Genomic DNA, 115,343 nt, shown 5'->3' with positions numbered 1-115,343 from the left:
AGCAAGCTGCATTCCTTGTCCCAATAACTGTGGCGCCATATATGCCCCCCCAACAAAATGACAGCAATCAACAGATTTTTGTTTTTTGAACCATAACGATAAAGCAAATCCATCATCAAAAATAAGGTCAATTTTACGCTCCTGTAATGCTTTATAGAGCTCTTCTCTCTTTTTAAATTCTTGCCATTTTGCTTTAGGAAAATAATGATGAAAGAGCTTTTCGTGAATACTTTTAGACAAAACACCACTGGTTAAATGCACCAATTGATCGCTTATTGGCTCATCGAGATCTAAAAGTCGAGAAGCAACAAATCGCGCTGGAAAGCGCAAATATGACTTTGTAAAAACAAGATCTTGCTGGGTTTTACTTGTTTCTTTTAAACCCGCAATAATGACTTCTGCACCACCATTTTTAACATATTCTACAAGCTCTTTCCAAGGAATTACTTCTACTTCACAAAGCTTCTCTAATTTTAATTTTGAGCAAATAGCGCGCAATAAATCGATATTATAACCTGCAAGATGCCCCGTTTGATCAAGGAAATTAAAAGGAGGAAAATCAAAAGTTGTTACAAAACGCAAACGAAGAATATCCGTCGTATCAGGTTGTACCAAATGTTCATGCGAATCAAAAAAAGAAGGCAACCTTTCAGCTTCTCCGTAAGAGGAAAATAGAACCCCCCCTGCTACAAATAAAATACGAATAAAAACATTGTATGGATTATTGAATAAAAAGTACCATAAACGCAATTGAAGATGTTTTATATATATAGATTTTTTTATTTTCAAAATCTCTCCCCCATTTTTAAAGCTAAGATGCAACCCTTCTCAATTATTATCTAACGCACTTCACCAAAATATCTGGCGTTTAATAAATAAAATTCTTGCTATTTATAAAAAGTAATTTGAGAGAAAGGCGATTTGATTTTTTAAATATAAGAAATAAGCTGTACATACTTTAGTGGCACACTCCATTTTATCAAAACCATTTTCTTGCGTATCACAACCAGAGGGAGTATATAGACACTATTAAAGAAAAGAGTAAAAATACCCTTCAAATGCCGAGGGTTTTCTCAACATTAAGGTTGCATCAACATTTAAGAACCGGAAAATAAAATGATGATGCTGGTTTGTGCCTTATTGTCAATATGGGCAAAATGAGGGACATGAATCTTGTAGTATTCACAGGGTATTTTGCGTTATACTATTCAAACATCGTTGTAAAATGAGTTTAGGAACATTGAGAGATGTTTCTTAAAAAAGCGCGTGAATAACAGTGCAATGGGCTTTGTTTTAAATAAGGGACGTAACCTCCATTACAGAAATGAGAAAAACAAAAGCGTAAGACAATGCGTCATCACCCCCATTCTTTAAAAACATCGCCGTAAACGTTTTTAAAAGTTGTAAAACTGAATAAAAGAACGATAGTGGAAACGTGCTTTTACATTTACGCCTTTATATTTTCCACATTTTAAAGATAACACAAACTAATATACCCAATATTTTCGCCTCAATCTAATATACAAAAATTTGAGCTGCTTAGAGAGCTCGTAACCTTTGTTTTAAATATACGGCAGCATTAGAATTGAAAATTGATTTATGGATAAAACAAGTAAGACCTTTGTTAGTTTAACACAAAAATGTATAACTAATTTTGAAACATCACGCATATGCAAAAATAAACAAAATAAATAGCATCATTATTGTAAAGCTTAATTGACCTCATCCCCACTCTCAAAGGAAAAGGATTCCTATTAGCGTTGACGTCTAGACAATCCTGCTTCTCTCGACTAATTCCTCGGGGCTATCCACTCATGCGCTTCATTTAACTAAAGATTATACAAATAAACCCTGCTCCGAATATTCACCACGCACTTTAAAAATACTTAATGTATCAAGGTAGTGCTTACTTTCCTTATATCACCTCCCTAAATGACGGAGTTTTACGACATAACAGTACAATCTCATTTCATCATTCTCTTCATTATATATCGACAGATATTGAATCTAGTTCTGATATACGGTAAATGTTTAATGTGGTTATTCCATAAATAACTGATCAGAACATTAAGCTTTAAAAAAGCAGATAGAATATTGTAAATTGAACACAGGAATGGACTAACTTATGAGTGATGAAATAACCTCAGCGGCACAAAGTGATGATTATGGCGCTTCTTCTATCAAAGTCCTCAAAGGTCTTGATGCTGTACGCAAACGTCCTGGTATGTATATTGGTGATACTGATGATGGATCAGGTTTACACCATATGGTCTATGAAGTTGTAGACAATGCTATCGATGAAGCTTTAGCTGGTCATGCTACTCTTGTAAACGTCACACTCCATGCTGATGGTTCTTGTTCTGTTCGTGATAATGGACGTGGGATTCCAACAGATATCCACCCAACAGAGGGTGTTTCTGCAGCTGAAGTTATTATGACACAGCTTCATGCCGGCGGAAAGTTTGATCAAAATTCTTATAAAGTTTCAGGTGGATTACACGGTGTTGGCGTCTCAGTTGTGAATGCATTATCCGTTTGGCTTAAATTGCAAATCAGACGGAATGGTAAAATTCATGAAATATCATTTACCCACGGAGTGGCTGATGCTCCATTAAAAATTATTGGCGATTGCGATAAAGAAAGTGGAACAGAAATCAGATTTTTACCAAGTTCTGAAACTTTTACTATGGTTGAGTTTGATTTTGAAACTTTGGAGCGCCGTTTACGGGAATTAGCCTTTCTAAATTCTGGGGTTTATATTCTCCTTGTTGACGAGCGTCATGCTGATACTAAATCAGTTGAATTACATTATGAAGGTGGATTAACGGAGTTTGTCAAATATATTGATCAATCAAAAAAAGCCCTGCTTGATAATCCTATTTACATTGCAAGTGAAAAGGATGGTATGAGCGTTGATGTTGCCCTATGGTGGAATGATTCTTATCATGAGAAAGTCTTGTGTTTTACCAATAATATTCCTCAGCGTGACGGTGGAACTCATTTGATAGGTTTTAGAAGTGCCCTTACGCGTCAAATTAATGGCTATGCTGAATCTTCAGGTATTGCTAAAAAAGAAAAAGTGAACTTAACCGGTGATGACTGCCGTGAAGGATTAACAGCTATTCTTTCTGTCAAAGTTCCTGATCCAAAATTTTCTTCACAAACAAAGGATAAGTTAGTCTCTTCTGAAGTGCGCCCTATTGTTGAAAGTTTGGTCAATGAAGGTCTTTCAGTGTGGCTGGAAGAACATCCTCATGAAGCAAAACTTCTTATTAGTAAAGTGGTAGAAGCTGCAACAGCACGTGAAGCAGCACGTAAAGCACGTGAGCTCACAAGACGAAAAGGGGCGCTTGATATCACTTCTCTGCCAGGAAAGCTTGCCGATTGCCAAGAACGTGATCCTGCAAAATCAGAAATCTTTATTGTCGAGGGGGATTCGGCTGGCGGTTCAGCAAAAAGTGGGCGCTCACGTCAAAATCAAGCAATTTTACCCCTTCGTGGTAAAATTCTCAATGTTGAACGAGCGCGTTTCGACCGCATGCTTTCATCTGATATGATTGGAACACTTATTACAGCTCTTGGAACGTCTATCGGTAAAGATGAATTTTCACCGGATAAGTTACGTTATCATAAGATTATTATCATGACAGATGCGGACGTTGATGGAGCCCATATTCGAACTTTGCTGCTCACTTTCTTTTTTAGACAAATGCCCGAGTTGATTGAACGTGGACATCTTTATATTGCTCAGCCTCCTCTTTATAAAGTATCGCGTGGAAAATCTTCCCAATATATTAAAAATGAAGCAGCATTTGAAGAATTCTTGATCGATACTGGATTAGAAGAAACAACGCTTGAGCTTTCAACGGGAGAAGTTCGTGCAGGGGTTGATTTGTATCAACTCGCTAAAGATGCTCGTATATTACGTCAACTTTTAGATGGTCTTCATACCCGTTATGATCGTAATATTGTTGAACAAGCAGCAATTGTTGGCGCTTTTAATCTTGAAGTCTTTGCAACACAAGAAAAAGCGCAAAAAATAGCAGATACTATAGCACACCGCCTTAATCTGATTGCTGATGATATGGAACAAGGTTGGAGTGGACAATATACAGCAGATGGAAACTTATGTTTTGAGCGTATTTTGCGTGGTGTTAAAGATGTTGTTACGCTTGATGTGGGACTTATAAATTCAACTGACGCACGCCAAATTGATCGCATTTCCCAAAATTTTATCGACATATATCATCTTCCTGTTCTTTTACGTCGCAAAGATAAAACAGAGCATATTTTTGGTCCCATGAGCCTCTTAGAGAGCATTTTTACAAATGGTAAAAAAGGTATTACTCTTCAACGTTATAAAGGTCTTGGGGAAATGAATGCTGAACAGCTTTGGGAAACAACGCTTGATCCTAATGCACGTTCTCTTTTGCAAGTAAAAATTAATGATGCAACCGATGCAGATTCACTCTTTTCTCGTCTCATGGGTGATGAAGTTGAACCTAGACGTATTTTTATTCAAGACAATGCCTTAAGCGTTGCCAATCTTGATATCTAAAGGTACTCTTCTGTTTTTAGCTGTGTAAATGTCGCAGTTTTATACGTTGTTTTTTCGTATTTGAACATTCCCTCTTTATTTCATTTACGATAAAAGAAAAATAAGGAAGGTCATACACATGGCAGTTGAAACAGAACGTGTAGGAGCCAAGGGTGGCATGGAGCACTCTTTTGGTTTTACAAGAGTAGATGAAACACAAAAACAATCCATGGTGGATGGTGTGTTTCATTCTGTTGCTGAAAATTATGACAAGATGAATGATATCTTATCCTTAGGGCTACACCGTGTGTGGAAAAATTCCATGATTTCTTGGCTTTCCCCACCAGCACTTTCTCATTGGAAAGTTCTTGATGTCGCTGGCGGTACAGGTGATATTGCTTTTCGTATTCTTAATGCTTCACGCCAAAAAGCCCATGCTACAGTGCTTGATATTAATGGCTCAATGCTCAACGTTGGCAAAAAACGCGCACAAAAAAATGGTCTTGCTCCTCTGATTGATTTTGTTGAAGCCAATGCAGAAAATCTACCTTTTGAAGATCAAAGCTTTGACGCTTACACTATTGCTTTTGGAATTCGCAATGTTCCTCATATTGATCAAGCTCTTAGAGAAGCTTTTCGTGTTTTAAAGCCCGGTGGACGTTTTTTATGTTTAGAATTTTCAAATGTCGAGATGCCTTGGCTCGATAAAATTTATGATCTTTGGTCTTTCCATGCTATCCCTAAGCTGGGTCAATTTATTGCAAATGATGGTGATGCTTATCGTTATTTGGTTGAATCTATCCGCAAATTTCCTAAGCAAGATGATTTTGCCCATATGATCAAGCATGCGGGATTTTCGCGGGTATCGTACCGTAATCTCACCGGTGCGATTGCAGCACTGCATTCAGGTTGGAAAATTTAAAAATGGTGCAAATTTCCCCTTACTTTCAATTGATGCGTGCAGGATGGGTTTTAACACGTGAAGGTGTTTTAAGTGCTCTTCCTCATGATGACCTTCAAGGATTTCCAGCGCTATGTCATCGTATAGCGAGTGCATTAGCACGACGCAAAACAAAAAAAAAACAGCGTTCTGAAAATATTTCGTATGCCATTAATAAGCTTGGACCCTCTTACATAAAACTTGGTCAATTTCTTGCCACAAGACCTGATATTGTTGGGCGTGATATTGCGGAAGATTTGTCACAACTACAAGATCGTGTCCAAACATTTTCTTGCACTGCCGCTGTCGCTCAAATTGAAAGTTCTCTTGGTCGCTCTATCGATGATTTATTCATAAATTTTTATCCCCCCATTGCTGCCGCTTCTATTGCTCAAGTTCACCCAGCTGAATACAGTGATGAAACTGGTCATAAGAAAAAATGTGCTGTAAAAGTTATTCGTCCTAATATCAGAGCGCGTTTTTCTAAAGATCTTAGAGGATTCTATCTCATTGCTCACTTACAAGAGCGCTATATCCCTGCCTCTCGAAGGCTTCGTCCTGTTCGTGTGGTGGATACTTTAGCACAAACAACACGCCTTGAAATGGATTTACGGTTAGAAGCAGCAGCTATATCTGAAATGGCTGAAAATATTCAACATGATACAGGCTTTCGGGTTCCGCGTATTGACTGGGAACGGACAGGACGTAATGTTCTCACAATGGAATGGATTGATGGTATCAGAATATCCGAAATTTCCAAACTCAAAGAAGCAGGATTTGATTTGCAGGCGCTTGCCATTACGCTTATTCAATCTTTTCTTCGTCATACATTGCGTGATGGTTTTTTTCACGCCGATATGCATCCTGGTAATTTATTTGTAGATGCAAAAGGATGTATTGTTGCTGTTGATCTAGGCATTACAGGAAGACTTGGCAAAAAAGAAAAGCATTTCCTTGCTGAAATTCTTTACGGCTTTATTACCCGCGATTACCATCGGGTTGCACGCGCCCATTTTGAAGCAGGTTATGTTCCTTCATACCATAATATTGAAAGCTTTGCGCAAGCCAACCGCGCTATTGGTGAACCAATACACGGACAATCAGCACAAAGCATTTCCATGGCTAAATTGCTCACTTTATTGTTTGAAGTCACTGAATTATTTGACATGCAAACGCGACCTGAACTTTTATTGCTGCAAAAAACGATGGTTGTCGTGGAAGGTGTTGCCCGCACATTAGACCCCACTTTTAATATGTGGAAAGCTTCTGAACCTGTTGTCAAAGAATGGATTAGTAAAAATTTAGGGCCCGTAGGCGTTGCAAAAGACTTTAGTGAAGGAGCGCAAGCTCTCCTTTCGCTGGCACGCAAAACACCACAATTGGTTCAAAATTTCCAACGGATAGAAGAAGATTTAGATCAAATGAGAAAAACAGGTTTTAATCTTTCTCCTGCCACCCTCAAACAACTTGCTGTCGAACAAAGTCGCAGAAACCGTTATGGTCGTTATAGCCTTTTCATCATTGCGCTTTGTTGCGTTTGTCTCACTTTTTACTTTTTTCATCTTTTCTAATTTCCTTAATATGCTAAAAATATCAATAATGAAATCATTGCAATCATTTTATTTCTTGGAGGTATTTTATGGCCAGTATTACTATTCGTAACCTGTCTCCTGAAACCAAAGAAGCTTTGCGCATACGCGCCGCGAAAAATGGTATTTCTATGGAAGAAGAAGTCCGACGCCTTTTAAGCAATCCCACTCCTTACACCACACAACTCTCTCATACTAGTGCTGTTGAAGTGCAATCATTGAAATCAAAATCTCTCCTTCTTATCATTGGAGGAAGTATTGCATCCTATAAAGCACTTGATTTGATGCGCCGTTTACAAGAACGCGGAGCACACTTAAAAGTTGTGATGACAAAAGCAGCACAAAAATTTATTACGCCTTTAGCCGCTGAAGCTTTAAGCGGTAGTACTGTATATACTGATTTATTTTCACGCGAAGAAGAACACGATATTGGACATATCCGATTAGCACGTAATGCTGACCTTATTATTTTAGCCCCTGCTACAGCCAATCGCATTGCAAAAATAGCCAATGGCATAGGAGATGATCTGGCTGATTGCATCCTTTTAGCGGCACGCTGTCCACTCTTAATTGCACCTGCTATGAATCCGTCCATGTGGGCGCATCCGGCCACTATTCGCAATGTTGCACAACTGCGCGCAGATGGCGTTCATATCATTGGACCAGAAATCGGAAATATGGCTGAACGTGACGAGATAGGATATGGGCGCATGAGTGAACCTTTAACGATTGTCGCTACCATAGAGGCTCTTTTGAATGTGCATGAAAAACCTCTCTCTGACCGCCATTTCATCGTTACCTCTGGCCCTACCCATGAACCAATTGATCCGGTGCGTTATCTTGCTAATCGATCTTCAGGAAAACAAGGTCATGCCATCGCAACCGCTCTTGCGCATTTGGGTGCAAAAATAACACTTATTTGTGGACCTGTTAATCTTGCAGACCCACAAGAAGTAAAAACCATTCATGTTGAAACAGCACAACAGATGTTACAAGCCGTTCAAACCGCATTGCCTGCTGATGGTGCCATCTTCGTTGCCGCTGTTTGTGATTGGCGCAGTCAAACGCAGTCTTTACACAAAATTAAAAAGAATGCTCATAAAATACCACCATCCCTTCATATGGTCGAAAATCCTGACATTTTAGCAACGATTGGACACGCTCCAAATCGCCCCTCATTGGTCATTGGTTTTGCTGCTGAAACATGTGATATCATTGCCAATGCGCAAAAAAAATGTGTTGAAAAAGGAGCTGATTTCATTCTTGCTAATGATATTTCTCTTCAACTAGATGGCACAAGTGTCATGGGTGCTGATACAAATCAAGTTTATCTCGTGAGTAAGGAAAAAGTTGAACAATGGCCCCATATGAGTAAACAACACGTAGCGCAAAAATTAGCAAACATGATTGTATCATTTTTTGCCCCCCAAACACCTACTCCTCATGAGGAAAATATACCCCATTTCAAATAATAACCCTTCAAATGCATTCATATTAAAACACCTTATAAAATAGAACTAACAATAGGTGTCTATCTATCTCGATTAGTATACAATATTTTGATTTATAGTGATAATCTAGCGTTGTTCATATTAAATTAGAATCCCGAATATCGTAAGATTCTCTCATTTCAAATCTCTCTCATGTTGAATCAATAAAAACCATTTTCTTGCACGTTGCAAAGAAGGATAGCCGTATGAATACAAAACGTTTAAGAAAGAACTAAAAACGCTTATAATGGACCGTCTCAAGAACAGAGCTGTCGAGCAATACTGAGAGAATGATGGTGCCCGCCGTGCTCTTTTATTAAGTGTAAAGATAGTGGTGCCCTATAAGTTTTATATTATTCACGAGAGCTTTACCCTTATACCATTCACAGGCACTGTTGGGAAATGTTTCTTTAAAAAATTGCCATAGTCTTCATACAAAAGTAGGATCTATTGCACCACTGTCTCCCCAGCTTATAAAAAAACAAGCTATCATTCACTTTGCCTATTATCAATTTTGAGAAAGCTCTTGCACTGAATAAAATTTATAAAAGCATTTTCTTTCTTCAATGTTTTTATCCCGATATTGCTCCTATTTATGATGTGCAAGTAAATGATTTTGATTATTTCATGATGAGAGCAGCTAATGAGAAAATATGACAACTTTATTTGAAGCTCTTATTCACTATGAAAAATAATGTAATAAATCAATGTATTTTAACATCTCAATACAATTTGAAGCATATCTTACACTGATGCTCATAAAGAGTGTAGATAAAATTCATTGCACCACTGTCTATAAGTTTATGAAACTGACGCCTTTATTATTTTCCTCAGTGATCGGTCTTTAAAATTAAATGTGTGTGTCCTCTCTCCAGCATACCAAGACCACAAAGACTAGAATTTGATCCATGATATCCTCACATTGTGATGTTTCATGAGAAGCATTTTTAGTCCTTTATCGAAAGCTTTGTATCCATACATTGGTCTCGCCTATAATGTGCAAGTAAATAATTTTTTGATGTTGAATAAAGGCTTTGAAATTAAAGAATATTTCTATATTTTGGATTCTTATTCAAGTTGAAAATGATCAATTCTCTTCATAAATTAATGGTGTTATTATCTAAAAATTATTTGATACAGTGTACCACTTGTATGAAAAGTGCTTCAATGAATTCTACTTCATTGCACTTATAGCTTTTAAAATTCAAAATCTCATCATTTTTAATCATCAGTGGTGTCTCCCACTCTTTGCTTCTTCTCAAGAAATTACCCTTCCATGGGATATGGACGATCAATCGCCTAAGCTTATTTTCCACTTCTATCATATTAATCATTCTGTTGCCCAAATCAGAATATCTACAAGCTACTACGTTACTCCGATTCCATTGAACTCAATATGTTTTGAATAAAAGCGAGAGGCAAAAGCATGCCGCCAAATAGTATAAAAGTACAGAGCATTAGGAATTGTACAAAACAATTAAGCACGTAGATAAACGAAGTTAGACAACACTACTGAATAAATAGAAGTCAACAACTTTCCTCCCAAATAGTTCTTATTCCTTAATTTTTCACATATATCATATAAACGCAATAACCTGCACTCTGTAGAAAAATATTAAAAATTTCTTCTACAACAGCTGCTTTTTAAATTCTTCTTGATTTTTAAAAATCAAAATTTCTATTTATTCAAATTTTATTTTAAACAAAGAAGCCTTAGCCGTTTTTTATAATGTTCTTGAAAAGAAATCTTGTAATTCAAAAAATAAAAAATTACACTGTGCATTCTTTAAATATATTTCTTGTTTTTTTGCTTCTTTCCTTAGTTTATTAATCTATGATTTTTACTGCTGCCTATCGTGCTTTACAACGTCTTCTGACCTCGCAATATAGTATTATGATACTGAAAGCATTGGGGATTACTTTTTTCATTCTCGCCATTTTATGGTTATGTGTGCACCAACTTTTTGTGTCTTACTTTTGGCCCTGGATTGCTCAGTTTCTTCCTGGACTCCCTAGTTGGGCGGGATGGATTGGTTTTAGCGTGCTTATCATTTTTAATCTTGGTTTGGCTCTTTTGTTGGCTTTTTTGATTGCACCAATCGCAGCTATGATTGGTGGTTTTTTCATTGACTCTGTTGCTGAAATCATTGAAAAAGAGGATTACCCAAACGAGCCTATTGGACAAGCTTTGCCGTTTCAGCGTTCTCTTATCATTTCCTTTAAATTTGTTATTTTAAGCCTTCTTGGTAATGGAATTGCTTTTATTTTATTCTTCATACCAGGTATTAATTTAATCGCTTTTTATGTTATTAATGGTTATTTGCTTGGTCATGAATATTTCTTGTTTGCTGCTTATCGTTTTCGAACAGAGCAAGATGCACGTGCTTTTTTACATACTCATTATACAACGGTTTTTGGTGCAGGATTATTGATAGCGCTTTTTGTTTCGATTCCAATTCTTAATTTATCAACACCGCTTTTTGCAGCCGCCTTTATGACATATTTACACAAAATGCTTTCCCAAAAGACCATGGCACGCATTACACAAAAATAATGTTACTTGACTTTAAGGCTAATAAAACTTGCCAGCCAAAGAAAGCATAATATTAAAATCTTATGCTTTATCTTTTATTAAAGCAATATATTGATTTATAAAGATAATTTATCGTTTCATAACATGAGTGAAAAACCTAAATATCATGAGGCTTTCTCATTTTAATCCTATCCATATTGGATCAATTGAAATCGTTTGTTAATATGTCATAAACGAAGGTGGTGTGTGGATAAAAGTACTTTCAAAAAGGCGTAAAATATCTGTGTAAAACAAGCACATGAATGAGTAATATGATAGCATTTTTGAGGGTATTCTATTTTAATTGTGAAAAGCGCGCGCTTTAAAAAAACCTTTTGAAAAAAATCTTGCTCTGATGTTAGCGTTTCGCTAATATGGTGTTATCATATACATTATCTTAAATGGATTATTTTAGCCTTGTTAACGCCTTATATTATAAGGTTTCTTTTCTTCAAAACTGTTGATACGAATGATTAATTGGATATTCATTTTTATTGAAAAATAAGGGGGTTGTTAACCATCGCAAGGAGTGAATTTTAATACCAAAGTAAAAAAATAAAAACATGTAAGTTCTTAAACTTATGAGAAATTTGTTATAGGGAATACTCTTCATAGATATGATTGTTATGATATTGGAAAATTAAAAAATTAAAAAACAAGCTATACGTACACTGATAAAAGTATTAAATAGGCTTCTTTGTTACACCGGTAAAGCAAATGTGACTGCTTAGGTTCATATTCTTTCAAATTATGCGAAAGATGTGTAATATTTAAAGGAAGGTTATAAAGATGAACTGGATTACAAATTATGTTCGTCCTAAAATTAATTCTATATTGGGGCGCCGTGAAATTCCAGAAAATCTATGGATTAAAGATCCTACCAGTGGTGAAATGATCTTCCATAAAGATCTGGAAGCTAATCAATTTGTCGCTCCCAATTCTGGCCATCATATGCGTATCAGCGCTAAAAATCGTCTCATGCATTTTTTTGATGATGGTGTTTATACAGCTCTTGAAAATCCAAAGGTTGTAACAGATCCCTTAAAATTTCGTGACGAAAAACGCTATATTGACCGGTTAAAAGATTATCGTTCTAAACTTGGTGTTGATGATAATATTTTAAGTGCACGTGGTACGATTGAAGGCTTACCAATTATTGCAACTGTTCAAGATTTCGCCTTTATGGGTGGATCACTCGGTATGGCTTCAGGAGAAGCTATTATTAAAGCTTTTGATACTGCCATTGCCGAAAGGCGCCCGTTAGTTCTTTTTTCTGCTTCTGGTGGCGCACGCATGCAAGAAGGAACGCTCTCGTTGATGCAAATGCCTCGTACAACTGTAGCGATTGAAATGTTGAAAGAAGCAAAACTTCCCTATATTGTTGTGCTGACTAATCCAACCACCGGTGGTGTTACTGCTTCTTACGCCATGCTTGGTGATATTCACATTGCCGAACCTGGCGCTATGATTGGTTTTGCTGGTCCACGTGTGATTCAACAAACTATACGTGAAACCCTACCAGAAGGCTTTCAAAGTAGTGAATATCTGCTCGAACATGGTATGATTGATATGGTTGTATCGCGTTTAGAAATGAAAACAACAATTGCGCGTCTTTTACGCTTGATGATGAAACGCCCTGCTGTTTTTAACCCTTCCGATCCATCCCCAACAGACTTTCAAACATCGCTTTCTAGGACAAAAGCAGCTTAAGTTTATGCAACAAAGCCAAATACAAAGGGTGGTGGATGATTTACTAAAAAATTATCCGAAAAAATTTGATCTTTCTTTAGAGCGTATTATTCACCTTTTAGAGCGTCTTGGTAATCCGCATTTAAAACTTGCCCCTATTATTCACATCGCTGGAACAAATGGCAAAGGATCTGCCTCAGCAATTTGCCGTGCTCTTTTAGAAAGTGCAGGATACTGCGTTCATGTCTATAGCTCACCTCATCTCGTCAACTGGAATGAACGCTGCCGGTTAGCTCAAAAAGGAGGTGGTCAACTTGTTACAGAAAACCAATTAGCTGAGACAATCCATGAAATTATAAAAGTAAATCGTCAAGAGCCGATTACTATTTTTGAAATTTTTACAGCCGCTGCCTTTATGCTGTTTAGTATACATCCAGCTGATGTTGTCATTTTAGAAGTTGGTTTGGGAGGACGTTTTGATGCTACCAATGTCATTAACAAACCAGCTGTATCGCTTATTATGCCCATTGATTATGATCATGAAACCTTTCTTGGAAATACAATTGCTCAAATCGCTTTTCAAAAAGGAGGGATTATCAAACCAAATGTTCCAGTAGTCATCGGGAAGCAAAATTATGAAGAAACTCTTGCTACTTTAATACCCCTTGCCGATAAAAATAAAGCACCTTATTCTCTATTTGATCAAGATTATCAAAGTTATAAAGAACATGGACGTATGGTTTTTCAAAACAATCAAGGTCTCATGGATCTTTCACTTCCTAACCTTATTGGAGACCACCAAGTTGCCAATGCTGGCGCATCTCTTGAAGCAGTTTGTCAAGCGGGTTTTCAACTTTCAGAACAAACCATAAATGACGCTTTGAAAAATATCTATTGGCCCGCACGGATGCAACATCTTATCCAAGGACATTTGGTTGATCAACTGTCTCCTAATATTGATTTATGGTTAGACGGTGGTCACAATCCTGCTGCTGGAAAAGTTATTGCGGCAGAACTTACACAATGGAGAAAAAAAACAGATCGTCCCATTATTATGATTGCTGGTATGCTCAATACCAAAGATGCTGTTGGTTATTTTCGTTCCTTAGCGAACCTTGTCGATAAAATATATACGATACCGCTGATTAACAATAATGCCGGTATCTCTCCAATAAAATTAGCTGAATCAGCGCAAAAAGCAGGAATCTTTGCTACTCCACAAGCGCATCTACAAGATGCTTTGCATAAGATTAGAGCCGAATATAAAGAGGCAATTGTCCTTATTAGTGGTTCCCTTTATCTTGCGGGCGATATTTTGCGTGACAATAAAACACCTCCGTGCTAAAAATCGATTATTTTAAAAGCGTTGAAAGATAGACTTTTTAATCATGCAACTTGATTGTGCACTTTATCAACATCCTAAACTTGTTACTGTTTTTGGCGGATCTGGTTTTGTAGGACGACATGTCGTTGAAACTTTGACTAAGCGGGGATATCGCGTTCGTATCGCTGTTCGTTGTCCACAAAAAGCTTATTACATGCTCCAAATAGGAGAAGTAGGACAAACCCAAATGCTTAAAACGGATATCAAGCATCGTGCTTCTGTTGCACGCGCGTTGCTTGGAGCTGATGCGGCAGTGTTTTTACCTGGTAGCTTAAAACAAGCAAATCAATCGAATTTTAAAAACACACAAATTGATGGTGCTTACAATGTTGCTGAATTAACAGCACAAGCTGCTATTCCACTCATCTATATGTCAGCACTTGTGGCTAACGAGAATGCTTCATGTCTTTATGCACGTGTTAAGTTTATGGGTGAACAAATCGTTCATAACAAGCATCCTCAAGCAATTATTATCCGTCCATCCGTTATCTTTGGACCAGAGGATTGTTTCTTTAACACCTTAGCAGATTTGTCACGTTTTTTACCAATTATGCCTCTTTTTGGGGGTGGGCAAAGCAAATTGCAACCCGTGTATGTTGGTGACGTTGCTGAGTTTATCGCGCGCACTTTAGATGGACAGGTTTCTTGGGGAAAAAATTATGATCTTGGTGGTCCCCAGATTATCACCTTTCAAAATACTCTTGAAAATATACTCAAAATTATTCACCGTAAAAAAACAATCCTATCCATGCCCCTTTCTGCTGGTCTATTGATTGGAGGAATTTTGGGAACTATCGGTAAATTGCCTTTTGTACCAACACTCGTAACAGCCAATCAGATACGTTTTTTGCAAATGGATAACATTGTTTCTAAAGAGGCTATAGAGAATGGATATACTCTAGAAGGTGTGGGAATTACTCCCAGAGCAATGGCTGCATTCTTGCCAAGTTATCTTTGGCGATTTCGTCCACATGGTCAATTTTCGCAAAACTTATTCGTCTAGAATAAATTTTTTCAAAACTGAGTTAATTATTTGATTTATAATTTATAGCTCGTTGTTAGCGATTCTGAAATCAGAATGCTCAATAGAGTAATGTTTTTGCGTTTTAAATGCTCTATTCAGTATCACAAAAAATGTTTAATCGTATACCTATAGTATTTTGATAAAAATCGTTGAAAACAAGAGAAAAGCACTTCTTATAAACTGTCTTTATCCAAGAGCAGATGCAACATTGGAATCCTAAAGAACCGATTCTGAATTGCCTATTCATAAATATGATAACCTATGACTTTGCATTATATTATTTTGGTAGAAAGCTTAATAATGAGATTAAAGTAGGGTAATACTTCCTTTTTCAACAACCGCATAAGCGCGTAGAATATAAGTATTCTACTTTCGATATTATCCCATAAAAAATCGATATAAAAACTGTGAAGCAATGCACAATTTTTATTATTTAAAAGGTATTCTCTCTGGAGATTTTTAAAAGCTTTAAAGTTACGTGAAAAGGATAGAGTTTTGTTTATATAATAAGACTTATCATGAAGATCTCTTATTCTTTCAGTAACATCATTACTCAGATTCATAAATGCATATTTGTTGCACAAATTTATGGAGATTTTAAAAGAGCTTTTTCACATAAAGAAGTCCTCTTCTTGTCTTGCATTTTTTTTTAATTTCTCCTACCGTCTTGGAAAAACTTATTTTAAAGGAATAAAGAATGGCAGCTCAAGATTTTGTTGTCAAAGATATTGCACTTGCCGCTTATGGTCGTAAAGAACTTGATATTGCTGAAACTGAAATGCCTGGTTTGATGGCTTGTCGCAAGGAGTTTTCCTCTAATCAACCTTTGCGTGGAGCGCGTATTTCTGGCTCATTGCACATGACAATTCAAACAGCTGTTTTAATTGAAACATTAAAAGCAATTGGCGCCGATATACGGTGGAGCTCTAGCAATATTTTTTCTACGCAAGACCATGCAGCAGCAGCTATCGCCGCAACTGGTATTCCTGTATTCGCCGTTAAGGGTGAAACATTGGAAGAATATTGGACTTATATAGATGCAATTTTCCAATGGCCAGATGGTAATCCTTCCAATCTTATTTTAGATGATGGCGCTGATGCCACAAACTATATTTTAATGGGAAGTCGTGCAGAACAAAATAAAGATATCCTATCGCATCCCAAAACAGAAGAAGAAGAAATTTTTTTCAAACAAATACAAAAGCGTATGGATGCAACGCCAGGATTTTTTACACGACAGCGCGCAGCAATTAAAGGTGTAAGCGAAGAAACCACAACAGGTGTAAACCGTCTTTATCAGTTACAAAAAGAAGGGCTTTTGCCTTTTCCTGCTATTAATGTCAATGATAGCGTCACTAAATCAAAGTTTGATAATAAATATGGATGTAAAGAATCATTGGTCGATGGTATTCGACGTGGAACAGACGTGATGATCGCTGGTAAAACTGCCATTGTCTGTGGTTATGGTGACGTAGGAAAAGGTTCAGCAGCATCTCTTTCTGGTGCTGGGGCTCGTGTTAAAGTAACAGAAATTGATCCTATTTGCGCTCTTCAAGCAGCTATGGATGGCTATGAAGTTGTTAATTTGGATGATGCTGCTTCCAGTGCTGATATTATCATCACGACAACAGGCAATAAAGATGTTGTTCGTTTAGACCATATGCGACAAGTAAAGGATATGTGTATTCTTGGCAATATTGGTCATTTTGATAACGAAATCCAAGTCGCAGCCCTTAGAAATTTGCCATGGACAAATATTAAACCACAAGTTGATATGATCACCTTTCCCGATGGAAAACGCATCATTTTGCTCTCTGAAGGGCGTTTGTTAAACCTCGGGAATGCGACTGGGCATCCCTCTTTTGTCATGTCAGCCTCGTTTACTAATCAAGTTTTAGCGCAAATTGAACTTTTTACCCGTGCAGAACACTATACAAATGAAGTCACTGTTTTGCCTAAACATCTTGATGAAAAAGTTGCACGTCTACATCTTGATCGGTTAGGAATAAAATTAAGTGTTTTATCAGAAGAACAAGCCGCTTATATTGGAGTCACACCACAAGGACCTTATAAACCAAACCATTACCGTTACTAAACATTTCCTTGGGTTAAAAAAGGGTAAGATGTCGTGCGCAGCTTTGGTGACTATAACCCCAAAGAAAAAGCTCAAAAAATGATTCGAATCTATGCGTATATATTTTGCCTTTTTTTCTTTTTTTCTCCAACATGCGCTGTTGCTCAGTCATTGGAAGGTTATTTACCATTTTTCTTCACTTTACTAGATGGTCCATGGCTGCTTTTAGCGCTGTGTGGAGGAATTTCTTGTGCTTCACTTCTCACGTGTCTAGCTGTTATTATGTGTGCAAAAAAAACTGCACAGAAGCCATTGAAGATAATTCAGGCAAATTTTTCTGAAAAACTTAAATATTATGAATGGCTTCTGGAAGAAACCGAGCAATTCCTTCTTATTTGGGAAAATCCAACAACCTTACCCCGTGTCGTTGGTGCCCTTTCTGCATTGCAAAAAATAGGAATCGATCAGAAAGATTTTCAGCGTTTTGAGCTCTGGGTTGAAGAAAATTCTCTGCGAGAACTTGATTATGCATTGACTCAACTACGTTGTAAATGTCACCCTTTTGATCTTTCTATCACCACCACAAACAATGTACTGCTACAAGTTACAGGCGTCATCGCAGGAACAGTCGCTATTGCTCGTTTTCAAGATATCTCAAAACAACAGAGTGAAAATGCTCGTTTACAGAAAGATATCGCCCGCCTTCTTACTGAACTGAGAATGCAGCGTAATCTTCTTGATCTTATTCAAGAGCCCGTATGGATAAAAGATTGTGAAGGAAAAGTTTGTTTTATCAATCGCGCCTTTAGAGAAATGACAGACTTTCGTGAAGGCAGTGATGAAGTGGGGGATCTTTTCAATGAGAATACACAACGCAAAACAGATGAAACAGAAACAATTTTTCAAGAACATGTTCACACAGTTATTGATGGAGAACGACATCGTTTTCATCTCACACGTATTACAACAGCCGAAGGGATGGCAGCTTTTGCGCGTGATGACAGCGCATATGAAAATCTTGCTCATGAATTACGTTATGTTCTTCAAAGCCATTGTGAAACACTTGACCAAATTTCAACAGCTGTAGCTATTTTTGATACAAACCAAAAATTAAAATTCTGTAATCATGCTTTTAAAGTTTTATGGCCGTTGGAGACTTCCTTTTTAGAAAGTGAACCAAGCCATACATTATTTCTTGAACGTCTACGTGAAAAAGGGCTCATTGCTGAACACCCCGATTGGCGCGCATGGAAAGAAGAACTTTTTAAAGCCTATCGACAAACAGAATCGAACCAACAAATTTGGAATCTTCCAGATGGGCGTACGGTGCGTGTTATCTCGAACCCTCATCCACAAGGAGGTGTCACTTGGCTTTACGAAAACCTTACAGAAAAAATTGATCTTGAACGCCGTTATAATACACTTATTAAAATACAAGGTGAAACACTTGATAAACTTTCCGAAGGCGTGGTTGTTTTTGGTACCGATGGACGCCTTCGTTTATCGAATCCTGCCTTGTCGAAATTGTGGTCGCTTCCTTATAATTTACTGGTAGAAGGGACCCATATTACACAGTTACAAAGCCATTGTTCAGCCTTAACCTTAGGACAAGAATGGGATCAATTTACCAAATTCATTACCGGTTTTGCTGAAAAACGTGAAACATATTCAGGTCGTATAGATCTTAAAAATGATATGATTATTGACTATACTCTGGTTCCTCTTCCCGATGGACAAACAATGCTTACTTTTGTGAATGTTACAGACACTGTCCATGTTGCGCGTGCTCTTCAAGAAAGAAATGAAGCATTAGAAAGTGCTGATCGTTTGCGTAATGAATTTGTCCAACATGTTTCCTATGAATTGCGTACACCTCTCACCAATATTATTGGATTTTCGGATATTTTACGTGATCAAATTTTCGGCTCTATCAATAAACGTCAACAAGAATATCTTGGGCATATTCATTCAGAATCAGGAACTCTTTTAAATATTGTTAACGATATTCTTGATCTTGCTACCCTTGATGCAGGCATTATGGAGTTGGACATAAAATCGGTTAATATTGCAGATGCTATGATACAAGCAGTAGCACGTATAGAAGATCGCCTTAATGGACGCCATATTACGCTTTTACAACAAATTTCTCCTTCCTTAAATTCCATTTCTGCTGACGAAAAACGCTTGCATCAAATTTTTGTGAATGTGCTGAGTAATGCTATTAATTTTGCAACGGAGGCGAGCACTATTGAATTTTGCGTTGATGAACAAGATGATAATATTGTCTTTAGCGTTCACAATGAAGGCTCTGATATTCCAAAAGACGTCCTTGATCGTATTTTTAAACGTTTTTCTTCTCATTCACACCATGGCGGGCGTGCAGGAGCGGGTCTTGGCCTTTCCCTTGTGAAGAGTTTCGTTGAACTACACGGTGGACATGTTGAGATTCTTACCGGTTCTGGAAAAGGAACAACAGTTAAATGTTTTTTCCCACTTCCCAAAGGAGATAAGATTTTTTAATTTCAATCTTTATTATAACAAAAATTTTTCATCCATTTCATGGAACCCTTAATGAACTTTAGTTTTTTTCTTGAAAATGAAGAGGCAACAAAGCTTTTTGCACAACATTTAACCCTTTCTTTAAAGCCGGGGGATCTTGTAACGCTGCAAGGAGATCTTGGGACTGGAAAATCAACTATTGCACGTACAATCATCCAAACACTTGCGAACGATAATACTATGGATGTTCCAAGCCCTACTTTTACTCTTGTGCAAAGCTATCAACTTCCACAGTTTGAAATTATTCATGCTGATCTTTACCGCCTTTCTATGGCAGAAGAAATTGATGAATTAGGGCTTCATGAAGCTCGTGAGAAAAATATTTTACTTGTTGAATGGCCAGAAAGAAATACAGCTCTTTTAGAACTCGCCACTTTTGCACTCACCTTACACTATAAAGAACATGGGCGTCATGTAACACTCAGATCAGCACAACATTCCATTGAACGTTTGCAACAGTCTTTTGCAATTCGTACATTTTAAAAAAACATCGACATGAGCGTGAACATCATCATTTTTTAATTGATAATACCTCAATACGTACCGAAATTTGAGATGATGAACAACATAAAGAAGTCCCTCATGGATGTAATCAACTATGAAGATGAGATGAAATACTGGCTCTTTTATATAACAATGACATAAATTGCAAAGGACATCCGTTAATTTATAGCAATTTATCAATTTATTTTAGAGAATGTTTTTTGCCTTTCATACTTTTAGTAAAGGCTTCAAAAAAAGTCTTTTGATTCTAGAGAATAGTGTAAGAGAATTTTAAATTGAAGTGGTAACCCTTTAGAAGAGCATTATATAACCTATAGTGAATTGCTTGCTTCTTTCTGCTTAAAAATTGTGAACTTCAGAAAAGTAATTTGCAAAGTTTTTTCTTAAAATCTCCTTTCATGATTGCAAAGGACTCCAAACAAAAATCTCCTTATTTCTAGATTGATATTGCCTTTTTATGTGTTGAAATCACTATCTATCTCTATAGTCTTATTCAAGAAGAAAATACCTTTATGAAATTATCATTCACCCAATATTTTTGACGCGCATATAAGGAAAGAATTGCCTATATTCTTCATACAGGGCAATTTTTTATAAAAAATAGTCAATTGAATCATGCATAAAAGTACGAATTCTTAAATTCATTTAACATTTTGATTTTATTATCTTTTTATTATAATATAATGCAAAAAAGAATGTTTAAAAAATCAAAAGGAGAGACAAAGCTTCTCTCCTTTATAGTGATTATATGTGGAATTAACTAAGCCCATCTTTTATCCATTCAGAAAGACGTCCTTTAGAGGTAGCACCAACCATATTCGATGAAATATTTCCATTTTTAAACATTAATAATGTAGGGATAGAACGTACTCCGTATTGGGTAGCCAGTTCCGGATTTTCATCAATATTTACCTTAGCAATTTTAACTTGATTTTGCATTTCCATTGAAATTTCATCCAAAATTGGAGCAATCATTTTGCAAGGGCCACACCATTCTGCCCAAAAATCAACTACAACAGGGGTGGAAGAGGTTAGAACTTCACTTTCGAAATTGTCCTTATCAACTTTTATACACGTCATTGATTTATCCTTTATATTCACTCTTTATAGATTGGTATGATAACAATTCATATCAAGTTATTGCAAAGATAAATTATTAAAGGACTTTTTTACACCAGAGATTGTGCATTGTGTTTGTTTGGGCGATTTTATAAAAGTAAAAAAGCGTAAGGATACTTTGAAGGAAAGGAATAACTTATAAGGCAACTTCACCAAGAAATGCCTCGAGTTTTTCTGGAGAAAGCTTAAAAATTTTGGCTTCTTTACTGTAGATAAGCAGAGCTTGGATATCTTTATCAGGATGAATAGCTTGTAATAATTTTCGGTAAAGAGCCATTTGCAACCAGTGATGGGAAGCAATAGCAGCTTCATTTTCTGGCGGGGTTCCTGTTTTAAAATCGGCAAAGATGATGCTGTTTTGCGTGATGTAGAGACGGTCAATTTGACCAGAAATTGCGTGTTCTTTTCCACGAATTTTTACAATACCCATTAAGGAAACCTCAGCACGTGAATGCTCAGAAAAAAGGGGCTTGAGGTAAACATGATCTAATATTTTCCAAACATGGCGAAGAGCATCTTCTCTTTGGCTCTTATACCAATGAGAGGCTTTGATATTGAGATAGTTTCGAGCATAGTCTCGACGTTTTTGGGGGGGGTAATCGGGTAAATATTGTAATAATCGGTGAACGATATTACCATATTCAATGAAAAAAGCTCTGTTTGTGTTTGTTTCTCCTAAAACAGGGGAGATGGTAAGCTGTTTTGGACTTGAGGACAGCTCTGTATCAGCTTCAATGGCAAGGCTCGCGACTGAGGGTTTTAACGGTTTTGGTAGCACTGGCTCTTCTGGTACTTTATGGGAGAAAAAAGCAGGCAAAGGTGGTAAGGTTTGGCATTCAGCGCAAGGGACTTTTGGGTTTATAGAAGCAGAAGAAGGAGGTGTAATACAATAACGCCAAGCTGCAATATCTTCCGCAGAATCTTTTATAGCAAGAGCATGCGGTTCAAGGGCTTTTTTTACCAGTTGTAACCATGTATGAGATGGCGTTTTCTGTCCTTTATATCCACAAATAAACAAGCGATCCTCAGCGCGGGTCATTCCTACATAAAGAAGGCGCCTATATTCTTCTTCTGCACGCTCTTTTAAGTGTGAAATTGCTTGTTTAGAGAGTTTTGTATCAAACTTTTCATTGGGACGCCAAATAAAGGTTTGTTTTCCGTTCCATTGTGCATTGTTTAAAGGAACTTTAAGCAAGTGAGGCGCATGCTGAGGATGCCAAATCGCACTACCAGGATCAACTAAAAACACAATAGCAGCCTCTAGTCCTTTTGCAGCATGAACAGTCATAATGCGGATTTCTTCATTATTTTGTTCAAATTCACGTTTAATTTCTGGTTCACTTGCACTTAATGTTTCTAAAAAAGCTTGTAATCCTGGTAATCCTGTTTTTTGAATAGTGAGCGTATAATCCATAAAAGCATCGAGCACATCATTTGCTTCAGATCCTAAACGAGACAGAATTTTTTGTCTTCCCTTATCATTATTCAAAATATGGCTATAAAACTCGAAAACCGGTATTTTATCCACTAAAGCGCGATAATGGTTTAGCTTTTCAAAAGCATCTTTAAAAGATATCTGCGATGATGCGTGCGTACATAAGCTTTGCCAAAGAGAGCCGGTGCGGTGTGCAGCAAGCTGATAGAGTTCCTCTTCACTAAGAGCAAAAAGGGGGCTTTTTAAAACACAAGCAAGAGAAAGATCATCTTGTGGCTGCAAAACAAAACGTGCAAGCGCCATTAAATCACGGATACTAATATGTTTGGTAAGCTGTAAACGATCAGCCCCTGCTACGGGAATATTGCGGTGTTTAAAAGCACGGGTAAGAGCTGAGACAAATTGATCACGTTTACGAACCAATATCATAATATCACTTGCCCGTATTAAGCGTCCTTTTGCTGGAAGCATTTCACCTTTTTGTAACCAGTTGGCAATAGTTTCAGCAATTTTTTCTGCTAAACGAACTTCAGGGGTATCTAAATGATCAACGCTTAAATGCCAATCATGAGGAAATTCACTCGTCTCTTGGGAAATTGCATCCCATATAACAACTTCACCGGGACTATGAACACGAATAGCTTCATGCACCGTTTTTGTATTTTCTGCCGAAAGTCCTTTGTAGTTTTCTGGTGTTTCAAAAACAATATCAACGCTTTTAAGAACATCCGCTGTAGAGCGAAAAGAGTAATGCAGTTGTATTTTTTCAAATTGTTGATTGGTTTGCTGCACTTTTTTTTGAATGATTCGTCCATTTTCATCAAAATTTTCTGGAGCTGCGCCTTGAAAAGAATAAATAGATTGCTTTTCATCTCCAACAGCAAAAAGAGTCCGTATATTTGTTCGTTGGCTATAACCTGAGAAAAACTCTTGTGCCAAGAGTTGAATAATTTGCCATTGCTCAGGATTAGTGTCTTGTGCTTCATCAAGTAGAATGTGATCAAGCCCACGATCAAGTTTATAATGAACCCATTGGCTTGCACCTTTACGCTGTAACAAATGAAGTGTACGCTCAATAAGGTCGTCAAAGTCTAAGAAGCCATTGGCCTTTTTTAGATTCGTATAGATTTTGAGATAAACAGCACATAACTGAAAAGCAGCCATATTGAGAGTAGCAACTTTTGCGCATTGATATTTCTCTAAAAGAAGAGAAAGCTTTTTTTGTTTATCTTCAAGCATTTGTTGAATAAAAGGCCAAATTTCATCTGATTTTTTACGAGATAAATGTGAAAACTTACGTGGCTCACCTTTTATTGTAAAATAAATATCAGAAATAATATTGAGAATATTTGTCTCATCATGCACCTTTTCTAATTGGGAAAGTTTTTCCACCATATCCTTAAAGCTTTGACTACCATTGATTTCACAATGCTTAAGAGCATAAAGAGGAAGGCGCGCTGTTTGTTTAATTTGTTCCAGCAGATATTGATTTGTTTCATTGGGCGCTAAGTTAAAAAGCGCGCGCAATTTTTCTTCTCCATTTTCAGATAAAAGAGAAGATAAAAAATCAGACAATTTATGTTGCTTTTCAACTGCCTCATAAAGCAATTGGTTAAAAGTATGTTCGCTAATAACTTGAAGTAACTGTTGCAAAGCAGGTTGTACATCACGACGGGCTAAAAGTTGACGACGAGATTCTTGTCGTAATTTTTTTCGACTGATATCATCGGGAAGTTCAAAATGCCCTGCAATATTGGCTTCTAACATAAATTGATGCAAGAGAGATTCACAAAAAGCATGAATCGTTTGGATTTTTAAGCCACCAGGCGTTTCGAGAGCACGCGCGAAGAGTTGTCGTGCATAAGTTAGTTTTTGCGCATTAACAGGTTTTTTTTCAAACCGTGTTAAGGTTTCTTGCAGCTGTGCATCATCGAGTTCATTCCAACTGGAAAGCGTGCGAAAAATTCGTGATTGCATAACAGCAGCAGCAGCTCTTGTATAAGTAAGGCATAAAATACGTGCTGGAGGCGTACCGTTTAAAAGCAAACGGATAACACGTTCACTTAAAACGTGGGTTTTTCCAGATCCAGCATTTGCAGAAACCCACACGTTTTTTTGGGGATGTGTTGCTGTTGCTTGTGCATCAAGAGCGGCTTCAGGAATAGAAAAAAACGTCATGATTACTCTTCTTTATGAAAACCACTTGACCATTCCCACAACCGAGCCAAATGGTCGTAGTCACCTTCATATCGTTTTGACATGGGGACAGCATGTGAAAGATAACCTTGTTGTGGATTTTTATAATAAGTTATGAGTGCGATAAGATTTTCCCATGCATTGTCAGCAAGATCAACAGCACTTAGATGAGTTTTTCCGTCTTTTTTCTTTAAAAGAATTGATTGGGATTTAATTTCACCTTTTTTGTTAAGAGAAATGTAAAATAAATTTGAGGGGGTAAAATCTTGAAAATCTGGGAAGCCCCCTTGTATGAGTAAAGCTGTTTCTAAAGCCAATTGCGGAAATAATAATTCACGAACTTGTTTTGATGAAGGAGGGGTTCCGGTTTTGAAATCTAGAATTTCAACCGTTTTATCTGGCAAAACATCAAGACGATCAGCACGTCCTGAAAGGGTTACTCCTGTTGTTCCTATAGGAATTTTTTGTGATACCACTTCCGAATATCGCTCTCGCAGTCCTAAACTTTGTTCCCATTGAATAAAGCGTGGAGCAAGATTTTCAAAACTATTCCACCAAATTACTTCAATATCGGGTGGAAAATTGAATTTATCAAACTCTTTACGTCCAATAGAAAGCAGTACATTGAGTGCATTTGCATCATTTGGATTTTTTATTTGTGTGCAAAAGGCTGCAAGAATAGCGTGATAAAGTGTTCCACGTTCTGAAGCGCTAGGATCATGAATAAGTTCTTTAAGTGGTTTGAGCCGTAAGATTTTTTTAGCATAAATAGCATAGGGATCATATCGTAATGTTTCTATTTCAGTAACTGAAAAATGACGCGGGCGTATATCAAGAGGCGGAGCAGGGCAAGGACGTTCCACCTCAGAAGTTATGCTTGTATGATCAAGCATCTTTGCCCAATAGCGTAGTATTTCACCTCGTTCACGGATTTGTTCCCAAACCTGTTTTCCTACAACTGTTTCCATGCGTTGTAGCCAGCGTGAAGGAATGGAAGGCGTATGATTAACGCGCAATGCGCGACTCATCACCACTTTATCCATTCCCATCGCCCATTGAAAATCATGCGCGGAAAGACCAATACGCTGCTCTGGTGGTTCCAGAGTTAACATCATTTTCATCGGTCGCGATAAAAAAGCATCATTTCGGGTTGATATCGGCCATGACCCTTCATTAAGACCGCCGATGACCACTGTATCAACTGTTTGCAAACGTGATTCCAACGTACCCCAGATGAATAAACGTGGATGTCCTCCAGGCGAAGGTGTGACAGAACGGGTTGCTATTATGGCAGAAAACATAGCGGGCCATTCGCAAAGATGAAATGTTAATCCGGATTGATCACTGACCAATTCACGTAAAAATTTTGATAGGGTTTGTCCTGCTTCGTGTTGATAAAGATGTGCAAGAGAATTATTCTCATTGCGCCCAAAATTTTCAAAAACCTCAACAGTTGCTATCGCAGCTTCGTTGATGGTACATTCTTTCTCTTTTTTCATAAGAGATGTTAAAGGTTCAACAGCTTTCCTCAAAAGATGACAAAGGAAACGTGCTTCTTCACATTTCTGCTGATCAAGAGCGTTGATTTCAGAACTATTATGAAAGTGCGTTTCAATCCATTTTTCAAGAAATTGATCACATTCGCAAAGATTGATGCGTCCTGTATTCCCTCGAAGAACAAAAAGTTCAAAATTTTCTGCCATTTCCCGTAAACGATGACGGTTTTGTTGGAGTGTTGTCAGTGGATGTTTAAGAAGAGAAAGAAAAGCAATGGGATCATCGGGTTGCAACACATTTTCTAAGATAAGTCGTAAGAGAGTTACAGGCAATGTTTGTGCAAGTGGTATTCCGCCTGAATCATTTGCTTCAATTCCAAATCGCTGTAATTCCACAACAACACGGCGTGCTAAATTACGGTCGTTTGTAATAAGGGCTGCAGTTTTTTGAGGTTCTTCAATAGCTTTGCGTAAGGTAACAGCAATCGCGAGAGCTTCTTCACGTTCATTTATAGCTTCAATAAATGACCAATCTGCACAAAGATTTTCATAATCGTTACGGACAATTTGTACCCATTTATCTGTTGTAGAAGCTGGTCGGAGTGCTTCTGATAAAAGAGCCATTCGTTTTTTCTTTGTTATACTTTGTTGGCCAATTTCGCAAACATAATGACGTTGACACTCCATGAGAGTTAGAAGTTTTTTTAAATGATATTGAGGATGGCTAAAAACATTTTCTGCAAGATCAAAAAAATCACAAGCTGTTTTTTCTTCATTGCTTGTGCTTAGTGCATTCCATTGTTCTTCATCCATATGAAGATCAAGGCCAGGAAGAACAACAGCCCCCTTTGGTAGAGAAGCTATAACCTTTAAAAGATGAGAAACTGCGGGCATAGAACCTGATACACCAGCTGCAATGATCGGTTTATCAGGCGGCATACGTCGTAAAGTCTCTGCATGCATTGTGAGTGCTTGATTACGCCATTCCGCGGGATTACTTCGTTGTCTTTCTGTCAAGATTTTTGGCCAATTTTGCGTAACAATAGTCAAGAAATCGAGCGTTATTTGCCACCATTCAGCGACCATATCAGATGCAATATTTTTAAGTTTTGACCAGTCTGCTCCTTCTGTTTCAATTTCGTCCATCAAATGTGCTAAATCTTGCGCGAGCCAAATAGCATCAGCACTATGAGCCGGAATAAGCACATCTTCTGTACCAAACATGGCACGCAGATGCGCAGGCAAATTTTCACGCCATGGACGGATAAGGCGCGCTAAAAGTAAAAGACGTTCGCTTTCTCCAATAGGCGGATCGAGAGCGCTGGTATGATTTTCAACAAAAAGGAAACTGTCTTCATCTACATCTCCTAGAGCACGAATGGTTGGCAAAAATGTTGATTGTGTATCACTTCTTTCAACAAAAGCTAAACGCAAAGCGCGAGCAGCACGACGTGTTGGAACATAAATAAGGCTATCAGCAAGGGCAGTTTGAATATCTCCACTGGAAGCGAAATTATCAATAAGGCTACCAGAAAGTAGTGCATCAACAAAGTGAGGCAAAAAAGCAGTTCCCGGAGAAATAGAAAAGACACGCGGTTTATAGGTCATATGATCTCATATTTGGGATAACAAATTTCAGCTTATTGATTATTTGTATTATTTTGACTGTATACAATATTTATACAAGGAAAAACTGAAAAGCTATATTTATACAGCAGATTTTTTAGTTTAAATTTAAAAAAATATTGAAGTAAATTATATGTCTTAAATCATCGCGAAAAAATATATAAAATTTTTCTGATATTTTTCAACGTAGAATTGGCTACAGTTTATTCTCTAACTCAAATAGGTAATATAAAAATAAATATTAAAGTTTTAAAAGGTGCTAGGGGTACCAATGCATTGCAGCTCTTTGAATATAATAAATTTACCGTATTCTTTATACAGTGCAATCTGAAAATATCCTTTACATACCCCACCATTTTCAGAAAAAAATAATATGTCTACCTTTAACAGCGAAAATAGATTACTTTTATGGAGAGAGTTTTACAAAAGTTTATCGTGCAAGCCTCTATCTTGCTAGGATCACATCCCTTATGCAAAATAGAATGCCCAAAAATATCATTATGTTGCAATTTTATATGTTTGTTTTTAAATAGACATCTTTCATTGTACTTGAGCTTACCTCGTAATGTCGTCCTGTAAATAATATAAATGAATAGTATAATGTAAACTTCCGTGAATAGGATAAGATACATCACACACCGCCATCGTTACATCATAACGCTACAAACCACCATAATCACTTTTTTACCCTCGCCCAATATTTTGAAAGCTCTTGGCTATAGAGAAAATTTATAAGAGGCTTTGTATTTCTTGCTTCAAGTGTTTTTACGCACACACCAATCCTACTTATGACGTGAAAACAAATGATTTTGATTGTTTCAATATGAAAAACGATAAATTATCATTATAAATCAAATTATTGTAGAAAATATTTTTCTTTATTTTAAGAGCGTACTTGATAATCCTTAAAAGCTGCAAATTTTATTTTCGGTGCCCGCTCTGCTTCATAATTCAATGAAAAATGATTTTCTGCTAAAAAAACTGGATCACCTTCTAAATCATACGCAATAGCAGAGCGGTGATTGCTGAGAAACTTTTGCAACTCATCTTTGCTCTGCGCTGAAATCCAACGGCATAAATTAAAGCGCGCTGATTCAAAACTTACCGGCAGAGAATATTCCACCTTAAGTCGTTCCGTTAAAACATCAATTTGCAAGGCACCAATAACACCAATGAGAGAAGGCGACCCATCATCAGGAATAAACAATTGTACAACCCCTTCTTCAGCCATTTGTTGCAAAGCTTCTTTGAGCTTTTTTGCTTTCATTGGATCGCCCAAACAAACACGACGCAAAATCTCTGGTGCAAAATTTGGTACTCCCTTAAAGAGGATATCTTCTCCTTCAGTCAAAGTATCGCCAATACGCAATGTTCCATGATTAGGAATCCCTACGATATCACCGGCATAGGCTTGGTCAGCAATTTGGCGTGAACGCGCAAAGAAAAATTGTGGAGCCGAAAGTGTCATCGGTTTTCCTGTTCGAACCAACTTTGTTTTCATACCACGTTCAAGTGTTCCCGAACATACCCGAAAAAATGCAATACGATCACGATGATTAGGGTCCATATTCGCTTGAATTTTAAAAACAAATCCCGTCATTTTAGGTTCCATGGCTATGACATTGCGCTGATCTGCACTTTGATCACGAGGACTTTGACCAAAATCAATAAGCGCATTGATCAAATCACGAACACCAAAATTTCGCAAAGCTGAACCAAAATAAACCGGAGTCATATGACCTTCACGGAAAGCTTGCAGATCAAAATTCTTGCAAACACTTTGAGCGAGTTCTACCCCTTCAATAAAAGTGGAACGTTGATATTCAGGGAGTAAATGGACAACCTCTCTGGGATTTGAAACTATCCGCTGTGTTATCTCATCATCTTTTTGACGAAAACGATTATGATGAAGGTCATAGGTACCAACAAAATCTTTACCCGTACCAATTGGCCATGTTATAGGCGCAGTATCAAGAGCAAGCTTTTCTTCAATTTCATCTAAAAGCTCTATAGGATCACGTGCCTCACGATCCATTTTATTGATAAACGTAACAATAGGAATATCCCGCATCCGACATACTTCAAACAATTTCAGTGTTCTTGGCTCAATTCCGCGTGCCCCATCCAATACCATGATAGCACTATCAACAGCTGTGAGAGTGCGATAGGTATCGTCCGCAAAGTCCTCATGTCCTGGGGTATCTAGGAGATTAAAAATATGATTTTCATATTCAAACGTCATCACCGAAGTCACAACGGAAATACCACGATCACGCTCAATATTCATCCAATCAGAACGGGTTTGAATACGATCTTTTTTGGCTTTTACTTCTCCTGCAAGTTGAATAGCACCACCAAACAATAAAAGCTTTTCTGTTAATGTTGTTTTCCCCGCATCTGGGTGAGCAATAATTGCAAATGTACGGCGTCGCTTTACTTCCTGCACTCTTCGTTCCATTATTCCTCCGTCGGCCGTGCAAGTGTTTCAGCAATCAGTGCACGCATTTCATTAATCCCATAAAGCGCTATAAATGATCCCCATCGTGGACCTCGCTCTTGTCCAAGAAGGACTTCATACAACATTTGAAAAAAAACATTGGAAACACCAGGCCCACCTTCAGGGCTTTTTTTGCTATGATCTTGATAACGTTCCGTTAATCGTGCAACATCAAGAAGCATATTTTGTAACATGTTGCCATCAATAGTTTCAGGTAAATTAGCTAATTTTTCCTCAATTTGTGCTAATGTTGCTCGTTCGCTATCATCTGGTATACGAAATTTCTTGTTTGGTTTAACAAAAACATCAAAATATTTAATAGCAAACTTCACCAATTGATCAAGTTCTGGATAAGTTTGTGCATTTGCTCCTTTAGCGTAACGAGAAATAAAACCCCAAAGAACTTCTGCATTCTCCGCATTTGAAGCACTTACCAAATTTAGGAGCATCGCAAAGGATACAGGCAAATCAACCTGCGGTGGACAACCATTATGAATATGCCATACAGGATTATTAAGACGCTCTTTCCATTCTTGGCGACCATAGGCTGAAAGATGCGCATAGTATTCATCAACCGCTTTAGGAATGACATCAAAATAAAGCCTTTTTGCTGTTTTAGGCTTTGAAAACATATAAAGCCCTAAACTCTCTGTTGGAGCATAAGTAAGCCATTCATCAATGGTTAAGCCATTTCCCTTGGATTTGGAAATTTTCTGCCCTTTCTCATCTAAAAAGAGCTCATAGTTGAATCCTTCTGGGGGCTTTCCACCTAATACTTTACAAATTTTAGAAGAAAGATTTGTGGAATCGATAAGGTCTTTTCCTGCCATTTCATAATCAATGCCAAGCGCTGTCCAACGCATTGCCCAATCTACCTTCCACTGACACTTAACCTTGCCCCCTGTAACCTCTGTTTCTATGGTTTCTCCTGTTTCTGGCTCAATATAAGTAACTGTACCTTTTTCAACATTACGCGCAATCATCGGTACCTGTAATACTTTTCCAGAAAAGGGAGAAATCGGTAGAAAGAGTGAATAGGTCGCTTGCCGCTCTTCACCTAATGTTGGTAAAATAATTGCCATAACCTTGTCATAACAGGCAAGAATTTTCAAAAGCGTTTCATCAAAACGACTGGAACTGTAATAATCCGTAGCACTTGCAAATTCATAATCAAAACCGAAACGATCAAGGAAAGCCCGTAACCGAGCATTATTCGCTGCCCCAAAAGAAGGATAATCATCTCCAAAAGGGTCCGGTACACGGCTCAACGGTTGACCAAGATAATGTTCCATCCTTTCGCGATCAGGCACATTCTCAGGAATCTTGCGCAAACCATCCATATCATCAGAAAAACAAAGCAATTTTGTTTTTACTTTATTCTCCGTAAGAATATGAAATGCATGACGCACCATGGTTGTACGTGCAACTTCCCCAAAAGTTCCAATATGCGGTAAACCAGAAGGGCCATAACCTGTTTCAAATATCACACTGTCTGGATAACCCGTCTTTTCATACCGTTTGATAATCTTACGTGCTTCTTCAAATGGCCAAGTTCTCGATTGAGAAGCTGCATCTTTTAATTCAGGCGTAAGGTTAAGGGTATCACACTGATCACGCATCATTATTTGTCCTAAAAATTACACTCTTTCAAAATAGGGTGTATGGTTCTTGAATTTATTCGTCAATAATAGCAAGCAAAAAGATGAAAATTTCTTTATACTCTTAAGTCACAATACAAAAACCGCCCTCGCTATAAACATATTTTGTTCTGATAAAAATCAAAAACATTCAATATTATAAAGCAAAATTGACTTGTTTTGATTATCGAAGCCTTCATTGCTATTATTATCATGGGTTTTGCTTATTATATTTATTAGCGCAAAAGATAAGCTTCTAATATTGAATGAAAGAACGGTAAAAACCAACAGATAAAATGCTTAAGTTAAGCATTTCATACAAAAGCACTAATCCACATTACACTTGTCACCGTAATTTTCTATTTCTTTTCTTTATCACCTTGATGACGCATTGCTAATGTACGCAAACGTAAAGCATTTAATTTAATAAAACCAGTTGCATCTCTTTGATCATAAGTACCTTGATCATCCTCGAAAGTTACCAACTCACTCGAATAAAGTGATTTTTTACTTTGGCGCCCTTCAATAATTACATTCCCCTTATAAAGCTTTAACGTGACTTCACCTTCAACATGTTCTTGAGATAAATCAATAGCTGCCTGCAGCATCTTACGTTCCGGCGAAAACCAAAATCCATAATAAATGAGTTCTGCATAACGTGGCATCAATTCATCTTTCAAATGAGCTGCACCACGATCTAGCGTTAAAGATTCTATAGCTCTGTGAGCCGTTAAAAGAATGGTCCCCCCTGGGGTTTCATAAATACCCCGCGACTTCATACCCACAAAGCGATTTTCTACTAAATCTAACCGACCAATACCATTATCGCGCCCATAATGATTTAATTCTGCAAGTAAAGTTGCAGGAGATAAATTTTTTCCATTGATTGAAACAGCATCACCTTTTTTAAAGCCAAGAGTGATTCTTGTTGCTTGATCTGGAGCATCTTCTACCGAAAGAGTACGCATATGGACATATTCAGGAGCAGGAAGTGCTGGATCTTCTAAAATCTTTCCTTCTGATGAAGAATGCAATAAATTTGCATCCACTGAAAAAGGTGCTTCGCCTTGCTTATCCTTTTCTACAGGAATTTGATGTGTACGAGCAAATTCAAACAGATCTGTCCGACTCTTAAAATCCCAATCACGCCATGGAGCAATAATCTTTATATCAGGGTTAAGAGCATAAGCGGAAAGCTCAAAGCGCACCTGATCATTGCCTTTGCCCGTTGCCCCATGAGCAATTGCATCTGCTCCCGTTTCCTTAGCAATTTCAATAAGGCGTTTTGAAATAAGTGGGCGTGCAATTGATGTTCCTAAAAGGTAAGTCCCCTCATAAACGGTATTGGCTCGAAACATCGGAAAAACAAAATCACGCACAAATTCTTCACGCAAATCTTCAATATAGATTTCTTTAACACCTAACATTTCAGCTTTACGACGAGCAAATTCTAGCTCTTCCCCCTGCCCCAAATCCGCTGTAAAAGTTACAACTTCAACGCCTAGCGTACTTTGCAACCATTTGAGAATAATTGACGTATCCAATCCCCCCGAATAAGCCAAAACAACTTTTCTAATATTTTGCCACTTCTTCATTTCAAAGTTCTATATGAGCTGCTCTTTTATTTCTACCTAGAAATCAAAACAATGCAACAAGTATAAAAATAAATTCTCTTTAAGCAACATTAAAAAGACGCAAAAAAGGTAAATAAAAACGCTTTAGAGTGTAAATAATGAATACTGCTTAAAAATAAAAGGAGATTTACGTGTCATTTCTACCGGAGTGGTCTATTGTTGTACAATTTGCTTTAGCATCGTTGATTTTAGCACTTATTCCAGGACCTGATATGATGCTTTCTGTAGGACGAACCATTACACAAAGCAAAAAAGCTGGAATTATGTGCGCCTTGGGTAGTGCAACAGGGTTTGCCATTCAAGTTACCGCTGTAGCACTTGGCTTATCAGCGCTTATTTTTGCTGCACCACACACTTTTATTCTTCTAAAAATTGTTGGCGCCTTTTACCTTTTATGGTTTTCCTTTCAAGCGTTACGGAGAAATCCGACATTTTCCTTTGAACAGACATCTTCTAAATCTCAAAGCGCTAAACGTAACTATCTTGCTGGTATTGGAATCAATCTTTTAAATCCTAAAGTTATACTCTTTAACGCCACATTTTTACCACAATTTATCAATGCGGATGATCCTATGGCAACACAAAAGCTACTCTTTTTAGGACTCTCTTATATTCCTATTTCTTTTCCCATTACAATTTCTATCGTTTTTACAGCGCATAAATTTACCAAAATTCTCAATAAAAATCCTCTTTATATTCGCTTTCTCGACTGGCTTATTGCTGGTACTTTTACTATCTTTGCCCTCCATCTCCTTATAGTTACAAAACATTGATTTATAAATGTAATTTATCGTTTTTAATTTAAATGAGAACAAAAATATTGTAGGATTCTCTCATTTTAAACCTGTTTATTTTGAATCAAACAATATCTTTCCCTTGTACGTTATAAGCGAATCGGGAGTTTTCGTGTGTAAAGCGAAATCTTTTTAAAGAACGTAATAAACAAAAGAGTGAGGCAATATACAATCTCCACTTTTTAAAAGATATTACCGTAGATGCTTTTAAAAGTCATAAAATAGAATTAAAAGGTATGGTAATAATATGGAAATTAGTTAAGACCCTTAAGACTTCATATTGCCTCTAAATGAGGTTTCCTCCTCATTTTAGAGATTACGCAAACAGACTACTATATACAATATTTTCCCCCATTGAGCATATAAAAGCTGAAACTGTTCGTCTAGCACTTATCCATCTTAATCTCTGTCTCACACATGCTATTATATGCTGATTTACTGAAAAAAAGCATAGGCTTTAATATCGCAGAAAGTTGTATTAACTAATGACCAATGGCATTTTCAAGTCGCAAACGTTCAGATTTCCGTAAACGCTCTGAAGCTGATTTAAGTTGTCCACATGCCGCTAAAATATCGCGTCCACGCGGTATCCGAATAGGAGAAGCATAGCCCGCTTGATTAACAACATCAGCAAAACGCTCGATTTGCTCCCAATCAGAACACTGATAATTGCTCCCTGGCCACGGATTAAAAGGGATTAAATTGATCTTAGCAGGAATCCCTTTCAATAACTTAATCAATCCCTTAGCATCATCTAAACTATCATTGATATCTTTCAGCATAACATATTCAAAAGTGATTCGTTTTGCATTGGAAAGACCAGGATAATTACGGCAAGCCTCCATTAATAAAGCAAGCGGATATTTTTTATTAATGGGAACAAGCATATCCCTTAATGTATCGTGTACTGCGTGGAGTGAAATCGCCAACATAACACCAATTTCTTCTCCGGTTCGGATAATTCCAGGAACAACCCCACTGGTTGAAAGCGTAATCCGACGTTTTGATAAAGAAAGCCCGTCACCATCAGAAGCAATCAATAAAGCTTTTTTAACAGCTTCAAAATTATAAAGAGGTTCTCCCATCCCCATCATAACAATATTGGTAATTTTGCGACCTTCAATGGGAACTATTGCCCCATCAGGGTTATTTTTATCAGGAAAATCACCCAAACAATCACGTGCAACCAATAATTGTGCCAAAATTTCTTCCGCAGTCAGATTGCGAACAAGCATCTGCGTTCCCGTATGGCAAAAAGAGCAAGTTAACGTACACCCTACTTGCGATGAAAGACATAAAGTACCACGTCCTTCTTCAGGGATATAAACCGTTTCAATTTCAACAGGCCTTCCAGCTCCACGTGCAGGAAAACGTAAGAGCCATTTACGCGTACCATCTTTTGATATTTGTTCTCCAACAATTTCTGGGCGCGCAATGGAGAAATGACACTTAAGTGTTTCTTGCATTGCTTTAGAAATATTCAGCATCTCATCAAAATTTGAAACGCCACGCACATAAAGCCAATGCCAAAGCTGACGCACACGCATACGCGTTTGATGCTCTGGTACACCAACTGTCTTTAAAGCCTGCACCATCTCATTTTGCGACAAACCAATTAAAGAGAGCTTAGAACTCTCCTTCACGATCACATTATCTGTTTCTCGCGCAAAACATGAACCAACTGGTCTAAGGTCATAGGAAATGGCCATTGCTTTCCAATTCACATCACTATTTTAGAAATTATCAAAACCTTAATGGCACTTTTGAGCTGCATTTAATGCAGCAGTGATCCCTTTTAAGGAATAAGTATAAGTGGTATGCGTTCCTCGTTTTGATATCGCTTTCACTGTCATATTGCTTCCTGCACGCATAGCAGAGACAAGCTGCTTTTCTAGCTCTGATGAAGCCAACCAAGCTGAGGAATCTTTCGTGAAAAAATCAAAGTCCTTACCTCCAATGGTCACTGTCACTCTCGACCCTTCTTGAAGGGTATAACCAGCCATAAACTGCGGTTCAAACGAAATAGGTGAATGAGAACGCTTGGTAACCAAGAAAAAATTATCACCATGATTAACTGTCGTTGGAAGAGCCTTCAAAGGTACCGATAACACATAGCAAATCGTATTTTTGGGCGATTTATAAGAATAGGCTCCCCACGCTTCAAATTGATTTAAACGGCTTGGCGTTTGTGCACATGCCACGCCCGCTGTAACAAGAACCATTACAGATGCAGCAATAACAGTCTTTTCAAACATCTTCATTTAGCTCACTTCTTTAGTCTCTAACAAGATTCTCTTCATTGGAAAAATTCAACAAAAACTCCTCGATATTCATGTGTTATTGTCTTAATTCCTTCAATAAGCGAAATATTTTCACACTAACCAGAATAGATTTCTACGTTTCATTGTGACCTTTTAATCGTTACCAAAACATAAACTTCTTATTCAATAATCACATTAAAAAATAACATCTTCATTTTACGCTACTCATTTCGTTTTTGTATAAAAAAAGATTTCTTTAAGCTATAGAACTTCAAAACGAGATGAAAATATACCATCACTCTGTTAAGAAATAAACCATACTCTTTATGTCACAAGCAATCTGATGCAAAATTTTGAAAATACACACCGTACTCCCCGCAAAAAAGCTTAATCGCCTTACGGATATCACTCCTCGACTTTATGCATTCAATACATTTATGTTCGCAAAATACTCCATCTTTCACCCATTATAGTGCATTCATACTTCGTATTCAATATCGTCCCGATAACACTTTTTCTCAATCTTCAAAATATCTTGTAAAAATAATAAAATATTATCAAGATATTAATAATAAAACATAAAGAATTCAGATTCTATCTCAATAATCACATACCACTTTGTTTCTTTTGATCTTATTTCCCTATATATTTTATCTCCAATTATTAATTTCTAAAATGATTTTAGTAGCTTATAATAGCTTAATCATATTATTTTAATATGTTAGACGACATTTTCCTTTCTGTTATAAAAAACTTCCTAAGAATTCTTTTGAAAAGTTTCCTTCTCTTATTTCTAAGTAATTTATCAACAAAAATATAAAACCTTTTCTACAGCAATTCTAACCTTATCATTTTTTAACAACATTTTAATCAATTAAAGTGGATCTTAATAAATCTTCCCATGCACAAAGCTGTTTCACCCAACCTAAAGCTATAACTTTCATTTTTACCCCTTTCTTGTACAGTTTTTATCCACACGCTAATTCCGTTTACAACATGCAAGAAAATGGTTTTGATTGATTCAACATAAACAGGTTTGAAGTGAGAGAATCTTACAGTATTCGCATCTCTCATCCAACATGCAAAATAGTTAATTATATTTATAAATCAATATCTTGCTATACTGAGCATACACTCTTATTTTTTCTTGAGCATTAAAATATTATCCCTAAACACTCAAACTCAACTTACGAAAAATTCGATGCATAAATAAACTTTTCTGTTGATTTCTTTCCCGCTTTCAAAGGACGAAGATTCTTAATCCAATCTGGACTGAAAAAGTTTGGATTCTTGTCGAGCAGTCTACTCTTGTCTTCCTACTTATTTGATTTACTTAACCAAAAGCTCTACAGACAAGTCCTGCTAAAGAATATTTACCACACATTCTAAAAGCACTTAATATATTAAGAAGACTTACATGCCTTATCTCTCCACACCTCAAATGATGGCTTTTTACAGTATAACAGGATAAAAGAATCCATGAAGCATAATGTTTAGATGCTTTAATATACAAGAACAAGAAAAAACAAGTACTTCGTTTTGTTACTTGCTCTTTAAAAAGAAAGTTCGCTTAGAAACGATTTCTCATAAATTGCATGACATAACCTTTTGCTATCAGTCTTTTAAGATAAAAATTATATTATTTTCTACGTTCCGTGGTGTATACCTTGCAACTTATGCACTCATAATATCTTCTAAGCTGCATTTGATTCTGAAGTTTGAATCAGTAAAGCATAAAGCGCATTAGCATTATGCGTATTGCGCAACTTTTGCACAACATCAGTGTGACGCAAAACACGTGCGATCTGTGATAAAGCTTTTAAGTGATCCGCACCAGCATTTTCAGGTGCTAAAAGGAGAAAAACGAGATCTATAGGTTCGTCATCGAGAGCTTCAAAATCAACAGGACTTTCAAGACGTGCAAATATACCAATGATCCGATTAATATCAGGTAATTTTCCATGAGGAATTGCAATACCTCCGCCCAAACCCGTTGAACCAAGCTTCTCGCGCTGTAAAACAACATCAAAAATCACATGCTCACTAAGACCTGTTAGCTTGGAAGCTTTTTCGGCTAAAATTTGCAGAACCTGTTTTTTCGAATTAGCCTTAAGAGCCGGAATGATCGCTTCCGGTGCTATTAACTCACTCAAATTCATACTTTAATTTTCCTCTTACACGCTAAAATGCTCATCAATAAACCTATAAACAGTATAGATACTTAATGTTCTTTCACTTTTCGCAACATCGCATGTGTTTTTACTTTTCAATTTATAATGGATGATGGCTCAATACATCTCATATCACTTCTATCACAACAATAAATAGTATTCGGATCATCATTAACGGCATGAGAAACCAAAGAAATGAAGTTGTTCATAAAGTTAATTTCCTTACGACTCTAGAAAAGGTCATTATTCATAAATTTATTAAACTTGTCATAAGAGTTGATGTATAATTCGCCATCAGAGTTTTTCTTTCTTTAAAAATGAGCCCTTAAATTAAGATGAAAAGCATACTGAGCAAAATGGACCTTTACTTTGAAAATTATTGTATAGCTTGAACATCGCCTTATAACAAGAATATAAAGGTTTTTAGAGATTTAATGATTAGTTTAAAAGATTTATAGATTTATCCTGATATCTGTAGCCCAGCTCCTATTTTCAAATAGGCCATATAAACCAATAAAATACGACAACTCCTATTGAATAACCGCAATATATAACCGGTGCTCCCATCAAAATACCTAAAACAGCATCATCGATATATTATTTGATTCGACAGAAAAAAATATGATAAATATCTTTTACCTTTCAATAATGCACGCATTTATTAAGAGCTTCGTTTATCACTCATTATCAAGTTAATCTAGTGATATCTTTCTATAATACAATCATGAGCAAGCTAAACTTATAAAACAACAAATTAACCTCTAATGATGAAGCCTTTTTCACCGCTCAATAACAACATTAAGGTTATAGTCATAAAAGAAGTTTTGGCATAAATAAGGAGATTTTCAGTAATAATGTTTGGTTAAATTTAAATGGAAACTCGTGAAAGCTGTAAAATCAAAGAGAAAATTGATTTCCCAAATAAATTCTGCGTACATCAACGTTGTTGATAATATCATTAGGACAACCATGAACTAACACCCGCCCTGTATGAATAATATAAGCGCGATCGACAAGCCCTAATGTCTCACGCACATTATGATCCGTTATTAAAACACCAATACCACGCCTAGTTAAATGACGAATAAGTTGTTGAATATCGAAAATAGCGATAGGATCAATTCCTGCAAATGGTTCATCAAGTAACATAAAATGGGGACGAGAAGCTAAAGCGCGCGCAATTTCAAGTCGCCGACGTTCACCTCCAGATAACGAAAGTGCAGACATTTTACGCAAATGATCAATTTTAAATTCATGTAAAAGGCTATCTAATTCTTCACGTTGTTTAAGGCGATCTTTTTCAACGACCTCTAAAACAGCTTTAATGTTATTTTCTACTGAAAGACCACGAAAAATCGAAGCCTCCTGTGGAAGATATCCAATACCTAAACGCGCACGTCGATACATCGGAAGATGCGTAATATCAAATCCATCAATTTTAATGGATCCTCCATCAGATTTTATGAGCCCCATAACCATATAAAAACAAGTTGTTTTACCTGCCCCATTAGGCCCTAAAATGCCAACGGCTTCTCCCGTACGAATGCCAAAAGAAACACCATTAACAGTTCGTCTTCCTCGATAAATTTTAATCAAGTTACTGGCAATCAAGGTCCCTTTTAAGGGATTTTTTGAAGCTTCACTTTCAAGATTATACCTATCGGTCTGTTTTTTTCTTTTGATTCCAAACATGAAATCTTAATGGCCATTCTTTTGATTTTGTTTTAAAATAATAGAAACACGACCTTTTTTCTTAGGCGTCTCACAACCTTCTAAAAAAGCCTTTCCGCTTTCCATATTTGCCGTTAGTTTGCACCCCGTGGCCACATTGTCACCATCAGTTAACACAACATGACTCCCTGTCAAACTCATTATTTTTGACTTTCCATCAAAAACGCCTTTATCACCCGTAGCAATTTGCGTAGCAATTTTTATATAAACTTTTCCTAAAGCTTCCATTTTTTGTATACTCGACGAACCAAATAAAGAAACAGATGATGCCTTTGTATCTTCCTTGTTTTTATCAATTTCTTTATGTGCTTTATCGTAGTAAACAACTAATTTTGCCGTTCTTAAAAGACGTTCACCTTGCACCACTGAAACATCACCTTTAAAAAGCGCTATCCCTTCTTTATCACGTATTTCCAAAGAATCTGCATGAAGTTCTACCGGTTCTTTGTCGCTTGATAAACTTATTCCAAAATGAGCCACTTCAGCATATCCTAAAATTGCTCCTCCTCCTAACATTCCCATGCTAAAAGCTAACGTCACACCTATCCATCTTTTGTACGATTTCATTATTTCAATTCTTCTGTTTGTATATACACATACTTCTCTTTATAAATATCCTTTGAAGATTCAAATTGATATTACGTCATTGCTTTTGAAGCACTAAATGCACACCACCATGGAAATACATGTTTTTTCCTTTTTCTCGAATTTGTAATGCATTTGCGGCAAGATGCAAACCGGCTTGCTGAATATTAACACGTTGGTCTGTTTTTAACTGTCCCTCGGATAAATTAATACTCGCTGACATAAATTGTGCCATCATCCCATCATTCGTCGTAATGGTGAATGGCTTGTCCAACTGTAAAAAACCATTAATATTATCGTAAACCCCCCCTTGTGCTGCAAGAAAAACCTGTCTTTGTTGACCCATAAATGCTTTAGCTGTAATGTTTTGTAATCCAATCATTCCAGAGTGTGTATGGTCTTGAAATGCCTTTTCTGCTTTAAGCCAATAAGGTTCATGAGCACGCGTATACCCTTCTAACTTTGGATTGAGCATCGTCAAATTCACCACGCCACTTTCTTCATTATTCAAAGGCATAGAATCAGAAGTAACGGGAACCAAGAAAAACGTAAACCAACAAAAAACCAGCGCTGAAATCAACGCTAAGAGAGGTAAAAAAAATTTTAATATGCTAACGCGACGCGAATGACGGGATGCTTTTTTAAAAACATCTCCGAAAGATGATTGCGTCGAAAAGGCTTCATAATGATTGTGTACGGACATACTCTCCTAATCTCTTAAATACTCCGCATTTTTAATCTGTATAACCTTTATAGAAGGTATTTTCAAATTTTGTTTCTTGCAATTTGTTTTTTCTTCGTTTTATTTTGCTTTTATCCGTTTATATATTGTAATATGTATGAAGTGCACAATTACAAAAAAATTTTTGTGTGAAAGTGAGGCTATTGTGGTAAAATCAGAGCTTGTGCAAATTATCGCTCGTCATAACCCGCATCTTTTTCAACGGGATGTGGAGAATATTGTAAACGCTATTTTTGAGGAAATTTCAACAGCACTTGCAAATGGCAATCGTGTTGAACTTCGTGGATTTGGAGCTTTTTCTGTAAAAAGCCGTTCAGCCCGTAATGGACGTAATCCACGAACAGGTGAAGCTGTTTCTGTTGAAGAAAAGTGGATTCCTTTTTTTAAAACTGGCAAGGATTTACGCGACCGTCTTAATCAGTGAGAAACTTATGATAATTAAACGTATTCTTCTAACAAGTATCGGTGTGATTCTTGCAGCTTTTTTGATTGTTTTTATCGTTGCTAATCGTCAAATGGTTCCGTTAACCCTTGATCCTTTTCGAGCAGATTCTGAAAGTTTTACTTATCATGCTCCCCTCTTTATATGGCTCTTTATTTTCTTTGGTTTTGGTATTTTATTAGGGAATCTGATCAGTTGGTTTTCCTATCACAAATACAAAAAAGCTCTCAAAAAAAGTAAAGCAGAGATAGAGAAATTGAAAACGTCTATCACAAATCTGGTGTAATGGTATTTTAATTAAATCTTTTCTCTTCTCTCTGTATTTTATATTCAGTACAGAGTTAAAGGTGCTCTTTTCTTTTTTATACATATTTTAATTGACTTTAGCTCTTTTGCACTTTTACGAAACACTTAAGAACTTTATAATATATTTTCATACCTCATATACCGTGATACAAAACATGCCCGCACAATGCTTTCAATCCTCCTCCCATAACAATAGATATCCGCAGGAAAAGTTGCCCCTTATTTTAGAAACAGGTGTAAGTGAAAACTATGCTCTCATTGATTCTGGTCATGGACAAAAATTAGAACGTTATGGAGCTTACCGCATTATTCGACCAGAAGGTCAAGCACTATGGAAACCCGCTTTACCACAAAAACAATGGGCTGATGTTGATGCTATTTTCACAGGAAACCGTGATGAAGAAGGGGTTGGTCGTTGGCATTTTCCTAAAAAGCCACTTGATGAAACATGGACTCTTTCTTGGAATGGATTGCCTTTTCTAGGCCGTTTTACTTCCTTTCGTCATGTGGGGGTTTTTCCTGAACAAGATGCCCATTGGCGCTCTATGGAAAAACAAATTGTTAAAGCCGAACGTCCTATAAAATTGTTGAATCTTTTTGGCTATACAGGTATTGCCTCTTTGATTGGGGCACGAGCGGGTGCGAATGTTACCCATGTTGATGCTTCTAAAAAAGCCATTGCGTGGGCAAAAGCTAATCAAGAAAAAGCAGGATTACCAGATCATTCTATTCGCTGGATTTGCGATGATGCTATGAAATTTGTCGAGCGTGAACTGCGTCGTAAGAAAAGCTATGATATGATTCTTCTTGATCCCCCTGCTTATGGGCGTGGACCCCATGGTGAAATTTGGCAACTGTTTGATCATTTACCCGCTATGATCACAAATTGTCGTAAACTTCTCTCTGATAAACCGCTCTCTGTTGTCCTTACAGCTTATTCTATTCGTGCTTCCTTCTTTGCACTTCATGCTTTAATGCGTGATGCATTTGTAAATCTTGGTGGTACGGTCGAATCAGGAGAACTCATTTTGCGTGAAGAAGTTGCAGGACGTGCTCTTTCTACTTCTCTTTTTAGCCGTTGGATTGCTTGAATATGTGTAGACCCAAAACTGGTAGAGTGAAAGAAATTACCTCTCTTAGCAACCCCATCATAAAAGATCTTAAAGCACTTAGCCAAAAGAAAAACCGTAATAGAGAAGGTCTTTTCATGGCAGAAGGATTGAAATTGGTCATTGATGCTCTCAATCTCGGCTGGACAATACAGACGCTTATTTTTTCTAAAAGTAAAATCGGTAATGCTGCTATCGAAAATACTGCCGCACATGCTGTAGCCAACGGTGGTTTTGTTATTAAAGCCTCACAAAAGGTTATGGAATCACTTACCCGACGCGATAATCCACAAACAGTTATTGGTATTTTCAAGCAAAAATGGCACTCTCTTGAAATGATAAAAGGACAGATTAAAGATGTTTACATCGCGCTTGATCGTGTACGTGATCCTGGAAATCTTGGTACCATTATTCGAACTGCTGATGCTGTAGGTGCTAAAGGTGTTATTTTAATTGGCGAAACAACAGACCCTTTCTCGCCTGAAACGGTCCGTGCAACCATGGGATCTATTTTCTCTGTGCCACTTTATCGTCTTGATGAAAGCGCCTTTTTAAACTGGTCTGCTCACTTTAAAGGTATGATCGTTGGAACACATCTCAAAGGATCTCTGGATTATCGCACACTTGATTTCAAAAATGGCCCTATTATCCTTTTAATGGGGAATGAAAAACAGGGATTATCAGATCTTCTTACAAATCGGTGTGATAAACTTGCGCGTATTCCACAAAGCGGACGCGCAGACTCGCTTAATCTAGCTGTAGCAACAGCTGTTATGCTTTATGAAATCCGTCGCCCCTATTTAATACTGGAACCATGTGAGGAAAAATATGACGCGTAAATCACTCCCTTTTCTTCTCTTGGGCTTGGCTTTTACAGTACTACTTGATCAAGCTGTCAAATACTGGGTTATGCACAATATGCCTTTAGGAACAGAAATTTCGCTTATTCCTTTTCTTTCCCTTTATCATGTGCGTAATTCTGGCATTGCATTTTCGTTTTTTTCTTCCTTTTCTCACTGGGTAATCATCGCCATCACAATCATTGTGATTATCTTCCTTCTATGGCTATGGAAAAATACTGAATATAATAAGTCTTTAATGCGCTTTGGCCTTATCCTTATTATTGGGGGAGCAATTGGCAATCTCATTGATCGTATTCGCTTTCATCATGTCACTGATTATATACTCTTTCATATTGATGATATTTTTTATTTTGCTATTTTCAACCTTGCAGATAGTTTTATCACTCTCGGTGTTATTGCCATCCTTATTGAAGAATTGCGCGCTTGGATGAAAGCAAAAAATCATTCTAACAATACATCTTCTCATTGATATGCTCATTGTCTTAGAAAACAGAGATCATTGACCATCATAAGCCTGATTATAAATTGATTTTTCTTGGATAATTCTTGCAGCTAATTGTTTTTCGTGTTTCTTTTCATAAGATTATAAAATCTTATTTTTCAACTTTACACTTCTACACTTGGTCAATGCAAAAGAAATGAACTCAAATAGAAATCAATATTTTTTATCCACATGTCCTCTATCAAATTCAGAGAGAAAATATTTTACAGCATTTAAAGTTCTATTATTTGCTTAGAACATTTGCTTTTCATATGTTTTTAGTTTTTACAGGTATTGTTTTTTACAGAGCCCTTCTTAAGCGCTTCGTTAAAAAACTCTCCTTTTTTGGTTTATATATTGTTTAATAAAAAACATTTTTTCAACTATCTTCAATGGTGTCTTCTTAAATCAACTTATTGATTATAAATATAAATTACCGTTTTTCATATTGAATAAAAGCCCTTAATAGCCTAAATCTCTTTTATTTGAAATCTGTTCATGCTGAATTTATTAAAACCATGTCTCTTGCAAGACACAAGCAAGTCAATAATCTTGTTTGATGTAATATAAACAGATTTGCAACCAGAGAATCTTACGATATTCGGAATATTATCTAGCATACAAAAAGACAGTTTATCATTATATCTCAATATGTTATATAAATCCAATTCAATAGCTCTTCTAACCGTGCAAAACAGGTGCAATATTGAAGATTGAAAAATAGCGTTATGATAGTTGCCGCTCTTCTCATAAACGCAAAAATAGTGGATATTTTATAAAGGATTGTATTACATAGTTTCTGTGAATAATAAAAATTTTTGAGTGTAGTCTTTATTATCTTGTAAAAATATGGCGAAAAATGGAAACATTTTTTATTAAAATGAACCATTTCCTTACCAATTTGTAAGGTTCCTTGCTTATATAAATCTCTTGTAATTTTTAAATAAATCGCCATAATAAGAGCAGGTATACTGGAATTCTGTCAGTGATTCTTAAGGGTTTTTTGTATTTGCCAAATTAAGGCTTATGCCAAGCTTATCTGTATAATGACAGAGATACTTTTAAAGCCCTGTACCTGACGGAACATATGCTAAAGGATTTTATATTATGGCTAATTTTAAAGATTTACGTTCGGCACCTGCTTCTCATGCCGATGCATCAATTGATCAGGGATTACGCGACTATATGTTGGGTGTCTACAATACAATGGCCATTGGTTTGCTTATTACAGCTGCTGCCGCTTATGCAATTGTATCATTAGCAACGACAACGGATATGGGCCAAGCAGCAGCTCAGATCAATAGCAGTGTTTATCTAACATCATTTGGAGTAACATTTTATACATCGCCATTCTCTTACATTGTTATGTTTGCACCACTCATAGCAGTTTTATTCCTCAGTTTTAAAATTAATACATTGAGTACAAACGCTGCTCGTAGCCTCTTTTTTGGTTATGCTGCTCTGGTTGGTCTTTCACTGTCTTCAATCGTTTTGCGCTATACGACAGAAAGTGTTGTGCAAACCTTTGTCATTTCCGCCGCAACTTTTGGAGCTCTTTCACTTTATGGATACACAACAAAGCGTGATCTCACAGCAATCGGTTCATTCCTATTCATCGGATTGATCGGCTTGTTTCTTTCCATGATTGTGAACATTTTTCTTGGATCAAGCGCTTTGCAATTTGCTATCTCTGTAATTGGTGTTTTTATCTTTGCTGGTTTGACAGCCTACGATACCCAAAGCATTAAGTTGATGTATTATGAAGGAGATGAAAGCGACACCAGAGGACGTAAAGTTATTATGGGCGCGTTGAATCTTTATCTTGATTTCATCAATATGTTTGTCTTCTTGCTACAATTTCTTGGCTCAAACCGTGATTGATTGCAAAAATCATAACTTAATTAAAGAACCTTGTTTCTAAAAGAGACAAGGTTCTTTTGTTTTTAGTGTAAGTCTTTACCCTTTGTTTCTTAGGGACTATTCTTTTCGCAAAATGACAAAAATACCCTATAAGCAAAAATTTCCTTGGTTTACCGGTTTTATCCAACAAAAACTCCATAGCTCCTTTTTAAATGCAATTCACAGCCGTTCTCATCATCAATCAAACATCATCAATCAAAATAGTAATTATGATCTGACCGTTGCTTCCTATAATGTGCATAAATGTGTAGGTGTTGATAAAATTTTTAATCCTACAAGAATTGTCCGTGTTATTACTGAATTACAAGTTGATATCCTTGCTCTTCAAGAAGCAGATAGACGTTTTGGAGAACGCATCGGTTTGATTAATCTTCAGCTATTAAAAGCTGAAACCGGTTTGATTCCTGTACCTCTTAATACTATGTCACCTCATGGACATGGTTGGCATGGGAATGCTCTCTTTTTGCGAAAGGGATATGTACGTGATACTTTACAAGTCACTCTTCCTGGTATTGAACCACGTGGGGCTGTAATTGTAGAGTTGGAAATGGCAGCAGGCCCTATTCGTATTATTGCGGCTCATTTTGGCTTATTACGTTACTCTCGTAAACAACAAACAAAAATGCTCCTTGAAATTTTCCAAAAACGCTCCCTTATGCCTACACTCCTCATAGGAGATTTTAATGAATGGCGGATGGGAAAAGGCTCATCTTTAAATCATTTTTTCCCCTATTTTGATAGCACTTTTGAAGTTGTACCAAGTTTTCCCTCTCGCTTTCCTTTTTTAGCCCTTGATAGAGTTTTTTCTTTTCCACACCAATTGGTAACAAGTATTGAAAATCATCATTCACCGCTTGCACGCATTGCTTCAGATCATTTGCCTATCAAAGCCTATCTTAATCTTTCCAACGCAATCAACATTCTTAAAAATAAATAAAAAAATTAATGTGCTTCATCCCAATTTTGAGCCGTCATGACTTTTACTTCAAGCGGTACAGATAAAGATAAAACCGGCATTGTAGCATTTTCCATAACATTTTTAACAACAGCCATGGTTCTTTTACTTTCTTCTTCTGTTACTTCAAAAATCAGTTCATCATGCACTTGCAGCAACATTTTTGCTGATAGTTTTTCTTCTTTTAAAGCATCTTCCATATGTATCATAGCGCGGCGAATAATATCAGCTGCAGAACCTTGAATTGGAGCATTGATAGCTGCTCGCTCATTAAGAGAACGAATTTTTACATTCTTTGCTTTTATTTCTGGATAATGGATACGACGTCCAAAAATTGTTTCTACATAACCATTTTCACGTGCAAAGATTTTGGTCTTCTCCATATAATCTTTAATTCCTGGAAATCTTTCAAAATACAGTTGAATATAACGACCCGCTTCTTGGCGTGAAATTCCCAATTGATTGGCTAATCCAAAAGCTGAAATACCATAAATAATACCAAAATTAATCGCTTTTGCACGCCGTCGTATATCTGAATGCATTCCTTCTATCGCAACGCCAAACATTTGTGATGCCGTTATAGCGTGAATATCATGCCCTTTAGCAAAAGCTTCTTTTAATGCTTTTATATCCGCAATATGTGCAAGAATGCGCAATTCAATCTGACTATAATCAGCAGAAAGTAACACATGTCCTTTGGGAGCAATAAAAGCTGTTCGAATTTTACGCCCTTCAGCAGTCCGCACTGGAATATTTTGCAAATTTGGCTCTGATGATGATAACCGCCCTGTTGATGTTATTGCCAAAGAATAATTCGTGTGAACTCGCCCTGTTTTTGAAAAAATATAAGAAGGCAAGGCATCTGTATAGGTAGATTTTAGCTTTGCAAGTTGACGCCACTCAATAATTTTACGCGGCAAAACATGACCTTCAGCAGCCAACTCTTCTAAGGTCTGTGCAGAAGTTGACCATTGTCCACCCTTAGTTTTAGCGCCTCCAGGTAATCCCATTTTGCCAAAAAGGATATCCCCTAATTGCTTTGGCGAAGAAAGATTAAACTTTTCATCAGCTTGTTTGTAAATTTCCTCTTCTAAAATCAAAGCAGCTTGTGCCAATTCTCCTGAAAGACGCAATAAAATCTGCCGATCAATAAGAATCCCACGTTCTTCCATTTTTGCAAGAACTTCTACAAGGGGTCGATCAAGACGCTCATAAATTTTTGTCATTCCACGAGCAACAAGTTGCGGTTTTAATACTTGCCAAAGGCGTAGCGTTATATCAGCATGTTCCGCCGCATAAAGGGTTGCTTGTTTTAAATCTACTTGTGCAAAAGAAGTAATTTTTTTTCCGTTATGCGTTAAATCTTTATAGGAAATTGGTTTATGCTCAAGCCAACGTTCAGATAAATCATCCATATTATGGGTTAATGTTCCAGCATCAAAAGCATATGATAAAAGCATGGTATCATCAAAAGAGCTTATCATAATGTCGTATTGCTTCATCACCAACCAATCATATTTTATATTCTGGCCAATTTTTAACACCGATGAATCTTCTAATATCGGTTTTAAAAGTGCTAAAGCTTTTCGGGTCTCAATCTGCGAGGCAATGCGCCCGCCCCTCAAAAGGTCCTCTTCTCCTTCATCAAAATGTTCAAGAGGTATATAAGCTGCTTTTTCTGGCTGTAATGCGAGTGAAAAACCAACAAGCTTTGCTTGCATCGGATCAAGAGATGTTGTTTCAGTATTAAAAGCGAAAAAACCCTGCTCTTGTGTTTGTGATAACCAATCTTTTAAAATTTCCTCATCAAGAATTGTTGTATAAGCATCTCTTGTAATTTTTTGAGTCAGCGCTTGATCTTTACGTTTTTGTGCAAAAACTTGTGGAGAATTTTCAGAAAAATTATGAAGAGATGCGCGCTCAGTATTATTGATATCAGAATCATGCCTGTGGCTCAGTTTTTCCCATTCAACATCTATATCAAGGGCATCAATAACAGCTGCATCGCATGACGTTGCCTCTGCCACGCGACGCGTTAATGTTGAAAATTCCATCGCTTTCAAAAAAGCAATTAAACGTGGACCATCTTGTGGCTCCAAAACAAAATCATCTAAATCATTATCTATAGGAACATCTGTTTTAAGCCTAACAAGTTCACGAGAAATTTTAACTTGTTCTCTATAAGCTTGAATGTTTTCGCGTCGTTTTGTTTGTTTAATTTCTGTTACGTTTTGCAATAAAAGATCAAGAGAATCAAACTGATCTAACAACTGAGCTGCAGTTTTGGGACCAATACCTGGAATACCTGGTACATTATCTGTTGAATCTCCAATTAATGCTTGTAAATCAATCATTTTTTCAGGCGCAACACCCCATTTTTCTACAACTTCTGAGATACCTATATGTTTGTCTTTCATTCCATCATACAAAGATACATGCGTATTTACGAGTTGCATAAGATCCTTATCAGAAGAAATAATGGTTGTTTTTGCCCCAACCTTTGTTGCCAATTTTGCATAGGTAGCAATCAAATCATCCGCTTCAAAGCCTTCCTTTTCAATACAAGGCAAATTAAAAGCCTTCGTTGCTTGGCGTATTAGCGCAAATTGAGGAATTAGATCTTCAGGAGGTTCAGCGCGATTCGCTTTATATTCAGGATAAATTTGTTTCCGAAAAGTATCAGATGAATAATCAAAAATAACAGCAAAATGTGTTGGAACAATACCAGTAGCTGTATTACGAGCATCACAAAGTAATTTCCATAACATATTGCAAAAACCAGCTACTGCTCCTACAGGAAGTCCATCCTTTTTACGTTTTAAAGGCGGCAAAGCATAATAAGCACGAAAAACATAGCCTGATCCGTCAACCAAAAAAAGATGATCTGTTGCTTTCATGACAATTCTATTTCTCCATTTCAGCTAAAAAACAAATTACCTGTATATATTTTTTTTCACTTTTATTTTTATTTTTTCATTTTGCCTCTAAAAAGCCATTTTTTCTTTTCATAACACATGAAGTCGTTGCACTTTATATTAAGTACCTAGAGCTTTTCTTTGCTGTTACAGGATTAATAGCTTTCATTTTGCTCCTCCTATGATAGCTGAGGTACGATGTAGCGACAGGGTCGTTGTGGTGTTCCCCTCCCCACAACGACCATTTTTTTGACATCCATATTCTTTAATTTAAATAGTGATTTTTTTAGAGAAAAAATGATGTTATTCATGAATTTTAAAGTTATTCCACAGAGCTTTTTCACCTATCTTGTTGATAAAATCAGCGTGCAACCTTTTTTCTTGCGGACTCAATCTTGAAGGTAAAGCCTGTGGGCGAATTTTAACTGCATAAGATGTATCTTTATCATTCTGGATATGTTCAAGTCCCCTTCTGTTATCAAAACCCAATACACCTTGCTTTCCACCGATCAGTTCAATATAAACATCGGCTAAAATCTCTGCATCAAGCAAAGCACCATGAAGAACACGATGGCTGTTATCAATTCCAAAACGTTTGCATAAAATATCAAGAGAATTAGGACCCATAGGGAATTTACGCCGTGCCATAGCCAATGTATCAAGAATATTATCAACACTGATAAGCGGTTTGTTGACGCGTTTTAATTCTGCGTTAATAAAACCAATATCAAAACTCGCATTATGCGCAATCATTGTCGCACCTTTGATAAATTCCAGAAATTCATCAACAATATCACTAAAACTTTTCTCGTTTTTTAGGCGTTCATTGGTTAATCCGTGAATTGCTACAACTTCATCAGGAATAATAACGCCTTCAGGGTTTAAATAAACATGAAATTGTCGCCCCGTAAGATAAAGATCAACCATTTCTACACAACCAATTTCGATTATGCGATCTTTTTCTTTATCTAAACCTGTTGTTTCTGTATCAAAAATAATTTCCCGCATGACTTCAATTCTTTAGTTTTTTTATCACATCAAAAACCTGTTGACGTGTATTCTCTAAATCTTTCCCTGTATAAATAATAAAATCAGCACGTTCTCGTTTTTTTTCATCCGGCATTTGTCGAGCATTGATAAAGGCAAATTTTTTCTCATTCATACCTTGGCGAATCATTACACGTTCTTTTTGTATTTCTGGTGGAGCAGAAACAACAATAACGCTATCCACACGACTTTCACCATTTTTTTCAAACAGAAGTGGAATATCAAGAATAACTAATTTTTTCCCTTGTTTACGCGCTATATCAATAAATTCCCTTTCTTTTTCTTGCACCAAAGGATGAATTATTTTTTCTAATGTTTGTAATTTTTCCTTATCATCAATCAAAATTTCAGAGAGTTTCAAACGGTTAACTTCACCTTTTTCAACAACACCAGGAAAAATACTCTCTATGAATGACAAAACTGGCTCACTTTTATAAAGCCGTTGTACTGCTTCATCAGCACTAAAAACAGATATACCCGCTTGCTTGAAAAAATCAGCAACTGTTGATTTTCCCATAGCAATTGATCCCGTTAATCCTATGATCTTCATTCCTTCTTTTCACTCATATCCTCTAAAATAGCTGTCCGTAATGTTTTTGTTACCTGTGGTCTTATTCCAAACCACTGTTCAAACCCTATAACAGCCTGATGTAGAAGCATCCCAAGTCCATCAACCGTCTTGAGATCACAAGCTTTTGCCTGTTGTAAAAAAGGAGTTATTAATGGTGTATAAATAATATCTGTTACTAACGCCGTTTTTTTTGCTTTATGAAAATCGCAAAAAAAAGAATCACTTTTTTCTTCTGGATTTTTTATGCCAATAGAGGTTGTATTAACAATCAAATCAGCTTGATGAAGTATTTCATGGATTTTATGCCAATCGTAAACTTTAATGTATTTTCCAAAATGCTGAGCTAAATTATCAGCGCGTTGTTTTGTACGGTTAATCAAATAAATCTGTTCAAATCCGCGTTTTTCTAAGGCATATATGATAGCGCGTGCGGCACCACCTGCTCCAAAAACAAGAGCTGTTTCTCCTCCCCAATCAGATGCAAAATCATCAAGATTAGCGCTAAAACCATAGGCATCGCTATTCGTGGCACAAAGCTTATCTCCTTCATACCAAAGTGTATTAACAGCACCAATCATTGTTGCTCTCTCATCTTTATAATCTGCTAAACGAAAAGCTTCCTGTTTATAAGGCAAAGTAACATTTCCTCCACAAAAACCTATTTTTTGTAAAGATGCAATAAAATGACTGAATTTTTCAGATGTTACTTCTTGTGCAAGATATTCTCCTTGTAAACCATATTGTTTAAGCCAAAAATTGTGAATTTTAGGCGATTTTGAATGATGAATTGGAGAACCAACAACAAAAGCACGCGGATAATTTATTTTTTTTATTGTTAAGTCAACCATCAATAATTCCTAAATGACGCAGTTTTATGAGTAGAGGCAGCAAAGGTAAACCAACAATGGTAAAAAAATCTCCTTCAATTTTTTCAAAGAGATGAATCCCTTCCCCTTCAATTTGATATACTCCCACGCTGTTTAGAACATCTTTTCCTACGCGTGCTAAATAACGTTCAATAAATTCTGACGAGAGCAAACGGACGGACATATGTGCACTAAAAGCTTCAACCCAAATTTTTTGACCATTTTTAAATAAAGCTACTGCACTATGAAGAGAATGAGTTTTTCCTGATAACTCACATAAACGTTGATGTGCTTCCTTAATATTTGTTGCTTTATGAAAAACTTGACCTTCCAAATCAAGCACTTGATCACAACCAATAACGAAAGCATCAGGAAAACGATCTGAAACATTTTTTGCTTTTGCACTCGCAAGAAAACAGCTGAGTTCTTTAGATGTTTTTTCTTTTGCTTTTTTTTCTACTTCTCTTTCATCAAAAGAAGCTCCTTCAATGAAAAAATTTAAACCTGCTTTTTTTAATAATTTTGCACGATAAAAACTAAGAGATGCTAATATTAACGTATCTGCGTTCATGAGAATTTTCTCTCATTTTCCTTCACGAAATCGTGATAAAAGTTCAAATATTGCAGCAGCAGTTTCTTCAATAGAGCGTCTTGTGACATCAATAATAGGCCAACCAAAACGTTCGCAAATGCGTTTTGCATAGATTAATTCTTCAGCTATGTTGATACGATTTGTATAACTATCAAGAGCAAAACCTTCTCCCAAATCTCGATTTTGACGAATATGTGAGATTCTTTCAGCTGAAGCAATTAAACCAATAATTAAAGAATTTTTTGCCTCTAAAAGGGATTCTGGCAAATCAATATTAGGAATAAGAGGAACATTAGCCGTTTTTATTCCGCGATTTGCTAAATAGATACTTGTTGGCGTTTTAGAGGTTCTTGAAATTCCAACAAGGATCACATCTGCTTCGGATAAGCTACTGGAAGACTGTCCATCATCATGCTCTATTGTAAAATCCAGTGCTTCAATACGGCGAAAATAATCTGCATTAAGATCATGTTGTGCGCTCGCACGTAAATGTGTTGGCATTCCAAGGTAAGACTGAAAAGCATTTAAAACAGGATGCAATATATCAATACAGGGAACTTTTATTTTTTTACACTTTTTTTGAAGGAGAAGTTTAAATTCTTCATCAATCATTGTGTAGAGAACAATACCTGGCTCTTGTTGTATTTCATCAAGAGCTTTTTGTAACTGTATTTCATTACGAATCATAGGATAGATATGCTCTGTTACCTGACTCATTGTATACTGCGATGCTACAGCTCTCCCAACAGAGATTAACGTTTCTCCCGTTGCATCAGAAAGCATGTGTAAATGAAAGATTTTTTTTTCTTTTGTCACAGAAATTTTAACTCCTTGTTAAGATATGTGTATATATCCTTACCGTTTTTTATAAAACTAAAATTTAGGAAAAATTCTTCGTTTTTATACACAAATTAAATGCTTGTGATAATTTTATACCTCTTATAAAAAAGAGGGGATAATATCTTTAAGATAGTGTTATTTTTATTCTTTTTTTTAGTCCCTTTTGTGGATAAAATTGGGGATAAATAATAATCCACACTAAACACAGTTATAAATAAGAAGAATCCCTTCTTTAATATAAATTTATTAATATAAATTTCTGTAAAAAATACTTTTGAATAGCATTTAATTAATGCTATAACTCTAACTCATATTTTTGTTATAAAATAAATTAAACACTATTTATATTTTTTCAATTTTTTCATATAATTACTTAATATTACAGGGATAAATTTCATATAAATGGTACTTGCAGATTAAAAAAATTGAGTGTAAAATATTTTTCTTCTTAAGAATATTTCGTTCATAAATTTCCATAAATTATTTAAGATAATCTTCTCCTTAATTACAAAGAGCATATTTCATGCAAAAAATGAAACTACAAGAACTTAAAAGCAAAAATCCCGTTGAACTTGTTTCTTTTGCTGAAACATTAGAAGTTGAGAATGCCTCTCTTATGCGCAAACAAGAATTAATGTTTGCTATCTTGAAAAAACTTGCTCTACAAGATGTAGAAATTATAGGAGAGGGTGTTGTTGAAGTTTTACAAGACGGATTTGGTTTTTTGAGATCTGCTGACGCTAATTATCTTCCTGGTCCCGATGATATTTATCTTTCACCAGCACAAATACAGTCATTTTCTTTAAAAACAGGCGATACCATTGAAGGTCCTATACGTAGTCCAAAAGAGGGAGAACGTTATTTTGCTCTCCTTAAAATTAATACAATTAATTTTGAAAAAACTGAAAAGATTCGTTATAAAATTCACTTTGATAATCTTACTCCTCTTTATTCAAATGAGCGTTTCCAAATGGAAATACAAGATCCTACAGAGAAAGATATGTCATCACGCGTGATTGATTTGATATCTCCATTGGGAAAAGGACAAAGAGGGTTAATTGTTGCTCCTCCTCGGACAGGAAAAACAGTTTTACTTCAAAATATTGCTCATTCTATTACCACTAATCATCCTGAATGTTATCTCATTGTTCTTTTAATTGATGAACGACCAGAAGAAGTTACAGATATGCAGCGTTCAGTAAAAGGAGAAGTGGTTTCTTCTACTTTTGATGAACCTGCAATACGTCACGTACAAGTAGCAGAAATGGTCATTGAAAAAGCCAAACGCCTCGTTGAATATGGACGCGATGTTGTTATTCTTCTTGATTCTATTACACGTCTTGGACGTGCATATAATACAGTTGTTCCTTCTTCGGGGAAAGTTTTAACAGGTGGTGTGGATGCAAATGCTCTCCAGCGTCCAAAACGTTTTTTTGGTGCAGCACGTAATATTGAAGAAGGTGGATCTTTAACCATTATTGCAACGGCTTTGATTGATACAGGAAGTCGTATGGATGAGGTTATTTTTGAAGAATTTAAAGGAACAGGTAATTCTGAAATTGTTCTTGATCGAAAAGTTGCTGATAAGCGTATTTTCCCTGCTATGGATATTTTAAAGTCAGGAACGCGTAAGGAAGAACTTTTGGTAGAACGACAAGATTTACACAAAATTTTTGTTCTTCGTCGTATTTTAGCATCTATGAATGTAACAGATGCAATTGAATTTTTGATTGATAAATTAAAGCAAACAAAAAACAATAGTGAATTTTTTGATTCAATGAATACGTAGAGTCATTAAAGTTTTTATTAGGATAAAACCTGTGGATACAATCTTTGCTGTTTCGAGTGGATTGTTACCTTCAGGGGTTGCAGTCATTAGGCTTTCTGGTCCTCATGTTGTGGATATAGTTAAAACGCTTTGTGGTCGTTTACCTAAAGCACGTTTTATGCATTATGGAAATCTTACTGCTCGTGATGGGAGCTTTTTAGATTCTGGTTTAACTGTTTTTTTTCCTGCTCCTCATAGTTTTACGGGGGAAGATTGTGCAGAATTCCATTTACATGGAGGAAAAGCCGTTGTTAGTCGTTTTCTCGATGAATTGTCGACATTTTCTGGATGCCGTATTGCAGAAGCAGGTGAATTTTCACGTCGTGCTTTTATGGAAGGAAAATTAGATCTTGTTCAAGCAGAAGGTCTTGCTGATTTAATAGAAGCAGAAACGGAAAGCCAACGGCGTTTAGCTGTTATGGGTACAAGTGGACATTTAACGACGCTTTATCGTGATTGGCGTCATAAGCTTATGAAGGCGCGTGCTTTTATTGAGGCAGAACTTGATTTTGTTGATGAAGCAGATATTCCCAACGCAATATCTGATAAAGTTTGGAAAGATGTTGAGGATCTTTGTACTTCTATTCGTGAATATATTATTGAAGGAGAGCGTGCGAGTATTTTACGTGATGGATTAAAAATTGTTATTGCTGGTGCTCCAAATTCTGGAAAATCAAGCATTATGAATCGTCTTTCAGGAAAATCTGTTGCTATTGTAACGGAAGAAGCAGGAACAACCCGTGATGCTTTAGAAATGAGAATTATTCTTGGTGGTTTACCTATTTTTTTAACGGATACTGCTGGTTTTAGAAAAACAGAAAATAAAATAGAAAAAATGGGAATAGAAGTTGCTAAACAGCATGTTAGGGAAGCTGATTTAGTTATTTTGGTTTATGATATAGGAAATCCTGAACAAGTTGATTTACCAGAAACATCGGCTGAAATATGGTGTGTTGGCAATAAGCTTGATCTTTATGAAAAAAATGATCAGCATTGGTCTATACAATTTTCCGCATTAACTGGTTTAAATTTTGATTATTTTATCAAAGAACTTGAATCATTTTGTCATCATCGTGCTTCTGAAATTGGAAATATTGTTCCGGCGCGTAAAAGACAACTTCAATTATTAAAGGAGGCTGTTAAAGAGATTGAATATTCTCTTAATTATCATTCTCTTGATCTCAGTTTACGTGCAGAACATCTCCGTTGTGCAAGTGATTTTATTGGAAAAATTACAGGAGATATTGATGTTGAAGATTTGCTTGATATTATTTTTTCAGAGTTTTGTGTTGGTAAATAATGATTCACGTGAAACATTGATTATTTCATAGACAGATTATAAAGATTATGTAATTTATATACTGTTTCACGTGAAACCTTAGAATATTTTCTACGGAATGAATTAAATGCAATCATATGATGTTGTTATTGTTGGTGGTGGTCATGCTGGCTGTGAAGCGGCTTCAGCTTCAGCGCGTGTAGGAGCCAAAACAGCGCTTGTTACACATAAAATATCAGCACTGGGAACAATGTCGTGTAATCCTGCTATTGGTGGACTTGGAAAAGGGCATCTAGTTCGTGAAATAGATGCTTTAGATGGTCTCATGGGAAGAGCAGCAGATGCTGCTGGAATTCAGTTTAGACTACTTAATAGACGTAAAGGACCGGCAGTAAGAGGACCACGGACGCAAGCGGATCGACAACTTTATAAAAAAGCAATTCAAAAATTATTAAAAGAACAAGAAAATCTTACTCTTATTGAGGATGAAGTTATTGATCTGATCGTTAAAGATAATTGTGTATCAGGTGTTATTTTAAAAAAACAAGAAAAAATTTTATCTGGTGCTGTTGTTTTAACAACAGGGACATTTTTAAATGGCTTTATTCATATTGGTGATAAAACATGGGCTGCTGGACGTATGGGAGATCAGTCAAGTGTGCAACTTGCTAAACGTTTAAAAAATTATCATATAAAATTTGGTCGATTAAAAACAGGAACCCCTGCCCGTTTGAGTAAAAAAACAATTTCTTGGGATCATCTTCCAAAACAACAAGCAGATGAAAATCCCATTCCCTTTTCTCTTTTAACAGAGAAAATTGAACAACCACAAATTGAATGTGCAATAACACGTACAAATGAGAGAACACATCAAATTATTCGCGAGAATATTTATCGTTCTGCTTTATATTCTGGAAATATTGAAGGGTTAGGACCACGTTATTGTCCTTCTGTTGAAGATAAAATTGTGAAATTTGGAGAACGTGATGGACATCAGATCTTTCTAGAACCAGAAGGATTAAATGATGATACTGTTTATCCAAATGGTCTTTCTACTTCTCTTCCTGAAGATGTACAAATTTCTCTATTGAAAACCATTGAAGGGTTGGAAAATGCTGTAGTTTTGCAACCTGGTTATGCTATTGAATATGATTTTGTTAATCCACAACAATTAACGAGAAGCTTAGAATTACGTTCTTTACCGGGTTTGTTTTTAGCAGGCCAAATTAATGGTACAACAGGATATGAGGAAGCAGCAGCACAAGGACTTTTAGCTGGGTTAAATGCGGCACGTAAAGTAGGTAAATTAGATGAAATACTTATAAGTCGTTCTACCGCTTATATTGGTGTTATGGTTGATGATTTGGTTTCACGTGGTGTTTGTGAACCTTATAGGATGTTTACATCACGTGCTGAATTTCGTTTATCTTTACGATCTGATAATGCTGATACGCGTTTAACACCTTTGGCACAAAAATGGGGTATTGTGAGTGAAATACGTTGGGAATGTTATCAGAAAAAACAAGAACGCCTTGATCAAGCACGATCAATATGTCAAAATCTTTTTTTAACACCCAATGAAGCTTCTGCTCATGGATTACACGTTAATCATGATGGAATTCGGCGTTCCGCTTATGATTTTCTTGCGTATCCTCATATGACTTTAGAGCGTCTTTCAGATTTTTGGCCACAATTACAAACGGTTGATTCTAAAACAGCAGAATCTTTAGAAATTGAGGCACAATATGCGGTTTATTTAGATAAACAAGCACAAGATATTGCTTCTCTTCAGAGAGATGAGCGTTTAGAAATTCCTTCTTCTCTTGATATTCAGGCAATTTCAGGTCTTTCAAATGAACTTAAATCAAAAATTCAAGAAGTGTCGCCGCGTTCAATTGCTGATGCACAAAAAATTGATGGCATGACACCCGCCGCGTTATCGCTTATTATTACATATATTCAACGTCAACGACGTGAAAAGGCTAAAACAGCTTAATGGATTTTTCTACAGAAAAAAAATATCAACAATTATTAAATATTGTTCCTTCTGTTTCACGTGAAACGATGGAAAATTTAATTCAGTTTGAGTCTTTAATACTTCAATGGAATGCACATATTAATTTGATATCTGCTACAACGATACCAGATCTATGGACACGGCATATTCTAGATTCAGCACAAATTTTTCCTTTGTATGCTCATTCTTTACATTGGTGTGATTTAGGATCAGGAGGAGGTTTTCCTGCAATTGTGATTGCTATCTTTTTGAAAGAAAAAAAAGTAGGACATATTAATCTTGTTGAAAGTAATGGGAAAAAAGTTGCTTTTTTGCGAACAGTTATTTCTCAACTTAATCTTCCAGCAACGGTTTATCACGCTAGAATTGAAGATGTATATCAAAAAATTCCCGTATCTGATATTATAACGGCACGGGGATTAGCGCCGCTCAATAGTCTTCTACAACTTATTTTTCCTTTATTAACAGAAAAAACAATCGCTCTTTTGCAAAAAGGTCGGGATTACGCTACAGAAATAAAAAATGCCTCTGCCAATTGGCACTTTGATCTGTTAAAACATAAAAGTAAAGTTGATGAAAATTCTGTTATTTTGGAAATTTCTCATATTCGATCATATAGAGGGTAGAGCAAAATGAGCGAAACACGAATTATCGCTATTGCAAACCAAAAGGGTGGAGTCGGAAAAACAACCACAGCAATTAATCTTGCAACAGCTTTAGCGGCTATAGGTGAAAATGTCCTTATTATGGATGTTGATCCACAAGGTAATGCTAGTACAGGTTTAGGGATTGATCGTAATAACCGTCCTTTGTCTTCTTATGATGTTTTAGTTTCGGGAGTTTCAATTACACAGGCGGCTTTAAAAACAGCAGTACCCAATCTTTATATAGTTCCCTCTACACTTGATCTTTTAGGTGTGGAAATGGAAATTTCTTCATCACGAGATCGCATACAACGCTTACGTAAAGCACTCTATGATGATCCGGAAATGGAAAAAAAATTCAATTATATTTTAATTGATTGTCCCCCCTCCCTTAATCTTTTAACACTTAATGCTATGGGGGCTGCGGATTCTGTTTTAGTGCCTATGCAGTGTGAATTTTTAGCACTTGAAGGTTTAAGTCAATTACTTGAAACAGTAAAACAAGTGCGATCCGTACTTAATCCATCTTTAGAAATCCAAGGTATTGTTCTAACAATGTATGATGGACGTAATAATCTTTCAAATCAAGTTGTTGAAGATGTACGTTCTTTTATGGGAGATAAGGTTTATCGCACTGTTATTCCACGAAATGTAAGAGTATCAGAAGCGCCCTCTTTTGGAAAACCTGTATTGCTTTATGATCTCAAATGTGCTGGGAGTCAAGCTTATTTGCGTCTAGCATCAGAAATGATTCAACGTGAAAAACAAGCACGTGCTGCTGCTTAAAAAAATAAACTAAAAATTTAAAGAGCAAAATTATGAATGATGATCAATCAAAAAAAAGACTGGGTCGTGGATTAGCGGCATTAATTGGGGATATCAGTTTAAACAGCGATCTTACACGTTCATCAAATACTGACAAATTTACAGAGTCCAATACAGTTTCTTCTGTTTCTGAACGATTTGTTCCACTTGAATCTATTTCGTGCAATCCACATAATCCGCGACGCCATTTTACCGATTCAGAACTTGATAATTTAGCACAATCAATTCGCCAGCACGGTGTTGTTCAACCTGTTATTGTAAGACCATCACGTGATCATCCTCATCGGTTTGAATTAATTGCTGGCGAACGGCGCTGGCGTGCTGCACAGCGAGCCAATTTAAATAAATTACCGGTTATTGTTCGCGATGTAGATGATAAAACGGCTTTGGAATTGGCAATTATTGAAAATGTTCAACGTGCTGATCTTAATCCTATCGAAGAAGCAATGGGATATGAAATTTTGCTGAATGAACATGGATATACGCAGGCAGATTTAGCGCAAGTTATTGGAAAAAGTCGCAGTCATGTTGCTAATACGCTTCGTTTGTTAAAACTTCCACCAAAAGTACAACAATTCTTAACCGATGGGCAACTCTCCGCTGGTCATGCACGCTGTCTTATCACTGTTGAGAATCCACAGGATTTAGCTGAAAAAATTATTCGCGAAGGGCTTTCTGTGCGCCAAACAGAAATACTTGCGTATGAACAGGCAAATCCAAAAGTCAAAAAACGAACTGCTGTTGAGAAAGATACAGAAACAAAATCTTTAGAAAAATTACTTGCAGACGTGATCGGAATGAAAGTGACTATTCGGCATGGCAAAAAAGGTGGTGATTTAAAAATACGCTACTCTTCACTAGAACAATTAGATGATATTTGCCGGCGTTTGCAAAACTAATTAATTATCTAAAATAGCACGAATTCTATCTACATATTTTTGACTGAAATTAAAATTATCTGAAGGTATAGTATTTTTGAAGAGAATTTTTTATCTTCAAAGGCTATTATTACAGCTAAAGTTGTTTAAAGGGCCATGAGACCAATAACATAATCTTTAGGTGAAAAATTATATTTTCTTAAAAGATCTGTTAGTTTTGATCTAGCAGAAATAGAAACAATTAACCCTTCAATGCTGTTATCATTTCCGGTATTGGATGCCTCTGGCTCTGGGGGTAAATCCTCAATTTATTTGTTTTAGTTATTCTATTTTTGAGAGAAAATATTCTGTTAAAGGATAATTTACAATGATATTTGGGTTGCTGCTAGGGAGAAAACAAATTGATAGTCTGTTTGCTTTTTCTTTGCCATTGTTAATTGAACATATGTTAAAAAAGGGAAAGAAAAAGCAAACACAATGCCAATTAAAACATTGTTTGAATTTTTTTCTTTTTCGTCTGCGAAGTCTATAGTCTGTTCAAAATAGCACGAATTCTATTTACAACGACTTTTTAAAATAGCAAGTATTCTATACGTATATTTTTTACCAAACTCTAAATTGTTTGAAACTACAGTATTTTTTTCATCAAAAGAAATCCCCTCTTTTTTAAGAAGTTCAAGAGGAGCTAAAAGCATTGTTAATGTTGCTTGAAGGGCGATGGTTCCTATAGCAAAATCTTTAGGTGTTATATTATTTTTTCTTAAAATATTCATTAATTTTGGTTGATTAGAAATAGAAGCTACGAATCCTTCAATACTGTTGTCGTGTTCAATTTCAATATCAGGTTCTTTTTCGGTATCGGATACTTTTGATTCTGATGGTGAATTTTCACACTCTTCTTTATTAATTTGTTCCATTTTTAAAAGCAAATCTTCTGTTAAGGTATAATTTGCAATAATATACGGGAACTCAAATCGATAGTCTGTTTTCTTTTCCTCTGCCATTGTTAGTTGAGTATGTATCACGAAAAGAAAAAGGAGGAACAAACGTAATACGAACTTAAGCATGTTTAAAAGTTATCCTTTCTTCTTCGAATTTCAGCAAAGACTTCTCCGTTTGTTAAGTCAATTAATTTTTAAAGTTAACAGCCACAAATTTTTTCTACAACAGTATATACTCTATACATATGCTTTTTACCAAATTCCAAATTGCTTAAAAATACGGTGTTTTTTTCATCAAATTCAGCCGAGGTAAGTATCAATAACGTTCCCGTAAGCGCATTGCAACCAAGAAAAAAATCTCTAGGCGTGATGTTATTGTTTTTTAAAATATTCATTAATTTTGGCTGATCAGAAATGTAAGTGGTAAATTCTTTAATAGTATTGTTACATGGGATATTAGATGCTTTTAACTCTGGCAGTAAATTTTCATATTCTTTTCCAATTTGTTCCATTTTCAAGAGAAAATCTTCTGTTAAGGTATAATTTGCAATAATATACGGGAACTCAAATCGATAGTCTGTTTTCTTTTCCTCTGCCATTGTTAGTTGAGTATGTATCACGAAAAGAAAAAGGAGGAACAAACGTAATACGAACTTAAGCATGTTTAAAAGTTATCCTTTCTTCTTCGAATTTCAGTAAAGACTTCTTCATCTGTTTCTTCTTCCATTGCGAGGTTTCTTCGCAACACACTATCATCCCATCGGAGAAAGGGATTGGTGGCTTTTTCTTGCCCTAAGGTTACTGGTAAAGTCATAGCGTTTTTTGCACGTAGCAAAGAAACTTCTTCCACTCTTTGACGAAGTTTTTGATTATGTGGATCAAGTGTTAATGCGAAAAGAGCATTAGTTTTGGTATATTCATGACCACAATAAAGAAGTGTCTCATCGGGAAGTTGACGAAGCTTTTTTAAAGAGTTCAGCATTTGAGCAGGTGTTCCTTCGAAAAGGCGTCCACAACCAAGTGAGAAAAGTGTATCTCCAGCAAAGAGCAAACCTTTTTCAGGAAAATAATAAGATAATGCGCCCAAAGTGTGACCAGGTGTTGAAAGAGCTAAAAGTGGGTGAGAACCAAAGAGAAGTTTTTCATCAGGTTGAAGTGTTTGATCAAGATGATGAATCTTTTCTTTTTCTGCTTCTGGTCCGATAATCATAGCGTTGTATACTTGTTTTAATTCTTCCAATGCTTCTACATGGTCGTGATGATGATGAGTTACAAAAATAGTCTGAAGTGTCCAGTTACGGCGTTTTAAGGTGTTATGAATAGCTTCACTTTCAGGTGCATCAATTGCAGCTGTGTAGCCACTTTTTTCATCATGAATGAGTACACCAAAGTTATCTTTTCGACAAATAAACTGTTCAATCAACATGTTTTTCTCCTGAACAGTGTTTGGTAATGAATCTATAAAATAATATATAGTGGTGGATTTTTTTAAGAATCAGATTTGTCCTCTTCTGTGAAAAGTCCTTTTGAATGTTTCAGAATGATAGGCATTTGGGTAAGCATAAAGAGGATTGTTAGGGGCATAACGCCAAATACTTTAAAACTTGTCCAAAAATTATCGCTAAAATTGCGCCAAATGATTTCATTCAAAAGGGCAAGAAAAACGAAAAAGAATGCCCAACGATAGGTAAGTTTTTGCCAGCCTAAATCATCAAGTTTTAATGTAGAATCAAGAGCATAACGTAAAAGTGGTTTTTTAAAAAACATACCACTAAAGAGGATGAGCGCAAATAAGCTATTAATAATTGTTGGTTTCATTTTGATGAAAGTATCATTATGAAGCCAAAGAGTTAAAAATCCAAAGAATAGAACAAAGATTCCTGAAATAAGGGGCATAATAGGAATTTGTCGTGCAAGGATCCATGATAAGCTTAGAGAAATAATAATAGCTATCATAAAAATAGCTGTTGCAGGGAAAATAGGTTTACTAAAATTTTGAAAAAATCCAATGTTTTTTATCAACCATTCGCCCTTATAATTAGCCAGAAAAAAGGCGACTAACGGCCCCATTTCCAAGAAAAATTTTATGGTTGGTGAGAGAGGGGGTTTCTTATTGTTATTCATATTTTTTTCAGAATTATTCTGTGAATTAGAGTTAGATAAAGGCTGTTTCATGTATGTTTTCCTGCGATAGTTTCGGCAAAGTCAGAAGCAGAAAAAGGTTGAAGGTCTTCAATATTTTCTCCTATACCGATAAAATAAACGGGTAATTTATATTTTGCTGCTATAGCGACAAGAATTCCTCCTCGTGCGGTCCCATCCAGCTTTGTCATGACTAAACCATTAACACCAGCAATTTCACGGAAAATTTCCACTTGGTTGAGTGCATTTTGTCCGGTAGTTGCATCAAGCGTTTGAAGGATTGTATGGGGTGCTTGGGGTGTGTGTTTCTTTAAAACACGAATAATTTTTGCTAACTCATCCATCAATTCAGATTTATTTTGTAAACGCCCTGCTGTATCAATAATTAATACATCACTGTTTGCTTTTTTTGCTTTTTCATAAGCATCAAAGGCTAAGCTGGCGGCATCTGCACCCAATTTTGTCGAAATAACAGGAGAATCAGTACGTTTACCCCAAATATGCAATTGCTCAATAGCTGCGGCTCGGAAAGTATCACCAGCTGCAAGCATAACTTTTAATCCCCCTGCTGTTAATTTTGCTGCAAGTTTTCCGATTGTTGTCGTTTTTCCAGTTCCATTTACACCTACCAGCAAAATAACATGAGGTTTATAGCTGAGATCAAGCTCTAATGGAATTGCAACAGGTTCCAGAACTTTTTTGACCTCATCAGCTACAATAGTATGAATATCGTCTGGGGAAAGATCTTTTCCGTAACGACTGGAAGCTAAAGTATTTGTGATGCGTGTCGCCGTTTCTACTCCAAGATCAGCTTGGATAAGGATATCTTCGAGCTCTTGCAATGTATCTTCATCAAGTTTTCTTTTAACAAAGAGGTCGCCAATTGATCCGCTTAGGCGTTGTGAAGAAAGGGATAGACTTTTTTTAAGGCGCTCAAACCACGCTATCCTTTTTTGTTCAACAGAAAGTTCAGATAAAATTTCTTCATTCTTTTTTTCACGGACGTTGTCTGTGACAATAATTTTACCAGAAAGAGGAATTTTATCAGAATGAGATTCTAGAAATGGAGATTTTTCATCATATTTTGTAAGTGTTGACTCTCGATTTTTTGTTTGTTCTTCTTTTTCTGTGTCTATAGAGATTTGGTTATTTTTTGTCCTTTCATTTTTGTCTTTATTTTTTTCCATTACATCGCTTTTATCAGGAATAGAAATCTGTTGTTCCATTTCCTGCTCTTGAGATTTGTTAAAAGAGAATATTTTTTTTATAAAAGATTTCGTCATAAGAATTTTCCTGCTCAAGCAGCGTTTAATTTTGGAAGGATAGCAATCAATTTATCGCCATCATGATCAACGATAAGGGCTTGAACAATTGTTCCTGCTTTTGCACCTTTAACTTGTACAAGAGTATAATCTTCCGTTCGTCCGATTTCATCTTTTTCAACGAGAATTGTTTGTAGACTGTTTTGTAAATGAGCAAGATGCTTTTGGTAAGCCTCCTCACCTGCTTTACGTAATTTTTCAGCACGCATCTTAACTATTTTACGGTTGATTTGTGGCATACGTGCGGCAGGTGTTCCTTCTCTTGGACTAAAGGGGAAGACATGGAGATGGGTTAAATTACAATCTTTGATTAAAATAAGACTGTTTTGAAACATCTCTTCTGTTTCTGTAGGAAAACCAGCAATTAAGTCGGCACCATAAACCATTGTAGGACGTTTGGCACGCAATTCTTGGCAAAATTGAATAGCATGTTCGCGTAAGTGTCGCCGTTTCATCCGTTTTAAAATCATATTATCACCTGCTTGCAAAGATAAATGCAAATGGGGCATGATCCTTGTTTCATAAGCTAAAAGATTGATGAGTTCTTCGTCTGCTTCAATTGAGTCAATAGATGAGAGGCGTAATCGCGCTAAGTCAGGGACATGATGCAAAATTGCTGAAGTTAATTTTCCTAGAGTAGCTTTTCCAGGAAGATCGTGACCATAACTTGTAAGATCAACACCTGTAAGGACCACTTCTTGGATACCCTCACCTACCAGCTTTTTAATTTGTTCTATGACAGCACCCATGGGAACTGAGCGAGATGGTCCTCGTCCATAAGGAATAATGCAAAATGTACAGCGATGATCACATCCATTTTGTACCTGTACAAAAGCGCGGGTGCGCTCTTGCATTGCACTGACCATATGTGGAGCAATTTTTTGTACTTCCATAATGTCATTGATACGCACTTTTTCCGAATGGTTAATACCAAAATCAGGAAGTTGACGATAAGAATGGGCGTGAAGTTTATCTTCGTTTCCTAAAACGAGATCCACTTCTGTCATTGAGGCAAAATTTTGCCCTTCTGTTTGGGCTGCACACCCTGTTACAATGATACGTGCATGAGGATTTTCACGTCGTGCTTTGCGGATAGCTTGTTTTGCTTGTCGTACGGCTTCGGCAGTGACAGCACAGGTATTAAAGATAATAGCACCATCTTTAAGCTGATCTAGCCCTGAAGAAGTACTTTCTTTGCGAATGATTTCCGATTCGTAGCTATTAAGTCGACAACCAAAAGTTACAATTTCTATTGCCATCAGGAGTGATCCTTTTTGTAGCACCCTGTTAGAGGGCTTAAAAAACCACTAAATTGATATTTTATTGGTCCTATCATAATAACGTGATCGTCTTCTCGGTAAAAAATATTAAGTGTTCCTTTTGGTAAGTTTACATCAATATGGCGTTGTGTGAGACCACGACGATAAGCAGCCACTGCACTTGCACAGGCAGCACTCCCACATGCTTGTGTTAATCCTGCTCCTCGCTCCCATGTCCGTAAATTTAGACTTTTCTTTGACGTTATGCAAGCAATGGAAATATTGCACTGTTCGGGAAATAGGGGATCATGTTCAAGTTTCGGCCCATATTTTTCTAATGGAATATGTTGAATATCATTTTCAACAAAAAAGATAGCATGGAGATTGCCAATGGATATGAGACAAGCATCTTTTAGGGGACCAGCCGTAATTTCTACGTGATTGGTATCAACTATTTCACGTGAAACAGGCATCTCTTTTGCATTGAAATTTGGGCATCCCATATCAACAGAAATGAGATTATCGGTTTGATATTTCCCTTCAATAATTCCAGCGGGAGTTTCTAAACGAAATTTTTCACCAAAATTGTGATTTTTAAGCCATGCAACAACACAGCGGGTACCATTGCCACAAGCTTTAGCCATTGATCCGTCGGCATTCCATATTTCTATGCGGAAGTCGGCTTTTTTCTGGGTTGGTGTGTGGATAGCCATGATTTGATCAAAATGCATTTCGGGATCTGCCGACAAAGCGAGGATTGCTTGCGATGTAAGAGTATGAGTGCTTTCACGCATATCAACAACAATAATTTGATTTCCAAGACCGTCCATTTTGCTAAATGGCGTTTTCATGAAACTTCTCTATTTCTAATGATTACTTATAAAGAGATATATGACTGAAAATCTTATAAATTTCTAGTGTTTAGTAAATATAAAATTGGGTACATAAATTATTTCGTTTAAAATAAATGATTTTAACCTATTTTTTTAATTTGTTAATTTATCTTTGTAACTATAACAAATATTCACTTAATTTCTTTGTGAACTTATTTATTGTCGTGGGAGAGAGTACAGATATGTCGTTTTCAAAAATTTCGTTTTTCGTTGCACTATCAACTGTAATGCTTTTAGGGGGATGTTCAACAACACGGTTTGACAGTAATGACGGTAGTAACGCATTAGAAGTTTTTTATCCATCTCAACAAATGACAACATTGGAAGTGTCTGATCTGTCATCTACTTCTTCGTCGATATCTGAGGCAGCAAACGCTTCGATGTATGAGAAGGGAGATTCTCAGAGTGATGGACGAATGGCTAGTCTCGAATTGCCAAGTAATGCTACTGATTTATTTCCTGCAAGTGTTGCTGGTGTATGGAATCTTTCTATGGGGGGTAAAGTTTGCCGGATCGCAACGCCGCAAACAAAGTTTGGACAAGGGTACCGTGCTGGTCCTTTACACTGTCCAGGAATTGCTTCTCAAGTGAGATCGTGGGCTGTTAAAGGAAAAAGATTATATTTTTATAATAACTCTGGACGTGTTATCCTTGCTCTCTACTCTTCAAATGTTGATCATTTTGAGGGACGTACACTTGATGATCATCCCGTTGTTTTAAGTCGTTAAATCATTTTTGATCGTTTATGAAAAACTAAGCTAGACGGACAGATTCGTGAAAAGTATTTATATTTTTCATTGAGAACGGTTTGAAAAAGGTTGTTTGGATGATTCTCGTTTCAACACGTTATAAAGAGCTTGTCTCTAAAGGAGAGGTTTGTTTTGACCCCGCTCAATTAGCTGTAACAGAATATTTTGATCATTTATTAAAAAAAATTGCGGAACAAAACATCTCTCGTCCTTGGACTTGGAAATTTTGCTCTTTCTTTAATAGAATATTTAAAAGAAAAAAACAAAATATTTCTTGTGTTGTAAAACAAGGGGATGAAAAGGGTTCTTTTCAGGGATTATATGTTTTTGGTGAAGTAGGACGGGGCAAAACTATGCTGATGGATTTGTTCTTTTCTTGTTTGCCTAAAGGTCATAAAAAGCGTGCTCATTTTAATGATTTTATGACTGATGTGCATGAGCGTATTAATTTTTATCGTCAAGCATCTGGGGGTAAAAAATTTAAACAAGATAATCCTATTTTAGCTGTTGCTGAAGATCTTGCACGAGAAGCAAAGGTACTTTGTTTTGATGAGTTTAGTGTAACAGATATTGCTGATGCTATGGTGTTGGGGCGGCTTATTTCTGCTTTGTTTGATAAAGGAATTTTCTTTGTTGCGACTTCAAATGTGGCGCCGGATAACCTTTATTGTAACGGTTTAAATCGTGAACTCTTTTTGCCTTTTATTCAAGTTTTGAAAGCATATGTTCGTGTTGTTAATCTTGATGCAAAAACAGATTATCGTCTTGAAAAATCAAATCTACAGCCTGTGTATGTAGCACCTTTAGGAAAAAAAGCAGATGAATGCATGGATCAAGCATGGGCACTTGTATTGCAAGGACATAAGGAGATATCTGATGAGCTTTCTATAAAAGGGCGCCTTATTCCTATTCCGCGCGTTGGTGCAGGATGTGCACGCTTTGATTATGGAGATTTATGTGCAAAGCCTTTGGCAGCGGCTGAGTATTTGGTATTAGGGGAGCGTTATCATACGATTTTTATTGATAATGTACCGGTCATGGATGATACATGTCGCAATGAAACAAAACGGTTTATTTTGCTTATTGATATTCTTTATGAGCGCCACATACGGTTATTTATGTCGGCAGCGGCAGAGGTGGGGGATTTGTATAAAGGGAATGCACAGATTACGGAAACATTTGAATTTCAAAGAACACAGTCACGTCTTTTTGAAATGCAAAGCCACGATTATTTAAAACTTTGGGAAGAACATTTTCTTTTGAAGAAGAAGCATTGATTATACTTTTACCTTTACGTAAACTGTAAAAACAATAACTCTTTGAAATTAAAGAAACGTAATAATTCTGTTGTATTTTTTTTAAATTCACTTTATCGATACATCGTGATAATTTTCTAATAGTTATTTCAGCGGAGGTTTGTTGTTTCTGTAAGGAGAAAAATTTGTAAATTTCATTTCTTTACTCCTTTTTATGATATTGTTTGAATATGGTTGAAGTCAAAAATATTCAGTATAGGGACGCTGATGGGTGTGCGCTGAATTATCTAAAAGTTAGGAAAAAATAAAATGGCACGAAAAAAAATAGCTCTCATTGGTTCAGGTATGATTGGTGGTACTTTAGCACATATTATTGGGCTTAAAGAACTTGGTGATGTTGTTTTATTTGATATTGCGGAAGGTGTGCCACAAGGTAAGGCTCTAGATATCGCCGAATCTTCTCCCGTCGACGGTTTTGATATCAGTTTAAAAGGTGCTAATGCTTATGAAGCAATTGAAGGATCTGATGTTGTTATTGTAACAGCAGGCGTTGCGCGAAAACCTGGTATGAGCCGGGATGATCTTTTGGGCATTAATTTAAAGGTGATGGAACAAGTTGGAGCTGGAATTAAAAAATACGCGTCTTCAGCATTTGTTATTTGTATTACCAATCCCCTTGATGCGATGGTGTGGGCATTGCAGAAATTTTCAGGTCTCCCTACACATAAAGTGGTTGGTATGGCTGGTGTTCTTGATTCAGCACGTTTTCGTCATTTCTTATCTGAGGAATTTAAGGTCTCTGTTAAAGATGTGACAGCGTTTGTTTTAGGAGGGCACGGTGATTCAATGGTTCCTCTCGTGCGTTATTCAACGGTTGGTGGTATTTCTTTGCCTGATCTTGTAAAGATGGGCTGGACGACACAGGAAAGAATTGATCAAATTATCCAGCGTACCCGTGATGGTGGTGCAGAAATTGTTGGTTTGTTAAAAACAGGTTCTGCTTATTATGCACCAGCAGCTTCTGCTGTTTCTATGGCTGAGGCCTATTTAAAGGACACTAAGCGTGTTGTGCCTGTTGCAGCTTATCTTTCAGGAGAATATGGGGTTAATGATACCTACGTTGGTGTTCCTGTTGTAATTGGTGCAGGTGGTGTTGAGCGAGTCATTGAAATTGATCTTGATAAAGAAGAAAGAGATGCTTTTGATCATTCAGTAAATGCAGTTAAAAAGCTTTGTGAAGCTTGTATTGCTCTTGTGCCTAGTCTCAAGTAAATTGAACAAGATTTAATTCATTAAAACTAAGTATTTAGAATATTAAAACTTTAGGATTAATAATGATCCATAAAAGAAAAGGACAAATGCATGAATATCCATGAGTATCAGGCCAAACGTCTGCTTCATGAATATGGAGCACCAATTGCAAATGGTGTCGCTGTTTATTCTATAGAGCAAGCTGAAAAATGGGCGGAAAAATTGCCCGGACCTCTCTATGTGGTTAAAAGTCAGATACACGCTGGTGGTCGTGGTAAGGGTAAGTTTAAAGAACTTGGTCCTGATGCAAAGGGTGGTGTTCGGCTTGCAAAATCTGTTGAAGAAGTTGTTGCAAATGTTCAAGAAATGCTTGGTAAAACTTTGGTAACCAAACAAACGGGTCCAGAGGGTAAGCAGGTCAATCGTCTTTACATTGAGGATGGTGCCGATATTGAAAGGGAGCTTTATCTTTCACTTTTGGTTGATCGTGGCGTTGGTCGAATTGCTTTTGTTGTTTCAACAGAAGGTGGAATGGATATTGAAACGGTTGCTGAAGAGACACCAGAAAAAATATTCACGCTTCCCATTGATGCTGTAGAGGGTGTTACTTCGGTTGATTGTGCAAGACTTTGTGATGCATTGAAACTACAAAGTAGTGCGCGAGAAGATGGTGAAAAGCTTTTTCCGATTCTCTATAAGGCATTTTGTGAAAAAGATATGAGCCTTTTAGAAATCAATCCGCTTATTGTGATGAAAGATGGTCGTTTACGTGTTCTTGATGCAAAAGTTTCTTTTGATAATAATGCTCTATTTCGTCATCCAGATATTTTAGAATTACGCGATCTTTCAGAAGAGGATCCAAAAGAAATTGAAGCATCAAAGCATGATCTTGCTTATGTTGCTCTTGAGGGTACAATTGGCTGCATGGTTAATGGTGCGGGTCTTGCTATGGCAACAATGGATATTATCAAACTCTATGGAGCTGAGCCTGCAAATTTTCTTGACGTTGGTGGTGGAGCGTCAAAAGAAAAGGTGACAGCTGCTTTTAAAATTATTACGGCCGATCCAAATGTTAAGGGCATTTTGGTTAACATTTTTGGTGGTATTATGCGTTGTGATGTCATTGCTGAAGGTGTGGTTGCTGCTGTTCGTGAGGTTGGTTTAAAGGTTCCCTTAGTTGTTCGTCTTGAAGGCACTAATGTTGAGCAGGGTAAAGCAATTATCAATGAAAGTGGTTTGAATGTTATTCCTGCTGATGATTTAGATGATGCTGCTCAAAAAATTGTTGCAGCCGTGAAGGGAGCTTAAGCTATGTCGATTCTTGTGAATAAAGAGACAAAAGTTCTAGTTCAAGGGCTTACAGGAAAAACAGGAACATTTCATACAGAACAGGCGCTTGCTTATCATGGTACGCAAATGGTTGGGGGTGTTAATCCTAAAAAGGGTGGAGAAACATGGGAAGGTTCAAAAGGCGAAACTCTTCCTATCTTTGCTAATGTTGCAGAAGCAAAGGAAAAAACAGGCGCGGATGCTTCTGTTATTTATGTTCCGCCTGCAGGGGCTGCGGCAGCTATTATAGAGGCTATTGAAGCTGAAGTTCGTTTAATTATCTGTATTACGGAAGGTATTCCCGTTATGGATATGGTTAAAGTGAAGGCGCGGTTAGAAAACTCAAAGTCTCGTCTTATTGGTCCTAATTGTCCTGGTATTCTTACACCAAATGAATGTAAAATTGGTATTATGCCTGGTTCTATTTTTAGAAAAGGTTCTGTTGGGGTTGTTTCGAGGTCGGGAACTTTAACTTATGAAGCCGTTTTTCAAACGAGTCAGGAAGGTCTCGGGCAAACAACTGCGATAGGGATTGGTGGCGACCCTGTTAAGGGCACTGAATTTATTGATGTGTTGGAAATGTTTTTAGCGGATGATGAAACTCAGTCTATTGTTATGATTGGGGAGATTGGTGGTTCTGCTGAAGAAGAAGCAGCACAGTTTCTGCAAGATGAAGCAAAAAAAGGTCGTAAAAAACCAGTTGTTGGCTTTATTGCTGGCCGTACAGCTCCTCCAGGACGTACAATGGGACATGCTGGTGCTGTTATTTCTGGTGGTAAAGGTGGAGCAGAAGATAAAATTGCGGCAATGGAATCAGCAGGGATTCGAGTGTCTCCTTCACCATCACAGATAGGTAAGACTTTGATGTCAGTTTTGAAGGGCTAAAAGAAAATTTCATCTGAATAAGAAAAAGTTCTTAGATTCAGGTGAAAAAACTTGAGTATAAAAAGGTAAAATTTTTTTGAATGTTTGAATCATTGCTTGTTTTGTAAGCATTAAAAGGTCGAAAAGAGATATAAGGAGACGGAATAGATGTTCCGGAGAGGTATATGGCAAGGCAGGACGAAATAAATAGCCTTTTTGCACAGACATCATTTCTTTATGGTGGCAATGCGGATTATATAGATCAGCTTTATGCTCAATATGAAAAAGATCCTACCAGTGTTGATTCACAGTGGCGTGCTTTTTTTGAAGGACTTCATGATAATAAAGAAGATGTTCTCAGAAATGCTGAAGGGGCGACATGGCAAAGTGATCATTGGCCAGTAAAGGCAAATGGAGAATTGGTTTCTGCTCTTGATGGTGATTGGTCTTCTCTTGAAAAATATCTTGGTGATAAATTAAAGGAAAAAGCAATAACAGGTGCTGCACAAAAGGGAAAAACTTCCAGTGAGCAAGATGTTATTCGTGCAACACGTGATTCCGTTCATGCAATTATGATGATTCGTGCTTTTCGAGCACGGGGGCATCTTCGGGCAAAGCTTGACCCTCTTCAATTGGCCGAAAAACAAGAAGATTATAAGGAACTTTCTCCAGAAGCTTATGGTTTTACTCCAGCTGATTATGAGCGTCCCATTTTTATTGATAATGTTTTAGGGTTGGAATATGCAACTATTCCACAAATGCTTGAAATTCTCAACCGTACTTATTGTTCAACAATCGGTGTGGAATATATGCATGTTTCTGATCCGGTTCAGAAAGCATGGCTTCAAGAACGCATTGAAGGGCGAGATGAAAAAATTTCTTTCACACAACAAGACAAGAAAGCTATCCTTAATAAGCTTATTCAGGCGGAAGGTTTCGAACAGTTTTTAGACACTAAATATAAAGGTACAAAGCGTTTTGGACTCGATGGTGGTGAAGCGCTGATTCCCGCTCTTGAACAGATTATCAAATGTGGTAGTGCTTTAGGGGTTAGGGAAGTTGTTTTAGGAATGGCACATCGTGGTCGTTTAAATGTTCTTTCACAAGTTCTTGCCAAGCCGCATAGGGCTATTTTTCATGAGTTCAAAGGGGGATCTTATAAGCCTGATGATGTGGAGGGATCCGGTGATGTCAAATATCATTTGGGAACTTCAGCTGATCTTGAATTTGATGGTAAAAAAGTTCATTTATCGCTGTTGGCCAATCCATCTCATCTTGAGATTGTTGATCCGGTTGTTATAGGAAAAGCACGCGCTAAACAAGATCAACTTATGGGACCTGCACATACTGATTTACTCTCATTAAGTGAGCGTTCAAAAGTGATGCCACTGCTTATTCATGGTGATGCTGCTTTTGCAGGACAAGGCGTTATCCAAGAAACTTTTGGTCTTTCAGGTCTTAAAGGTTATCGTGTTGCAGGCTCACTTCATGTGATTATCAATAATCAGATTGGTTTTACAACATCTCCGCGTTTTTCACGTTCTTCGCCTTATCCATCAGATGTTGCAAAAATGATTGATGCACCAATTTTCCATGTGAATGGTGATGATCCTGAGGCAGTTGTTTTTGTTGCAAAAATAGCAACAGAGTTTCGCCAAATTTTCCATAAACCAGTGGTTATTGATATGTTTTGTTATCGCCGTTATGGGCATAATGAAGGTGATGAGCCTTCCTTTACGCAGCCACTTATGTACAAGGCAATTCGTAATCATAAAACAACACTTCAACTTTATAGTGACCAATTGGTAGCAGAAGGGGTGATTTCTCTAGAAGAGATTGAGCAACAAAAAAAATTATGGCGCGATAAGCTTGAAGGTGAATTTGAAGCAAGTGCTTCTTATAAGCCTAATAAGGCTGATTGGCTTGATGGAAGCTGGACGGGACTCAAAGCTTTTAGTAGTTCTGATGAGCAACATTCTAGAACAACCGGTGTTGAATTAAAAATTTTAAAGGAAATTGGTCAAAAAATTGTCGAAATTCCGGCAGATTTTCACGTTCACAAAACCATTCAACGTTTTTTAAATAATCGTGCTAAAATTTTTGAAACCGGTGAGGGTGTTGACTGGGCAACCGCTGAAGCTCTAGCTTTTGGTTCGCTTTGTTTGGAAGGAGCACCGGTTCGTCTTTCCGGTGAGGATGTTGAACGGGGAACTTTTTCGCAACGTCATTCAGTTCTTTATGACCAAGAAAATGAGGCGCGTTATATTCCTTTGAATCATTTACAAAAGGGGCAAGCGCTTTATGAAGTTGTTAATTCTATGCTTTCTGAAGAAGCTGTTCTTGGTTTTGAATATGGATATTCTCTTGCTGAACCACGTGGTTTAACGCTTTGGGAAGCGCAATTTGGTGATTTCTCCAATGGTGCACAGGTCATTTTTGACCAATTTATTTCTTCTGCGGAGCGTAAGTGGCTTCGTATGTCTGGTCTTGTGTGTTTATTGCCTCATGGTTTTGAAGGGCAAGGGCCGGAGCATTCTTCTGCACGTTTAGAACGGTTTCTTCAACTTTGTGCGGAAGATAATATGCAGGTTGCTAATTGTACAACCCCTGCAAATTATTTTCATATTTTGCGTCGACAAATTAAGCGTGATTTCCGTAAGCCATTGATTTTGATGACACCGAAATCACTTTTACGTCATAAGCGAGCTGTTTCTCTTCTCAATGAAATGGGGCCAGAAACAAGTTTCTGTCGTGTTTTGCTTGATGATGCAGAATGTCTCAAAGATTCTGTCATTAAGTTGCAAAAAGATAATAAAATTCGCCGTGTCGTTCTTTGTACTGGTAAGGTTTATTACGACCTTTATGAAGAACGTGAAAAAAAGGGTATTGATGATGTTTACCTCCTTCGTGTTGAACAACTTTATCCTTTCCCTGCTAAAGTTTTGGTGAATGTGTTGTCGCGCTTTTTGCAGGCGGAAGTTTTTTGGTGCCAAGAGGAACCAAAAAACATGGGGGCTTGGTCATTTATTGAGCCTTATTTGGAATGGGTTTTGACGCATATTAATGCGCAATATTCACGTGCTCGTTATGCAGGACGTCCTGCGAGTGCGTCACCGGCCTCTGGGTTAATGGTGAAACACCTTGAACAACTGGCTGCGTTTCTTAAAGACGCGTTAGGTTCTTAATTTATTACTACTCTGATGTATGGAAAAATATTATGACTACTGAAATTCGTGTTCCTACTTTGGGCGAATCGGTTACCGAAGCAACGATTGGCAAATGGTTTAAAAAACTTGGCGAAGCTGTCGCTATGGATGAGCCTTTGGTTGAATTAGAAACTGATAAGGTAACCGTTGAAGTTCCTTCTCCTGTTGCGGGAAAATTATCTGAAATCATTGCAAAAGAAGGCGATACGGTTGAAGTAAATGCTCTTTTAGGAGTGGTGGAAGCTGGAGAAGCTGGTGTCTCCCAATCATCTTCACCTTCTGCTACACTTGTTCCAGCAGCTTCATCTGAATCGGAGAAGCCTGCTTCGAGCAGTACAATGCCTCCTTCTCCTTCAGCAGCAAAATTGATGGCTGAAAATAATGTTGCAAAAAGCGATATTTCAGGTTCTGGAAAACGTGGACAAATTCTTAAAGAAGATGTTCTTGGTGGATTAAAACAAAGTACAAATGCTCCTACACCCTCTTCTTCTGCGACGATTTCTTCGGCAACTCCTGTTCAAGAAACACGTGAAGAGCGGGTTCGTATGACGAAATTGCGTCAAACAATTGCTCGCCGTCTTAAAGATGCACAAAATATAGCAGCAATGTTAACCACATTTAATGAGGTTGATATGTCAGCGGTGATGGATTTGCGCAAGCGTTATAAGGATCTTTTTGAAAAGAAACATGGTGTTAAACTTGGTTTTATGGGTTTTTTTACCAAGGCTGTTTGTCATGCATTAAAAGAACTTCCCGCTGTTAATGCCGAGATTGATGGGACAGATATTGTTTACAAAAACTATGTCAATGTCGGAATTGCTGTTGGAACGGATAAAGGGCTTGTTGTTCCAGTGGTGCGAGATGCAGATCAAATGTCATTGGCAGAGATTGAAAAAGAGATTGGGCGTTTGGGGCGTCTTGCGCGTGATGGAAAATTAGCCGTTTCTGATATGCAGGGCGGAACTTTTACCATTACCAATGGTGGTGTGTATGGATCGTTGATGTCAACACCGATTTTGAATGCACCACAATCTGGTATTTTGGGAATGCATGCGATTAAAGAGCGAGCAATGGTTGTTGAGGGCCAAGTTGTGATCCGCCCCATGATGTATTTAGCGCTTTCTTACGATCACCGTATTGTGGATGGGCAAGAAGCTGTAACTTTCCTTGTACGTGTTAAGGAAAGCTTAGAGGATCCGGAACGCCTTGTTCTTGATTTGTAAAATACAGTTTTCAGGATGAAAGGAGAAACGGATGTCTTATGATGTGGCTGTGATCGGAGCAGGTCCAGGAGGTTATGTAGCAGCAATAAAGGCTGCACAACTGGGGCTTAAAGTAGCGATTATTGAAAAGCGTACAACATTAGGAGGAACATGTCTCAATGTTGGTTGTATTCCTTCTAAAGCATTGTTGCATGCTTCAGAAGTGTTTTCTGAAACCCAGCATGGTTTTGAAACGCTTGGTATTTCTATTGGTAAATCTAAGCTTAATCTTGAACAAATGATGGTTCATAAGAAAGCTGTGGTGACAGCCAATACAAGTGGTGTTTCTTTTTTGATGAAAAAAAATAAAGTTGATACTTTTTTTGGGACAGCCAAAATTTTGAGTGCGGGTCATGTGGAGGTTGTTGCCAGAGATGGTAATAAACAAACAATTGAAACAAAAAATATTATTATTGCTACCGGTTCAGAGAGTTCAGGCATTCCAGGGGTGAATGTTGAAATTGATGAAAAGACTATTGTTTCTTCTACGGGAGCTCTTTCACTTGAAAAAGTACCAGAGCATATGATTGTAGTGGGTGCTGGTGTTATTGGTTCAGAACTTGGATCAGTTTGGAGCCGTTTAGGTGCTAAAGTTACCATTATTGAGTATCTTAATAAAATTTTGGGCTCAATGGATGGTGAAGTTTCACGGCAATTTCAGAAATTAATGGAAAAACAGGGGATAGAATATAAAACGGGAACAAAAGTAACAGCTGTTACACAATCCGGCTCAACTGCTCAGGTGACTTTTGAAGCCGTCAAAGGTGGCGCAGCTGAAACTTTAGAGGCTGATGTTGTGCTTATTGCTACTGGACGTTCTCCGTATACGGAGGGGCTTGGCTTACAAGAGGCTGGTGTTCAGTTAGATGAACGCGGATTTATTGCAATTGATGCTCATTGGCAGACGAATGTTCCAGGAATTTATGCGATTGGTGATGTCGTAAAAGGGCCAATGTTAGCGCATAAAGCAGAGGAAGAAGGCGTTGCTGTGGCAGAAATTTTGGCAGGTCAAAAAGGGCATGTTAATTTTGATGTCATTCCTAGTGTTGTTTATACGCAGCCGGAAATTGCGAGTGTAGGAAGGACAGAAGAAGAGCTAAAAACTGCTGGTATTGAATATAATGTTGGCAAATTTCCTTTTATGGCTAATGGTCGTGCACGTGCAATGCAAAAGAGTGATGGGTTCGTTAAAATCCTTTCTGATAAAAAAACAGATCGGGTATTAGGGGGGCATATTCTTGGATTTGGTGCTGGTGAAATGATCCATGAAATTGCAGTTTTAATGGAATTTGGTGGTTCATCAGAAGATCTGGGGCGTTGTTGCCACGCACATCCTACTTTATCAGAAGCCGTGCGTGAGGCAGCTTTGGCAACATTTGCTAAACCACTTCATATTTAAAAAGCTTTTAAAAAGTACATTTTAAAAGGCATAGGAGGCAGAAAATATTTGTGAAGCATACAACAACATTTTAAAACTTTAAAAAGGAATACAACCAATTATATTGAAATATTCCGTTTGTTGTATGCTTTTCGATAATTACTGTTTTAAAATTCAGTTGTGTAGTTTTTATTGATTATCCTGTTGTGCATTATCGTTTAGAGCGGTGGTGTTTGTTTGGTTTATGTAAAGTTTTACATATGGGGTGGTTTTTTATACTATTATAAAATATTTAGGATAGGGTTCTGAGCCTATTTGCGTGCTTTGTTTTAAGAACACATCTCTCAAAATGCGCAAACCTACTTCACGATGGTGCTCGTGAATGGTATAGCTGTAAAGTTCCTCTTGAAATATATAAAATTCATTCAAATTGTTATAAGACCTATTTGTGCATCATCATCTTTATGTTTAGTAAACGTATACGCTGACGTTATAATGCACTTTTTCAGTTCTCAATATTGCTAAAGCTCTTTATTATTTGAGAGTTTTTATAAGAGAATATTACAGTTTTCAGCGTTATTAATCAAGTTGAAAATGATATTTATTGTTATAAATCAATGTTTTATATATGAAAATGAATCATGTGAAGAGGGAAGCCAAGAGGAATTCGCTCAAAGAAATTTAATTGTTTAATGATTGGAGTGGGTTAAGGATCTTTGTCATTTAAGATAAAGAGGGGAGGGATTGAATATTCTACAAAATACCACTCTTTTTTAAAAGAGCGGTATTTTTATATCTTTTCTTTATCACACTATCTTTTTGATGATAATGACAAGTTATACAGTGTGATTAAATTAGTTTTTGCTTCTCTGTTTTTCTTGATCATTGCTTGTTATGTCTTAGAAAGATGATATGTCTCTTCTTTAAGGTTGTTAAGAAATCGTAATGTTGCCAAAATATAACGAATAGCTAAAATTTTTTTGAAAACCATAATTACATGAGAATATTAAGTTTGTTTTCATTGGGCAGTTTTCTGATAACTTAAAAAATCAAGCATATGCTTTCTATAGGTATAAATTTAAAATTCTAATTTTTTATCCTCTTGTTGTTCTCTTATAAAAGTGGGAAGCCCCATACGATCAAGATATTTAAGGAAAGGGCGGGGTGGTAATTCCTCTACATTGACCATAGTCTTAACATCCCATTCGCCTGTAGCAATGAGAAGGGCTGTAGCAGCGGCTGGTACGCCAGCGGTATAGGAAATGCCTTGTGCTCCAGTTTCATGAAAAGCTTGTTTGTGATCGGCTATATTATAGATAAAAATTTCTCGCAGGTGCCCATCTTTTTCGCCTTTAATAAGATCTCCGATACAGGTTTTTCCTGTGTAGTCTGGGGCGAGAGAGGAAGGGTCGGGTAAGACGGCTTTCACGACTTTCAAGGGCACGACTTCTTGACCTTCTGCCGTTTTAATCGGTTGTTCGGATAAGAGTCCGAGGTTTTTTAGAACCGTAAAAACAGTGATATAACGTTCACCAAATCCCATCCAGAAACGGACATTCTCCACATCGAGATTTTTTGATAATGAATGAATTTCATCATGTCCCGTCATATAGGCTTTTTGTTTTCCAACAACGGGAAGATCCCATTCATGGCTGACTTCAAACATTTTATTGGAAGTCCATTTTTTATTTTGCCATGACCATACTTGTCCTGTAAACTCACGGAAGTTAATTTCTGGATCAAAATTTGTAGCAAACCAACGCCCATGATTTCCGGCATTAATATCAATAATATCAATATCTGTGATTTTATCAAAATAATTATCACGCGCTAATGCTGCGTAAGCATTCACTACACCTGGGTCAAAACCTGCTCCTAAAATAGCGGTTATACCAGCTTTTTCACATTCTTGACGCCGAGGCCATTCATAATTGCCATACCAAGGAGGTGTTTCACAGATTTTCAACGGGTCTTCATGAATCGCTGTATCGATATAAGCGCATTTGGTTTCAATACAAGCTGAAAGAACAGACATATTAAGAAAGGCAGAACCAACATTAATGACAATTTCGCATTTGGTCTTTTGGATGAGCTTTATAGTTTCTTCTACATTCATGGCATTGAGCGAATGGCTTTTGAGAACACCCTGTTCTTTCATTGTGTTTTTTTCTTTAATGGAAGCAATGATGGCTTCACATTTTTTGAGTGTTCGTGAAGCAATGTGAATTTCACCAAAAATATCGTTGTTTTGAGCACATTTGTGTGCAACAACTTGTGCAACACCTCCAGCACCAATAATGAGAACATTTTTTTTCATTGTAGGTTCATCTCCTTTTTAATACTGTTGTATGACGTTTTTATGGTTGATCTTTATGAAAGGCTTTTCTGATAGTCGTTATAGCTGAATTGGCGTTGAAGTGTTAGTGTACCATCGCATTCTTTGAGAACAATAGCAGGCATTGTAACGCCATTAAACCAGTTTTTCTTGACCATTGTATAACCTGCTGCATCCTGAAAAGACAGCCGATCGCCTATTTTAAGAGGTTGTTGAAATTGAAATGTTCCAAAAATATCACCAGCAAGACAAGATTTTCCACAAACCATGATTTCATGGGGACCTTGATTGGGTTCTAATTTGGCATTTTCACGATAAATGAGAAGATCAAGCATATGTGCTTCAATTGAGCTGTCAACGATGGCAAGATTCTTTTCATTATACAATGTGTCAAGAACACTGACTTCTAATGTGGTGCTTTTGGTGATAGCAGCTTCTCCTGGTTCTAGAAAAATAGTAACACCATGGGTTTTAGAAAATTGTTTTAAACGTTTTGCGAAAGATTCTAAAGGATAATTTTCAGCGGTAAAATGGATTCCGCCACCAAGGCTTATCCAGTCAACAGCAGAAAAAAGTTCTGCAAATTTTTCTTCCATGTGATTCAGCATTTGATTAAAAAGATTAAAATCAGCATTTTCGCAATTGTTGTGGATCATTAGGCCATTGATGAGGGGTAGAACTTCTTTTATAGCGCTTTGATTGGTTTCGCCTAAGCGGCTAAAAGGGCGGGAGGGATTGGCAAGATCAAAATTGGATGCGCTGATTCCTGGATTTAACCTCAAACCCCGTTGGATGGTTTTGCTAGCTTTAGAAAAACGTTGAAGTTGTTGGATTGAGTTAAAGATAATTTTGTCTGCATAGCCACAGGCTTCATCAATTTCATGATCGGCCCAAGCAACCGAATAAGCATGTGTTTCTTTGCCAAATTTTTCTCTTCCTAAACGCAGCTCATAAAGGGATGATGATGTGGTTCCATCCATGAACTCAGACATTAAATCAAAAACACTCCATGTGGCAAAACATTTCAAAGCAAGTAAAATTTTAGCTCCAGACATTTCCCGTAAACGAGAAATTGTTTGCATGTTTTTGATGAGTTTCGATTTGTCTATAAGATAGTAGGGGGTTTTTATCATCATTTATTCATTCTTTTTTGAAGGATCTTATTACCAAGATCAACGTTTAGTACAAAGAGTAACAGAATGTCTCAAGAAAAAAGAGTCTTAAGAAAAGAATCTGTTTCTGTCTAGCAAGAGAAAGGCTTTCTGTAATTACTGTTGTTTATTATTTTGAGTTTTGCGTTATGAGTATGAAAAAAAAATTATATTATGCTTTAGCTTTTGTATTGGTTAGCAGTTTTTTCATTATAACAACTACTCTTGTTAATTGGGGGAAAAATAGGAGTTATGCTAAAGCCAAACTGGTTACTCAGACTTCTGTCCAAGATAGTTCGGTGCCTTTGATTTTTACGGGGCGTAGAGAACTTAATGGTTTTAAAGGTTATCGTCATTATCGGCGTGGTTATCGTAAATATAGTGATAATTGGTGGTATCCTGAAGTGGCATTTGTTACATCACGGCACTTAAGCACAAAAGGCGCATCATTAAAAGTTGTACCAGATGCTAAAAAAGTGTTTTTAACGTCTTCTTCGGAAAAATTAGAAAAAAAAGAGCCATGGATGCTTAAACAACATATTGAATCTTGCCGTGCGCGTTATCGCTCTTATAATAAAAATGATAATAGTTTTCAGCCTTTTCACGGGGGGCGTAAACAGTGTTTATCACGCTTTTTTAAAGGATAGAAATTATTAAATAAATTTTTAATTGCTTCTTGTCGTGGGCGTTATTGTTCTTACAATAAAGAGAGAACTTGCGTGGTGCGTAGCATTTTCATGCAAGCGTTTTTTTTGAAAAATTTAAATACTTTTAAGTTTTATTAAATCTTATTATCATTAAGTGTGGAATGGGGGGAGGATATAAGTTTTTGTTTTGTCGATGACAAAATATTAAGGACAGGATGGAGTTGAAAGAATGACAACACGGGAAGCAATGTTGATATTGCTCGTTTTGCTTCCCTTTGGTGGAAGTGCTGTCATTGGCTTTTTTCGCTCGACAGCAAAAAATAATGAAGCATGGTTTGCTGGGATTGTTGCACTTTTCTGTCTTATTTTTACAATAATGCTTTATCCAGAAGTTCGCGAAAACCACATAGTGCGTTTAGATATTTCTTGGCTTTCAGAATGTGGGAGCGATTTGATTCTCCGTATAGATGGTTTGTCGTGGCTTTTTTGCTTGCTCATTACAGGAATTGGGCTGCTTGTTGTCATTTATTCACGTTATTACATGGATCCAGCAGATTCTGTACCGCGATTTTTTTCCTTTTTTTTGGCCTTTATGGGATCAATGACGGGAATAGTCTTATCAGGCAATCTCGTCTTTTTGGTTATTTTTTGGGAACTCACCAGCATTTTTTCTTTTTTGTTGATCGGCTATTGGTACCATAATGCAAGTGCGCGTGAGGGTGCGCGTATGGCTCTAACGATCACAGGTTTTGGCGGTTTTGCTCTTTTTATTGGGGTTTTATTGATTGGGTATATTGTTGGCAGTTTTGATTTGGATAAGGTGCTTCAGTCTGGAGATATGATTCGGTCAAGTTCTCTTTATAGTCCTGTCCTTATTTGTATTTTATTGGGGGGATTAACAAAAAGTGCGCAGTTTCCCTTTCATTTTTGGCTGCCCAATGCGATGGCTGCTCCAACCCCCGTATCGGCTTATTTGCATTCAGCAACCATGGTAAAAGCGGGATTGTTTTTACTTGTTCGTTTATGGCCTGTGCTTTCTGGGACAGAATCTTGGTTTTGGCTAGTTGGCTTTTCAGGACTCTCGACATTGCTTCTTGGTGCTTATTTTTCCATGTTTCAGCAAGACTTGAAAGGACTGCTTGCTTACTCGACTATTAGTCATCTTGGATTGATTACCACGCTTTTAAGCCTTGGTAGTCCACTTGCTTGTGTTGCAGCGATCTTCCATATGGCCAATCATGCTACTTTTAAAGCTTCTTTATTTATGGCTGCTGGTATTATTGATCACGAGACGGGAACACGTGATATGCGTAAATTGTCAGGGCTTTATCGCTCTATGCCTATTACAGCAACTCTCGCTTTAGTTGCAAGTGCAGCGATGGCTGGAGTTCCCTTGTTGAATGGTTTTTTATCGAAAGAGATGTTTTTTGCTGAAGCTGTTGAAACGCATATGGAATCATGGCTCGATTGGATTGCACCTTATGTAGCAACGCTGGCTAGTTTGTTTAGTGTAACCTATTCTATACGCTTTATTCATGGCGTTTTTTTGGGTCCAAAACCTGTCAATTTACCCAAAACTCCCCATGAACCACCGCATTTCATGCGTTTACCAATGGAGCTTTTGGTGTTTATTTGTTTAGCCGTTGGTATTTTTCCTAATTTAACTATAGGACCTATTTTAGATAACGCGGTCGTGTCTGTTTTAGGATCAATGACAATCCCTTATAGTTTAGCCGTTTGGCATGGGTTGAATACTCCATTAGTGATGAGTTTTGTTGCGTTATTAGGAGGCGGATTGCTCTACGCTGTCGGGCACCGTTATTTTTTATACTGTGATGATGGAGCACCTTTTTTTCGTCACTTAAATGGACCGCGTATTTTTGAACGTATTCTCGTGATTATTTCTTGGAAATGGGCACGTGCGGTGGAATCTATTTTATCAACACGCCGTTTGCAGATACAGTTGCACTGGATTTTTTGGGTGTGTTTTGCATTTGTTGGTCTTTTACTTTGGTGCGATGGTTTCATTTCAGCGGGGGCGTTACCGCTTTTTCCAGTTGATATTCCTTTTCTTGCTCTTTGGTTAGTTGGCGGATTATGTGCGCTTTTAGTTGCTTGGCAAGCAAAGTTTCATCGTCTTGCATCACTCATGTTGTCGGGGGGAGCTGGTTTGATGACTTGTGCAACCTTTTTATGGCTTTCTGCTCCTGATTTAGCAATAACACAATTAGTTGTTGAGGTTGTTACAGTCGTCTTATTATTGCTTGGTTTACGGTGGTTGCCTAAACGTTTGCATAATCCTACACCAACGCCTGTTCGTTTTTTCGTGCGCTTGCGTCGTATCCGTGATTTCATCATAGCCCTTGTGGGAGGTGCTGGTGTAGCATGGCTCTCTTTTGCAGTGATGACACGTCCTCAAGGCACGACGATTTCTGATTTTTTTCTCACCAAGGCTTACTCTGATGCTGGTGGTCGCAATGTTGTGAATGTGTTGTTGGTTGATTTCCGTGGTTTTGATACTATGGGAGAAATTGTCGTTTTGGGTGTTGTTTCTCTCACTGTTTTTGCCCTTTTACGGCGGTTTCGTCCTGCCCCTGAAAGTATTGATGCACCTTTTCAACAACGTGTTCAAAAAGCCTTTGATATGGCACAGCCTAATCGAAATGTGGGAGATACAGTTTTGAATTATTTAGCTGTTCCTGCTGTTATTATGGGTTGGCTCTTTCCGATTATTATCGCTTTTGCTGTTTATTTATTCATGCGAGGGCATGATCTGCCAGGAGGTGGATTTGTTGGTGGTATTACTTTGGCGATAGGATTTATTTTACAATATCTTGCACGCGATATTCGGTGGGTGGAAACGCATTTGAGAGTTTTACCTTTGCGTTGGATGGGCTTTGGCTTATTGTTGTCAGTCGTAACGGGGATGGGCTCTTGGTTTTTTGGATATCCTTTTTTAACATCCTTTTTTCGATATATTCATTTTCCGTTAATTGGAAAAGTTCCCATGGCATCTGCTTTTTTGTTTGATTTTGGTGTGCTTTCTCTTGTGTTAGGAGCAACTGTTCTCATTTTAATTGCACTTGCACACCAGTCAATTCGGAGTTACCGAATCGGGAAGAAACCTGTTTTGAAAGAGAAGGAAAATTAATGGAAATTGTTCTTTCTTTAGGTATTGGTATTCTTGTTGGATCAGGAATTTGGCTTATTTTACGTCCACGCACTTTTCAAGTCATTCTTGGTTTGTCTTTGATTTCCTATGGTGTCAATCTTTTTATGTTTTCAATGAGTAGACCGCGTAGTAATGCTGCGCCAATTGTTGATCCTACTGCTGTTATTAATCCAGCTAATTATGTCGATCCTCTCCCTCAAGCTTTAGTTTTAACTGCGATTGTGATTGGTTTTGCAACGACAGCTTTATTTTTAGTTATTCTCTTGGTTTCACGCGGTTTAACGGGTTCAGATCACGTTGATGGACGTGAGGTGCAGTGATGGAAGTAGGGGTGCATCATCTCCTTATTTTGCCTATTCTTTTGCCGTTAATCACTGGAGCTGCTCTACTTTTCTATGATGAACGGCGTTCGAAATTTAAATCATTGATTAGTCTTTTTTCGGCGGGATTGTCGGTCGTTATTGCTGTTTTATTAATTATACGTACTCTTGAAATAGCGCCGGCTTGTGATGTTTATCGGCTTGGCAATTGGCCCTCTTCCTTCGGAATTGTTTTGGTCCTTGATCGTTTAAGCGCCATGATGCTTTTACTTTCAAGCTTGTTGGTGACTAGCGTACTGGTTTTTGCGCGGGCTTATTGGTACAAAGCTGGTTCTCATTTTCAGTCACTGATGCAATTTTTTATGGTGGGGATAAATGGCGCTTTTTTGACCGGTGATTTATTTAATTTATTTGTATTTTTTGAAGTTATGTTAACGGCTTCCTATGGGCTTGCTTTGCATGGTTCTGGTCAGGCACGCGTACGCGCAGGGTTGCATTATGTCGTGGTTAATCTTGTTGCTTCATTACTTTTTTTAGTTGGTACAGCACTCATTTATGGAGTCGCTGGTACTCTTAATATGGCCGATTTGGCTGTTAAAATAAAATATATATCTTCTACAGATATTGTTTTGTTCGAAATAGGTGTTGCACTTCTAGGTATTGCTTTTTTGCTTAAGGCTGGTATGTGGCCGCTTAATTTTTGGTTGGTGCCAACTTATAGTGCAGCAGTAGCGCCTGTTGGAGCTTCTTTTGCGCTTTTGAGCAAGGTGGGTATTTATATTATTTTACGTTTAACGCTGCTGTGGTTTGGTCCTGAAAGTGAATATTTTAACCATTTTGGTCATACCGTTTTGTTTTATGGTGGGTTGGCCACTATGATTTTTGGTTTTATTGGGGTATTGGCGAGTCAAGTTTTAGTGCGTTTGGTAGCTTATAGTGTTCTTGTCTCTTCTGGTACATTGTTGGCAGCAATAGGGATCGGCAATGCAGCACTGACAGCAGGTGCTCTTTTTTATATTGTTTCTTCAACTTTAGCACTGGGAGCTTTTTTTCTTTTGGTAGAGTTGGTTGAACGCTGTCAAGATGTGGCTGCTAATGTTCTGGCTGTCACAATGGAGGTTTATGGTGATGATGAAGAGGAGGAAGAAGATGAAGTTGGCACATATTTCCCTGTAACCTTGGCAATTCTTGGGGCTTGTTTTGGTATTTGTGCCATTTTGATTATTGGATTGCCACCTTTTTCTGGTTTTGTTGCTAAACTTATGATGTTCATGGCAGTTTTAAACCATAGTAGAGAAGATTTTTTTGCCTCTCTTCCGGTTTATCACGATTGGCTTTTTGTGGTTTTTGTTACCCTCTCTGGTTTTGCAGCTTTGATTGCACTGACACGAACGGGGATTCGAACTTTTTGGGTTTCTCTTGAAGGTCGCGTTCCCCGTGTGCAGGTGATAGAATTTGCACCTATTGCTGTTCTTCTTGCTTTGTGTTTTCTTATAACAATTGTAGCCGGTCCTGTTAGTCATTATATGTCTGAAACTGCTAAGACTTTGTATGAACCTCAGAATTATATTGGGAGCGTTTTAACGGATTTTTCTCTCGAAAAGAGGGAGATGAATAAATGAATCGTTTTTGTCCTTCTCCTTTTTTCAGTGGTGTCATTGTCCTTATGTGGCTTATTTTAAATGGTTTTAGTTTAGGGCAATTGCTTTTAGCCATTATAACCGCTTTGTTTTGTGGTTGGATGATACGGCTCCTTGAACCGGAGAAGGTTGCTATTAAAAGTTGGAGTGCGGTTTTTCGTCTTATTTTTCGAGTCTTAATAGATTCTATATCCTCAAATATCTCGGTCGCTTGGTTTGTTTTAACAAAAAGGTCTCGAAAACAGCGATCTGGCTTTATTGTAGTGCCTCTTCTGCTTCATAATCGCACTGCTTTGGCTATTTTAGCGTGCATCCTTTCGGCAACTCCTGGAACGGCTTGGGTTGCCTATAATAGTAAAAAGGGTGAGCTTTTGCTCCATGTCTTAAATTTAAAAAAAGGATATAATTATCAACGATTGATAAAACAACGGTATGAGCAATTACTTTTGGAGATTTTCTTATGAGTATGGTGATCCTTTATTGGGGGCTTTTCTTTTCACAGTTTTTTTTAAGTTTGGCGGTGATCTTCGCATTGTTTCGGTTGATTCGTGGTCCACGGGCACAGGATAGAATTGTTGGTTTGGATGCTCTTTATATAACCACTGTTCTTTTGTTTCTTACATTCGATATCCGTTCAGGAACAACCATTTATTTTGTTGCTGCTCTCATTATTGGGTTGTTGGGGTGTGTATCAAGCATCGCTTTAGCGAAGTTTCTTATGCGGGGGGAGATTATTGAATGAAAGATGACGTATCGCTTGTGGTGGCTATTGCTATCACGGTTTTCTTAATATTAGGGTCTGGATTGACACTGATCGCAACGATAGGTTTGGTGCGTTTTTCCAGTTTTTATCAGCGTTTGCATATGCTTTCAGTATGTACGAGTTGGGGCGTTGGTAGCATTCTTATTTCTTCATTTCTTTATTCAATATTTGTGGACCATTATTTTGTTTTTCATGAAGTGTTGCTGATGTTTTTTTTGTTTTTAACAGCACCGGTAGCTTCTATGTTGCTCTCACATACAGCAGCTTATCGACATCATTCAGAAGAACAGTCAGAAAAACCGCTGGCTCTTTTATTAAACCAGACGGAGGAAAAGTTACCCACGTCAGAAGGAACATCAAGCGATGAGAGCCAGCGCGGTTCTTGAAATGTAAGAACCTTCCTTATTCTATGCTTTTTTCTTCTACACAGTGGATGGGCTTTTCTTCTTTTGGATCATCAATAAGATCGTAAAATATGGCTTCATTTTTAGTTATCCACCAAATGTATTGACCACCTACATATTTTCCTCCAGAAGCGGCAATTACATTAGAACCAATGATGCGCTTACCGTTCCATTTTAAATCAACAAGCGCAATATTGCCAGCATTATGATAAGTTGCCTCAACATGCTCTTTGCTTGTTCCCATATCGCATTGATAGGAGACGGTCTCTGTTGTTGGTTCTGGATCATCTGGTACTTCAATGACTAAAGAACTTGCTAATGCATTAATTGAACCTAGGAGGAACACACTTAAAGTAATGAAAAATTGTTTAGTAAAAGAAATTTTTTTCATAATATTTCCCGTGTTATTTAAAATAATAATGTTGACTCATCTTTACAGAGGATAGGTTTTTTTTCTTCTGGATCCTGAGAAAGGTCATAAAGCATGACTTCTTTGTTCTTCTCCCACCAGATATACTGAGCTCCTGCAAATTTTGCTCCTGTCGCCGCGATGACATTAGCAGCAATGACACGATCACCGTTCCATTTGAAATCAACCAACGAAATATTGTCAGCATTAAGATAGACTGCCTCAACGCGCTCTTTACCTGTTTCAGTATCACACTGGTAGGTAATGGTCTCTGTTTTTGGCTCTGGATTGTCTGGTACCTCAATGATAAAAGAACCAGCTAAGCTATTGTTTGAGCTGAAGATTGATAAACTTAAAGCGGTGAAAAATCCTAAAATATGTAAAGTTTTTTTCATGATGCTTCCCTATATTCCTATATTGCGCACAAAGAATAATTTGATTGATACGATGGTGTCTACGGCAGGATTCGAACCTGCGACCCCAGGATTCATACCACTTCGATTTTCACCGCCAGCTTTTCACGGCTGTTTGTGGTCTGGACTGTCTCTTCACCTTGAAGCTTTTGCTCTTTAGGTGCTGCCCGTTCAGTCTCTACACCTTTCTCTCATTTGAAGAGAGACTTGGCTCGGGATTGGCATATAGTCTCCCATGAAGCTTTCCCCGAATTTGAGCAGATTCACTTTGAGGATTTCTCCTCAAAATGCCCAATTTCTTTAGGAATCCTGTGCTCTATCCTACTGAGCTACGCAGACATCATCATACTTATTCCTTTAATAGAAGTATAAAAACGAATCAATTATATTCAATATGAATTAACGAATTTCTGCTAATTTTTGTTCCAGAAAAGTCAAAACTGCTTCCGGAGAGACATTTTTTGCAATAAATGATTGACCAAGTCCGCGTGTTAAGATGAAGGTCAAATTGTTTTGCGAAACTTTTTTATCTTGAGCAATGAGAGTTATTAAACTTTCAGCATCTGGTAACTTCCCTGGGATATCCTTTAATTGTGTAGGCAAACCTATAGATTTGAAGTGTGCTTCAATGCGTTGTGTAAGTGTGGGGTTTATCAAATTTAGTTGAGCAGAAAATTGATGCGCTAGAATCATTCCAATTGCTACAGCTTCACCGTGAATTAAACGCTTTGATTCATAAGCCGTTGCTGTTTCAAGCATGTGTCCAAATGTATGGCCGAGATTTAAGAGCGCGCGCTCTCCTGTTTCTTGTTCGTCACGTGCTACAATGGCGGTTTTAAATTGGCATGAGCGGACAATGGCTTCTGTTCGCATAGGGCCATTAGAAAAGACTTCTTGTCCATTTTTTTCAAGCCATTCAAAGAAATTAGGCTGGTTAATGAGTCCATATTTGACCATTTCTGCGTAACCAGCACGAAATTCGCGCGGTGGTAGGGTATCAAGAAGACATGTGTCAGCAATAACGCATTGCGGTTGATAAAAAGTACCAATAAGATTTTTACCATATTGGCTATTGATTCCAGTTTTTCCACCAACGGAGGAATCAATTTGTGCAAGAAGCGTTGTGGGCATTTGAATGAAGTTCATACCACGGCGGATTATACTTGCCGCAAATCCTGCTAGATCGCCAATGACACCACCGCCAAAAGCAATAACACAGTCGCCTCTTTCTAAACGCGCAGCAAGAATTTGATCGATGACAACTTGCAGGGTTGAAAATGATTTTGATTGTTCTCCCGCTTCTACAATAATAGGGACAGTATGAATTTTATTTTTTGTTAACTCTGCTTGTAATATCTCCAAATGAAGGGAAGCAACATTTGTATCTGTAACAAGTGCCAAGCGCGTTGGATGAGGATCTTTTTTGTTAAGAGCATGTTTAATCTGTGAAGCAGCTTGGGCAATCAGACTCGGACCAATGATGATATCATAACAGTGTTTGTCCAGTTTAACAGTGACGGTCTTTGTTTGCATGATGATTTTCCCTATTGTTAATTTCTGTGTATAGGTAGTGCTCTACAGATCGTATAACATTTTGTGCTACGGTATGACGGCTTTCTTTATGACTGTTAATTGTTAAGTTTGCCTTTGCATAGATAGGATAACGCTGTTCCATGAGTTTTTGCATGGTTTCTTTAGGATTGGCTGTTTGAAGCAGGGGGCGTGTTGGGTGCTTTGAGACACGTTGCATGAGGATATCAAGATCGACTTTTAGCCATATGGATATACCATTTTGATGAATGGTTTTTCGGATATTTTCGTTTATGTAGGCACCACCACCTGTTGCTAAAACAAGGGGACTTTTTTTCATTAGGTTCAGAATAACACGCTGTTCAAGAGCACGAAATTCTGATTCACCATAAATTTCAAAGAGTTCAGTGATTGTCATTTGCGCAGCTTTTTCAATTTCTTGGTCAGAATCATAAAAGGGTAAACGGAGCATGGTGGCGACGCGTTTTCCGATCACTGATTTGCCTGCTCCCATAAGACCAACAAGGACAAGTGCTTTTTTATCAAGGGACGATAAGAGCTGATTCTTTATTTGTGTTATAGGGACGCGTTTTGGTCGATTGCTTTTCATAACTTTATTTCGGCATTTATCCATCTTAAAGTCAATTCCTGTTAATCTTTGTGAGGCATAATACGAGATAGAATATTTTTGGGTAGGTTATTATCTTATGCCAACATTGACCAGATTTTTGATGATTCTTTTCATTTTGCTTTCTGTTCTTTTCATTATAATGGGTGCTCTTGTGGTTTGGGTTGAACCAGTAACTGTGGATATGTACATCGATGTTCCCTTGGATTCATGGAATCTTTCTACGGAAGCGAATCAATGAAATGAAAAGTGGTGCTGTGATAGATCATTTTCTTGAGATGATGAGCGCGGAGAGAGGAGCTTCACCTCATACGCTTGCGGCTTATCAGCATGATTTGCAGTGGGCACAAGACGAATTGTCTTCACACTCTGTTTCGCTTTTTTCAGCACAAAAAGAAGATTTAATTGCCCTTTTGTCGCTTATGCATACTTTTGGTTTTGCAGCATCGTCACAAGCACGCCGTTTATCGACTTTGCGTCAGTTTTATCAATTCCTTTATGCTGAAGGGTTGAGAGCAGATGATCCCTCTCATGATATTGATGCACCTCGTCAGGGGCGCTCTTTGCCCAAAATCATGAGTGAAGATGCAGTGATAAAATTGCTTGATTTAGCACAGTTAGAAGTCAATCAAGCAGATTATGGGTCTAAGGATTATCTGCGTGCATTGCGTCTTCAGCTATTGAGTGAAATGCTTTATGCAACAGGATTACGTATTAGTGAATTGGTGAGTTTGCCTGTGCAGGCTGTTCGGGGGAAAGCATACAGCATTTTGGTTCGTGGTAAGGGCAAAAAAGAACGAATGGTGCTGTTATCAAAAAAAGCATATCAAGTTCTTTTGCAGTGGTTAAATTTACGTGATCAGGGAAAGGATGTCGCAAGTCCTTATCTTTTTCCTGCGAATTCCGAGACAGGATATATTGCTCGTCAAGTTGTTGCGCGGGAGTTGAAAAATCTCGCTAGAAGAGCAGGAATAGAAAGTAAACACTTTTCTCCCCATGTGTTGCGCCATGCTTTTGCTAGTCATCTTTTGCAAAATGGTGCCGATTTGCGTGCAGTTCAACATTTGTTAGGTCATTCTGATATTGCTACCACTCAGATTTATACCCATGTGTTGGAAGAGGGACTTTATCGTTTAGTTAATGAGCATCATCCACTTGCCGATGAGTAAAAGGCTCGTTAAAGAAAAGGTGATGTTTTTGAAAAAGACTTTATAAAGCAAATTATAAGTGTATAAGTGACACTGAATGAGTTGGTACAAATGTATAATTATCTTGATTTTGAAAAACCAGTTGCTGATCTTGATGGGAAAATTCTTGAATTAAAAAAAATTTCTCAGGAAAAGGGCAGTCTTGATATGAGCGATGAGATTGTTCGTCTTGAAGCGCGATCTCAAACAGCGTTGCGCGATATTTATAAAAAATTATCGCCGTGGCAAAAAACACAAGTGGCTCGTCATCCTGATCGTCCCCATTTTATGGACTATTCTAAACGCCTATTGAGTGATGTTACACCTTTGGCAGGAGATCGCAAGTTTGCTGAAGATGAGGCTATTCAAGCTGGGTTTGCACGTTTTAGGGGAGAAGCAGTTGCTTATATCGGTCAAGAGAAAGGTCACGATACACAAACACGTTTGCGCTATAATTTTGGTTCTGCACGCCCAGAAGGATATCGTAAAGCTGTACGTATTATGGAAATGGCTGACCGCTTTGGTTTGCCACTCCTCACTTTTATTGATACAGCAGGTGCTTATCCTGGGGTAAGCGCTGAAGAACGTGGGCAAGCGGAAGCAATCGCTCAATCAACAGCTGCAACTTTGCGTTTGAAAGTCCCTGTGGTTTCCGTTGTTATTGGAGAAGGCGGTTCTGGAGGGGCGATAGCAATTGCTGCAGCCAACAAAGTTTATATGTTGGAGCACGCGATTTACTCTGTTATTTCACCAGAAGGAGCAGCTTCTATCTTATGGCGTGATCCAGCTCGTGCAAAAGATGCTGCAATGAATATGCGTATTACCGCTCAAGACTTGTATCGCTTAAAGATTATTGATGGCATTATTTCGGAACCTTTAGGGGGGGCGCATCGTGGCAAAGAGATTGTCATTGATGCAACGGGTGATGTTATTTCAGAGGCGTTAAAAGCTATGGCTGGAAAAGATGGTGAAGCTCTTAAACAAGAGCGAAGGGAAAAATACCTTCAAATTGGTCGATCTCTAACATAGGTTATTTTTTGTGAGGGGATTGATTGGAGTTTTATTCGATGACATTTAGAAGATTCCTCGCTGTGTGTGTGTTGTTTTTAATGGGAATATTGACGGCATGTGGGGGAAGATTGCCAGCTTCTATTCGTGCCAAAGTTGAGCAGCCGTTGCCACAAGAAATCCAGAACAGAATGGCTTTATACGATATTGATCCTTATGCACCAATTGTAATGCGATTTTTCAAGGAAGAAAATCTTGCTGAAGTTTGGAAGCAATCTCGTTCAGGGCCTTTTATCTTGGTTGCTCGCTATGGCATTTGCAAATGGTCTGGTAAGCTTGGACCTAAATATAAAGAAGGAGATTTTCAGACACCAGAGGGGTTTTACACTATTAGCGCAAACCAAATGAATCCTTATTCAAAATATTATCTTTCTTTTAATATAGGATTTCCTAACCTTTATGATCAGGAAAATGGTCGTACAGGAAGCAATCTTATGGTGCATGGTTCTTGCTTTTCCGCAGGTTGTTATTCTATGAGTGATAAGAACATGGCTCAGATTTATGCGTTTGCACGGGATGCTTTTAAAGGAGGACAAAGAGAGTTTCAGTTGCAGGCTTTTCCTTTCCGCATGACCGAGGATAATATGTTACGTCATAGCAGTGATCCTCATTATCAATTCTGGGTTATGCTTAAGAAAGGTTATGATTTTTTTGAAAAAAATCGTCAGCCTCCAACTGTTGAAGTTTATGGAAAACGTTACGTTTTTAATCGCGATATTGATAAAACTTCAGTTTCTCTAATACAGTGAGTGTTATTGTATCCTGCTGCACCGTACTATTACTTATAAATGGCGATACAGGATATGAAAAAACTTTACGCATAAGGTGTCTAAGTGGGTAGTCAATCTTTTAAAGTGCAGAGTTTTTTCATAGAGCTTTGCGTAAGTAAATTAGATGAAGTGGAAAGCCAGGAGGAATTTTCTCAAAGAAGTTGGATTGTTTGCACATCGGTAGTGGTGTTAATCGTCGTTTTTAATAAAGAGTAAGTTAACATAAAATGCGCCTCTCTTTTTATTTCTTTCAAAGAGTTTTATTCTTTCATGCTGTAAAATATTGTCTTATCATGCTGTTATATAAGATACATTCACATATTTTAAAATCCGATATTGCCTCTGTCTGATTTTTGTTTTTTGCCTCAACAGGGATTTTGATTTCAATTAGCTGGAGTAAATATAGAGTTGAGCAGAATATTTTAGAACCAAGAATTTGTCCAATCGGTTTGTGAAATGAATCACATGAAGTGGTTTGCAGATGAAGCGCATTTAGAGAGAAAACAATCTGATTACAGATTGATGGATATTAAATTTTTCATCATAACAATTTGATTTATAATAATTTATCATTTTGCAATTTGAGTTGAGGGACTCAATATCATCAGATTCTTTTATCTTAAAATCTGTTTATGATGAATTAATCGAAACCATTTTTTGCACGTCATAAAATTGAATTGGCATGTGAATAAAACTCTTAAAGAAAGGAGTACAGATATTTCTCATGAGTACTCTAAAGTACCAAGGTTTTCCAAAGCATTTTCAACTGGCAAGAGCATGAGGCTACCAGCTTGCATATTTATGGAGTAAAGATGGAGAATGGGGCTTATACATTTTATGGAGAATTTTGTATTATATTATTTGTAGGTAGCGTTTTGAAATAGGGATGATGCGTATTGAGAGACGGTTTTTTTAACGAATGCGTGAGTTCGCGATACAATGATGTTCTATTTTGTGTGAGGGTGACTATTTTACAGATAAGGGTAATATGTTAGCGTTGGAGTGTTTTTATACGTGGTCATTTTGCATCATGCGGTTTTGTAAGAGAGCTAAAAAGTTTCAATTGTGGTAGTCTATGGGAATTTTGCCGTCCAGTGAAAAGGTACGGATAATTTTATAGGAGACATTATTGTGTAGAAAGCATTGTTAAAAATGTGTATTTTCTTATTTTTTATTCCATTATGTGAATAAACTTGAATAGGAGTGTTTATAAATTTATAACATATTGATTTATAAGGATACTTTAGTGTTATTCAACTTGAATTAGAATCTTGGATACCGTAGGATTCTCCCGTTTCAAAGTTTCTCCATGTTGAATCAATTAAAACCATTTGCTTGCGCATTACAAACGGGGATAGCCGTGTGGGTAAAGCTGTGTAAGAAAAGACTAAAATGCTTTTTACGAACCGTTTCAAGTGCCAAGAGCTTTTGTTTCAACATTGGGGATTAGCAAAGTGTGTGATGATGCCGGTTTGCTCCTTTAAAAGCATAAAGATGGTGGTGCCAATGAATTTAATGGTGTATCATTGAAGGGGGGAAAAAATTAAAATTTTATTCCTGGAATGACTAGAGGATTTTCTAAGAGAGCTGTTTTGTCTGCAGTATCTATTGCTGGTTTATTAAAGAAAGCATTGAGGAGCTTTTGTATTGCTTCTTTTTCAACACCATCGGCAATGATGACAAAACGTGTTTGTTTTATTCCTTTTGGCCATTCTGACAATCTTATGGGAGGATGAAAAAATGTTTGTACGCCATGTAATATAAGTGGGCGATAAGGGTCATCACGCAATGCGATAATTGCTTTAATACGTAATAATTTTGTACCATAACGCTCTTGTAGGATATCTAAAAAAGCTTCAATTGTGGCGTAATCAACAGGACCCTCACAGTTGAGTGAAAAGGTACGAATGGTTTTATGGGGGGTATTCGTAAGATTTTGTTTAAGTTTTGTATTTTCTACTTTTTCATCCCATAATGTGTTATTTATTAATAGCTTTGAACAGAAATCTTCAGAATGGGCGTCAATGATTTGTGCTGTAGGATTAATCGTTTTAAGTGTGTTAAGGAGCGTATCTGAAAGCGTTTGTTGAGCCATAAGGTCTGTTTTGGTGAGAATAATTTTATCAGCAAATATTAATTGTTTATATATTTCAGGATAGCGCTCACATATGGAAAGTGTGCTTAATGTATCGAATGTTGCAAGAACAGCATTTATAGACAATGTTTGAATAAACAACGGGTGGCTTAAAAGTATTTGTAAAATAGGGGCGGGATCAGCCATCCCTGTGGTTTCAATGATAATATGATGGAGTTGTTTGATCTGTCCTGTCTGAACGCGATTTATTAAATCAATTAATGTATCGATGAGATCACTGCGTAAATTGCAGCATAAGCAACCATTGGCAAGCTCAATAATTCCTTCTGTCGTTTTTTCAACCAGAAGGTGGTCAATACTGATTTCACCGAATTCATTGATGATAATAGCGCATTCTGTTAAAAGAGGGTCTTGTAACATACGGTTGAGCAAAGTTGTTTTGCCAGAGCCTAAAAAACCAGTAATAAGCGTGAGAGGGATGCGCTTTATTTTCATGTTAATCATCAATCATGGTTTCATTTAAAAAAACATATCTTAGTACGTCTAACAAATTTATAATGGTATCCGCGAGGGATATAATGGTCAATCTCCTATGAAATCCATTGTATCACTATCTTTACGCTTATAAAGTTAAGTGCACGTGGGTATATCATACACTTTTTAGCGTCAATGTTGTGATAATTCTTGGTTCTTGAAAGGACTTATAGGAAGAATTTTTATTCTTTGTTTTAATTATTTTATCTACATGTTCATCCACCTTGTGGCGCGCAAGAGACTGGTTTTTATTGATTCAACAAATACAGATTTGAAATGAGAGAATCTTACATACTTGTGATTCTGACATAAGGTACAAAATAATTAATTTATCATTATAAATCAAAGTATTATAACTAATTGTAAGGTTATGATTTATGGTTTTTTATAGAATGGTTTGCGTGCCTTTTATACGGAATATAGGGTTTTCTTAGTGGTTTTACTGTCATTTTAGGTGTTTGTGGCGTACGAATGAGGTGTACTGATAAAGGATGAGAAAAAGAAGGTGGAGCAGTGATAAAAGGAGAAGTGAGAATAATATTTCCTTGATCATCATATGAATTTGCATGCATTTTTATGGCTTCAGGTGTGCATGTTTGTTGTCTCATATTGTTGGCTTGTGTTATATTTCTCCCATAAGGTTTTAATGTTGCTAGTGTTAATTGGGGGCTTCCTTGATGCAAAAATCCTGTTTCAAGAAGTTGTGCAGCTTTTTCTTCTCTTTCACTTATGTTGTTAGCACCCAGAATGACAGCAATAATTGTACGTTTATTACGGGTGGCTGAGGCAACAAGATTAAAACCAGAGGCACAAATAAAGCCTGTTTTCATACCGTCTATTCCATAAAAACGGCCAATGAGGTTGTTTGAGTTATGCTGGATTTTTCGATTATTACCAAAATCAATGGCTGGAATAGAAAAATAATGAGCATATTGTGGAAATTCTCGACGTATCTGAACGGCTAAAAGAGCAATATCGCGTGCCGTGGAGTAGTTTTGAGAGTCTGGTAAACCACTTGCGTTCGCAAAATGCGTTCCAAACATGCCTAAACGTTTAGCTTCGCTATTCATTTTACGTACAAAATTTTTCTGTGAACCTGCAACAGCTTCACTCATGGCAATGGCTAAATCATTGGCAGATTTAACCATGGTGATACTTAAAGCTGTATCAAGTGTGAGTACGGAACCAGCTTTATAGCCTGAACGATATGAAGGAGCTTTTACGGCGTATTCGCTGATGGTGATATGTTTGTCTGGTGAAATTTCTCCTCGGCTCATGGCACGAAAAATAACATAAGCGGTCATTAATTTTGTCAAGGAAGCAGGATACCAACGCTCAAAAGCTTGATTATGTTTTAAGATATGCCCCGTTGTAACATCAACAGAAATAAAAGGCTGCGCTAGAGCAACAGCGCTCGATAAACTCAAAATCACAGAAAAAAATAAATTATAGAAGAGACGTTGCATTAATTTAAATCTAGTTCCTTCTTATTCGTTATTTAGAATTGTTTTAATGTAGCACACAAAGCTTTTAAGTCTAGGTTAGGGAGGAAAGATGGTTAATTGCTGTATTCGTTGTGTCTCGGAGATAAAAACCAATACTCATTTTTATTTTCCCCTTGAATTTGTTTTGATGGCTTAAGTATCTCAAGAAATACTTTTTAAATAATGAAGATTGCACAAGATTTCAGGTTCTTGGGGGATTGATGTTTCTCAGGAAGGAACGAATCGGCATAATCATACATTTTTCTTGTCCTCCTGGTAGGATAGCCCTCGGCACTTGAGATTAAGACGGTTCGTAAAAAGCATTTTAATCTTTTCTTGTATCGTTTTATTCACACAGATATCCTCGCTTGTAATGTGCAAGCAAACGATTCTAATTAATTCAAAATGGAATAGATTTGAAATGAGAGAATATTAAGGTATTCAGGGTTCTCATTCAAGTTGAATAAAGATAAAATATCCTTATAAATCAATATGATGTATGTTTTTAAACGATTTTAAAGAGAGAAAGAATTCTTTCTCAAAAAAATTCACACATCAATCATTTCTTGTAATGTACATGTGTTTTATAATTTTGAATTAGAAAGTTTGAAGTATCTTTCTTATATTTTTGTTCCATATACTCTGCTCAATATACCAATATACAAAGTGATGCATTATTCTGATCAATCAGCACATTGTTTCATGATGAATGATTTAGTTTTTGAAGTTTCTGAACAGCGTATGGTGGCATAGGAGGAGGGGTAGGATCTTGAGCTGCTAAGAGAAGCAGTTCATCACACGCTTTTTCAGTTTTTTGGACAAGTTGATCTAGAAAATCACGTTTGCTTAAACCAGCTTCTATCGGGGGAAGAATACGGACACGAATTGTTCCGGGATAGCGGCGAAAATTATTGCGTGGCCAATATAAACCCGCATTGTGTGCAATAGGCACAACTTGAAGCCCTAATTCATTATAGAGCGCGACAATTCCTGACTTATAATCTGGTTCTTGACCGGGTTGTCGGCGTGTTCCTTCGGGAAAAATCAAGATTTGGCGCCCTTGTTTTACTTTCTCTTTTGCTTTTTGTATAACCATTTTTAAGGCTTTGATGGGCGTTGTGCGGTTAATGGGGATAATTTGTGTTTTTGCCATATACCAGCCAAACAATGGAATCCACATCAATTCACGTTTTAAAATGAGAGTGGGGTCATCAAAATAGGGAACAAGACTGAAAGTTTCCCAAGCCGATTGATGCTTTGGAGCAATGATATAGGGTCCTTTGGGAAGATTTTCTAATCCTTCAATCTCATAACTTGTGCCTGCGATGTATTTTTGCAAAAAGAGTGTAACGCGCGCCCATGTTTTAGGGACAATCCATGCCTTTTTGCGGGGCATTAAAAAATAAACGGGAGCGTAAAGAATCATTTGTATGAGAGTTGTTGTATAAAAAGCGAACGTAAAAAGAATAGAACGAAGGATAAGCACTACATTTTCCATTTTATATCTATAAGAAGACTTCATATATAATATAACTCACATGAGAAAACATCTTCTTTATGTTTTTTCAAACATCTATTTTTTCGGTAACTTATTTTCCGATATTTAAAAACAGAAGGAAAGAGGTTGATGGAATTACAAAAAGATAAACTTTTTATTCCACGGATTTTATCTATTGCGGGAACAGATCCTTCTGGTGGCGCTGGAATGCAGGCGGATTTGAAGGTTTTTTCAGCTATGAAAACTTATGGTATGAGTGTGGTTACAGCTGTTGTTGCACAAAATACTCAAGGTGTGCGTTCTTTTCAGGCATTAGATGCTTCTTTTGTTGCAGATCAAATTGATTCTGTTTTTGAGGATATCCATGTTGATGCCGTTAAAATTGGTATGGTTGCAAATGCTCAGATTGCACAGGTTATTGCACAACGTCTTGCTTATCATAAAGCGCGTTTCATTGTTTTTGATCCGGTTATGGTTGCAAAAAGTGGTGATGTTCTTTTAAAGTCTGATGCAATTGAAATTATGCGTGACGTTCTTGTGCCGATGTCAACTTTGATCACGCCAAATTTGCCTGAAGCTGCACTGTTATTGGGAGGTGAAGTGCAATGGTCTTTAGAGACTATGTATCAATATGCTCCACGACTTTTGGCGCTAGGGTGTCATGCAGTTTTGTTAAAAGGGGGACATTTGAATACGCTTAGCAGAAATAGTACAGAAAATTACGATTGTTCTAGTCCAGATCTTTATTGTGATTGTGAAAACCTTTTTATGCTTGAAGCTTCTCGTCTTTCAACCACTCATGATCATGGGACAGGGTGTACCATTTCTGCCGCTATTGCAGCTCTGTTACCTACCCAACCCTTGGATTGCGCTGTTAAACAAGCAAAAGATTATTTGCATGGCGCTTTAACTGCCTCAAATGCTTTAAAAGTAGGGAAAGGGCGAGGGCCGCTTCATCATTTTTATGCATTATGGAAAGATTAATACAACAATTGATTGTGAAAAATCTTCACTCTATGAATTTGTTTCGTCATTATATGCTGTTTTGGATTTATGACTGGTAAGTGTTAGTGCATTGTAGTTTAACAGTTATTTCGTATTAAGAAGGATGAGAAAAAAATGTTATAATTTGTTTCTTTTATATATTTTTTAAGATTAATGTATCCTGTTTCAGAGGCAATTTTGAGTATAAAAAAGAGAGCAAGGAATTGTAAAATCAGGATTTGATAGAAAAAAGGGTAGGGGGAAAGGCCTTTTACAAGGCGATATTGAAACTGGCTGATCCCACTATATTTGCTGTTTATTATATTGGTTGCAAAACAGGATGAGCCAAAATCGTTATCAAAATTATTGAATATATCTAACATTTACAGAGTTTTTGTCGGCATGGGTAGGGTTTTCTAAATGGTAATTGATACGTCCTGATGGAATTATCAATGATTTTTCAGGCGATGTGGTGAATTTTTTCGGATATTACAACGTCATTATCCTCTTTTTATGGAACTGCTTTATGAAATTGCTGACATTTCAGATGAGCAGCTGTGAGGAGTTTCAACATTTAATACAGCAAGATCTAGAAACTTTCACGGATTTAGAGCGGGTTTTAAGGTTTTTATATTTATAGTGATTAAGTTTTAGCGAGAAAGTAGTTGATCGCTCAATCGGAGTTTCAATAGATCTGTAGCGTGTGGTTTAATCTTTTCAAACTTGAATTTTTATTCTGTCATTTAACGGATTTCATCATTAAGTATTTAAAACGATCTGATTTTATTGTGCGCTATGACTGTTCAACACCTTATTTTACGTTGATTGAAGTTATGTTCCTCATGTAAAATAGTATGCTTCAAGTAGAATGCACTTACATTGTTAATTCACATGTTTATTTTAAAGAGATTTCTCTCAAGGTGTGTCACATCCATCATTTATAATAACGTCCGTGAATGCTCTAAAGCTCCTATGAAGTGTATAAAGCTATTATGCTTCCCATTTTTATGTTTTTAAGGTGAAAGGGGTACCCCCTATACTATTTTTAGCTCCCAATGTTGCGATAAGCTTTGGTATTTTAGAGCGTTTATAAGAAGAACTTTTATTCCTTTCTTCAAGTGAATTTCATTGATACATCAATTCCGCTTGTGATGTGTAAGCAGATGATTGTGAGTGATTTAATATATAGAGATTTGAAATGAGATAATCCTATGATATTTGAGATGATTGCTCAATATGAATAATAATAAATTACCTTTATGAATCAAATTATTGATTTATTTTCGTGTTGAAGATTATTCTGGATAAGAATTTGTTCAAGCAAGAGGGTTATCGAAGGATGTCTACGCTGTTTGCACAAGTACAAGGGAAAATTTCTTTTGTCATTTCAAATGATGTGCCAGAAATCTCAAAAACTTAATTTATTCAAATAGTAGGTGAAAACAGTTTATTTCGTGTAAAAATAATACAATTAGCGTGAGATATTTCTCATTATCAACTGTGATATAAAAAAGAAACAATATACATAAAGGACCTTTAAAAGGGTTTTGAAGCTCCTTTGGTTATTGTATAAAGCGAAGATTTTTTCTATTAATTAACTAACAGACTAACCATCTAACAAACTATGATATAACTGTAGTTTTAAATATTTGCTTTTTCGAGTTTTTTATAATTATCAGTAACAGACAGTAAATTATCAATCATATCAAATAAAATTTTCACTTGTTCAACTTAGATCTTTTATAGATATCTTTTTTAAGACAATGATCCTGAAAATCATAAAAGTAAGAAAAATTGAGTGAGTCATTTGAAACAATTATATCTGTAATAACTTTTTTAGCTTTTCATTATCAGTATTAAAGGAGATTGGCTAAACTTTCTTGGTTGTATAGATTGGTTTTCTGTATTTGAGTTTTGCTGAAAATAATAAGTTCGCTTATCGATGAAAAGAATTCATCGCTCAATGATCATGTGTTTATTGGAATAAACTTTAAATTCACCAAAGTTTATAAAACCCAATTTTTTATAAATGCCAATTCCCTCGTGAGATGCTTGCATATCAATAACATGGCATTTCTTTCTTTTTAAATGCTTAATAGCAATTTTTGTCATGAATGTCCCAACACCTCTTTTCTGAAAATCTGGATTGGTGACAATATCATACACTCCACCAACTCCATCGGCTTTAATACAAAAACATATTGCTACAGGATTGTTATTTATATAACCAACGAACATCTCTACATCAGAGTCTTTTTTATAACAACGGCCTATTGTTTCATAAAATATAACCGCTTCTTCATCAAAAGGCTCGAATACTGATGCCATAACATTTCTGTAATCTCTAAAATCTTGAAGAGATTCAACTTCCTTGATTTTGAAGTTATCCGGCATAGAAGTAACATGTGAGTCTATATTTTGTGCTAAAGCTGCCATTCCTACCTCTGTTTCAACAAGCTCTAAACCAATAGATTAAGAGAACTTCATCAACTTTATAATGAGACGAATGAGGTCCAACCCACCAAGCTAAAGGTAGTTTTTGTGCATTAAAGGAATGGATTATGGATTTTGCTTGGTTTGTAGGTATAGTTTTTTGTAAACTTTTAGCAGAGACAATATTGAATGTGTCTGAAGCAAATGTTGAATTAACAGAAGATACTCCATTTGGAAAATCAACAACCTTCATTTTAGGGCATAATTTCGGTAAAAAACGTACCTTTGAAAAAAAGTTATTCTCTAACGATAAGTCAATTTTTGATTTGTTTAATATTTGCTCTCTTTGTAATTGCTCATCATTTTTTAATACTGGGGCTGTAAAAAATCCGTTAGCTCAAAAGTAATCCCAAATTCTTTTACATAAGCTTCTATAATCTGCAAAGCCGCAAAAGATCTGCTGCCAATAGTGAAAAAATTATTCTCGGGATGGCAAGAAATAAAGTTATTGTTGCTAGGCAGCGTCATGAACCAATGGGAATTGTTCATTTCGCTTTTCAAGCTTATTTTACACGGCTTTAACGACTTAACAGACAACAGCAACCTTCCAGAAAAAATCCGTCTAAGTTAAAAATTGTTATCTGATAATCTAAGACACCAAACCAATAGATGCTTCATAAGAAATTATGAATCTTAAAAAAACTTTGAAAAAATAAATTTGTAAAAAAAACTAGTGGCAAGCTACAGCTCCACGCAAGAACGAATAAATACAAAATTCAATGGAGCGGGCGATGGGATTCGAACCCACGACCCCAACCTTGGCAAGGTTGTGCTCTACCCCTGAGCTACACCCGCTTACCGATTCGATATATATCTTGCCTGTATGGCGTAGGCTTCTACGAATTGCAACAAAAAAATATCATTTTAGTTTGATTTATTTTGTCCATGTTTTAATAAAATGAAATAAAGATTGATTTTATAAGATTCTTCAGTAATAGATTATTCCTTTTTTAATTTTGCATAGAGAGGGGTGGAATATAATGTTGAAGAGAATAAATATATTGGGGATTATCATTGCAGCTGTTTTTATGATGAACAGTGTTGCAAAAGCGGATGACCAAGTTAAACACATTAAAGTTGCATTAACACAAATTATGGTCCATCCTGCTGCGGATGCTGTTCGTAAAGGTGTGGAAGATGTTCTTGCAGAAAATGGTTATAAGCAAGGTGAAAATTTTCAACTCACTTTTTTATCAGCGCAAGGCAATATTTCAACAGCAACGCAAATTGCGCGTAAATTTGTCGGTGATAAACCTGATGTTATTGTAGCGATTACCACGCCCTCAGCACAAACAATGCTTGCGGCAACAAAAACAATACCTATCGTTTTTGCGGCGATTTCTGATCCTATCGGAGCTAAAATCGTTTCTTCCCTTACCAAACCTGGCGGTAATATGACGGGGAGTTCTGATCGTATAGATGTTGCAGAAAGTGTTAAACTTTTACAAGAAGTAAAACCAGATTTGAAAAAAATTGGTTATCTCTATAATGCTTCTGAAGCAAATTCAGTTTCAACACTTAAGGTGTTAAAAGATGCGGCAAAAAAAGTTGGAATTGAAATCATTCCTTCATCAGCACCAAAACCTTCAGATGTTCAGGCGGCAACACGGGCTTTAATCGGTAAGGTAGATATCATTTTTATTCCCGCTGATAATACTGTTCTTTCTGTTTTAGAGGGTGCAGTAAAGGTCTCGCAGGAAGCAAATGTTCCTGTATTTACTGTTGATGCTAATTCTATTGGGCGCGGTCCCTTTATGACGCAAGGTGTGAATTTCTATGATGTAGGGGCTGATGCTGGGAAGTTGGTTGTGCGTATTCTAAAGGGTGAAAAGCCTGGTGATATTGATATTGTGCAGGCGGCTAATAATGACATTCGAATTGATATGAAAGCAGCAGAAAAAGCGGGGATTGTTATTCCGCAGGCAGTTATTGATCGCGCGACAAAAGTGATTCAATGACTTTCATTGATAGGATGTTGATACAATAAAATACGTTAAGTTTTCATGGGGATTGTCGTTACATGAATATATTTGCGTTTTCTGGCGCTGTGGAATTAGGTCTTATTTATGCTTTTGTGGCTATAGGGGTTTATCTCTCTTTTCGCGTTTTGGACTTTCCTGATTTAACAGTTGATGGTTCATTTCTTCTTGGGTCTTGTGTCTGTGGTGTCTTGATTCTTTTAGGTTTTAATGCATGGGCAGCTATGGCATGTGCTTTTTGTGCAGGCATGGTAGCTGGTTTATTAACAGCTATGTTGAATTTGCGTTTTGGTATTTTGAATCTTTTGGCTTCCATTTTAACAATGTCAGCACTCTATACGGTTAATCTTCGTATTATGGGAATTATGGGAGGATCTAATGTTAATTTAGCGCTTGCTGATACGGCGTTAACGCCCTTTTATAATCTGTTTGGTTTGTCTGATATTTTTGTGCGTCCTCTTTTCATTGGGACTGTATTGCTGGTTGTAGCGTTTTTGATTTGGCGTTTTTTGGAAAGCGAAATAGGTCTTGCTATGCGTGCAATGGGAGCTAATCCACGGATGGCTACAGCTCAAGGGGTCCATACGTCGGCGTTAATTTATTTTGGTATGGGGCTTTCAAATGCCTGTGTTGCACTTGGTGGTTCTCTTTATATTCAAACTGCGATTGCAACGGATATTACCGGTGGAATTGGAACAATTGTTTTTGGGTTGGCAGCTGTGATTATCGGTGAAACTTTATTTCGTACGCGTAATATTTTTTGGATTATAATCAGTTGTATTGTGGGATCTGTGCTTTATCGTGTGGCGGTACAATTTGCATTTGAAGCAAATGGAATTGGTATTGATACGTCGACAGATCTTCAGTTGATTACTTCATTGTTGGTTATTTTAACCCTTATTGTGCCACGCTATTGGAGGAGGCGTAAACGTGATTGAGTTTTCTCATGTTGGGGTTACATTTAAACCTCAAACACCTTTGGAAAAACAGGCTTTGATTGATATTAACCTTAAAATCGATCAGGGTAGTTTTGTTACGGTTATTGGTTCAAATGGCGCTGGTAAATCAACCTTGCTCAGTGTTTTAGCGGGTGCAACGCTTCCCTCAACAGGGAAAGTGGTTATCAATGGGCAAAATGTTTCTAGGCAATCAGTTAGTGAACGCGCTGGAAAGGTTGCTTGTGTTTTTCAAGATTCTTTGATAGGCAGTTGTGGTTCTTTAACAATTGAAGAAAATTTGGCTCTTGCTGCTCTTCGAGGAAGTCGTCGTGGTTTGCGTTCGGCTTTAAACCATGAGAAACGGCAATTTTTTCGAGAAAAAATTGCTCAATTAGGCATTGGTCTTGAAGCATATATTCATAATCCTATGGACAGTTTATCAGGTGGGCAACGCCAAGCTGTTTGCCTTGTGATGGCAACATTAGCTCATGCGGATGTTTTATTGCTTGATGAACATACCTCAGCGCTTGATCCTGGAATGGCTGATTTTGTGATGCGGTTGACTGAAAAAATTGTTGAAGAGAAAAAATTAACGACTATCATGGTGACTCATTCTATGCGCCAGGCTCTTGATTATGGTGATCGCACCTTGATGTTGCATGGTGGAAAAGTGATTTTGGATGTCTGTCATGAAGAGCGTAAGGGCTTGGATGTCAATGACTTAATTGGCATGTTTCAGAAAGTTCGCGGGGAAGTTCTTGATGATGATGAACTGTTAATGGATTAATAATGTGGCTCAGAAAAAAGCACATGAAGTTGATCAGTTTTTAACGCGTTTTTCACGTGCTTTTCCTATTGTTCTCATTTATGGGCCAGATCGTGGTCTTGTTTGTGAGCGTGCACAATGTTTTGCAAAACTTACAAAGGTAGCAATAGAAGATCCATTTTCGACAATTCGTTTGGATGCTGCTGAAATTGATAAAGATCCTGCGCGTTTGGAAAATGAAGCGCGTACGTTATCGCTTTTTGGGGGAGATCGTTTGATATGGATCTCTAATGCGGCTAATCAAAAAGGTTTTCTTGCTGCCTTAAAACTTTTAATTGAGAAGCCACCAGAAGCTTGTTTTATACTCATTGAATCAGGGGATTTAAAAAAAGGAACAGGGTTGCGCAATGCTGTTGAAACAGCATCAAAAGCAATGGCTTTGCCCTGTTTTGCAGATGATATGCGTTCTCTTGACGGTTTGATTGATGAGGTTTTAGGGCAGTTTAAGAAGACTATTTCTTTGGATGCACGTAGATGGTTACATGAAAGTTTAGGGGCGGATCGCCTTGTATCACGAGGTGAATTAGAAAAGCTTTGTCTTTACGCTGCAAATGTTCATATTACTCTTGAAGATGTCAAAGCTGTTGTAAGCGATGTCAGTGCTCTTTCTCAAGATGAAGTCATTGATGCTCTTTTATTGGGCGATATATCAGGCTTTGAAGCGCATTTTAACCGACATGCAGCATTGCATGGGGCGCTTTTTTTCATTTTGAGTGCAGCACAAAGGCACTTTCAGCAATTACAGCTATTGCGTTATCAGGTAGAAGTTGAAGGAAAATCGCCTTTTACGGTGGTTTCTCAAGCACGGCCTCCCATTTTTTTTCAACGGAAAAAGACAGTTGAACAAGCTTTAAAATATTGGAAGTTAGAACAGATTTCCTACGCAATGGAAAGAATTCAGGGTGCTGTTTTAGACAGCCGTAAAAATCCACTTTTGGGTGAAGCTATCATTCGTCAAGTTTTGTTAGGGCTTACAATTATTGCACGACGCCAGATGGCAGCTTAACAGTTTAGAAATATGATGATTTTTTATTTTTAGTACGCCACAGAGGTGTTTTCAGCAATTAAAACTGTTGTGTTATCAAGTAGAGGTTAGTTGTAGTTTTGAAGTTGCATTTGAAGAGCTTGAAATTTTTATAGAAACTTTTCTTCAGAAAAATTATTTATCTTTGAAAGGCAGTTTTTACACGGTTTTATTATCTTGTTGTGTCGTAAAACACTGTTGGTTCGTGATATAGGGCTCAGGCAAAATTTACGTATTCGGTGTTTTTTGTGTGAGTATGGGGTGAATATTAGGCTAGTTCATAGCGCCTTAATGGAGTAACATCCCTCATGCAAAACAGAGCATCTCAAACAACAGAAGACACTTGTATGGTAGATTCATACGCTTTCTTAGAAATATTTCTCAATGCGCGCATATCTATTTCGCGGCGGTGTTTATGAATGGTATAATGGTAAAGTGCTCCTTGAAGAATATAAAATCCATAGAGCATCACTATTTTTACGCTTAATAAAAGTGCAAGCCAGAGCATCATCATATATTTGTCTAGTCTCTAATTTGCTACAGTTTTTGGCATTAGAGAGCGTTTTGCATCATTTTTTTCTCACATGTCTTCTTGTGACGTGCAGACAAGAGAGTTTGTGATGGAAGAATTTTACCGTATTTGAAGTTATGATTCAAATTGAAAAACAATTATTATATTTATAAATCAATATATTATAGATTAATTGAATCACTTAAAATAGTGAATTAGTAGAATCTTTTAGACAAGAAAATGAATTGTTTGCAGATCGGTATGAACTAAGAATCTTCGTGGGATGAGGAGAAAGTCAAAATAGATTATGATGAAAACGACAGTACCTATGAGGAGATTTTTATTTTTGATACAGAGATGATTATCTTAGCAATGAATGTGTCTCATAAACAGAGCAAGCCATTGTTTATTATTATAACTCATCATTTTTCATATTGAGTCAATCAAAACGATGTCTTTTGCACGTCATAAGTGGGGGCGTGTGGATAAAAACTGTGCAAGAAAGCACTAAAAATGCCTCTTATGAATGCTCTCAAATTCCAAGGGTTTTTGCAACATTGGAGGTAGGCAAATATAATGATAGTGTTTTATTAAGTGTGAAGAGGGTCGTGCTTAATGGATTTATAGTTATAACATTTACAAACACTGTCGTGAGATAGGCTGGGGAGAGAGATGTCTTTTTAAAACAAACGCATGAATTTGCAATCCAAATCTATCCTGTTTAGGGCGCTTTGTTTTACGTGAGGGGTATGGCTCCATTAAAGGGATATTCGGTGTTTTGTTATCAAACTTTTTCTTTATTGAGAGAGCGTGTTTTTCTCATATTTGTTTGATTTACGGTATCAGGAATCGGGAGAGGAAAATGTTTTTAATGGTATTTTTTGTATGCGTTATTTTACGGTGTTTTCAATATTCATAAAACTTGTGTTGATGTTGTAGGTGGAGGCGTAATACATTCTTATATAGGTCTGATGTACAAATTAATGAACGTATTGGGATAATTTGGAAAGAGTTGGTGTCTGCTTACGCTTTTGATGTGTTTTTTGTGAGTAAATTAGTAAGATTTAGTAAGATAAAGTAAATTGATGAGATTTTATGTAGAGTCGTTGTTATCTTAATTGAGAGTGCATTTAATTTTTGTTTCAGTGATGCGCTTTGATCAGTAATTAAGTGGGAGTTTTAGAGCGTGATGTTAGATTTCTCGTCATTTATTTTTAATGTATTTTCTAGGTAAAATGATCTGTTGTCAGCTTGCGCAGGTGATGATTGGTAAACTGCGTTATTCTTTATTTCCTAGTTGTCGTTTTTTAATGTTTTACGCATAACTCTTGAACAAACAGACAGGAAAATTATGATTTTACAATTGTTTTTATTGCCATTTGCAAAGAATCTTTGAAGGTGAAAGATGCGCCATATTCAATTTGAAAAAATAGCACTCATTGGAATCGGTCTGATTGGATCTTCTTTAGCAAGAGTTATTAAAAAGAAAAATCTTGCGGCTCAAATTTCTATTGCAACACGTCGTTCAGAAACCTTGAAAAGAGCGCGCGAATTGGAGCTTGGGGACTTTTATACGACAGATAATGCAAAAGCTGTTGAAGGAGCAGATTTGGTTATTCTTTCTGTTCCTGTTGGGGCTAGTGCAGAAGTAGCAAAAAACATTCGTGATCATTTAAAACCTGGAGCGATTGTGAGTGATGTTGGTTCTACGAAAGCGTTGGTTATTGCGGAAATGGCACCTTTATTGCCAAAAACAGTTCATTTTATTCCAGGGCATCCAATTGCTGGAACGGAATATTCAGGACCAGATGCTGGTTTTGCTGATTTATTTATGAATCGTTGGTGTATTTTAACGCCTTTTGCTGAGAGTGATGCTGCTGCTGTCGCACAATTAACAGCGTTTTGGGAAGCTTGTGGTGCGCGTGTCGAAAAGATGGATCCTAAACATCATGATCTTGTTTTGGCTATTGTTTCGCATTTGCCGCATTTGATTGCTTATAATACTGTTGGGACAGCGAGTGATTTAGAAAAAGTAACAAATTCAGAAGTCATTGCTTATTCCGCTTCCGGTTTTCGTGATTTTACACGTTTAGCATCTTCTGATCCCGTTATGTGGCGCGATATTTGTTTGCATAATAAGGATGCTATTTTAGAAATGTTGAGCCGTTTTAGTGAGGGGCTTGCTTTTTTAGAGCAGGCAATTCGTTTAGGAGATGGTGAGACATTGTTTAACTTTTTTACACGTACGCGTGCTGTACGTCGCAATATTATTGATGCTGGACAGGAAATTGATGCTCCTGATTTTGGACGTCAGAGTGTTTCTAAAAAAGGGTGAATAAAAGCAAGGTTTTTTTGTTGAATTTCATTGGTTTTTTCTAGAAATCGATAAGAAGTTTTTTCTTTATTCAGTCATAGATGGCAATAAAAAAGAGTGGCGATTGCTTCGATACAGATAACTATGACTTCAAAAGGTTTTATGTGTGCAAGATTATCGTGCTTAACTCTCTATAGGGCATATGATGTACAGAAGAGGTTACTGATCTATAGAAGAGACAAAAAAATGAAGTCGTTGTAGAATTTCATATAGTGGGTTGTTGTTTTTGTTTTAGTATAAAGTCAGGCTTGACCGTGTTGATTATTGCCCTTTATATTACAACATCGGAAGATGTTTGTTTGCAGAGTTTTGATGATTTTTATAAAGCTTGAAATAGACAGAGGAAGAGTTTTACCAGAAAGTATAGAGATTTGTTAAGAAATATCTTTAGGTATAGCTATCGTATCCTTGTTGACGCAGTAAGCCATTATTGGCGTGATAATGGGAGTGCTTTTGCAAGCCATGTCGCGCTCTCTGGGCTTTTAGCATTTTTTCCTTTTTTTATTTTTGGAACTTCTCTTGCCAGTTTTCTTGGTGCTTTTACATATACACCGCAAAAAATCAAAGCTTTGGTGCAGTTATTACCAGATGTCATTGCAGAGCCTTTATCTCAGGAAATTATCAATGTTTTAACCATACAGCGGGGGGGAGTGTTGACAGTTTCTGTCATTGGAGCGGCTTATTTTGCCTCTAATGGGGTAGAGGCGTTACGTACAGCTTTAAATAGAGCTTATCGTGTTGTTGATCGGCGTAGCTTGTTGTTTTGTCGTTTTCAAAGTTTGTTTTTTGTGATTCTTGGAGCTGTTGGTCTTATTGTGATCAGCGTTTTGTTGATTTTAACACCTCTGCTTATCAAGATTATGCAAAATCATTCTTTTTTCATTACAGAATATATCGGTGTCATTCGTCTATGGCGTTACATAATCGCAGCGGTTGTTCTCTTTGTAAGTCTTTTGATTGTGCATAAATGGCTACCAGCAGAGCGGCGGAAGTTTATAGATATTTTACCAGGAATTGTACTGACAATGTTTGTATGGTTTATGGCTTCAATTGCTTTTGCACAATATTTGACAATGTTTGATTATATTTCTACCTATGCAGGGTTAGCATCTATTATGGTTGCTATTATTTTTCTTTACATCTTGAGTGCAATTTTTATTTTGGGAGGAGAAATAAACGCGGCGATAATGTTTTATCGCAAGCATTTGCAACATTCAGATGGATGAAAGAACTTAACTATTGCGTGAAAGCCAAGGTATGAATATCCCAATAAAGCCTGCTATTACTTTGTTGATTGATGCGGATGCTTGTCCTGTAAAAGATGAAGTTTATCGTGTGATGAATCGTTATCAGCTTAAGACATTTGTTGTGGCAAATCGTTTTTTTTCCCTTCCAGATGAAGCACTCATTGAAAGAGTGGTCGTTGCTGGTGAATTCAATTGTGCTGATGATTGGATCGTAGAACATGTGCATGAGGCAAGTATCGTTATTACCAGTGATATTCCTTTAGCAGCACGGGTTGTGCAAGCTGGGGGTTTTTGTCTTTCGCCAACGGGGCGTATTTTTGATGTAAATTCAATTGGTCAGGCTTTGGCGATGCGCAATTTGATGGAAGATTTGCGTGGACAGGGCAGTATAATAGGTGGTCCC

Annotated in this window: 88 protein-coding genes and 1 tRNA gene (2 of these 89 only partly in view); 52 read left to right on the top strand and 37 right to left on the bottom strand. The window is 36.9% G+C overall.

Annotated elements, in window-relative coordinates; all coding sequences use genetic code 11:
* A protein-coding gene (locus tag ACFIKH_RS01355) for a transporter substrate-binding domain-containing protein (protein WP_375653422.1) crosses the window boundary here: on the bottom strand, positions 1-789 show its 5' portion. 117 nt of this gene lie to the left of the window's left edge; the window shows 789 of its 906 coding nt (coding positions 1-789); its start codon is at positions 787-789; its stop codon lies off the left edge, out of view.
* Between the two features lie 1,336 nt (positions 790-2,125).
* Here ACFIKH_RS01355 and gyrB point away from each other — a divergent pair.
* From gyrB to tsaE, 11 genes are all read left to right on the top strand, one after another.
* Entirely contained in the window at positions 2,126-4,558 is a 2,433-nt protein-coding gene (gyrB, locus tag ACFIKH_RS01350; protein ID WP_375670815.1) for a DNA topoisomerase (ATP-hydrolyzing) subunit B, read from the top strand.
* A 118-nt stretch (positions 4,559-4,676) separates the two neighbouring features.
* Positions 4,677-5,459: a bifunctional demethylmenaquinone methyltransferase/2-methoxy-6-polyprenyl-1,4-benzoquinol methylase UbiE gene (gene ubiE, locus ACFIKH_RS01345; RefSeq protein ID WP_375625487.1), complete on the top strand. Its 783-nt coding sequence runs from the start codon at positions 4,677-4,679 to the stop codon at positions 5,457-5,459.
* Positions 5,460-5,461: 2 nt separating this feature from the next.
* Positions 5,462-7,048: a 2-polyprenylphenol 6-hydroxylase gene (gene ubiB, locus ACFIKH_RS01340; RefSeq protein WP_375625488.1), complete on the top strand. Its 1,587-nt coding sequence runs from the start codon at positions 5,462-5,464 to the stop codon at positions 7,046-7,048.
* Between the two features lie 68 nt (positions 7,049-7,116).
* Positions 7,117-8,538 (top strand): bifunctional phosphopantothenoylcysteine decarboxylase/phosphopantothenate--cysteine ligase CoaBC, encoded by a 1,422-nt coding sequence (gene coaBC / locus ACFIKH_RS01335; RefSeq protein WP_375626168.1) that lies wholly within the window; start codon positions 7,117-7,119, stop codon positions 8,536-8,538.
* 1,852 nt (positions 8,539-10,390) lie between these two features.
* Positions 10,391-11,110, top strand: coding sequence for a sulfate transporter family protein (locus ACFIKH_RS01330; protein ID WP_375625490.1), 720 nt, complete (start codon positions 10,391-10,393; stop codon positions 11,108-11,110).
* Between the two features lie 807 nt (positions 11,111-11,917).
* A complete protein-coding gene (gene accD / locus ACFIKH_RS01325) occupies positions 11,918-12,838 on the top strand; it encodes an acetyl-CoA carboxylase, carboxyltransferase subunit beta (protein ID WP_375625491.1) in 921 nt (306 codons plus the stop codon).
* 4 nt (positions 12,839-12,842) lie between these two features.
* Positions 12,843-14,162, top strand: coding sequence for a bifunctional folylpolyglutamate synthase/dihydrofolate synthase (locus tag ACFIKH_RS01320; RefSeq protein WP_375670811.1), 1,320 nt, complete (start codon positions 12,843-12,845; stop codon positions 14,160-14,162).
* Positions 14,163-14,205: 43 nt separating this feature from the next.
* A complete protein-coding gene (locus ACFIKH_RS01315; RefSeq protein WP_375670809.1) occupies positions 14,206-15,204 on the top strand; it encodes a complex I NDUFA9 subunit family protein in 999 nt (332 codons plus the stop codon).
* A gap of 718 nt (positions 15,205-15,922) precedes the next feature.
* The gene (ahcY, locus tag ACFIKH_RS01310) at positions 15,923-17,320 is read left to right on the top strand and encodes an adenosylhomocysteinase (protein WP_375633659.1); all 1,398 of its coding nucleotides are present in this window, start codon (positions 15,923-15,925) and stop codon (positions 17,318-17,320) included.
* A 33-nt stretch (positions 17,321-17,353) separates the two neighbouring features.
* Positions 17,354-19,819, top strand: coding sequence for a PAS-domain containing protein (locus ACFIKH_RS01305; protein WP_375651658.1), 2,466 nt, complete (start codon positions 17,354-17,356; stop codon positions 19,817-19,819).
* Between the two features lie 51 nt (positions 19,820-19,870).
* On the top strand, positions 19,871-20,341 hold the full coding sequence (gene tsaE / locus ACFIKH_RS01300; protein WP_375626156.1) for a tRNA (adenosine(37)-N6)-threonylcarbamoyltransferase complex ATPase subunit type 1 TsaE: 471 nt from the start codon (positions 19,871-19,873) through the stop codon (positions 20,339-20,341).
* A 777-nt stretch (positions 20,342-21,118) separates the two neighbouring features.
* On the opposite strand, the gene trxA is transcribed toward tsaE, so the two are convergent.
* The 6 genes from trxA to ACFIKH_RS01270 all read right to left on the bottom strand — a co-directional run bounded on the left by trxA (position 21,119) and on the right by ACFIKH_RS01270 (position 33,963).
* Complete coding sequence (trxA, locus tag ACFIKH_RS01295; protein WP_012754458.1) at positions 21,119-21,442, bottom strand: thioredoxin; 324 nt, start codon at positions 21,440-21,442, stop codon at positions 21,119-21,121.
* A 175-nt stretch (positions 21,443-21,617) separates the two neighbouring features.
* On the bottom strand, positions 21,618-25,094 hold the full coding sequence (addA, locus tag ACFIKH_RS01290; RefSeq protein ID WP_375670807.1) for a double-strand break repair helicase AddA: 3,477 nt from the start codon (positions 25,092-25,094) through the stop codon (positions 21,618-21,620).
* A 2-nt stretch (positions 25,095-25,096) separates the two neighbouring features.
* Positions 25,097-28,216, bottom strand: a complete 3,120-nt coding sequence (gene addB, locus ACFIKH_RS01285) for a double-strand break repair protein AddB (RefSeq protein WP_375670805.1) — start codon at positions 28,214-28,216, stop codon at positions 25,097-25,099.
* Between the two features lie 901 nt (positions 28,217-29,117).
* Positions 29,118-30,692 carry a peptide chain release factor 3 gene (locus tag ACFIKH_RS01280; RefSeq protein ID WP_375670803.1) on the bottom strand — a complete coding sequence of 525 codons (1,575 nt, stop codon included), beginning with the start codon at positions 30,690-30,692 and terminating at the stop codon, positions 29,118-29,120.
* Positions 30,692-32,353, bottom strand: coding sequence for a lysine--tRNA ligase (locus tag ACFIKH_RS01275; protein ID WP_375625501.1), 1,662 nt, complete (start codon positions 32,351-32,353; stop codon positions 30,692-30,694). The genes ACFIKH_RS01280 and ACFIKH_RS01275 overlap by 1 nt, the downstream gene beginning before the upstream one ends.
* 374 nt (positions 32,354-32,727) lie before the next feature.
* Positions 32,728-33,963: an argininosuccinate synthase gene (locus ACFIKH_RS01270; RefSeq protein WP_375670801.1), complete on the bottom strand. Its 1,236-nt coding sequence runs from the start codon at positions 33,961-33,963 to the stop codon at positions 32,728-32,730.
* Positions 33,964-34,133: 170 nt separating this feature from the next.
* Here ACFIKH_RS01270 and ACFIKH_RS01265 point away from each other — a divergent pair, with 170 nt between their 5' ends.
* Positions 34,134-34,775 (top strand): LysE family translocator, encoded by a 642-nt coding sequence (locus ACFIKH_RS01265; RefSeq protein ID WP_375626147.1) that lies wholly within the window; start codon positions 34,134-34,136, stop codon positions 34,773-34,775.
* Positions 34,776-35,278: 503 nt separating this feature from the next.
* On the opposite strand, the gene rlmN is transcribed toward ACFIKH_RS01265, so the two are convergent.
* From rlmN to lptC, 6 genes are all read right to left on the bottom strand, one after another.
* On the bottom strand, positions 35,279-36,505 hold the full coding sequence (gene rlmN, locus ACFIKH_RS01260) for a 23S rRNA (adenine(2503)-C(2))-methyltransferase RlmN (protein WP_375626145.1): 1,227 nt from the start codon (positions 36,503-36,505) through the stop codon (positions 35,279-35,281).
* Between the two features lie 42 nt (positions 36,506-36,547).
* Positions 36,548-37,051, bottom strand: coding sequence for an invasion associated locus B family protein (locus ACFIKH_RS01255; protein ID WP_375625556.1), 504 nt, complete (start codon positions 37,049-37,051; stop codon positions 36,548-36,550).
* Between the two features lie 1,700 nt (positions 37,052-38,751).
* A complete protein-coding gene (ptsN, locus tag ACFIKH_RS01250) occupies positions 38,752-39,216 on the bottom strand; it encodes a PTS IIA-like nitrogen regulatory protein PtsN (RefSeq protein ID WP_012754449.1) in 465 nt (154 codons plus the stop codon).
* A gap of 909 nt (positions 39,217-40,125) precedes the next feature.
* The gene (lptB, locus tag ACFIKH_RS01245) at positions 40,126-40,920 is read right to left on the bottom strand and encodes an LPS export ABC transporter ATP-binding protein (protein ID WP_375625505.1); all 795 of its coding nucleotides are present in this window, start codon (positions 40,918-40,920) and stop codon (positions 40,126-40,128) included.
* A gap of 6 nt (positions 40,921-40,926) precedes the next feature.
* Positions 40,927-41,526, bottom strand: coding sequence for an LptA/OstA family protein (locus ACFIKH_RS01240; RefSeq protein WP_375626140.1), 600 nt, complete (start codon positions 41,524-41,526; stop codon positions 40,927-40,929).
* Positions 41,527-41,602: 76 nt separating this feature from the next.
* Entirely contained in the window at positions 41,603-42,247 is a 645-nt protein-coding gene (lptC, locus tag ACFIKH_RS01235; RefSeq protein WP_375626138.1) for an LPS export ABC transporter periplasmic protein LptC, read from the bottom strand.
* A gap of 184 nt (positions 42,248-42,431) precedes the next feature.
* On the opposite strand from lptC, the gene ihfB reads away from it, so the two are divergent.
* The 7 genes from ihfB (at position 42,432) to ACFIKH_RS01200 (ending at position 48,344) form a co-directional block, all read left to right on the top strand.
* Positions 42,432-42,710, top strand: a complete 279-nt coding sequence (gene ihfB, locus ACFIKH_RS01230; RefSeq protein WP_012754445.1) for an integration host factor subunit beta — start codon at positions 42,432-42,434, stop codon at positions 42,708-42,710.
* 7 nt (positions 42,711-42,717) lie between these two features.
* The gene (locus tag ACFIKH_RS01225; protein ID WP_375628030.1) at positions 42,718-43,014 is read left to right on the top strand and encodes a lipopolysaccharide assembly protein LapA domain-containing protein; all 297 of its coding nucleotides are present in this window, start codon (positions 42,718-42,720) and stop codon (positions 43,012-43,014) included.
* A gap of 175 nt (positions 43,015-43,189) precedes the next feature.
* Entirely contained in the window at positions 43,190-44,125 is a 936-nt protein-coding gene (locus ACFIKH_RS01220; RefSeq protein ID WP_375625509.1) for a class I SAM-dependent methyltransferase, read from the top strand.
* 2 nt (positions 44,126-44,127) lie between these two features.
* Complete coding sequence (locus ACFIKH_RS01215) at positions 44,128-44,982, top strand: TrmH family RNA methyltransferase (protein ID WP_375625510.1); 855 nt, start codon at positions 44,128-44,130, stop codon at positions 44,980-44,982.
* Positions 44,972-45,475 (top strand): signal peptidase II, encoded by a 504-nt coding sequence (gene lspA / locus ACFIKH_RS01210; RefSeq protein WP_375670799.1) that lies wholly within the window; start codon positions 44,972-44,974, stop codon positions 45,473-45,475. The genes ACFIKH_RS01215 and lspA overlap by 11 nt, the downstream gene beginning before the upstream one ends.
* A 1,119-nt stretch (positions 45,476-46,594) precedes the next feature.
* Positions 46,595-47,368, top strand: coding sequence for a Bax inhibitor-1/YccA family protein (locus ACFIKH_RS01205; RefSeq protein WP_375626129.1), 774 nt, complete (start codon positions 46,595-46,597; stop codon positions 47,366-47,368).
* Between the two features lie 112 nt (positions 47,369-47,480).
* On the top strand, positions 47,481-48,344 hold the full coding sequence (locus tag ACFIKH_RS01200) for an endonuclease/exonuclease/phosphatase family protein (protein WP_375670797.1): 864 nt from the start codon (positions 47,481-47,483) through the stop codon (positions 48,342-48,344).
* A 5-nt stretch (positions 48,345-48,349) separates the two neighbouring features.
* On the opposite strand, the gene polA is transcribed toward ACFIKH_RS01200, so the two are convergent.
* From polA to ACFIKH_RS01170, 6 genes are all read right to left on the bottom strand, one after another.
* The gene (gene polA / locus ACFIKH_RS01195) at positions 48,350-51,259 is read right to left on the bottom strand and encodes a DNA polymerase I (RefSeq protein WP_375648192.1); all 2,910 of its coding nucleotides are present in this window, start codon (positions 51,257-51,259) and stop codon (positions 48,350-48,352) included.
* A gap of 321 nt (positions 51,260-51,580) precedes the next feature.
* On the bottom strand, positions 51,581-52,285 hold the full coding sequence (gene dnaQ / locus ACFIKH_RS01190; protein WP_375670795.1) for a DNA polymerase III subunit epsilon: 705 nt from the start codon (positions 52,283-52,285) through the stop codon (positions 51,581-51,583).
* A gap of 4 nt (positions 52,286-52,289) precedes the next feature.
* Entirely contained in the window at positions 52,290-52,874 is a 585-nt protein-coding gene (gene coaE, locus ACFIKH_RS01185; RefSeq protein ID WP_375625516.1) for a dephospho-CoA kinase, read from the bottom strand.
* Positions 52,871-53,743 carry a shikimate dehydrogenase gene (locus ACFIKH_RS01180; RefSeq protein ID WP_375626122.1) on the bottom strand — a complete coding sequence of 291 codons (873 nt, stop codon included), beginning with the start codon at positions 53,741-53,743 and terminating at the stop codon, positions 52,871-52,873. Before ACFIKH_RS01180 ends, coaE begins: the two co-directional genes overlap by 4 nt.
* Positions 53,736-54,332, bottom strand: a complete 597-nt coding sequence (locus ACFIKH_RS01175; RefSeq protein WP_375670793.1) for a Maf family nucleotide pyrophosphatase — start codon at positions 54,330-54,332, stop codon at positions 53,736-53,738. Before ACFIKH_RS01175 ends, ACFIKH_RS01180 begins: the two co-directional genes overlap by 8 nt.
* Positions 54,333-54,344: 12 nt before the next feature.
* Positions 54,345-55,169, bottom strand: coding sequence for a pyruvate, water dikinase regulatory protein (locus tag ACFIKH_RS01170; RefSeq protein WP_375626120.1), 825 nt, complete (start codon positions 55,167-55,169; stop codon positions 54,345-54,347).
* Positions 55,170-55,716: 547 nt separating this feature from the next.
* Between ACFIKH_RS01170 and rho the strand changes: the two genes are divergently transcribed.
* The 6 genes from rho (at position 55,717) to ACFIKH_RS01140 (ending at position 62,685) form a co-directional block, all read left to right on the top strand.
* Positions 55,717-56,982 carry a transcription termination factor Rho gene (gene rho, locus ACFIKH_RS01165; protein ID WP_375625520.1) on the top strand — a complete coding sequence of 422 codons (1,266 nt, stop codon included), beginning with the start codon at positions 55,717-55,719 and terminating at the stop codon, positions 56,980-56,982.
* A 31-nt stretch (positions 56,983-57,013) separates the two neighbouring features.
* Positions 57,014-58,321, top strand: a complete 1,308-nt coding sequence (gene mnmE, locus ACFIKH_RS01160) for a tRNA uridine-5-carboxymethylaminomethyl(34) synthesis GTPase MnmE (protein ID WP_375670791.1) — start codon at positions 57,014-57,016, stop codon at positions 58,319-58,321.
* 106 nt (positions 58,322-58,427) lie between these two features.
* Positions 58,428-60,296 carry a tRNA uridine-5-carboxymethylaminomethyl(34) synthesis enzyme MnmG gene (gene mnmG, locus ACFIKH_RS01155; protein ID WP_375670789.1) on the top strand — a complete coding sequence of 623 codons (1,869 nt, stop codon included), beginning with the start codon at positions 58,428-58,430 and terminating at the stop codon, positions 60,294-60,296.
* A complete protein-coding gene (gene rsmG / locus ACFIKH_RS01150; RefSeq protein ID WP_375625523.1) occupies positions 60,296-60,943 on the top strand; it encodes a 16S rRNA (guanine(527)-N(7))-methyltransferase RsmG in 648 nt (215 codons plus the stop codon). The genes mnmG and rsmG overlap by 1 nt, the downstream gene beginning before the upstream one ends.
* A 6-nt stretch (positions 60,944-60,949) precedes the next feature.
* Complete coding sequence (locus ACFIKH_RS01145) at positions 60,950-61,747, top strand: ParA family protein (protein ID WP_375670787.1); 798 nt, start codon at positions 60,950-60,952, stop codon at positions 61,745-61,747.
* Between the two features lie 32 nt (positions 61,748-61,779).
* Positions 61,780-62,685 carry a ParB/RepB/Spo0J family partition protein gene (locus ACFIKH_RS01140; protein WP_375648197.1) on the top strand — a complete coding sequence of 302 codons (906 nt, stop codon included), beginning with the start codon at positions 61,780-61,782 and terminating at the stop codon, positions 62,683-62,685.
* Positions 62,686-63,218: 533 nt separating this feature from the next.
* Here ACFIKH_RS01140 and ACFIKH_RS01135 read toward each other — a convergent pair.
* The 7 genes from ACFIKH_RS01135 to dapF all read right to left on the bottom strand — a co-directional run bounded on the left by ACFIKH_RS01135 (position 63,219) and on the right by dapF (position 69,179).
* The gene (locus tag ACFIKH_RS01135) at positions 63,219-63,731 is read right to left on the bottom strand and encodes a hypothetical protein (RefSeq protein ID WP_375670785.1); all 513 of its coding nucleotides are present in this window, start codon (positions 63,729-63,731) and stop codon (positions 63,219-63,221) included.
* 74 nt (positions 63,732-63,805) lie between these two features.
* Positions 63,806-64,204 carry a hypothetical protein gene (locus ACFIKH_RS01130; RefSeq protein WP_375670783.1) on the bottom strand — a complete coding sequence of 133 codons (399 nt, stop codon included), beginning with the start codon at positions 64,202-64,204 and terminating at the stop codon, positions 63,806-63,808.
* 65 nt (positions 64,205-64,269) lie between these two features.
* Positions 64,270-65,031 carry a hydroxyacylglutathione hydrolase gene (gloB, locus tag ACFIKH_RS01125; protein ID WP_375670781.1) on the bottom strand — a complete coding sequence of 254 codons (762 nt, stop codon included), beginning with the start codon at positions 65,029-65,031 and terminating at the stop codon, positions 64,270-64,272.
* Between the two features lie 62 nt (positions 65,032-65,093).
* Complete coding sequence (locus ACFIKH_RS01120; protein ID WP_375626106.1) at positions 65,094-65,780, bottom strand: septation protein A; 687 nt, start codon at positions 65,778-65,780, stop codon at positions 65,094-65,096.
* A complete protein-coding gene (gene ftsY, locus ACFIKH_RS01115; RefSeq protein WP_375626104.1) occupies positions 65,777-67,030 on the bottom strand; it encodes a signal recognition particle-docking protein FtsY in 1,254 nt (417 codons plus the stop codon). The genes ACFIKH_RS01120 and ftsY overlap by 4 nt, the downstream gene beginning before the upstream one ends.
* A gap of 14 nt (positions 67,031-67,044) precedes the next feature.
* A complete protein-coding gene (gene mtaB / locus ACFIKH_RS01110; RefSeq protein ID WP_375626102.1) occupies positions 67,045-68,328 on the bottom strand; it encodes a tRNA (N(6)-L-threonylcarbamoyladenosine(37)-C(2))-methylthiotransferase MtaB in 1,284 nt (427 codons plus the stop codon).
* Positions 68,328-69,179 carry a diaminopimelate epimerase gene (dapF, locus tag ACFIKH_RS01105; protein ID WP_375625532.1) on the bottom strand — a complete coding sequence of 284 codons (852 nt, stop codon included), beginning with the start codon at positions 69,177-69,179 and terminating at the stop codon, positions 68,328-68,330. Before dapF ends, mtaB begins: the two co-directional genes overlap by 1 nt.
* Positions 69,180-69,403: 224 nt before the next feature.
* Between dapF and ACFIKH_RS01100 the strand changes: the two genes are divergently transcribed.
* The 8 genes from ACFIKH_RS01100 (at position 69,404) to lpdA (ending at position 80,537) form a co-directional block, all read left to right on the top strand.
* A complete protein-coding gene (locus ACFIKH_RS01100) occupies positions 69,404-69,949 on the top strand; it encodes an AprI/Inh family metalloprotease inhibitor (protein WP_375670136.1) in 546 nt (181 codons plus the stop codon).
* Between the two features lie 98 nt (positions 69,950-70,047).
* Positions 70,048-71,247: a cell division protein ZapE gene (zapE, locus tag ACFIKH_RS01095; RefSeq protein ID WP_375651666.1), complete on the top strand. Its 1,200-nt coding sequence runs from the start codon at positions 70,048-70,050 to the stop codon at positions 71,245-71,247.
* Between the two features lie 288 nt (positions 71,248-71,535).
* Positions 71,536-72,498 carry a malate dehydrogenase gene (gene mdh / locus ACFIKH_RS01090; protein WP_375626099.1) on the top strand — a complete coding sequence of 321 codons (963 nt, stop codon included), beginning with the start codon at positions 71,536-71,538 and terminating at the stop codon, positions 72,496-72,498.
* 90 nt (positions 72,499-72,588) lie between these two features.
* Positions 72,589-73,785, top strand: coding sequence for an ADP-forming succinate--CoA ligase subunit beta (gene sucC, locus ACFIKH_RS01085; protein ID WP_375626098.1), 1,197 nt, complete (start codon positions 72,589-72,591; stop codon positions 73,783-73,785).
* 3 nt (positions 73,786-73,788) lie between these two features.
* Entirely contained in the window at positions 73,789-74,691 is a 903-nt protein-coding gene (gene sucD / locus ACFIKH_RS01080; RefSeq protein ID WP_375625535.1) for a succinate--CoA ligase subunit alpha, read from the top strand.
* A gap of 164 nt (positions 74,692-74,855) precedes the next feature.
* On the top strand, positions 74,856-77,855 hold the full coding sequence (locus tag ACFIKH_RS01075; RefSeq protein ID WP_375670779.1) for a 2-oxoglutarate dehydrogenase E1 component: 3,000 nt from the start codon (positions 74,856-74,858) through the stop codon (positions 77,853-77,855).
* Positions 77,856-77,887: 32 nt separating this feature from the next.
* The gene (gene odhB / locus ACFIKH_RS01070) at positions 77,888-79,099 is read left to right on the top strand and encodes a 2-oxoglutarate dehydrogenase complex dihydrolipoyllysine-residue succinyltransferase (RefSeq protein WP_375653450.1); all 1,212 of its coding nucleotides are present in this window, start codon (positions 77,888-77,890) and stop codon (positions 79,097-79,099) included.
* 31 nt (positions 79,100-79,130) lie between these two features.
* A complete protein-coding gene (gene lpdA / locus ACFIKH_RS01065; RefSeq protein ID WP_375625538.1) occupies positions 79,131-80,537 on the top strand; it encodes a dihydrolipoyl dehydrogenase in 1,407 nt (468 codons plus the stop codon).
* A gap of 1,057 nt (positions 80,538-81,594) precedes the next feature.
* On the opposite strand, the gene ACFIKH_RS01060 is transcribed toward lpdA, so the two are convergent.
* A complete protein-coding gene (locus ACFIKH_RS01060) occupies positions 81,595-82,833 on the bottom strand; it encodes a saccharopine dehydrogenase NADP-binding domain-containing protein (RefSeq protein ID WP_375653452.1) in 1,239 nt (412 codons plus the stop codon).
* A gap of 53 nt (positions 82,834-82,886) precedes the next feature.
* Entirely contained in the window at positions 82,887-83,984 is a 1,098-nt protein-coding gene (locus ACFIKH_RS01055) for a carboxynorspermidine decarboxylase (protein ID WP_375626298.1), read from the bottom strand.
* Positions 83,985-84,151: 167 nt separating this feature from the next.
* Between ACFIKH_RS01055 and ACFIKH_RS01050 the strand changes: the two genes are divergently transcribed.
* The 7 genes from ACFIKH_RS01050 (at position 84,152) to mnhG (ending at position 90,930) form a co-directional block, all read left to right on the top strand.
* On the top strand, positions 84,152-84,649 hold the full coding sequence (locus ACFIKH_RS01050; protein ID WP_375625539.1) for a BA14K family protein: 498 nt from the start codon (positions 84,152-84,154) through the stop codon (positions 84,647-84,649).
* Between the two features lie 229 nt (positions 84,650-84,878).
* Positions 84,879-87,800: a monovalent cation/H+ antiporter subunit A gene (locus tag ACFIKH_RS01045; protein ID WP_375670777.1), complete on the top strand. Its 2,922-nt coding sequence runs from the start codon at positions 84,879-84,881 to the stop codon at positions 87,798-87,800.
* Positions 87,800-88,141: a Na+/H+ antiporter subunit C gene (locus tag ACFIKH_RS01040; RefSeq protein WP_375626088.1), complete on the top strand. Its 342-nt coding sequence runs from the start codon at positions 87,800-87,802 to the stop codon at positions 88,139-88,141. Before ACFIKH_RS01045 ends, ACFIKH_RS01040 begins: the two co-directional genes overlap by 1 nt.
* Positions 88,141-89,763, top strand: coding sequence for a monovalent cation/H+ antiporter subunit D (locus ACFIKH_RS01035; RefSeq protein ID WP_375626086.1), 1,623 nt, complete (start codon positions 88,141-88,143; stop codon positions 89,761-89,763). Before ACFIKH_RS01040 ends, ACFIKH_RS01035 begins: the two co-directional genes overlap by 1 nt.
* Positions 89,760-90,245: a Na+/H+ antiporter subunit E gene (locus ACFIKH_RS01030; protein ID WP_375626084.1), complete on the top strand. Its 486-nt coding sequence runs from the start codon at positions 89,760-89,762 to the stop codon at positions 90,243-90,245. Before ACFIKH_RS01035 ends, ACFIKH_RS01030 begins: the two co-directional genes overlap by 4 nt.
* Positions 90,242-90,523: a K+/H+ antiporter subunit F gene (locus tag ACFIKH_RS01025; protein ID WP_375625542.1), complete on the top strand. Its 282-nt coding sequence runs from the start codon at positions 90,242-90,244 to the stop codon at positions 90,521-90,523. The genes ACFIKH_RS01030 and ACFIKH_RS01025 overlap by 4 nt, the downstream gene beginning before the upstream one ends.
* Positions 90,520-90,930, top strand: a complete 411-nt coding sequence (gene mnhG, locus ACFIKH_RS01020; protein ID WP_375626082.1) for a monovalent cation/H(+) antiporter subunit G — start codon at positions 90,520-90,522, stop codon at positions 90,928-90,930. Before ACFIKH_RS01025 ends, mnhG begins: the two co-directional genes overlap by 4 nt.
* Positions 90,931-90,946: 16 nt before the next feature.
* Here the strand turns inward: mnhG and ACFIKH_RS01015 are convergent, their stop codons facing one another.
* The 4 genes from ACFIKH_RS01015 to ACFIKH_RS01000 form a co-directional block, all read right to left on the bottom strand.
* Positions 90,947-91,339 carry an MliC family protein gene (locus ACFIKH_RS01015; RefSeq protein WP_375626080.1) on the bottom strand — a complete coding sequence of 131 codons (393 nt, stop codon included), beginning with the start codon at positions 91,337-91,339 and terminating at the stop codon, positions 90,947-90,949.
* Positions 91,340-91,356: 17 nt separating this feature from the next.
* Positions 91,357-91,752, bottom strand: coding sequence for an MliC family protein (locus ACFIKH_RS01010; RefSeq protein ID WP_375625545.1), 396 nt, complete (start codon positions 91,750-91,752; stop codon positions 91,357-91,359).
* A gap of 417 nt (positions 91,753-92,169) precedes the next feature.
* Positions 92,170-93,303 (bottom strand): 3-dehydroquinate synthase, encoded by a 1,134-nt coding sequence (gene aroB, locus ACFIKH_RS01005; RefSeq protein WP_375625546.1) that lies wholly within the window; start codon positions 93,301-93,303, stop codon positions 92,170-92,172.
* Entirely contained in the window at positions 93,278-93,910 is a 633-nt protein-coding gene (locus ACFIKH_RS01000) for a shikimate kinase (RefSeq protein ID WP_375670862.1), read from the bottom strand. Before ACFIKH_RS01000 ends, aroB begins: the two co-directional genes overlap by 26 nt.
* Positions 93,911-94,170: 260 nt before the next feature.
* Here ACFIKH_RS01000 and ACFIKH_RS00995 point away from each other — a divergent pair, with 260 nt between their 5' ends.
* The 3 genes from ACFIKH_RS00995 (at position 94,171) to ACFIKH_RS00985 (ending at position 96,932) form a co-directional block, all read left to right on the top strand.
* On the top strand, positions 94,171-95,097 hold the full coding sequence (locus tag ACFIKH_RS00995) for a site-specific tyrosine recombinase XerD (RefSeq protein ID WP_375670774.1): 927 nt from the start codon (positions 94,171-94,173) through the stop codon (positions 95,095-95,097).
* A gap of 90 nt (positions 95,098-95,187) precedes the next feature.
* On the top strand, positions 95,188-96,144 hold the full coding sequence (locus ACFIKH_RS00990) for an acetyl-CoA carboxylase carboxyltransferase subunit alpha (protein ID WP_375625548.1): 957 nt from the start codon (positions 95,188-95,190) through the stop codon (positions 96,142-96,144).
* 38 nt (positions 96,145-96,182) lie between these two features.
* The gene (locus tag ACFIKH_RS00985; protein ID WP_375625549.1) at positions 96,183-96,932 is read left to right on the top strand and encodes a L,D-transpeptidase family protein; all 750 of its coding nucleotides are present in this window, start codon (positions 96,183-96,185) and stop codon (positions 96,930-96,932) included.
* Positions 96,933-98,496: 1,564 nt separating this feature from the next.
* Here the strand turns inward: ACFIKH_RS00985 and ACFIKH_RS00980 are convergent.
* The 3 genes from ACFIKH_RS00980 to ACFIKH_RS00970 form a co-directional block, all read right to left on the bottom strand.
* Positions 98,497-99,543 carry a CobW family GTP-binding protein gene (locus tag ACFIKH_RS00980; protein WP_375670772.1) on the bottom strand — a complete coding sequence of 349 codons (1,047 nt, stop codon included), beginning with the start codon at positions 99,541-99,543 and terminating at the stop codon, positions 98,497-98,499.
* Between the two features lie 407 nt (positions 99,544-99,950).
* Positions 99,951-101,048 carry a D-alanyl-D-alanine carboxypeptidase family protein gene (locus ACFIKH_RS00975; RefSeq protein WP_375651675.1) on the bottom strand — a complete coding sequence of 366 codons (1,098 nt, stop codon included), beginning with the start codon at positions 101,046-101,048 and terminating at the stop codon, positions 99,951-99,953.
* A 718-nt stretch (positions 101,049-101,766) separates the two neighbouring features.
* A complete protein-coding gene (locus tag ACFIKH_RS00970) occupies positions 101,767-102,564 on the bottom strand; it encodes a lysophospholipid acyltransferase family protein (protein WP_375626067.1) in 798 nt (265 codons plus the stop codon).
* A gap of 129 nt (positions 102,565-102,693) precedes the next feature.
* Here ACFIKH_RS00970 and thiD point away from each other — a divergent pair, with 129 nt between their 5' ends.
* Positions 102,694-103,548: a bifunctional hydroxymethylpyrimidine kinase/phosphomethylpyrimidine kinase gene (gene thiD / locus ACFIKH_RS00965; protein WP_375626066.1), complete on the top strand. Its 855-nt coding sequence runs from the start codon at positions 102,694-102,696 to the stop codon at positions 103,546-103,548.
* A gap of 1,953 nt (positions 103,549-105,501) precedes the next feature.
* Here the strand turns inward: thiD and ACFIKH_RS00960 are convergent.
* Positions 105,502-105,984 carry a GNAT family N-acetyltransferase gene (locus tag ACFIKH_RS00960; protein ID WP_375670770.1) on the bottom strand — a complete coding sequence of 161 codons (483 nt, stop codon included), beginning with the start codon at positions 105,982-105,984 and terminating at the stop codon, positions 105,502-105,504.
* A gap of 125 nt (positions 105,985-106,109) precedes the next feature.
* Between ACFIKH_RS00960 and ACFIKH_RS00955 the strand changes: the two genes are divergently transcribed.
* On the top strand, positions 106,110-106,388 hold the full coding sequence (locus ACFIKH_RS00955; RefSeq protein WP_375648287.1) for a hypothetical protein: 279 nt from the start codon (positions 106,110-106,112) through the stop codon (positions 106,386-106,388).
* 373 nt (positions 106,389-106,761) lie between these two features.
* On the opposite strand, the gene ACFIKH_RS00950 is transcribed toward ACFIKH_RS00955, so the two are convergent.
* Positions 106,762-106,836 (bottom strand) — tRNA-Gly (locus tag ACFIKH_RS00950).
* 185 nt (positions 106,837-107,021) lie between these two features.
* Between ACFIKH_RS00950 and ACFIKH_RS00945 the strand changes: the two genes are divergently transcribed.
* From ACFIKH_RS00945 to ACFIKH_RS00915, 7 genes are all read left to right on the top strand, one after another.
* Positions 107,022-107,999, top strand: a complete 978-nt coding sequence (locus ACFIKH_RS00945; protein ID WP_375670768.1) for an ABC transporter substrate-binding protein — start codon at positions 107,022-107,024, stop codon at positions 107,997-107,999.
* 62 nt (positions 108,000-108,061) lie between these two features.
* Complete coding sequence (locus ACFIKH_RS00940; protein WP_375653472.1) at positions 108,062-108,958, top strand: ABC transporter permease; 897 nt, start codon at positions 108,062-108,064, stop codon at positions 108,956-108,958.
* On the top strand, positions 108,951-109,745 hold the full coding sequence (locus ACFIKH_RS00935; protein WP_015857078.1) for an ABC transporter ATP-binding protein: 795 nt from the start codon (positions 108,951-108,953) through the stop codon (positions 109,743-109,745). Before ACFIKH_RS00940 ends, ACFIKH_RS00935 begins: the two co-directional genes overlap by 8 nt.
* Positions 109,746-109,749: 4 nt before the next feature.
* Positions 109,750-110,790 carry a DNA polymerase III subunit delta gene (holA, locus tag ACFIKH_RS00930; protein ID WP_375670766.1) on the top strand — a complete coding sequence of 347 codons (1,041 nt, stop codon included), beginning with the start codon at positions 109,750-109,752 and terminating at the stop codon, positions 110,788-110,790.
* A gap of 1,934 nt (positions 110,791-112,724) precedes the next feature.
* On the top strand, positions 112,725-113,654 hold the full coding sequence (locus ACFIKH_RS00925; protein WP_375626056.1) for a prephenate/arogenate dehydrogenase family protein: 930 nt from the start codon (positions 112,725-112,727) through the stop codon (positions 113,652-113,654).
* Positions 113,655-114,064: 410 nt separating this feature from the next.
* Positions 114,065-114,919 (top strand): YihY/virulence factor BrkB family protein, encoded by an 855-nt coding sequence (locus tag ACFIKH_RS00920; RefSeq protein WP_375626054.1) that lies wholly within the window; start codon positions 114,065-114,067, stop codon positions 114,917-114,919.
* Positions 114,920-114,950: 31 nt separating this feature from the next.
* Positions 114,951-115,343: the 5' portion of a YaiI/YqxD family protein gene (locus ACFIKH_RS00915; protein ID WP_375649209.1), read on the top strand. Its footprint extends 84 nt past the window's final position; only the first 393 of its 477 coding nucleotides appear in the window; the start codon lies at positions 114,951-114,953; its stop codon lies beyond the right edge, outside the window.

Origin of the sequence: Bartonella sp. SD1336NMGDW (genome assembly GCF_042193565.1) — a bacterium.
Lineage (GTDB): Bacteria > Pseudomonadota > Alphaproteobacteria > Rhizobiales > Rhizobiaceae > Bartonella > Bartonella grahamii.
The sequence above is the reverse complement of the archived record's forward strand: the minus strand, read 5'-3'. Positions and strand labels throughout refer to the sequence as shown.

What these genes read in the sequence shown, in the direction of transcription:
- gyrB (WP_375670815.1), top strand. Translation starts at nt 2,126, where the DNA reads ATGAGTGATGAAATAACCTCAGCGGCACAAAGTGATGATTATGGCGCT.
- ubiE (WP_375625487.1), top strand. Translation starts at nt 4,677, where the DNA reads ATGGCAGTTGAAACAGAACGTGTAGGAGCCAAGGGTGGCATGGAGCAC.
- ubiB (WP_375625488.1), top strand. Translation starts at nt 5,462, where the DNA reads ATGGTGCAAATTTCCCCTTACTTTCAATTGATGCGTGCAGGATGGGTT.
- coaBC (WP_375626168.1), top strand. Translation starts at nt 7,117, where the DNA reads ATGGCCAGTATTACTATTCGTAACCTGTCTCCTGAAACCAAAGAAGCT.
- ACFIKH_RS01330 (WP_375625490.1), top strand. Translation starts at nt 10,391, where the DNA reads ATGATTTTTACTGCTGCCTATCGTGCTTTACAACGTCTTCTGACCTCG.
- accD (WP_375625491.1), top strand. Translation starts at nt 11,918, where the DNA reads ATGAACTGGATTACAAATTATGTTCGTCCTAAAATTAATTCTATATTG.
- ACFIKH_RS01320 (WP_375670811.1), top strand. Translation starts at nt 12,843, where the DNA reads ATGCAACAAAGCCAAATACAAAGGGTGGTGGATGATTTACTAAAAAAT.
- ACFIKH_RS01315 (WP_375670809.1), top strand. Translation starts at nt 14,206, where the DNA reads ATGCAACTTGATTGTGCACTTTATCAACATCCTAAACTTGTTACTGTT.
- ahcY (WP_375633659.1), top strand. Translation starts at nt 15,923, where the DNA reads ATGGCAGCTCAAGATTTTGTTGTCAAAGATATTGCACTTGCCGCTTAT.
- tsaE (WP_375626156.1), top strand. Translation starts at nt 19,871, where the DNA reads ATGAACTTTAGTTTTTTTCTTGAAAATGAAGAGGCAACAAAGCTTTTT.
- trxA (WP_012754458.1), bottom strand. Translation starts at nt 21,442, where the DNA reads ATGACGTGTATAAAAGTTGATAAGGACAATTTCGAAAGTGAAGTTCTA.
- addA (WP_375670807.1), bottom strand. Translation starts at nt 25,094, where the DNA reads ATGACGTTTTTTTCTATTCCTGAAGCCGCTCTTGATGCACAAGCAACA.
- addB (WP_375670805.1), bottom strand. Translation starts at nt 28,216, where the DNA reads ATGACCTATAAACCGCGTGTCTTTTCTATTTCTCCGGGAACTGCTTTT.
- ACFIKH_RS01280 (WP_375670803.1), bottom strand. Translation starts at nt 30,692, where the DNA reads ATGGAACGAAGAGTGCAGGAAGTAAAGCGACGCCGTACATTTGCAATT.
- ACFIKH_RS01275 (WP_375625501.1), bottom strand. Translation starts at nt 32,353, where the DNA reads ATGATGCGTGATCAGTGTGATACCCTTAACCTTACGCCTGAATTAAAA.
- ACFIKH_RS01270 (WP_375670801.1), bottom strand. Translation starts at nt 33,963, where the DNA reads ATGAAGAAGTGGCAAAATATTAGAAAAGTTGTTTTGGCTTATTCGGGG.
- rlmN (WP_375626145.1), bottom strand. Translation starts at nt 36,505, where the DNA reads ATGGCCATTTCCTATGACCTTAGACCAGTTGGTTCATGTTTTGCGCGA.
- ACFIKH_RS01255 (WP_375625556.1), bottom strand. Translation starts at nt 37,051, where the DNA reads ATGTTTGAAAAGACTGTTATTGCTGCATCTGTAATGGTTCTTGTTACA.
- ptsN (WP_012754449.1), bottom strand. Translation starts at nt 39,216, where the DNA reads ATGAATTTGAGTGAGTTAATAGCACCGGAAGCGATCATTCCGGCTCTT.
- lptB (WP_375625505.1), bottom strand. Translation starts at nt 40,920, where the DNA reads ATGTTTGGAATCAAAAGAAAAAAACAGACCGATAGGTATAATCTTGAA.
- ACFIKH_RS01240 (WP_375626140.1), bottom strand. Translation starts at nt 41,526, where the DNA reads ATGAAATCGTACAAAAGATGGATAGGTGTGACGTTAGCTTTTAGCATG.
- lptC (WP_375626138.1), bottom strand. Translation starts at nt 42,247, where the DNA reads ATGTCCGTACACAATCATTATGAAGCCTTTTCGACGCAATCATCTTTC.
- ACFIKH_RS01225 (WP_375628030.1), top strand. Translation starts at nt 42,718, where the DNA reads ATGATAATTAAACGTATTCTTCTAACAAGTATCGGTGTGATTCTTGCA.
- ACFIKH_RS01220 (WP_375625509.1), top strand. Translation starts at nt 43,190, where the DNA reads ATGCCCGCACAATGCTTTCAATCCTCCTCCCATAACAATAGATATCCG.
- ACFIKH_RS01215 (WP_375625510.1), top strand. Translation starts at nt 44,128, where the DNA reads ATGTGTAGACCCAAAACTGGTAGAGTGAAAGAAATTACCTCTCTTAGC.
- lspA (WP_375670799.1), top strand. Translation starts at nt 44,972, where the DNA reads ATGACGCGTAAATCACTCCCTTTTCTTCTCTTGGGCTTGGCTTTTACA.
- ACFIKH_RS01205 (WP_375626129.1), top strand. Translation starts at nt 46,595, where the DNA reads ATGGCTAATTTTAAAGATTTACGTTCGGCACCTGCTTCTCATGCCGAT.
- ACFIKH_RS01200 (WP_375670797.1), top strand. Translation starts at nt 47,481, where the DNA reads ATGACAAAAATACCCTATAAGCAAAAATTTCCTTGGTTTACCGGTTTT.
- polA (WP_375648192.1), bottom strand. Translation starts at nt 51,259, where the DNA reads ATGAAAGCAACAGATCATCTTTTTTTGGTTGACGGATCAGGCTATGTT.
- dnaQ (WP_375670795.1), bottom strand. Translation starts at nt 52,285, where the DNA reads ATGCGGGAAATTATTTTTGATACAGAAACAACAGGTTTAGATAAAGAA.
- coaE (WP_375625516.1), bottom strand. Translation starts at nt 52,874, where the DNA reads ATGAAGATCATAGGATTAACGGGATCAATTGCTATGGGAAAATCAACA.
- ACFIKH_RS01180 (WP_375626122.1), bottom strand. Translation starts at nt 53,743, where the DNA reads ATGGTTGACTTAACAATAAAAAAAATAAATTATCCGCGTGCTTTTGTT.
- ACFIKH_RS01175 (WP_375670793.1), bottom strand. Translation starts at nt 54,332, where the DNA reads ATGAACGCAGATACGTTAATATTAGCATCTCTTAGTTTTTATCGTGCA.
- rho (WP_375625520.1), top strand. Translation starts at nt 55,717, where the DNA reads ATGCAAAAAATGAAACTACAAGAACTTAAAAGCAAAAATCCCGTTGAA.
- mnmG (WP_375670789.1), top strand. Translation starts at nt 58,428, where the DNA reads ATGCAATCATATGATGTTGTTATTGTTGGTGGTGGTCATGCTGGCTGT.
- rsmG (WP_375625523.1), top strand. Translation starts at nt 60,296, where the DNA reads ATGGATTTTTCTACAGAAAAAAAATATCAACAATTATTAAATATTGTT.
- ACFIKH_RS01145 (WP_375670787.1), top strand. Translation starts at nt 60,950, where the DNA reads ATGAGCGAAACACGAATTATCGCTATTGCAAACCAAAAGGGTGGAGTC.
- ACFIKH_RS01140 (WP_375648197.1), top strand. Translation starts at nt 61,780, where the DNA reads ATGAATGATGATCAATCAAAAAAAAGACTGGGTCGTGGATTAGCGGCA.
- ACFIKH_RS01135 (WP_375670785.1), bottom strand. Translation starts at nt 63,731, where the DNA reads ATGCTTAAGTTCGTATTACGTTTGTTCCTCCTTTTTCTTTTCGTGATA.
- ACFIKH_RS01130 (WP_375670783.1), bottom strand. Translation starts at nt 64,204, where the DNA reads ATGGCAGAGGAAAAGAAAACAGACTATCGATTTGAGTTCCCGTATATT.
- gloB (WP_375670781.1), bottom strand. Translation starts at nt 65,031, where the DNA reads ATGTTGATTGAACAGTTTATTTGTCGAAAAGATAACTTTGGTGTACTC.
- ACFIKH_RS01120 (WP_375626106.1), bottom strand. Translation starts at nt 65,780, where the DNA reads ATGAAACAGCCTTTATCTAACTCTAATTCACAGAATAATTCTGAAAAA.
- ftsY (WP_375626104.1), bottom strand. Translation starts at nt 67,030, where the DNA reads ATGACGAAATCTTTTATAAAAAAAATATTCTCTTTTAACAAATCTCAA.
- mtaB (WP_375626102.1), bottom strand. Translation starts at nt 68,328, where the DNA reads ATGGCAATAGAAATTGTAACTTTTGGTTGTCGACTTAATAGCTACGAA.
- dapF (WP_375625532.1), bottom strand. Translation starts at nt 69,179, where the DNA reads ATGAAAACGCCATTTAGCAAAATGGACGGTCTTGGAAATCAAATTATT.
- ACFIKH_RS01100 (WP_375670136.1), top strand. Translation starts at nt 69,404, where the DNA reads ATGTCGTTTTCAAAAATTTCGTTTTTCGTTGCACTATCAACTGTAATG.
- zapE (WP_375651666.1), top strand. Translation starts at nt 70,048, where the DNA reads ATGATTCTCGTTTCAACACGTTATAAAGAGCTTGTCTCTAAAGGAGAG.
- mdh (WP_375626099.1), top strand. Translation starts at nt 71,536, where the DNA reads ATGGCACGAAAAAAAATAGCTCTCATTGGTTCAGGTATGATTGGTGGT.
- sucC (WP_375626098.1), top strand. Translation starts at nt 72,589, where the DNA reads ATGAATATCCATGAGTATCAGGCCAAACGTCTGCTTCATGAATATGGA.
- sucD (WP_375625535.1), top strand. Translation starts at nt 73,789, where the DNA reads ATGTCGATTCTTGTGAATAAAGAGACAAAAGTTCTAGTTCAAGGGCTT.
- ACFIKH_RS01075 (WP_375670779.1), top strand. Translation starts at nt 74,856, where the DNA reads ATGGCAAGGCAGGACGAAATAAATAGCCTTTTTGCACAGACATCATTT.
- odhB (WP_375653450.1), top strand. Translation starts at nt 77,888, where the DNA reads ATGACTACTGAAATTCGTGTTCCTACTTTGGGCGAATCGGTTACCGAA.
- lpdA (WP_375625538.1), top strand. Translation starts at nt 79,131, where the DNA reads ATGTCTTATGATGTGGCTGTGATCGGAGCAGGTCCAGGAGGTTATGTA.
- ACFIKH_RS01060 (WP_375653452.1), bottom strand. Translation starts at nt 82,833, where the DNA reads ATGAAAAAAAATGTTCTCATTATTGGTGCTGGAGGTGTTGCACAAGTT.
- ACFIKH_RS01055 (WP_375626298.1), bottom strand. Translation starts at nt 83,984, where the DNA reads ATGATAAAAACCCCCTACTATCTTATAGACAAATCGAAACTCATCAAA.
- ACFIKH_RS01050 (WP_375625539.1), top strand. Translation starts at nt 84,152, where the DNA reads ATGAGTATGAAAAAAAAATTATATTATGCTTTAGCTTTTGTATTGGTT.
- ACFIKH_RS01045 (WP_375670777.1), top strand. Translation starts at nt 84,879, where the DNA reads ATGACAACACGGGAAGCAATGTTGATATTGCTCGTTTTGCTTCCCTTT.
- ACFIKH_RS01040 (WP_375626088.1), top strand. Translation starts at nt 87,800, where the DNA reads ATGGAAATTGTTCTTTCTTTAGGTATTGGTATTCTTGTTGGATCAGGA.
- ACFIKH_RS01035 (WP_375626086.1), top strand. Translation starts at nt 88,141, where the DNA reads ATGGAAGTAGGGGTGCATCATCTCCTTATTTTGCCTATTCTTTTGCCG.
- ACFIKH_RS01030 (WP_375626084.1), top strand. Translation starts at nt 89,760, where the DNA reads ATGAATCGTTTTTGTCCTTCTCCTTTTTTCAGTGGTGTCATTGTCCTT.
- ACFIKH_RS01025 (WP_375625542.1), top strand. Translation starts at nt 90,242, where the DNA reads ATGAGTATGGTGATCCTTTATTGGGGGCTTTTCTTTTCACAGTTTTTT.
- mnhG (WP_375626082.1), top strand. Translation starts at nt 90,520, where the DNA reads ATGAAAGATGACGTATCGCTTGTGGTGGCTATTGCTATCACGGTTTTC.
- ACFIKH_RS01015 (WP_375626080.1), bottom strand. Translation starts at nt 91,339, where the DNA reads ATGAAAAAAATTTCTTTTACTAAACAATTTTTCATTACTTTAAGTGTG.
- ACFIKH_RS01010 (WP_375625545.1), bottom strand. Translation starts at nt 91,752, where the DNA reads ATGAAAAAAACTTTACATATTTTAGGATTTTTCACCGCTTTAAGTTTA.
- aroB (WP_375625546.1), bottom strand. Translation starts at nt 93,303, where the DNA reads ATGCAAACAAAGACCGTCACTGTTAAACTGGACAAACACTGTTATGAT.
- ACFIKH_RS01000 (WP_375670862.1), bottom strand. Translation starts at nt 93,910, where the DNA reads ATGAAAAGCAATCGACCAAAACGCGTCCCTATAACACAAATAAAGAAT.
- ACFIKH_RS00995 (WP_375670774.1), top strand. Translation starts at nt 94,171, where the DNA reads ATGAAAAGTGGTGCTGTGATAGATCATTTTCTTGAGATGATGAGCGCG.
- ACFIKH_RS00990 (WP_375625548.1), top strand. Translation starts at nt 95,188, where the DNA reads ATGTATAATTATCTTGATTTTGAAAAACCAGTTGCTGATCTTGATGGG.
- ACFIKH_RS00985 (WP_375625549.1), top strand. Translation starts at nt 96,183, where the DNA reads ATGACATTTAGAAGATTCCTCGCTGTGTGTGTGTTGTTTTTAATGGGA.
- ACFIKH_RS00980 (WP_375670772.1), bottom strand. Translation starts at nt 99,543, where the DNA reads ATGAAAATAAAGCGCATCCCTCTCACGCTTATTACTGGTTTTTTAGGC.
- ACFIKH_RS00975 (WP_375651675.1), bottom strand. Translation starts at nt 101,048, where the DNA reads ATGCAACGTCTCTTCTATAATTTATTTTTTTCTGTGATTTTGAGTTTA.
- ACFIKH_RS00970 (WP_375626067.1), bottom strand. Translation starts at nt 102,564, where the DNA reads ATGGAAAATGTAGTGCTTATCCTTCGTTCTATTCTTTTTACGTTCGCT.
- thiD (WP_375626066.1), top strand. Translation starts at nt 102,694, where the DNA reads ATGGAATTACAAAAAGATAAACTTTTTATTCCACGGATTTTATCTATT.
- ACFIKH_RS00960 (WP_375670770.1), bottom strand. Translation starts at nt 105,984, where the DNA reads ATGGCAGCTTTAGCACAAAATATAGACTCACATGTTACTTCTATGCCG.
- ACFIKH_RS00955 (WP_375648287.1), top strand. Translation starts at nt 106,110, where the DNA reads ATGGATTTTGCTTGGTTTGTAGGTATAGTTTTTTGTAAACTTTTAGCA.
- ACFIKH_RS00945 (WP_375670768.1), top strand. Translation starts at nt 107,022, where the DNA reads ATGTTGAAGAGAATAAATATATTGGGGATTATCATTGCAGCTGTTTTT.
- ACFIKH_RS00940 (WP_375653472.1), top strand. Translation starts at nt 108,062, where the DNA reads ATGAATATATTTGCGTTTTCTGGCGCTGTGGAATTAGGTCTTATTTAT.
- ACFIKH_RS00925 (WP_375626056.1), top strand. Translation starts at nt 112,725, where the DNA reads ATGCGCCATATTCAATTTGAAAAAATAGCACTCATTGGAATCGGTCTG.